This is a genomic window from Plantactinospora sp. ZYX-F-223, assembly GCF_039649625.1.
In the GTDB taxonomy this organism is placed as follows: domain Bacteria; phylum Actinomycetota; class Actinomycetes; order Mycobacteriales; family Micromonosporaceae; genus Plantactinospora.
The window spans coordinates 1-114463 of record NZ_JBDJAV010000023.1; the positions used below are offsets into that span (position 1 = coordinate 1).

Annotated in this window: 94 protein-coding genes and 3 pseudogenes (1 of these 97 cut by a window edge); 42 read left to right on the forward strand and 55 right to left on the reverse strand. The window is 70.9% G+C overall.

Translation table 11 applies throughout. The features are described from left to right. Positions 1–561 (forward strand): annotated as a pseudogene (locus tag AAH979_RS22960) (hypothetical protein); the annotation flags it as partial. Positions 562–675: 114 nt separating this feature from the next. Here AAH979_RS22960 and AAH979_RS22965 read toward each other — a convergent pair. The 4 genes from AAH979_RS22965 to AAH979_RS22980 all read right to left on the reverse strand — a co-directional run bounded on the left by AAH979_RS22965 (position 676) and on the right by AAH979_RS22980 (position 8044). Continuing rightward, a complete protein-coding gene (locus tag AAH979_RS22965) occupies positions 676–2049 on the reverse strand; it encodes a TrpB-like pyridoxal phosphate-dependent enzyme (RefSeq protein WP_346260178.1) in 1374 nt (457 codons plus the stop codon). A gap of 151 nt (positions 2050–2200) precedes the next feature. Next, entirely contained in the window at positions 2201–5074 is a 2874-nt protein-coding gene (locus AAH979_RS22970; RefSeq protein ID WP_346260179.1) for a BTAD domain-containing putative transcriptional regulator, read from the reverse strand. Positions 5075–5694: 620 nt separating this feature from the next. Beyond that, the gene (locus AAH979_RS22975) at positions 5695–6570 is read right to left on the reverse strand and encodes an AfsR/SARP family transcriptional regulator (RefSeq protein WP_346260180.1); all 876 of its coding nucleotides are present in this window, start codon (positions 6568–6570) and stop codon (positions 5695–5697) included. Between the two features lie 136 nt (positions 6571–6706). Further along, positions 6707–8044: an asparaginase gene (locus AAH979_RS22980; protein WP_346260181.1), complete on the reverse strand. Its 1338-nt coding sequence runs from the start codon at positions 8042–8044 to the stop codon at positions 6707–6709. 217 nt (positions 8045–8261) lie between these two features. Between AAH979_RS22980 and AAH979_RS22985 the strand changes: the two genes are divergently transcribed. The 5 genes from AAH979_RS22985 (at position 8262) to AAH979_RS23005 (ending at position 12248) form a co-directional block, all read left to right on the forward strand. After that, on the forward strand, positions 8262–8834 hold the full coding sequence (locus AAH979_RS22985; RefSeq protein WP_346260182.1) for a sigma-70 family RNA polymerase sigma factor: 573 nt from the start codon (positions 8262–8264) through the stop codon (positions 8832–8834). Beyond that, positions 8831–9736, forward strand: coding sequence for a zf-HC2 domain-containing protein (locus AAH979_RS22990; RefSeq protein ID WP_346260183.1), 906 nt, complete (start codon positions 8831–8833; stop codon positions 9734–9736). The genes AAH979_RS22985 and AAH979_RS22990 overlap by 4 nt, the downstream gene beginning before the upstream one ends. 75 nt (positions 9737–9811) lie before the next feature. Beyond that, the gene (locus tag AAH979_RS22995) at positions 9812–10537 is read left to right on the forward strand and encodes a hypothetical protein (RefSeq protein WP_346260184.1); all 726 of its coding nucleotides are present in this window, start codon (positions 9812–9814) and stop codon (positions 10535–10537) included. Then, complete coding sequence (locus AAH979_RS23000; protein ID WP_346260185.1) at positions 10534–11337, forward strand: hypothetical protein; 804 nt, start codon at positions 10534–10536, stop codon at positions 11335–11337. Before AAH979_RS22995 ends, AAH979_RS23000 begins: the two co-directional genes overlap by 4 nt. Before the next feature lie 26 nt (positions 11338–11363). After that, positions 11364–12248: an ABC transporter ATP-binding protein gene (locus AAH979_RS23005; protein ID WP_346260186.1), complete on the forward strand. Its 885-nt coding sequence runs from the start codon at positions 11364–11366 to the stop codon at positions 12246–12248. 27 nt (positions 12249–12275) lie between these two features. On the opposite strand, the gene AAH979_RS23010 is transcribed toward AAH979_RS23005, so the two are convergent. Both AAH979_RS23010 and AAH979_RS23015 read right to left on the reverse strand, forming a co-directional pair. After that, positions 12276–12809, reverse strand: coding sequence for an NUDIX hydrolase (locus AAH979_RS23010; RefSeq protein ID WP_346260187.1), 534 nt, complete (start codon positions 12807–12809; stop codon positions 12276–12278). Beyond that, positions 12806–14125 (reverse strand): DNA-binding protein, encoded by a 1320-nt coding sequence (locus tag AAH979_RS23015; protein WP_346260188.1) that lies wholly within the window; start codon positions 14123–14125, stop codon positions 12806–12808. Before AAH979_RS23015 ends, AAH979_RS23010 begins: the two co-directional genes overlap by 4 nt. A 399-nt stretch (positions 14126–14524) precedes the next feature. Between AAH979_RS23015 and AAH979_RS23020 the strand changes: the two genes are divergently transcribed. From AAH979_RS23020 to AAH979_RS23030, 3 genes are read left to right on the forward strand one after another with little or no spacing between them, the layout of a single operon-like run. Then, on the forward strand, positions 14525–14779 hold the full coding sequence (locus AAH979_RS23020) for a DivIVA domain-containing protein (protein WP_346260189.1): 255 nt from the start codon (positions 14525–14527) through the stop codon (positions 14777–14779). Next, on the forward strand, positions 14776–15069 hold the full coding sequence (locus AAH979_RS23025; protein ID WP_346260190.1) for a hypothetical protein: 294 nt from the start codon (positions 14776–14778) through the stop codon (positions 15067–15069). The genes AAH979_RS23020 and AAH979_RS23025 overlap by 4 nt, the downstream gene beginning before the upstream one ends. Continuing rightward, positions 15069–15497: an Imm1 family immunity protein gene (locus tag AAH979_RS23030; RefSeq protein WP_346260300.1), complete on the forward strand. Its 429-nt coding sequence runs from the start codon at positions 15069–15071 to the stop codon at positions 15495–15497. The genes AAH979_RS23025 and AAH979_RS23030 overlap by 1 nt, the downstream gene beginning before the upstream one ends. A gap of 180 nt (positions 15498–15677) precedes the next feature. Here AAH979_RS23030 and AAH979_RS23035 read toward each other — a convergent pair whose 3' ends face one another. The 3 genes from AAH979_RS23035 to AAH979_RS23045 all read right to left on the reverse strand — a co-directional run bounded on the left by AAH979_RS23035 (position 15678) and on the right by AAH979_RS23045 (position 17445). Then, positions 15678–16124 (reverse strand): hypothetical protein, encoded by a 447-nt coding sequence (locus AAH979_RS23035; RefSeq protein WP_346260191.1) that lies wholly within the window; start codon positions 16122–16124, stop codon positions 15678–15680. Between the two features lie 107 nt (positions 16125–16231). Beyond that, the gene (locus AAH979_RS23040) at positions 16232–16678 is read right to left on the reverse strand and encodes an Imm1 family immunity protein (protein ID WP_346260192.1); all 447 of its coding nucleotides are present in this window, start codon (positions 16676–16678) and stop codon (positions 16232–16234) included. After that, on the reverse strand, positions 16675–17445 hold the full coding sequence (locus AAH979_RS23045; RefSeq protein ID WP_346260193.1) for a DddA-like double-stranded DNA deaminase toxin: 771 nt from the start codon (positions 17443–17445) through the stop codon (positions 16675–16677). Before AAH979_RS23045 ends, AAH979_RS23040 begins: the two co-directional genes overlap by 4 nt. Before the next feature lie 317 nt (positions 17446–17762). Between AAH979_RS23045 and AAH979_RS23050 the strand changes: the two genes are divergently transcribed. Continuing rightward, positions 17763–18290 carry an adenylyl-sulfate kinase gene (locus AAH979_RS23050; protein WP_346260194.1) on the forward strand — a complete coding sequence of 176 codons (528 nt, stop codon included), beginning with the start codon at positions 17763–17765 and terminating at the stop codon, positions 18288–18290. A gap of 245 nt (positions 18291–18535) precedes the next feature. Further along, positions 18536–20869 carry a serine/threonine-protein kinase gene (locus AAH979_RS23055; RefSeq protein ID WP_346260195.1) on the forward strand — a complete coding sequence of 778 codons (2334 nt, stop codon included), beginning with the start codon at positions 18536–18538 and terminating at the stop codon, positions 20867–20869. A gap of 84 nt (positions 20870–20953) precedes the next feature. Here AAH979_RS23055 and AAH979_RS23060 read toward each other — a convergent pair whose 3' ends face one another. Both AAH979_RS23060 and AAH979_RS23065 read right to left on the reverse strand, forming a co-directional pair. After that, on the reverse strand, positions 20954–21463 hold the full coding sequence (locus AAH979_RS23060; RefSeq protein WP_346260196.1) for a DinB family protein: 510 nt from the start codon (positions 21461–21463) through the stop codon (positions 20954–20956). A 33-nt stretch (positions 21464–21496) separates the two neighbouring features. Then, entirely contained in the window at positions 21497–22147 is a 651-nt protein-coding gene (locus tag AAH979_RS23065; protein ID WP_346260197.1) for a class I SAM-dependent methyltransferase, read from the reverse strand. A 226-nt stretch (positions 22148–22373) separates the two neighbouring features. Between AAH979_RS23065 and AAH979_RS23070 the strand changes: the two genes are divergently transcribed. After that, the gene (locus tag AAH979_RS23070) at positions 22374–22952 is read left to right on the forward strand and encodes an XRE family transcriptional regulator (protein ID WP_346260198.1); all 579 of its coding nucleotides are present in this window, start codon (positions 22374–22376) and stop codon (positions 22950–22952) included. 519 nt (positions 22953–23471) lie between these two features. Here the strand turns inward: AAH979_RS23070 and AAH979_RS23075 are convergent. After that, a complete protein-coding gene (locus tag AAH979_RS23075; RefSeq protein WP_346260200.1) occupies positions 23472–24191 on the reverse strand; it encodes a hypothetical protein in 720 nt (239 codons plus the stop codon). A 570-nt stretch (positions 24192–24761) separates the two neighbouring features. Between AAH979_RS23075 and AAH979_RS23080 the strand changes: the two genes are divergently transcribed. Next, positions 24762–26375 carry an FAD-binding protein gene (locus AAH979_RS23080; protein WP_346260201.1) on the forward strand — a complete coding sequence of 538 codons (1614 nt, stop codon included), beginning with the start codon at positions 24762–24764 and terminating at the stop codon, positions 26373–26375. A 66-nt stretch (positions 26376–26441) separates the two neighbouring features. On the opposite strand, the gene AAH979_RS23085 is transcribed toward AAH979_RS23080, so the two are convergent. Beyond that, positions 26442–29540, reverse strand: a complete 3099-nt coding sequence (locus tag AAH979_RS23085) for a tetratricopeptide repeat protein (protein WP_346260202.1) — start codon at positions 29538–29540, stop codon at positions 26442–26444. A 157-nt stretch (positions 29541–29697) separates the two neighbouring features. Between AAH979_RS23085 and AAH979_RS23090 the strand changes: the two genes are divergently transcribed. Next, a complete protein-coding gene (locus AAH979_RS23090) occupies positions 29698–30369 on the forward strand; it encodes a BTAD domain-containing putative transcriptional regulator (RefSeq protein ID WP_346260203.1) in 672 nt (223 codons plus the stop codon). Between the two features lie 101 nt (positions 30370–30470). Here AAH979_RS23090 and AAH979_RS23095 read toward each other — a convergent pair whose 3' ends face one another. Together AAH979_RS23095 and AAH979_RS23100 are read right to left on the reverse strand one after the other, a co-directional pair. Continuing rightward, the gene (locus tag AAH979_RS23095; protein ID WP_346260204.1) at positions 30471–30989 is read right to left on the reverse strand and encodes a hypothetical protein; all 519 of its coding nucleotides are present in this window, start codon (positions 30987–30989) and stop codon (positions 30471–30473) included. 70 nt (positions 30990–31059) lie between these two features. Continuing rightward, on the reverse strand, positions 31060–31953 hold the full coding sequence (locus AAH979_RS23100) for a sulfotransferase domain-containing protein (protein ID WP_346260205.1): 894 nt from the start codon (positions 31951–31953) through the stop codon (positions 31060–31062). A 579-nt stretch (positions 31954–32532) separates the two neighbouring features. Between AAH979_RS23100 and AAH979_RS23105 the strand changes: the two genes are divergently transcribed. Further along, a complete protein-coding gene (locus AAH979_RS23105) occupies positions 32533–32931 on the forward strand; it encodes a nuclear transport factor 2 family protein (protein ID WP_346260206.1) in 399 nt (132 codons plus the stop codon). 73 nt (positions 32932–33004) lie between these two features. Here AAH979_RS23105 and AAH979_RS23110 read toward each other — a convergent pair whose 3' ends face one another. Together AAH979_RS23110 and AAH979_RS23115 are read right to left on the reverse strand one after the other, a co-directional pair. Further along, entirely contained in the window at positions 33005–34045 is a 1041-nt protein-coding gene (locus AAH979_RS23110; RefSeq protein ID WP_346260207.1) for a 1-aminocyclopropane-1-carboxylate deaminase, read from the reverse strand. Between the two features lie 2 nt (positions 34046–34047). Next, positions 34048–34698, reverse strand: coding sequence for a GntR family transcriptional regulator (locus tag AAH979_RS23115; protein ID WP_346260208.1), 651 nt, complete (start codon positions 34696–34698; stop codon positions 34048–34050). Positions 34699–34965: 267 nt separating this feature from the next. Between AAH979_RS23115 and AAH979_RS23120 the strand changes: the two genes are divergently transcribed. Beyond that, on the forward strand, positions 34966–35997 hold the full coding sequence (locus tag AAH979_RS23120) for a lytic polysaccharide monooxygenase (protein WP_346260209.1): 1032 nt from the start codon (positions 34966–34968) through the stop codon (positions 35995–35997). Between the two features lie 137 nt (positions 35998–36134). Here AAH979_RS23120 and rpsD read toward each other — a convergent pair whose 3' ends face one another. Then, entirely contained in the window at positions 36135–36743 is a 609-nt protein-coding gene (rpsD, locus tag AAH979_RS23125) for a 30S ribosomal protein S4 (RefSeq protein ID WP_346260210.1), read from the reverse strand. 49 nt (positions 36744–36792) lie between these two features. Between rpsD and AAH979_RS23130 the strand changes: the two genes are divergently transcribed. Further along, on the forward strand, positions 36793–37536 hold the full coding sequence (locus tag AAH979_RS23130) for a DUF2470 domain-containing protein (RefSeq protein WP_346260211.1): 744 nt from the start codon (positions 36793–36795) through the stop codon (positions 37534–37536). On the opposite strand, the gene AAH979_RS23135 is transcribed toward AAH979_RS23130, so the two are convergent. Then, on the reverse strand, positions 37529–38455 hold the full coding sequence (locus AAH979_RS23135; protein ID WP_346260212.1) for an SDR family NAD(P)-dependent oxidoreductase: 927 nt from the start codon (positions 38453–38455) through the stop codon (positions 37529–37531). The two genes, AAH979_RS23130 and AAH979_RS23135, sit on opposite strands and share 8 nt — an antisense overlap. Before the next feature lie 507 nt (positions 38456–38962). Here AAH979_RS23135 and AAH979_RS23140 point away from each other — a divergent pair. Further along, on the forward strand, positions 38963–40153 hold the full coding sequence (locus AAH979_RS23140; RefSeq protein ID WP_346260213.1) for an FUSC family protein: 1191 nt from the start codon (positions 38963–38965) through the stop codon (positions 40151–40153). 86 nt (positions 40154–40239) lie between these two features. Here AAH979_RS23140 and AAH979_RS23145 read toward each other — a convergent pair whose 3' ends face one another. Both AAH979_RS23145 and AAH979_RS23150 read right to left on the reverse strand, forming a co-directional pair. After that, positions 40240–40971: a cation transporter gene (locus AAH979_RS23145; RefSeq protein WP_346260214.1), complete on the reverse strand. Its 732-nt coding sequence runs from the start codon at positions 40969–40971 to the stop codon at positions 40240–40242. After that, a complete protein-coding gene (locus AAH979_RS23150) occupies positions 40971–41315 on the reverse strand; it encodes a metalloregulator ArsR/SmtB family transcription factor (protein ID WP_318396313.1) in 345 nt (114 codons plus the stop codon). Before AAH979_RS23150 ends, AAH979_RS23145 begins: the two co-directional genes overlap by 1 nt. Positions 41316–41512: 197 nt before the next feature. Here AAH979_RS23150 and AAH979_RS23155 point away from each other — a divergent pair, with 197 nt between their 5' ends. Then, entirely contained in the window at positions 41513–45295 is a 3783-nt protein-coding gene (locus tag AAH979_RS23155) for a S8 family serine peptidase (protein ID WP_346260215.1), read from the forward strand. A 144-nt stretch (positions 45296–45439) separates the two neighbouring features. Here AAH979_RS23155 and AAH979_RS23160 read toward each other — a convergent pair whose 3' ends face one another. Next, a complete protein-coding gene (locus AAH979_RS23160) occupies positions 45440–46435 on the reverse strand; it encodes a helix-turn-helix domain-containing protein (RefSeq protein ID WP_346260216.1) in 996 nt (331 codons plus the stop codon). 361 nt (positions 46436–46796) lie between these two features. Between AAH979_RS23160 and AAH979_RS23165 the strand changes: the two genes are divergently transcribed. After that, a complete protein-coding gene (locus AAH979_RS23165) occupies positions 46797–46928 on the forward strand; it encodes a M55 family metallopeptidase (protein WP_346260217.1) in 132 nt (43 codons plus the stop codon). Positions 46929–47605: 677 nt separating this feature from the next. On the opposite strand, the gene AAH979_RS23170 is transcribed toward AAH979_RS23165, so the two are convergent. From AAH979_RS23170 to AAH979_RS23185, 4 genes are all read right to left on the reverse strand, one after another. Further along, positions 47606–48022: an arsenate reductase ArsC gene (locus AAH979_RS23170; protein WP_346260301.1), complete on the reverse strand. Its 417-nt coding sequence runs from the start codon at positions 48020–48022 to the stop codon at positions 47606–47608. A gap of 260 nt (positions 48023–48282) precedes the next feature. After that, a complete protein-coding gene (gene arsB / locus AAH979_RS23175; RefSeq protein ID WP_346260218.1) occupies positions 48283–49374 on the reverse strand; it encodes an ACR3 family arsenite efflux transporter in 1092 nt (363 codons plus the stop codon). Beyond that, positions 49374–49679: a metalloregulator ArsR/SmtB family transcription factor gene (locus tag AAH979_RS23180; RefSeq protein ID WP_346260219.1), complete on the reverse strand. Its 306-nt coding sequence runs from the start codon at positions 49677–49679 to the stop codon at positions 49374–49376. The genes arsB and AAH979_RS23180 overlap by 1 nt, the downstream gene beginning before the upstream one ends. Before the next feature lie 104 nt (positions 49680–49783). Beyond that, a complete protein-coding gene (locus AAH979_RS23185; protein ID WP_346260220.1) occupies positions 49784–50161 on the reverse strand; it encodes a metalloregulator ArsR/SmtB family transcription factor in 378 nt (125 codons plus the stop codon). A gap of 85 nt (positions 50162–50246) precedes the next feature. Between AAH979_RS23185 and AAH979_RS23190 the strand changes: the two genes are divergently transcribed. Together AAH979_RS23190 and AAH979_RS23195 are read left to right on the forward strand one after the other, a co-directional pair. After that, positions 50247–50459, forward strand: a complete 213-nt coding sequence (locus tag AAH979_RS23190) for a hypothetical protein (RefSeq protein ID WP_346260221.1) — start codon at positions 50247–50249, stop codon at positions 50457–50459. Next, entirely contained in the window at positions 50459–51886 is a 1428-nt protein-coding gene (locus tag AAH979_RS23195) for an FAD-dependent oxidoreductase (RefSeq protein WP_346260222.1), read from the forward strand. Before AAH979_RS23190 ends, AAH979_RS23195 begins: the two co-directional genes overlap by 1 nt. 155 nt (positions 51887–52041) lie before the next feature. Here the strand turns inward: AAH979_RS23195 and AAH979_RS23200 are convergent, their stop codons facing one another. The 6 genes from AAH979_RS23200 to AAH979_RS23225 form a co-directional block, all read right to left on the reverse strand. After that, complete coding sequence (locus AAH979_RS23200) at positions 52042–52386, reverse strand: hypothetical protein (protein ID WP_346260223.1); 345 nt, start codon at positions 52384–52386, stop codon at positions 52042–52044. Positions 52387–52800: 414 nt separating this feature from the next. Then, positions 52801–55296 carry a DUF4132 domain-containing protein gene (locus tag AAH979_RS23205; protein WP_346260224.1) on the reverse strand — a complete coding sequence of 832 codons (2496 nt, stop codon included), beginning with the start codon at positions 55294–55296 and terminating at the stop codon, positions 52801–52803. Beyond that, complete coding sequence (locus AAH979_RS23210) at positions 55296–55688, reverse strand: hypothetical protein (protein ID WP_346260225.1); 393 nt, start codon at positions 55686–55688, stop codon at positions 55296–55298. The genes AAH979_RS23205 and AAH979_RS23210 overlap by 1 nt, the downstream gene beginning before the upstream one ends. A 148-nt stretch (positions 55689–55836) precedes the next feature. After that, positions 55837–56583 carry an MBL fold metallo-hydrolase gene (locus AAH979_RS23215; protein WP_346260226.1) on the reverse strand — a complete coding sequence of 249 codons (747 nt, stop codon included), beginning with the start codon at positions 56581–56583 and terminating at the stop codon, positions 55837–55839. Between the two features lie 5 nt (positions 56584–56588). Further along, positions 56589–56984, reverse strand: a complete 396-nt coding sequence (locus AAH979_RS23220; protein WP_346260227.1) for a RidA family protein — start codon at positions 56982–56984, stop codon at positions 56589–56591. Next, positions 56981–57706: a GntR family transcriptional regulator gene (locus AAH979_RS23225; protein ID WP_346260228.1), complete on the reverse strand. Its 726-nt coding sequence runs from the start codon at positions 57704–57706 to the stop codon at positions 56981–56983. Before AAH979_RS23225 ends, AAH979_RS23220 begins: the two co-directional genes overlap by 4 nt. A 229-nt stretch (positions 57707–57935) precedes the next feature. Between AAH979_RS23225 and AAH979_RS23230 the strand changes: the two genes are divergently transcribed. The 10 genes from AAH979_RS23230 (at position 57936) to AAH979_RS23275 (ending at position 69064) form a co-directional block, all read left to right on the forward strand. After that, entirely contained in the window at positions 57936–59258 is a 1323-nt protein-coding gene (locus AAH979_RS23230; protein ID WP_346260229.1) for a sugar ABC transporter substrate-binding protein, read from the forward strand. Between the two features lie 89 nt (positions 59259–59347). Then, positions 59348–60310: a sugar ABC transporter permease gene (locus AAH979_RS23235; RefSeq protein ID WP_346260230.1), complete on the forward strand. Its 963-nt coding sequence runs from the start codon at positions 59348–59350 to the stop codon at positions 60308–60310. Further along, a complete protein-coding gene (locus AAH979_RS23240) occupies positions 60307–61155 on the forward strand; it encodes a carbohydrate ABC transporter permease (RefSeq protein WP_346260231.1) in 849 nt (282 codons plus the stop codon). Before AAH979_RS23235 ends, AAH979_RS23240 begins: the two co-directional genes overlap by 4 nt. Before the next feature lie 89 nt (positions 61156–61244). Beyond that, positions 61245–62021 (forward strand): SIS domain-containing protein, encoded by a 777-nt coding sequence (locus tag AAH979_RS23245; protein WP_346260232.1) that lies wholly within the window; start codon positions 61245–61247, stop codon positions 62019–62021. A gap of 70 nt (positions 62022–62091) precedes the next feature. Further along, positions 62092–63033 (forward strand): sugar phosphate isomerase/epimerase family protein, encoded by a 942-nt coding sequence (locus AAH979_RS23250; protein WP_346260233.1) that lies wholly within the window; start codon positions 62092–62094, stop codon positions 63031–63033. An 8-nt stretch (positions 63034–63041) separates the two neighbouring features. Then, complete coding sequence (locus AAH979_RS23255; protein WP_346260234.1) at positions 63042–64550, forward strand: FGGY family carbohydrate kinase; 1509 nt, start codon at positions 63042–63044, stop codon at positions 64548–64550. Positions 64551–64639: 89 nt separating this feature from the next. Further along, on the forward strand, positions 64640–65827 hold the full coding sequence (locus AAH979_RS23260; protein WP_346260235.1) for a M20/M25/M40 family metallo-hydrolase: 1188 nt from the start codon (positions 64640–64642) through the stop codon (positions 65825–65827). Then, complete coding sequence (locus tag AAH979_RS23265) at positions 65824–66774, forward strand: IclR family transcriptional regulator (protein ID WP_346260236.1); 951 nt, start codon at positions 65824–65826, stop codon at positions 66772–66774. Before AAH979_RS23260 ends, AAH979_RS23265 begins: the two co-directional genes overlap by 4 nt. An 83-nt stretch (positions 66775–66857) precedes the next feature. After that, positions 66858–68030, forward strand: coding sequence for a pyridoxal-phosphate dependent enzyme (locus AAH979_RS23270; RefSeq protein ID WP_346260237.1), 1173 nt, complete (start codon positions 66858–66860; stop codon positions 68028–68030). Next, positions 68027–69064 carry a Gfo/Idh/MocA family oxidoreductase gene (locus AAH979_RS23275; RefSeq protein ID WP_346260238.1) on the forward strand — a complete coding sequence of 346 codons (1038 nt, stop codon included), beginning with the start codon at positions 68027–68029 and terminating at the stop codon, positions 69062–69064. The genes AAH979_RS23270 and AAH979_RS23275 overlap by 4 nt, the downstream gene beginning before the upstream one ends. Here AAH979_RS23275 and AAH979_RS23280 read toward each other — a convergent pair. From AAH979_RS23280 to AAH979_RS23300, 5 genes are all read right to left on the reverse strand, one after another. Next, entirely contained in the window at positions 69051–69896 is an 846-nt protein-coding gene (locus tag AAH979_RS23280; RefSeq protein ID WP_346260239.1) for a siderophore-interacting protein, read from the reverse strand. The genes AAH979_RS23275 and AAH979_RS23280 overlap by 14 nt on opposite strands. Positions 69897–70015: 119 nt before the next feature. Beyond that, positions 70016–70789 carry an ABC transporter ATP-binding protein gene (locus AAH979_RS23285; protein ID WP_346260240.1) on the reverse strand — a complete coding sequence of 258 codons (774 nt, stop codon included), beginning with the start codon at positions 70787–70789 and terminating at the stop codon, positions 70016–70018. Then, entirely contained in the window at positions 70786–71859 is a 1074-nt protein-coding gene (locus AAH979_RS23290; protein ID WP_346260241.1) for an iron chelate uptake ABC transporter family permease subunit, read from the reverse strand. The genes AAH979_RS23285 and AAH979_RS23290 overlap by 4 nt, the downstream gene beginning before the upstream one ends. Before the next feature lie 4 nt (positions 71860–71863). Continuing rightward, a complete protein-coding gene (locus tag AAH979_RS23295) occupies positions 71864–72916 on the reverse strand; it encodes an iron ABC transporter permease (protein ID WP_346260242.1) in 1053 nt (350 codons plus the stop codon). Then, complete coding sequence (locus AAH979_RS23300) at positions 72903–73907, reverse strand: ABC transporter substrate-binding protein (protein WP_346260243.1); 1005 nt, start codon at positions 73905–73907, stop codon at positions 72903–72905. The genes AAH979_RS23295 and AAH979_RS23300 overlap by 14 nt, the downstream gene beginning before the upstream one ends. Positions 73908–74172: 265 nt before the next feature. Here AAH979_RS23300 and AAH979_RS23305 point away from each other — a divergent pair, with 265 nt between their 5' ends. After that, the gene (locus tag AAH979_RS23305; protein ID WP_346260244.1) at positions 74173–74406 is read left to right on the forward strand and encodes an iron chelate uptake ABC transporter family permease subunit; all 234 of its coding nucleotides are present in this window, start codon (positions 74173–74175) and stop codon (positions 74404–74406) included. A 141-nt stretch (positions 74407–74547) separates the two neighbouring features. Here the strand turns inward: AAH979_RS23305 and AAH979_RS23310 are convergent, their stop codons facing one another. The 3 genes from AAH979_RS23310 to AAH979_RS23320 form a co-directional block, all read right to left on the reverse strand. Beyond that, complete coding sequence (locus tag AAH979_RS23310; protein ID WP_346260245.1) at positions 74548–75345, reverse strand: hypothetical protein; 798 nt, start codon at positions 75343–75345, stop codon at positions 74548–74550. Between the two features lie 584 nt (positions 75346–75929). Continuing rightward, on the reverse strand, positions 75930–77969 hold the full coding sequence (locus tag AAH979_RS23315) for a DUF2264 domain-containing protein (RefSeq protein WP_346260246.1): 2040 nt from the start codon (positions 77967–77969) through the stop codon (positions 75930–75932). Positions 77970–78367: 398 nt separating this feature from the next. Beyond that, entirely contained in the window at positions 78368–81112 is a 2745-nt protein-coding gene (locus AAH979_RS23320; protein ID WP_346260247.1) for a BTAD domain-containing putative transcriptional regulator, read from the reverse strand. A 389-nt stretch (positions 81113–81501) separates the two neighbouring features. Between AAH979_RS23320 and AAH979_RS23325 the strand changes: the two genes are divergently transcribed. Both AAH979_RS23325 and AAH979_RS23330 read left to right on the forward strand, forming a co-directional pair. After that, complete coding sequence (locus tag AAH979_RS23325; RefSeq protein ID WP_346260305.1) at positions 81502–81660, forward strand: hypothetical protein; 159 nt, start codon at positions 81502–81504, stop codon at positions 81658–81660. 1412 nt (positions 81661–83072) lie between these two features. Then, positions 83073–85499: a low temperature requirement protein A gene (locus AAH979_RS23330; protein WP_346260248.1), complete on the forward strand. Its 2427-nt coding sequence runs from the start codon at positions 83073–83075 to the stop codon at positions 85497–85499. Between the two features lie 269 nt (positions 85500–85768). On the opposite strand, the gene AAH979_RS23335 is transcribed toward AAH979_RS23330, so the two are convergent. Then, the gene (locus tag AAH979_RS23335) at positions 85769–86485 is read right to left on the reverse strand and encodes a MerR family transcriptional regulator (protein WP_346260302.1); all 717 of its coding nucleotides are present in this window, start codon (positions 86483–86485) and stop codon (positions 85769–85771) included. A 43-nt stretch (positions 86486–86528) separates the two neighbouring features. Further along, a complete protein-coding gene (locus AAH979_RS23340) occupies positions 86529–87911 on the reverse strand; it encodes a serine hydrolase domain-containing protein (RefSeq protein WP_346260249.1) in 1383 nt (460 codons plus the stop codon). Between the two features lie 421 nt (positions 87912–88332). Here AAH979_RS23340 and AAH979_RS23345 point away from each other — a divergent pair, with 421 nt between their 5' ends. Next, positions 88333–88656, forward strand: a complete 324-nt coding sequence (locus AAH979_RS23345) for an MFS transporter (RefSeq protein ID WP_346260303.1) — start codon at positions 88333–88335, stop codon at positions 88654–88656. A gap of 92 nt (positions 88657–88748) precedes the next feature. On the opposite strand, the pseudogene AAH979_RS23350 reads toward AAH979_RS23345, so the two are convergent. The 3 genes and pseudogenes from AAH979_RS23350 to AAH979_RS23360 all read right to left on the reverse strand — a co-directional run. Continuing rightward, a pseudogene (locus AAH979_RS23350) lies at positions 88749–89144 on the reverse strand (AMP-binding protein); the annotation flags it as partial. A gap of 153 nt (positions 89145–89297) precedes the next feature. Further along, a pseudogene (locus tag AAH979_RS23355) lies at positions 89298–90290 on the reverse strand (family 43 glycosylhydrolase); the annotation flags it as partial. Between the two features lie 58 nt (positions 90291–90348). Next, positions 90349–91374: a LacI family DNA-binding transcriptional regulator gene (locus AAH979_RS23360; RefSeq protein WP_346260250.1), complete on the reverse strand. Its 1026-nt coding sequence runs from the start codon at positions 91372–91374 to the stop codon at positions 90349–90351. Positions 91375–91927: 553 nt separating this feature from the next. On the opposite strand from AAH979_RS23360, the gene AAH979_RS23365 reads away from it, so the two are divergent. The 3 genes from AAH979_RS23365 to AAH979_RS23375 all read left to right on the forward strand — a co-directional run bounded on the left by AAH979_RS23365 (position 91928) and on the right by AAH979_RS23375 (position 94889). Next, positions 91928–93115 carry an extracellular solute-binding protein gene (locus AAH979_RS23365; RefSeq protein ID WP_346260251.1) on the forward strand — a complete coding sequence of 396 codons (1188 nt, stop codon included), beginning with the start codon at positions 91928–91930 and terminating at the stop codon, positions 93113–93115. 128 nt (positions 93116–93243) lie between these two features. After that, entirely contained in the window at positions 93244–94068 is an 825-nt protein-coding gene (locus AAH979_RS23370; protein WP_346260252.1) for a sugar ABC transporter permease, read from the forward strand. Continuing rightward, a complete protein-coding gene (locus AAH979_RS23375) occupies positions 94065–94889 on the forward strand; it encodes a carbohydrate ABC transporter permease (RefSeq protein ID WP_346260253.1) in 825 nt (274 codons plus the stop codon). Before AAH979_RS23370 ends, AAH979_RS23375 begins: the two co-directional genes overlap by 4 nt. A 160-nt stretch (positions 94890–95049) precedes the next feature. On the opposite strand, the gene AAH979_RS23380 is transcribed toward AAH979_RS23375, so the two are convergent. From AAH979_RS23380 to AAH979_RS23390, 3 genes are all read right to left on the reverse strand, one after another. Continuing rightward, positions 95050–96369, reverse strand: a complete 1320-nt coding sequence (locus AAH979_RS23380; RefSeq protein WP_346260254.1) for a hypothetical protein — start codon at positions 96367–96369, stop codon at positions 95050–95052. A gap of 539 nt (positions 96370–96908) precedes the next feature. After that, positions 96909–99266, reverse strand: coding sequence for a beta-L-arabinofuranosidase domain-containing protein (locus AAH979_RS23385; protein ID WP_346260255.1), 2358 nt, complete (start codon positions 99264–99266; stop codon positions 96909–96911). Positions 99267–99379: 113 nt separating this feature from the next. Continuing rightward, positions 99380–100771: a glycoside hydrolase family 43 protein gene (locus AAH979_RS23390; protein ID WP_346260256.1), complete on the reverse strand. Its 1392-nt coding sequence runs from the start codon at positions 100769–100771 to the stop codon at positions 99380–99382. Positions 100772–101496: 725 nt separating this feature from the next. Here AAH979_RS23390 and AAH979_RS23395 point away from each other — a divergent pair. Further along, entirely contained in the window at positions 101497–103596 is a 2100-nt protein-coding gene (locus AAH979_RS23395) for a family 43 glycosylhydrolase (protein ID WP_346260257.1), read from the forward strand. Between the two features lie 354 nt (positions 103597–103950). Here AAH979_RS23395 and AAH979_RS23400 read toward each other — a convergent pair whose 3' ends face one another. Beyond that, positions 103951–105243, reverse strand: a complete 1293-nt coding sequence (locus AAH979_RS23400) for a cellulose binding domain-containing protein (protein ID WP_346260258.1) — start codon at positions 105241–105243, stop codon at positions 103951–103953. A 756-nt stretch (positions 105244–105999) separates the two neighbouring features. On the opposite strand from AAH979_RS23400, the gene AAH979_RS23405 reads away from it, so the two are divergent. Then, a complete protein-coding gene (locus AAH979_RS23405; RefSeq protein WP_346260259.1) occupies positions 106000–107352 on the forward strand; it encodes a PHB depolymerase family esterase in 1353 nt (450 codons plus the stop codon). 33 nt (positions 107353–107385) lie between these two features. Here the strand turns inward: AAH979_RS23405 and AAH979_RS23410 are convergent, their stop codons facing one another. From AAH979_RS23410 to AAH979_RS23435, 6 genes are all read right to left on the reverse strand, one after another. Then, positions 107386–108186 (reverse strand): MaoC/PaaZ C-terminal domain-containing protein, encoded by an 801-nt coding sequence (locus AAH979_RS23410; protein ID WP_346260260.1) that lies wholly within the window; start codon positions 108184–108186, stop codon positions 107386–107388. Next, a complete protein-coding gene (locus AAH979_RS23415; protein WP_346260261.1) occupies positions 108186–109364 on the reverse strand; it encodes a thiolase family protein in 1179 nt (392 codons plus the stop codon). Before AAH979_RS23415 ends, AAH979_RS23410 begins: the two co-directional genes overlap by 1 nt. 45 nt (positions 109365–109409) lie before the next feature. Next, on the reverse strand, positions 109410–110237 hold the full coding sequence (locus AAH979_RS23420) for an SDR family oxidoreductase (protein ID WP_346260262.1): 828 nt from the start codon (positions 110235–110237) through the stop codon (positions 109410–109412). Between the two features lie 76 nt (positions 110238–110313). Continuing rightward, positions 110314–111954: a long-chain-fatty-acid--CoA ligase gene (locus AAH979_RS23425; RefSeq protein WP_346260263.1), complete on the reverse strand. Its 1641-nt coding sequence runs from the start codon at positions 111952–111954 to the stop codon at positions 110314–110316. 3 nt (positions 111955–111957) lie between these two features. Next, on the reverse strand, positions 111958–112368 hold the full coding sequence (locus AAH979_RS23430; protein ID WP_346260264.1) for a thioesterase family protein: 411 nt from the start codon (positions 112366–112368) through the stop codon (positions 111958–111960). A 113-nt stretch (positions 112369–112481) separates the two neighbouring features. Continuing rightward, positions 112482–113396, reverse strand: coding sequence for a PaaX family transcriptional regulator C-terminal domain-containing protein (locus tag AAH979_RS23435; protein ID WP_346260265.1), 915 nt, complete (start codon positions 113394–113396; stop codon positions 112482–112484). A gap of 257 nt (positions 113397–113653) precedes the next feature. Here AAH979_RS23435 and AAH979_RS23440 point away from each other — a divergent pair, with 257 nt between their 5' ends. After that, positions 113654–114463, forward strand: the 5' portion of a protein-coding gene (locus AAH979_RS23440; protein ID WP_346260266.1) for an ABC transporter substrate-binding protein. Its footprint extends 381 nt past the window's final position; 810 of the gene's 1191 nt are visible here — the first part of the coding sequence; it begins with the start codon at positions 113654–113656; its stop codon lies beyond the right edge, outside the window.

Genomic DNA, 114463 nt, shown 5'->3' on the forward strand with positions numbered 1-114463 from the left:
CTGGTCGCCGCGTACGCGCCGAACGACATCGCCGGCACCGCCGACCAGGACCTCCGGGGCGGTGCCGAGATACTGCCGCTGCTCGCCGAGAGCACCGGGGACGGCGGGATGGCGCTCGACCTGGCCCTGGCGTACGGGCTCGGCGCCCGGCACCGGGCCGACCGGGTCGCCGCGGTCGACGCCCTGCTGGCGCTCGCCGCCGCAGGTGAGTTGGATGCCGCCTCCGTGGGTCGGCAACTCGGGGAGCTGGCGTCGGGCGGGATGGTGACCCTGACCCGGACGGTCGAGCCGCTCCGGGATCTGGCCCTGGCCGGTGCCCGACTCAGCACCTGGCGGCTGCTCGCCGCCGCCCTGCCGGCCCTGCTGACCGCGCCGAAGCCGCGCTCCGGCGTATCCGACCTGCTGACCCTGGCGGCGGAGACGGCGACCGCCACCGGCGTCCCGATCGCCGTCCCCGGGCTGTCCGAGGTGGCCGCCCGCCGGGGGTCGAGCCGGCTGTCAACCGAGGCCCGCCGCCTCGTCGCCGCGCTCGACCACCCGGCCGCCGCGGTGACCGGATAGCGCCCGCCGCCGCTGAACCTCTGCCACCCCCCCATGCGGTCCGTCGTGCCGCAGGTGGAGGTCCCGGCGCACGCGCCGCGCGGTTCAGGGTGAAATAGGTTCAGCGGGTGCCGACTACGCCGGGCCGGCGGGTACCGGCGGCAGCCCGGCGGTCGCGGCCCGTAGCTGCGACTCGGAGAGTTCGTGGTCGGCGAGGTCGCCGGCGAGGTAGGCGCCGTAGGCGGCGAGGTCCAGGTGCCCGTGCCCGCACAACGCGGTCAGGATCACCTTCTCCTCGCCGGTCTCCTTGCACCGCAACGCCTCCTCGATGCAGGCGGCCAGCGCGTGGGTGGGTTCGGGGGCCGGCACGATCCCTTCGGTACGCGCGAACCGCACGCCCGCCTCGAAGCACTCCCGTTGGCCCTTTGCCACCGCCTCGATCAACCCCAGCTCGTAGACGTGCGAGATCAGCGGTGACATCCCGTGGTAGCGCAGCCCGCCGGCGTGGATCGGGTCGGGGATGAACTCGTGTCCGAGAGTGTGCATCTTCATCAGCGGGGTCATCCCGGCGGTGTCGCCGAAGTCGTACGCGTAGACGCCCCGGGTCAACGACGGACAGCTCGCCGGCTCGACGGCCCGGATGGTCACCTCCAGCCGGCCGGTCAGCTTCTCCCGGAGGAACGGGAACGCGAGCCCGCCGAAGTTGGAGCCGCCGCCGGTGCAGCCGACGATCAGGTCCGGCGTCAACCCGACCTTGCCGAACTGGGCGAGCGCCTCCTCGCCGATTACCGTCTGGTGCAGCAGTACGTGGTTGAGCACGCTGCCCAACGCGTAGTTGGTGTCCGGGCTGCCGGCGGCCACCTCGACCGCCTCGGAGATCGCGATACCCAGCGAGCCGGGTGAGTCGGGCTGCTTGGCCAGCACGGCCCGGCCGGCCGCGGTGAGCTCGGACGGCGACGGGTGGATGACTCCGCCGAACGTCTCGATCATGATCTTCCGGTACGGCTTCTGGTCGTACGAGGCGCGCACCTGCCACACCTCGCAGTCCAGGCCGTACTGGGAGCAGGCGAAGGCGAGCGCGGTTCCCCACTGGCCGGCACCGGTCTCGGTGGTCAGCCGGCGGACTCCCGCCACCGCGTTGTAGTACGCCTGCGGCACCGCCGTGTTCGGCTTGTGCGACCCGGCCGGCGACACGCCCTCGTACTTGTAGAAGATCTTGGCTGGGGTGCCGAGCGCCCGCTCCAGCCGGTGCGCCCGGTACAACGGGGACGGCCGCCAGAGCCGGTAGACGTCCAGTACGTCTTCGGGAATGTCCACGTAGCGCTCGGCGGTGACCTCCTGCTCGATCAGCGCCGTCGGGAACAGCGGCGCCAGGTCGTCCGGGCCGACCGGCGCCAGCGTGCCCGGATGCAGCACCGGCGGCGGCGCGGCGGGCAGGTCGGCCACGACGTTGTACCAGCGACGTGGCATCTCCGACTCGTCCAGCAGAATCTTGCTCGGCTCACCCATGGGCACGAATTGAACCGGCCCGAGGCGGTGATGTCCACGATTGTCGTGCCGTCCCGGCAGGGTCGGGCGGGTCGCCGGCGCCCGCCGGGATCCGGCCGACGAGGCCTCGCCGGACCTGCGGCCGATCCCGCCGGCCCACCGTGCCCGGGTGTCAGAGCCGGGCCGGGCCGTACGGGACCTGGCCGGTGCCGAGCCGTCGCAGCCGGGTGCGCACCCGGTCGGCGTCCGGGTGGTGGAGGTCGTCGAAGATCTCCACGGCCTCCCGCCAGGTGTGGCGGGCGGTCTCCACTCCACCGTCGGAATACCGCGCGTCGCCGAGCCGGACGAGCGTGTCGGCGGTGGCGGGACGGTTGCCGAGGCTGCGGAACAGCTCCAGGGCCCGGCGGTAGCAGGCGATCGCCTCGGTGAGCTGGCCGAGGTGCCGGTGGGCGTACCCGAGGCTGTTCCAGGTGTGCGCCTCGGCGGGCCGGTCGCCCTGCTCCTGCTGCTCCGCCAGGGCCAGATAGCAGGAGGTGAGGGCGGACTCGTACTCGCCGAGCTGGGCCCGGCACCACCCCACCGAGCTGAGCGCCCGGGCCTGCCCGATCCGGTGTCCCGCCGTCCGGAACAGCTCCAGCGCCTGCTCGGCGTGCCGCAGCGAGTCGCGGTACCGGGACTGCTGCTCGGCGACCAGGGCCAGGTTGTGCTGCACCTGTGCCTGGCCGACGGGGTCGTCCAACTCCGCGAAGAGCGCGAGGGCCTGCCGCAGGTGCGAGTGACTGTCGTCGTGCCGGCCGAGCCGCAGGTAGGCGATCCCGAGGTAGCGCAGCGCGTACGCCTGGTCGGGCCGGTCGCCGAGCCGGCGCACCGCGGCCAGCGCGCCCTCCAGTACGGCCACCAGGTCGGGCCAGTGGCCGTGCTCGTCGAGGAAGGGTGCGAACGTCCAGGCGAGGGTCCAGGCGTGCGGGAAGTCCACCGGGGAGTTCTCGCCGAGCAGGGCGAGCAGTACCGGTTGCTCGGTGCCGAACCAGGCTCGCGCCTGTTCGGGGCTCTGGAACGTCTCGACGGTCACCCCCGGCTCGGCCGGGGCGGCGCCGATCTCGTCCCGGTGCGGGTGGGTCAGTCGGGCGGCGGCGTACGCGGTGTGCAGGTAGTGGTCGAGCAGCCGGCGTACGGCCTGCTGCCGCCCCGGCTGGGTCTCCCGGTCGCGCGCCAGCTCGCCGGCGTAGGCACGGAGCAGGTCGTGGCAGCCGTACCGGCCGGGGGAGCGTTCGACCAGCAGACTCGCCCGGGCCAGCTCGGCCAGGGCCGGGCGCGCCTGCCCGAGCGGCACCCCGAGCAGGCTGGCCGCGGCGGCGACACCGATCTCCGGCCCCGGGTGCAGCCCGAAGAGCTGGAACAGGCGCGCCGCTCCCGCCGAGAGGGTGTGGTAGGAGCCGGCGAAGACGGCCCGCACGTCCGTACCCGGATCACCGTCGCCGAACCCGTCGAGCCGGCCGTCGGGCCGGCGCAGTTCCTCGGCCAGGGCCCGAAGTGGAAACCCGGGACGGGTGGCGCTCCGGGCGGCCACCAGGGCAAGCGCCAGCGGCAGCCGGGAGCAGCGGGAAATGATCTCGTCGACCGAGTCCGGCTCGGCGGCTACCCGGTCCGCTCCGATCCGCCGGGCCAGCAGGTGCCGGGCCTCGGCGACCGGCGGCAGGTCGAGGGCGAGCGGCTCGGCGCCCACCGCGGCCACCAGACCGGACAACCAGTTGCGGCTGGTCACGATGACGCCGCAGCCGGGGGAGCCGGGCAGCAGCGGCTGGACCTGTGCGGTGTCGCCGGCGTTGTCCAGCAGTACCAGCATCCGCCGGCCGGCGACCAGGCTGCGGTACAGCGCCGCCTGCTCGGCCAGGTCCGCCGGTACGTGCTGCGGTGGAACCCCGAGCGCGCCCAGGAAGCTGCGGATCGCCTGGTCCGGCCGTGGTGGGGCCGATCCGGCCGGATCGAAGCCGCGCAGGTTGACGTACAACTGGCCGTCGGGGAAGCGTGCGGCCCGGAGGTGCGCCCACCGCACCGCCAGGGCGGTCTTGCCGACCCCTGCGGTTCCGGAGATCACCGCGACCGGAGGCCCCGGCGGCGAGTCGCCGGTCGGCAACAGGATGGCGTCGAGCCGGTCGAGTTCGGCGGTCCGGCCGACGAAGACCGGCAGGTTGAGCGGCAGTTGCGCTGGCACCACCGGCTGGGCCGCCGGGACGTCGGGATGCGTCCCGGACTGGTCGTCGGCCGGCGGCTCCGCCTGGTCGTCGTCGCCGTGCTCACGGTCCAGCACCGGATCGCCCCGCAGGATGGCCCGGGCCAGTTCGCTGAGCTGGGCCCCCGGGTCCAGGCCCAGCTCGTCCGCGAGCCGCCGCCGGGTCCGGTGGTACGTCTGGAGCGCGTCCTGGCGCCGCCCGGTGCGGTACAGCGCGACCATCAGGTGACCGGCGAGGGTCTCGTCCGACGGGTCGCGTTCGACCAGCTCGGTCAGCTCGCTGAGCAACTCCTCGTGAGCGCCGAGCGCCAGGTCCGTCTCGATCCGCAGCAGCATCGCCGAGCCGCGCAGCCGCTCCAGTCCGGCGCAGACCCGCTCCCGCAGCGGTTCCGGGGCGTCGGCCAGCGGTGTACCGCGCCAGAGGCCGAGCGCCTCGCGGAGCAGGTCGGCCCGGCCGACCCCGGTCAACGAACGCGCCCGCTCGACCAGCCGGGTGAACCGGTGCGCGTCCACCGCCTCGGCGTCAATCTCGATCGCGTACCCGTCGCCGCGCCGGACCAGTGCCTCACCGCTGCCGTCTCCGGGGGCGTTGAGCGCGGTGCGCAGCCGGGAGACGTACGTGCTCAGCACGGCCGGAGCGGTGTCGGGCGGGTCACCGTCCCAGAGCAGGTCGACCAGGCGGTGGATCGGCACCGGGCGGCCCGCCTCCAGGAGCAGCAGCCCGAGCAGGCAGCGTTCCCGGCGCCGACCCACGGCCACCGGCGCCCCGCGGTGTTCGGCCCGCACCGGACCGAGGATCCGAAAATTCATCATTGTGCTCAACAATCCCTGTGTATCAGACAGAAGCGTCTGGTGTATGTCGGCCATCTAGGGCCCACAGGGTCGACAACTGGTGGGGTCCGTTGGTTGCGGTCACGCCCGAACTACTTCCCGGACGGACGGCGTCGCTGGCCGCACCGCATGCGTGGGGCGGCCGGCGGGCTTCCGCACCCGACCGGGGCTGATTCCTGGTCCTCGCCGTATCCTTCGGTCCGGCGCGGTGCCGGTGGCAGCGGGACCGGGCCGACGGGTTGACGCGCACCCTCGGGAGGCGAGCTGGCGGCCACCGGGCGGCGTGTGGCGCCTCCGGCAGAGTTGCGCCAGGCCGGTCGGATGTCGGGCCACGCCGCGGGAGTCGGCCCGGGTCGGGCCGATCAGCCGCCGACCGTTGAACCTTTTCAGCCTGAACCGCGTGCTCACGCACCGCGTCCGACCGTGCGGTCCGCCGGGCCGCGAGGGGAGGTGGGGGGACTACACCCGCACCGGCGGCAGGTACCCGCGCTGCGACGGCCGGGCAGGGCGGCCAACCTGATCGCTGTCGGCGTGGTGGCCGCGCACGTGCTCCGGTTCGGCGTTCGGCCTTCGGGCCGGCGTCCGTGCTGCGGTCCCGGCGGTCAGCCGGGCCGGACGGGCTGTTCGGGCCGGTGGCAGTGTGCGCAGTGCCGGTCGTCCGCCAGCACCGACGGCAGCCACTGCGGTGCCGAGCCGAGCCGCGGATCACGGTTGAGGATGGCCCGGTGCAGGGCGGTCAGCTCCGGTCCGGGCTCCACGCCCAGCTGCTCGCGCAGGGCCTCGCGAGCGCGTCCGTACGCGGCCAGCGCCGGTGCCACGTCACCGCGCCGGTACAGCGCCACCATGAGCTGCGCCCACAGCGTCTCCCGGGTGGGATAGGCCAGGGTCAGCCGGCGCAGGTCGCTGACGAGTTCCTCGCTGCCGCCGAGGCCGAGACGTGCCCGCAGATGGCATTCGATCGCGAGCTGCCGCGACTCGTCGAGAGCGCTGAGCCGGGCGGCCAGGGCCGGGCTGCGGGGTACGTCGCTGGCGGCGTCACCGCGCCACAGCGCCAGCGCCGCCGCCAACTGCGTCGCGGCCCGGGCCGGGTCACCAGCGGTGAGCGCGGTACGCCCCAGCCGTAGCCGTTCGGCGAACACCTGTAGATCCAGCTCCTCCGGGCCGACCCGGAGCAGGTAACCGCCGCTGGTGGTGGCCAGCCGGCTCCGGCCGGCCTCCGGCGAGCCGCCCAGCGAGGTACGGAGTCGGGTCGCGTAGGTGCGCAGGTTGGCGATGGCCGACACCGGCGGCGGACCCTCCCAGAGCAGTTCGATGAGGTGGTCGAGGGAGACCGGTCGGTTCGGCTCCAGCAGCAGGGCGGTGAGCAATGTTCGTGGCCGGACGCCGTTCACCCGTACCGGCCGGCCGTCCCGCCACACGCGGACGGGACCGAGTAGGGCGAAGCGCAGCCGAAGGCCGCCTGTGGGTGGCGGTGACATGCGGACCAGCCTGAGCCACTGGACTTTCCACCCACCTTCCGCCGGCCTTCCGGCCGTACCGCCGAGCCCCGGGATGGCGGCGGGCCGGGCGGACTCCGGGCAACCGGTCGTCCGCCCGGCACCGCCGGTACCCCGGTCAGTCCTTCGGGCTGCCCTTGGGGGCGGTGTTCCACTCCGGGTTGCCCAGGGTGGTGACCCAGGTCCGTACCTTGGCCACGTCGGCCGGCGCGAAGGCGAGGCTCAGCATCAGCAGCAGTCGCGCCTTCTGCGGCAGCAGGTCGTCCCCGGCGATGATCGGCGAGGTGGTGCTGCCGCCGTAGACGGAGCCGGAGCCGGTCCGGGTGGTGCTGACGAAGACGACCCCCTTTGCCGCAGCGGCGGTCCGGGCGCTGCTCTGCGCCGAGGAGATGCCGCCGGCGCCGGTGCCGGCGGTGACGATGCCCTTCACCCCGGCGTCCGCGAAGGCGGTGATCGCCTCCCCACCGGCCTGCTGGTAGCCGTAGACCACCTCGACCCGGGGCACCGCGGTGGGGGCGACCTTGGACAGGTCGAACGGGGTCAACCAGCGCTGCTTCGCGTCGCAGTCCTCGACCCGGGCCGGTGCCCGGCCGACCTTGATGTTCGGCCCGTCGACCCAGCCCAGTACGCCGAGTTCCCGGGACTGGAAGGTGTCCATCCGGTAGGAACTGGTCTTGGTGACGTCCCGGGCGGCGTGGAACTCGTCGCCGAGCAGCAGCACCGTGCCGTAGCAGTAGGTGGACTGGCTGGCCGCCAGCACGATCGAGTTGTACAGGTTGGCGGGACCGTCGGCGCCGATCACCTGCGGCCCGTCCGGGGTGACCGCCGCCCACGGTCGCATGGCGCCGGTGAGCACCACCGGCTTGCGGCTCTGCACGGTCAGGTCCAGCCAGTACGCGAACTCCTCCATGGTGTCGGTGCCGCTGGTCACCACCACCGCGTCGGACTTCCGCAGTGCCGCCTCGACGGCCAGGGTGAGGGCGTGGAACTCGGCGATGGTGTAGCCGCCGGAGCCCTTGTTGCCGAACTGCACCGTCGAGACGTCGGCGATCTGGCCGATCTCCGGCTGGAGCCGGGCCACCAGGTCGCCGATGGCGATCCGGCCGGACTGGTAGTCGGTGAAGCTGCTCCGGGAGGTGGCGACGCCGGAGATGGTGCCGCCGGTGCCGATCACGGTGACCCGGGGCTTCTTCGCCTTGGCCCCGGCCACCGCCTGGGCGTACGCGACGCTGCGGATCTCGGTCGGTCTGGTGACCCCGGAGACGGCACCACTGATCGGGGGCAGCGCCACCGCCGCCGGTGCGGGCGAGCGGTTGACGACGGAGACGACCGTGGCGGTGAGTGCCGCGGTGAGGACCGGAACCAGTACGGCGGCCAGGCGCCGAGGTGTCGGCCGGAACCGACCCGGAAGGCTGGACAATGCGACCTCCAGTTGGGGGATGGCGGTAACCGGCATCGTGCGAGCTCCGGTTTTCCTCGGCGTTACAAGATCATTTCCCGTCGCCGCCGTTCGGAACGTGCCCGATCAATCGCCGCTACTCGATCTATTTTCGGAGTGGAAGCTGCCGGTTTGGCCGCCTTCGGTCCGAGGCTCGACCAGTCTGGCTGTGACGAGCGGCACAATCGCCTCCGGACAGTGAACCCGGGCGGTCCGGTGGGCTACCCAGGACGGGATGGATGACGTCGACCACGGGCTGCTGCACCGGGTGGCCGCCGGGGATCAGCGGGCTTTCGAGGAGCTGTACGCCCGGCACGGCCAGCCGCTGCTGGCGTACGCCGAGGGCCTGCTCGGCGACCGTGGCCGGGCCGAGGAGGCGCTCCAGGACACCTTCCTGGCCACCTGGCGGGGCGCCGGCTCGTTCGAGGGGCGGTCCACGGTGCGTACCTGGCTGTTCGGCATCTGCCGGCGGCAGGCACTGAGCCGGATGGCCGGACGCCGGCCGGCGCCGCTGCCGATGGAGGCCGCTGCCGAGGTGCCGGCCGGCGAGCCCGGTCCGGAGGCGGTGGCCCTGGCCCGGGCCGATGCCCGGGCGGTGGCCGCCGCCCTGGCCGAGCTGGCCCCGGCGCACCGGGAGGTGCTGGACCTGGCGTTCGGCGCCGGCCTCGCGCACGCCGAGATCGCCGAGGTGCTCGGCATTCCGGTCGGCACCGTGAAAAGCCGGCTGTTCCACGCCCGGGCCGGGCTGGCCCGGGCACTGCCCGACGCGGCGGCGGTCGGGGTTTCCGGACGGGAGGCGGGACGATGACCCACCCGAGTGAGCTGCTGGCAGGGTTCGCCGCCGGCACCCTGTCGGCCGACCGGGCCGACCGGGTGGCTCGGCACATCGCCGACTGCCCCGGCTGCGCCGCCGAACTGACCGCCTGGCGGCGGGTGGCCGGCGCCGTCGGTGACCGGGTCGCGGCGGTCGCCCCGCCGCCGCCCGGACTGCTCGACGCCGTGCTGTCCCGGCTGGCGCCGTCCCGGGCCGCCGCACCGGTCGTACCCCGGTATGCGGCTCCGCTCGGCGGCGCCGCCGCGCGCCGGGCGGTGCGGATCCTGGCCGCCCAGCGACGCCTGGTCGACCGGCGGGTCTGGCCGGTCGCCGCCGTGGTGCTGGCGGCCGGCACCGCTCTCGCCGGCTGGGCGCCACCGGGACTGTCCGAGCAGGTCCTGGCCATCGTGGTACCCCTGGTCGCGGCGCTGGGCGTGGCCGGTGCCTGCGGCAGCGGCACGGACGAGGCCGGCGAGCTGGTCGCGGCGAGCCTGACCGGGGTACGCGCGGTGCTGCTGGCCCGGCTCACCCTGGTGCTCGGCGCGATCTTCGGTGCCGCCTCGGTCGCCTCCCTCGGGCTGGTCTGGTTCGACGCCGGTGCACCGGTGGGGCTCTTCGCCGCCTGGCTCGGGCCGATGGCGCTGCTCTCGGCGGTCAGCTTCACGCTGTCGGTGCTGTGGCGGCCGGCGGTCGGGATCGGGGTCGCGATGGGCCTCTGGGTGCTCCGGCTGCTCGCCGGCTCCAATGCCCTGGACGGGACGGTGGACCGGCTGGTCGAGGCGCTGTGGCGGACCAGCGGACCGCTGCTGTTGCTGGCGGCGCTGCTGATGGCCGGCACGGTCGTACTCTTGCCGCGCTTGCCGGCCGGAGTCGGACGCCGCGCCTACGGCCGGTGACCGGCGCCGGATGTGGCCCGGGTCACCGGCCGTACCGGTGAACCCCAGCGGCTCGCCGGCCCACCCAGTTGTGTGATGGCCCAATATTCCTGGCATATTCCACTGCGGCGGGCCGGGTCCCGCCACCTGTGGCGGTACGAGGCGCGGCGCGCCGGCTGGGCGGCCGGCGTCGCGCCACCGGCGACGCTGCTGGTCGCGGTGGCGATGGCCCTGCTCGCCGGCAACGGCGGCGCCGGGCGGCGGCAGGTCGGCGACCTGCTGCTCACCGGAGTGGAAGCCCTGCTGCCGCTGGCGGTGGCGATGACCGCGGTGACCCTGGTGGCCCGGGACGGCTGCCGGGAGCTGCAACTCGCCCTCCCCACCCGGTACGCCCGGACCCTCGGCCGCCGGCTCGGGGTGCTGGCGCTGGCCGCCGCGCTCTCCGCGCTGGTCTACTCGGCCGGGCTCGGTCTTTCCGGCTGGTGGATCGGGCCGGACCCGCTCGCCTCGCCGCTGGTCTGGGCCCCACCGACGATCTGGCTCACCGCCCTGGCGGTGCTGCTGGCGGTACTCGCCCGCAGCGTCGTGATGGCCACCAGTGCGGTCGCCGGGCTGTGGCTGTGCGAGCAGGTCTTCGCGTCCCTGCTGGTCGGCCACGACTGGACCCGCCCGCTCTTCCTGTTCACCACCAGCCGGCTCGGGACCGGGGAGGGCTGGCTGACGAACCGGCTGGTGCTGACCCTCACCGGGTTGCTGCTCGCCGCCGCGGTCGCGCTGCTGCTGCGCCGGCCCCATCTGCTGTTGTCCGAGGAGGAGGAGTGAGCGGCATGTCGGAACTGCTCGCGGTCGGCCGGTACGAGTTCCGGATGCAGGCCCGCAAGCGGTCGCTGTGGCTGACGACGCTGGTCCTGGCGACGGTGATGGCGCTGTTCCAGGGTCCGCGCGGGCCCCGCTACCTGCCGGCGGACGCGACGGCACCGGAGGTGATGGCCGGCTGGGCGTTGATCTTCGGCATCGTGGTGCCGCTCGGCTTCGGCATGGTGCTGGCGGACCGGCTGGTCCGGGACCGCCGGCTCGGCACCGCCGCCCTGCTGGAGAGCCTGCCGGTCCGGCCGGGTCTGCTGCTGGCCGGGAAGTACCTCGGCGGGCTCGCCGCGACCGGGCTGCCGGCGCTGCTGGCGATGCTGGTCGCCGGTGGCTACGAGACCGTGCACCGGGGCGAGCCGCTGATGCTCGGCTGGGCGGTACTGGCCTTCGCCGTGGTCATGCTGCCCGGGTTCGCCTTCGTCGCCGGGTTCGCCCTGACCTGCCCGCTGGCCATCTCCGCGCCGCTGTTCCGGGTGCTCTTCGTCGGGTACTGGTTCTGGGGCAACATGCTCGCCCCCGACTTCCTGCCGTCGCTGACCGGCACGCTGGTCACGCCGATCGGTGACTATCCGGCGAGTTGGCTCTCGGGCGAGCTGGCGTTCTTCGCCGGCGCACCCGGCTGGCTCTCCTTCCTGCGCCCCGAACCCGGCGCCGGCAGCGCGCTGCTCAGCGTCGCCCTACTCGTCCTGCTCGGCCTGCTGCCCCTGCTGGTCGCGCACACCGTCCTGTCCCGCCGCCGCCGGCACGCCGCCTGACGCGTCTTGAGAAAGGCTCACTTCGTATGGACATCCAGACCACCGGTCTGACCCGCCGGTTCGGCAGGGTCACCGCGCTGCACTCGGTCGACCTGGCCATCCCCGGCGGCATGTACGGGCTGCTCGGCGCGAACGGTGCCGGTAAGACCACGCTGATGCGGATTCTGGCCGGGGTGCTGCCGCCCAGCGGCGGGCAGGTGCGGGTCGGCGGTCACGACCTGTCCACCGGGGCCGGCCGGCTGGCGGTGCAGCGTCGGCTCGGCTACCTGCCGCAGGACCTCGGTCTCTATCCCGACCTGTCGCCACGGGAGTTCCTGGACTACGTCGGCCTGCTCAAGGGGCTCGACGACACGAGGGCCCGGCGGCGGCAGGTCGACGAGCTGCTGGAACTGGTGGCGTTGACCGAGGTGGCCGGGCGGCGGATGAAGGGCTTCTCCGGTGGGATGCGGCGGCGGGTCGGTATCGCGCAGGCGTTGCTCGGTGATCCTGCGTTGATCGTGGTGGACGAGCCGACCGCCGGGCTGGACCCGGAGGAGCGGGTGCGGTTCCGGACCCTGCTGGCCGGGCTGGCCGGGAACCGTACGGTGCTGCTGAGTACGCACATCGTGGAGGACGTGGCGCAGACCTGCCAGCACGCCGCGGTGATGGCGGGCGGCCGGGTGGTGTACACCGGGATGGTCACCGATCTGGTCCGGATCGGCGAGGGCGCCACCTGGGAGGTGACCAGCTCCGGCCCGGCGCCGACGACCGGGGTGGTGGTCTCGGCGATCAGCCGGACCGACGGTACCCACTACCGGGTGGTCAGCCCGACCCGGCCGAGCCCGGACGCGGTGCCGGTGGCACCGTCACTGGAGGACGGTTATGTTGCGCTGATGCAGCGTTCTGCCAGGCTGCCACAGACAAGCAGGTAAGCACGGACCAGAACAGCGCCTCGATCATCAGATTGGCTGGTCGATCACTGGTGTATGTAGGTAGCGCGCTGTTCCGTCAACGGTGGCAGCCAGTGCCTGCTCAAGGCGTTTCCAAATGTATGGTCTGAGCATCGTTGCCGCTTGTGTCAACGAGTAGAAGCGGAACGCTCTGATCTCCGGATTTGCTGCACGGAGCGGATCGATCTGTCGGCTATCGAGGATGCCACCGTCGAAGACGAACATGAGGCTGTCGTCCCAGGGGCCGTGCGGTGCAACCCAGTCGACCACCAGCATCGGCCCGAGCGAGAGTTCGAGACCCAACTCCTCACGTAGTTCGCGCTCAGCGGCCTGGCGCGGCGGTTCGTTGTGTTCGGCCATGCCCCCGGGAAGGTCCCAGTCTGGCTTGTAGCTTGGGTCCACCAGTAGGATCTCGCCCCGGTCGTTCCGAATGAGAGCATCCGCGCCGACGCGCTTGCGAGCCTGCTTGGCGTTGCCTTCGGCGAGATACTCATGCCAAGCCGCGCGGTCGCGCTCGTAGAGCGGTCGTTCGTTGCTGGTCATAGTGGTCGATGGGCTGCTGGTGGCTCGTGCAAGGCACCGGTAGCCCCGATCCAGTCCCGGTCGACCACCGCCTGGTCAAGCCGCTCGATCACTTCGGGAATCTCGCCGCATCGCTCGGAGTAGGACCGGAGCAGCAACGCGACATGCCTGAGTTGGTCAACGAGTACGGCTGAGCCGAGGCTTGTGGTGTACGCGAGTACCTCGCGGATCAGGGCACACGCCTCCTCCGGCCGTCGCTGACCGAGTAGCGCGGTAGCAAGCGTGAGTTCGGCGAAGGCACGGCTACGCACCCGACCAGGCTCACGGCCCGCGAGGGCCCGGTCCACCTGCCTGCCTACCTCAGCGAGGTCGCCTACTCGGAGAAAGCACCACGCTGTCTCGGAGGCGAGTGATGCCTCGTCGAATGGGCTGAGCCACTGCGAGTCGGAGACACACTTGCGCTGGAATGCGATCTCGGCAGCCGTGATTGCCGCAACCGCCTCGACCGGGCGTCCGCTTGCGGCCAACCCGCATGCGCGTACCGCATGCAGTCGAGCCTCAAGCGGGCCATGTGGAGGACCGCTCCAGAGATGTGCTAACCCTGCCTTGGCATGCGTCACCGCATCGCGCGCATCGCCGTGCTGGCGGGCGAAATGGCTGAGGCTCGCGCAGACCTGTGCGGCTAGCTGGGTATCGCCGCTGGCAGCAGCGATGGCGCTGGCCTGGGACAGATGTCGATAGGCCGTCATCTTGGCGCCGCTCTCCAGCGCCATCCATCCAGCCATCTCAGCGAGGCAGGCTATCGGTGCTGATGCCGAGGACGTCTGCGGGCTGGCATCACTCAACGACGGCGCGTATGGGTACTGGGCGAGATGAGACGCGACGGTTGCGTACAGATGGGCGCCGCCGAGCTGTCGATCAGCATGACGGAGCGCGTGCATGAAGGGGAGCGCGATGTCGTCAGCTCGGGGCCGCGCCTGTGGCTGTCCGGTGCTGGGCAGCGCGAACCACAGCATCTCGGCAGGCATGCCGAGGAGGAGCGCCCAGTCGACCAGCCGATCGAGGTCGCGTAACCCTGGCCCGTTCTCCAAGCGGCTGAGCTGAGCCTGCGTCTGGCTCATCCATCCGGCCACGAGATCCTGGGACAGCGGCCGTGGACCGTGGTGAGGATGGTGTCGGTATGCCCTGATCACATGGCCGATATGGCGCTCGGCAAAGGCGTCCCGTAGCTCTCTGGCCTGCCAGAACTCGGGCGGCAACGACGGCGGCGCGAAGAGGGAGCTGCTGGTCTGGCTGCTGCACCGCCTACATGATCCGGTGCGGTTGTCTTTCGCCAATCGGGCACCACACCTGCCGCAGGCTGGCGGGGATGTGCGGGACATGTCAGGACTCCCACGTGGGTTGCCAGTTGAGCGTCGGGCAGATGCTGACGAGGTTATCGAACCAATGCGCTTTGCGTATATATCCCACCAACGTTGCGTCATTCTGGCCAGGCCTAATCCCGTACACGATCCACCCACGGCCCGGGGCGGGTGCTGTGGCCAACGGTTTCCGCCATGCCGGCGTGGCGGGATGCCGACCCCGCCCGCCTCGGTGCCGATCCAGTCGACAGGCGCGGACGACGTCGGGAGGGCACAGGTGTCTTGGTCTGCGGGAACCGCCCGGAGGGCGGGGTGGGGTGGTGTTGCGGTTGGGGCGCTGGTGGGCGTACCCGATCAGGCTGGTGGTGGTCGGCGGTGAGCGCGGTGTATCCGAGGCTGACCTCGACGGAGATCCGGTCGGTCCGGTTCGGGCGGGGGCCGTGGCGGCGCGGGTTGGACCCGGACGAGGTGTACGGGTTCCTGGCCCGGTTGGCCGACGAGGTGGACCTGCTGCGGCGCGACGTCCGGGTGGCTCGCGCTGACGCGGACCGGGTCAAGGCGGCGTTGCGGAGTTGGCAGACCCGTAACGCCCGGCTGGCCGACGGCCGGTGGCGGGGTGATCGGCGGTGACGGATCGACCCCCGGTGCGATCAGCGGGTGACCCGGATCGGCAGCTCGGGCGGCCGTCAGCGGCGGTCGAGGTCTCCGAGGAGATGGCGGCACACTTCCGGGACACGACGCGGACGCACGCCAACGATCCCGATCTCGGGGTGTGCGTGCGGTGTGGCCGGAGCCGGTGCGACGAGTGGCGGTGGGCATACGAGCGGCTGGTCCTGGCCGGCCGGCTCGCCGACCTGCCGAGATCCGCCAGGCCGGGCGATGGTGGCGCGTCCTCGGGCGATGCGGGAGCCGCCGGGTGATGGTGGCGGTGGTCTGGGGGCAGGGCAGGTGGCGGGCGGTGAGCGATATTGCCGAGTTGGATGCTCTGCTGGCCGGCCTGGCGGTGACCTCGCTCGGGCCGCACGTGGTCGGGCTGTATCCGCCGAGGTTTCTGGAGCCGGTGTTTCGGCCGGGCACGCCGCCGGCCCTGCCGTCGTTGCAACTCGGGCTCGGGCATCCGGTGCGGGGATTCCTCTACTGGGCCGGGCCAGCCGGCAGTCTGGGCTACGAGCCGGAGTTGCCGCCGTGGCCGGTCGAGGTTGAACAGATCGAGTTCGATTACGGCGGCGAACCGATCGCCTGCGGCCCGACGCTGGCCAGCGTGACCCCGGGCGCGGTCCGTGACGCCGCCCTGGAGTACGCGACCACCGGCGCCCGCCCGACCCGGGTTCGCTGGCGTGACAGTTAGCCGGGCAGCGTCACCCCGGGCACCTCTGCCCGCTCAGAACACAGCGGCGAGGCCGCAGCAGAGCGCGAGTCCGCCGGCGACGACGCCGATGCGCACCCAACGGTGCGCATTGCACCGATGGAGATGCTGGCGGCGAGGCTTACCGCGCTCAGCACGGAAGTCACGATCCGGACGGCCCGATCACCCGGGGAGCTGAGTGACCACCAGACGACCGTCCCGGTCAGCGAGGCAGCAGAGAAGAGCGCGGAGAAACCGATCAGGGGGATGGCGAGCCGCCACCGGTTCCAAGTGCTCACTGATCCTCTTCGGTGCCGTTGCCTGGGATCGCCTCGTCGACGATATCCGCGTCTCCGAGGTCGCGTATCCGTTGGGGGCCTGGCGCTCGATGGCGTCCCGCTCGTCGGCGGGCAGCTCGCGAAGCGTCTTGAGTGCTTGATCGAATGCCGGGCCGAGCGTCTGGCCGTGCCAGGAGTGGGCGGCTGCGGCACGCATGCCCGCGTCGCCGTTGAGCACGGCACGGGCGAAGGAGCCGACGGGGTCCTCAGCATTCCTTGTCGCGGCGAGCTTCGCGAGGACGGCGCGCGCCAGCGGCTGCTGGGCGAGCTCGTCACGGTACGGCTCGGTCATCTTGCTCCCTCATTAGCGGCAAATACACCTAGGTCACTGCCCGGTCGCGGCATGTGGTCGAGGTGCGGCCGGCCACGTCTGATTCCACTGCGCGGCTGCGCCGCTGGTCAGGTCCAGGGATCGTCGGCCGTAACCGACTCGGCATCCGGCTCCGTGGCCTGCTCGTCCCAGTTCACGCTCGTCGGTCGCTCGTCCGTGCCGACGAGTTCGCACACCACCTTGAATGCCCGTGCTGGGGTGATCTTTGTTTCGGCCGGGTGGTAGTCGGTGGCCTGACCGCCGTAGCTGAACTCGATATCGCCGTCCCAGGCGGGAATTCCGGGCTCGACGGCGTACCCGCCTTCGGGCTGGCCGAAGTACAGCACGAACGATCGCTCGGGATGCCCGACGCCGACCTGAGCGCCGCCGGCCGGGCTCTCGTCCCGATACCGGAACACGTCGACCACCACCGGCTGCCCGGCTTCGTGCAGTGAGATCAACAGCGCCTCGACCTCGTCCGGGGTCTCCACCAGGGCGTGGCCGGTGCCGAGCCAGGTCACCTCATAGGTGGTCATCTGATCGTCGCCTCCCCGGTACCGGTGTAGGTCTTCCAGTACCTCGTCCTGCCGTCCGTACCGACAACGTAGACCGCGAGACGCGAGCCGGCCGGCAACAAGGCCGGCAGGATCGTGGCGCAGCCGTACGGGCCTGGGCAGGGCGGCTGCGAGACAACCAGGACAGCGTCCTTGGGGCCGGTACCGCGCCGCATGATCGCGGCGACGTGCCCCTCGACGTGCTCGACCGCCGACTTGAGCCGGTGCCATTGATTGGTCTTGTCGTCCCGCCGTAGGCCAGGAGCATTGGCGCCAGGACCCTGGACTCCACTCCAGATGGGCTTGCTTCGGGTCTTGCCATCGGCCGTCGCGAGAATGCCAGCGGTCTTGCTGCCGCTGGGCAGCAGCGGGAGCAGAGCCTCGGCCATGCTCGCCACCCAGCGGGGAGCCGCCGCCCCGGCCGGTGGGGCCGGGTTGTCAAAGGCCCCCGCCCCGGATGCCGAGCCGTCGGAGGCCAGTGGAAAGCCCATGGCGTCGGTGGAGTAGCGAGCCAGCGCCTCGGCGCCGCGCAAAATCAACGTCGCGCTCTCATCGGCCCGTCCCGCCGCCTGGGCCAACTTCGCCCCCGCGTACGGAAGCTGGCTATCGGTGGCACCCTCCGAGGCGGTTACCAGGCGTCGACGGGCTTGGTCCAGCTTTGTCCGGGCGACGTACAGCGTGGCGACGACCGCGTTCAGGTCGGCCACGCCAGCGCGTATGACCGCAGCGACCTCGGCGAGAAGGCTCATGTGCCTCCAAATTCCTGCTCGGCGCCGCGTAAATCCGGGCGGAGAGTCTGCGGGGCAGCCTTGCCGGTCCCGGTGACAGCATCCTGCCGGCTATCGAGCGTTGGCGATGTCGCACATCGGACGACGAAAGACCTCAACCAATGTGGTGGTCTTTTCGGCCTGTCGAGCCAGTGCCAATGAGAGGCGATGATGACTCGTACGCCGGCACCGTCACTTGAGGACGGGGTTACGTCGCCCTGATGCAGCGCTGACCCAGGTCACGCCGTCCGGGCCGATAGCCGAGGCGGCGACAGGGTCGCCGCCATAGGATCGGGGCCGTGCCCCAACTCGTGATCCTCACCGGCCCGATCGCGGCGGGCAAGAACACCGTCGCGGACAGGCTCACCGAACACCTGACCGGGCGTGGCCGCACCGTCGTGGTCGCCGACGTCGATGACGTCGCGGCGATGGTCGGCCCGCCCGGGGCGGGCCGGGCCGACCTGTGGTTCGCGGCCCACGAGGCACACGGTGCGCTCGTCGGCCAGTGGATGCGCTCGAACGTCGAGTACGTCGTCGCGGTCGGACCATTCCACACCGACCAGGAAAAGGCGGCGCTCACCCGCACACTCCCGGACGGTGCGGCCGTGCTCTGGGTCGTCATCGACGCTGCGGTATCCGTGACCTTCGCGCGCGCACAGGCCGATCCAGCACGGGGGCTGTCGCGCGAGCCGGGGTTCCACCACCGCGCACACCGCCGCTTCCGAGAGTGGCTGCCGACGATTCCCGCCGGCCAGACCTTCGACTCGGAGAAGCTGGACGCAGAGCAGATCGCGTCCGCGATCGCGGAGACCCTGGGCGTTCGATAGCCGTACCCATTCCGAACCGCTCGCAGCCTGCTCCGAAGCCGCCCTACCGGCAGAAGGCCATCGACAAGGCCCATGCCCGGATCCGGTACGGTCAGGGTGGGTGAGGGTGATCTTGCGGTGGCGCGTGTCGGCCGTCGGGTTGGCACACCCGGCAGCCAGCAGAGTACGGAGGCTCACTCTGCCGGGCGAGGTCGTGGGTTACCGTCGGGACGCTCGGGCGAGCGGTTCCCCCGGAGGGAGGGTCTGTGACGCTGGAACAGGGGTCGGTCTTCGCCGGGTACTCCGTCGAGCGGCTCATCGGGTCAGGTGGCACGGGCGAGGTGTACGCGGCGCGGCACCCACGGCTGTCGCGCAGCGATGCGCTCAAGGTTCTGGCTGCGGACCGCGATGGTGGGTCCGGTTACCGGCAGCGGTTCGAGCAGACGGTGGACGCGGTCGCCCGACTGCGGCATCCGAACATCGTGGCAGTCCACGACCGTGGTGAGTTCGACGGGCGACTGTGGCTCGCGATGGATCTCGTCGACGGCCCGTCGCTGGCGGAGACACTCCGCAGTTCACCTGCGGGACTTCCCGCCGCGCAGGTCAGCCACGCCGCCGTGGCGGTGGCCGGCGCGCTGGACTACGCCCACGGTTGCGGTGTGCTCCATCGGGACGTCAAACCCGCCAATATGCTGACCAGCTCCCAGGGGCAGGTCGCGCTGACCGATTTCGGTATCTCGCGGTTGGCGCATGACGAGGCGAGCCCGGCGGGCGCCGGGGTGACGCTGGATACGGTGCGCTACTCCTCTCCCGAGCAGCTTCAGGGCGGCCACCTCGACGGGCGCTCTGACCAGTACTCCCTGGCGTGTACGGTGTTCCGCCTGCTCACCGGTCACGATCCGTACGAGAACGCCAATCCGGTGGCCGTCATCGCCGCACATCTGGGACAGCCGGTGCCGTCCGTTCGACAGTTTCATCCGCACCTGGCTCCCGGGGTCGACGCGGTCATCGGGCGGGCCATGGCGAAAGACCCGCAATATCGCTACTCGTCCTGCGGCGAGTTCGCCAACGCACTCTCGGCGAGCCTCGCCACCAGCATTCCCGCCCCCGCGGTGACCACGCGACAACGACCGGCCGAACCGGTGCCGGCCGCGCCCCCACCCGTGCCCGCCTACCAACCGGGTCAGCCGGTCCCGCCGAGTTCTCCGGGACGTACCCGGTGGGCAATCATCGCCGCGGCGCTGGTGGCTTGCGTTGTCCTGGTGGTGGCGGGGGTGTTTGTCGTCACCAGGCTGACCGGCCCGAAGGACCTGGTGGCATGGGACGACACCCTGTATCCACAGGAGATCCCGTCGATCTTCCGCGTGTCGTTGCGCGACGAACTCCTTGATCTGGGGTTCCGCCCGCCGAAGCCGGTGTGGACGACCCCGATCAGGGGTGGCAACACCAACGTCGTCGGCGGCGACTCCGCCATCGTCATGCTCCAGTTCGGCACGTACCTGCTCGGCCTCGACATGCGTACGGGTGCGCAACGCTGGCCCTACATCGATCTGCATGACGCCGCCGCGTCGTGTGCTGTCCGGGAGAACCGGATCGGGTGTGTGGCGCCCGCCGGCAGCGGGTCGGACTCCACGGTCTTCATCCTCGACACCGGTAGCGGCAAGATCCTGAAAACCGTGAAGGTGCCCAACAAGGAGCTGCATTCGATAGAGGTAGCCGGCGATCGCTTCGTCGCCACGACGGGAGGGCTCGACCAGAAGGGCGGGTTTGCCGTCGGATACACCACCGAAGGCGACCAGGTCTGGACACGCGAGGGGCACGACGACATGTACGTGGCGGCCAGTCAGAGAATACTGGTCGACACCGCCTACGACGCCGACGAGGTCGTGTTCGTCAGCACGACGGATGGCCGTGAGGTGCTTCGGTCCACTCGGGTCAGCGAGAGACGCGATCTGAGCTGGAACGTCTTTCGGGGTGGCATCGCGATCCAGAATCAGGACTGGACCGGTACGGACATCTACGATCTGGACGGGGAGAAGCAGTCGTCCGTGGCGGGCTGGGAGCCGGCGCGTTACCAGAACCGCTATGCGCCGATCTCGCCGCTGCCACTGCTCGCCCGGCTCGGCGAGAGGGCTCCGCACTACCCGGACGAGCATACGCTCGCCGGAGCAAATCCAAAGACCGGACACCTGCTGTGGCGGATATCCGGGCCGGAGTTGTCGACGCAGATCGCGACGGTGGGCGAACACCTCATCGTGGAGATCGCCGACCCGGACACGCCTCGTGACTCCACGGGCCTTCCGGAGCCGACCGGCGCGCAATTCGTCCGCGTGTACAACTGCATTACCGGCGGACCCATGTCGTCGCCGATCGACATGACGAGGAACACCGCGGTGGAGCCGTATTGGATCGAGTCGGACGGCTTACGGCTCGTCTACACCTATATCGAAGACAAACCGCAATCACCGTATCTCACGGTCGGATACGACATAGCGTCCGGGAAGAAGGCCTGGGAGTTGCCGCTGAAGGAACGTCCCGAATACATCGGTGGCGGTATCGTCGCCGCCAGCGGCGCCGAGGCCGTCAGTCTCTTCAGGTGACGTCCAGGGCCCTGGCCGAGCCGGTACCGAGGTCAGCGGCAACGGTCGTGCGATAGCCGGGTGTGGTCGGGATCGCGTATGCGGTCAGCGGCCGGTGGAGCCGTCGAGCTGTTCGCGGAGGATGTCGGCGTGGCCGGCGTGCCGCCCGGTTTCTTCGATCATGTGTGTCAGGACCCACCGCATCGACGGCGCGAGTCCGCGACCGGGAGGCCGGGGCGCAGGGAGCGTCAGGTCCGCGCAGGTTTCGATGGTCTTGTTCGCGCGGCCGATGGTTCTCCGGTATTCGGCGACCAGGCCGTCGACCGTCTCGTCGCGGGTGGGTTGCATGGTGCGGGGCAGGTTGCCGATCGGTTCGGCGAGGAAATAGAACCGCTCGACGCAGGTCAGATGCTTGATCAGCCCGAGGAGGTTGGTGCCGGAGGGTACGCCGCTGGTGCGGACCTGTGGTTCGGGTACGTCGGCGACCTTGTCCACGATCGCGTTTCGCAGATAGTTGAGGAATCCCAGCAGGGTGGCCTTCTCGTCGGCGCCGGTCGATGGCGGGCCGGTGTCCTTCGCCCGTGGCCTGCGTCTGTGCGGTCGGTCGGTCGGCATCGAGTTTCTCCGGTGTGTGCTTCGGTGGGTGTTTCATTCGCCGGTGCGTTGGATGAGCAGGACGTTGTCGGTGACTGTGGCGGTCTGGCCGCCGGGGCCGGTGGCCCGGCGTCGTGGCATGTCGGCGCGCAGGACGGGCCACTGCTCGGGGTCGAGATCGAGATCGGCGGCGACCTCACCGGGGGTGGGGTAGTGAGCGTGGGGGTCTTGGTTCCACGACCAGGGCGCGGTGGAGCCGTGGTCGACGATCAGGAACAGACCGCCGGGGCGCAGGGCACGTGTGGCGGTGCGCAGTATCCGGCTGCGGTCCAGCGGGAAGGGGGTGTGGAAGTACTGCGCGGAGATGAGGTCGAACGTTCCGGTCGGGAAGCTTCGGGTCAGCTCGTGCTGTTCGGCGGTGACGTACCTGCCGATGCCGAGCTGGTCGGCGCGGGCACGTACCTGTTCGACGGCGGTGTGGGAGATGTCCACGGCGGTGACCTGCCAGCCCTGCTGGGCGAGCCATATGGTGTCGCCGCCGGCGCCGCAGCCCAGATCCAGGGCTGCGCCGGGGCGTAGTGGTGCGGCGGTCTCGACGAGCAGGGGGTTGGCGCGTCCGCCCCAGGTCCGCCGGCTGCGGTAGTGCTTCTCCCAGAACGACTCGGCTTCGGTCTGCGGCTGCCGGTCGGGTTCGCGCGCGGTCACCAGGTTCCTCCGTCAGGGAGGAAGCCCAGCAGTCGAGCGGTGCCGAACGCCGGGGGCAGCCAGTGGCCGGACGCGGATACTTCGACGGCTCGCACGATGCGCAACCACTGTGATCCGGTCATCGACATTCCGGTTGTTGTGACCATCGGCTTGTCACCTCCGCGACCAGCGTTGCCGCAGCCTTCCGGAGTTGCAAGAAAAGTTGCGGATCCGCATCATGGGTTCCGTGGGGAGAGCGGAAGAAGACGTGCTTGCCGGAGTCGGGCCGCGGCTGCATGCGCTGCGCCGGGCGCGGGGCGCCACGTTGGCGGACCTGGCCATCGAGACCGGTCTGACGGCCAGCACCCTGTCGCGGCTCGAGAACGGCAAACTCCGCCCCACCCTGGAGCAGCTACTCCCGCTGGCCCGGGCGCACGGCGTCCCGCTCGACGATCTGGTCGCGGCACCGCCCACCGGCGACCCCCGCATCCACCTGCGGCCCGTGCGCCGGTCCGGGTTGACCGTGGTACCCCTGACCAGGCGGGCCGGGGGCATCCAGGCGTACAAGGTGATCTATCCGCCCGCCGGTCGAGCCCCCACGATGAACCTACAGACCCACGACGGGTACGAATGGTTCTACGTCCTCAACGGGCATGTCCGGTTCGTGCTCGACGAACAGGAATTCCACCTCGGCCCCGGCGAAGCCGCCGAATTCGACACCCGAACACCCCACTGGATCGGCAGCGCCGACACCCAACCCGCAGAACTGCTCACCCTCTTCGGCCCACAAGGCGAACGCGCCCACCTGTCACCACACAAGCAATAACCCGCTGGGACGCGACGCGGATCCACCTGTGGCCACGACAGACCGCGAGGGGAGGTCGAGAAAGGTTCCGTCGACAGGGCTCGGAACGTCGGGAGCGCACAGATGTCGTCGGTTGCGGGAGCCGCCCGGAGGGCGGGGCGGGGCGGTGGTGCGCCTGGGGAGCTGGTGGGCGTACCCGGATCGGATGGTGGTCCGGCGGCGGGTGCGGTCTATCCGAGGTTGACCTCGGCGGAGATCCGGTCCGTACGACCCGGGCGGGGTCCGTGGCGGCGCGGGCTGACCCGGACGAGGTGTACGGGTTGCTGGCCCGGCCGGCCGACGAGGTCGACCTGACCGGCCACCGGATCGGCCACCACCAGCCGTTCGCGTTCGGCGAGTGGTGCTGTTCGTGCTGCACCACCGCGTCAAGCGGGACGCCGGCAACGACGAGCCCGCCGCCGGCACCTGGCCGGGGCGGGCTCGCGGCGTGTGTCGGCTCCGGGTCAGCCGTGGGTACGGCACTGTTCGGGAGAGGAAGCCTCAGGAGAGGAAGGAACCGTACCGGCCGTTGAGGATCCTGTCCTTCTGCGCCTGGCTGAAGTGGGTGTTCGGGTAGTTGTAGAAGGACGCCGACATCGGTGTGCCGTCGGTGTAGGTGGAGTCCGGCAGGCCCAGGGCGTGGCCGAGTTCGTGCACCATGCCGCCGTACCAGCGATTCATGTTTCCGTTGATGCCCGCCGCGCCGTCCGCGTCGTGGCCGCTGAGGATGACCCAGCCGTTGCCGCCGCCGCCTCCGGCGCCCTCGCCCTCCGCGCTGATCTCGCCGACGTTGATCCAGCGGCTGTCCGGTGCGCCCAGGCCGAACTTGCGCCTGAGTTCGGCCTGCATGTTGCACACGGTCCACCAGTACTTGTCCCCGCACGCCGGAGTGTTCTCGTACCACGTGCGTAGCTGGTCTCCGTCGACGACCTCCACGACCGGGTCGTTCAGCCGGAACGTCCGGCCCAGCTCCTGCCGGTAGTACCGTTGCGCCTCGCGCATCACGTGCGCGATGCCGTCCGGGTAGCGCTGGTCGTACGCCACGTCGGCGGGCTTGAGCCAGAAGACCCGTACGGTCCCGTTCGGCGGGGCGGCGGAGGCGGCCGGCGGGGCGACGGTGGCCCCGGTGAGGACCGTCGCGACCAGCACGCCCATCGCCATGCCGGCGCGCCAGCCACGCCATCTCGACCGTGTCGGTGGCCGCTTCAGTTCGGTTTTCATTCCTCGTCCTTCCGTTGGCCAGGGCCGGAGCCGGTGGAGGCGGGCGGTGGAACGTGCGCGCCGCACAGCGCAGCCGACCCTCCGGCATCGCGGGGACCCCGTCGACCGGCGCCGGTAGCGAAACGGTCCAAGCAGGACGGTCACCGATCGCGTCGTCCGGGCGGCGAGAGCGGCGTCGGCATTCCGGCCGCAGGGTCACTTGGTCTCACCGCCCACCCTGCCGGACGAAAACCTTTTCGGCAACACTTCGACAAAGATCTATGTGAGGAAATCCTCTGGAACATGCGATCTCTCCATGGCGGGGCCTACGGGGCCACCGAAGGGATCGTTCCGGGCGGCCTCGCCGAAAATGTTTCGGCAACGGATGCCGGGCGGCCGGCGAAGCCGCGGACGGGCACCGGTAGCGGTGGCCGACCGCCGGCCGGGTAGGGCCTGCCCCCTCACGGACGCGGTGGTCAGCAAGATTTCCCGGCCCCGCCAACGCTCCTAGCGTTGTTGGCGACCTCGAACACCGGGGCGTCGACCGCAGTGGAGCGGCGTCGCCAACACCAGAACGGGAGCACCCGCCAGATGGCCGAACACCGCCGTAGAGATCTGCTCCGCGCCACCGCGATCGCCGCGGTCGCCATCGGAGTGGTCGCCCAGCAGGTTCACCGGCCGGCACCCGCCGTCGCCGCTCCGGCCGACGGCTGCCCGCCACCGCTGGGGCCGGTCGCGGTGGGCCCGGACGATCCGCGTTACGCGGATCTGGTCCGCCGGGGCAACCGGCGCTTCGTCGGCGCCCCCGACCAGGTCCGGGTGGTCGGCTCGACCGAACAGGTCCGGGCCGCGGTGCAGGCCGGAGTGCGGGCCGGCCAGCGGATCGCGGTACGCAGCGGCGGGCACTGCTTCGAGGACTTCGTCGACAATCCACAGGTCCGGATGGTCATTGACCTGTCCGGGATGACCGGCGTCTACTACGACCCGCTGCGGTCCGCGTTCGCGGTCGAGGCGGGCGCCACCCTGGGCGAGGTGTATCGCCGCCTCTATCTCGGCTGGGGCGTGACCCTACCCGGCGGTTCGTGCCCCGGAGTAGGCGCCGGTGGGCATGTCGCCGGAGGCGGGTACGGGCCGCTGTCCCGGCTGCACGGCCTGGTCGTCGACCACCTCTACGCCGTCGAGGTCGTCACGGTGGACCAGTCGGGTACGGCCCGTACCGTGGTCGCCACCCGTGACCGGGACGACCCCAACCGGGAACTGTGGTGGGCGCACACCGGTGGCGGGGGCGGCAACTTCGGAGTCGTCACCCGGTACTGGTTCCGCTCGCCCGGGGCGACCGGCGACGACCCGAGCCGGCTGCTGCCCCGGCCGCCCGCATCCGTGCTGACCTTCACGGTCCAGTGGCCGTGGCAGGGCATGGACGAGCGGGGATTCGCCAGACTGGTGCGCAACTTCGGCGACTGGTGCACGCGGCACCGCACTCCCGGCACCCCGCAGGCCCGGCTGTACGGCGAACTGTTGCTGTCCCGCCGGCCGGCCGGCAACCACACGCTGATCGGCCAGGTCGCCGGCGGCGCCGACGGCGCCCGGTTGCTGGACGAGCACGTCGCCGTGCTGGGCGCGGGGGTCGGCGTCGCGCCGGTCCGTAGCCAGGAGGTCCTGCCGTGGCTGGCCACGGCGCTGAGGGGCAACGGCGACGACGGCAAGCAGTGGCGGCTCAAGACCAAGGCGGGCTACCTCCGCCGGGGGCTCACCGACCGGCAGATCGCCGCCGCATACCATCACCTGACCCGGGCCGACTACGACAACCCGGTCGGGTCGCTGAGTCTCAACACCTACGGCGGGCAGATCAACACCGTACCGCCGGCGGCGACCGCCACCGCGCAGCGCGACTCGGTGATCAAGCTGTTCTACCTCGCGGGCTGGGCCGATCCGGCCGAGGATGCCCGGCACCTCGCGTGGATCCGCGAGTTCTACCGCGACGTGTACGCGGACACCGGCGGAGTGCCGGTGCCGGGTGACGTCAACGACGGCTCCTACATCAACTATCCGGACGTCGACCTCGCCGACCCGGCCTGGAACACCTCCGGCGTGCCGTGGCACTCGCTGTACTACGGGGCCAACTATCCCCGGCTGCAACGGGCGAAGGCGCGCTGGGATCCCCAGGACGTGTTCCGGCACGGCCTCTCCGTCCAACCAGGCTGACCAACCCCCCGCCGCCCCTGCTCGACGCCGGGACCGGAAGCCACGGGTACGTCAGGACGGCGGGGACTACGGGTGGCCCGTCGGCAGACCGGCCCCGCGGCTGCCACGGTCGAGCTTGCCGCGGACCGTCTCGGCCTCGGGGCGGCCCAGCCGGTCGAGGATGGCCAGCGCCGCCCGCCAGGCCAGGCGGGCATCGGGTACGGCCGCGGCGGCGTACTGCGCGTCGCCGAGGCGATGCAGGGATTCCGCCTCCTGGGTCCACTGTCCGAGTTCCCGGCACAGCTCGACCGCCTGCCGCAGGTAGCCGATCGCCGAAACGTGGTCGCCGAGCAGGTGGTGGGCGTAGCCGAGGCTGTCCAGGGCGCTGGCCTCGCCGCCCCGGTTGCCGTTCTTCCGGTGCAGCAGGAGGGCCTGTTCGCAGTGCTCGATCGCCTCCTCGTACCGGCCGAGCAACGCCTGGCACCAGCCGACCGAGTTGAGCGCGCTGGCCTGGCCATCCAGGTGCCCCACCTGCTGGAAGAGCTGCAACGCCCGCAGATCGCTGCGAAGCGCGCCGGCCGGGTCGCCCTGCCGTTCGGCCAGCCAGCCCAGGCTGCGGTGGGTGAACGCCTCGCCGACCGTGTCACCGAGTTCGCCGAAGAGATCCAGCGCGCGCCGGTACGCCACCCGCGCGTCGTCGTGGCGCTGCAACCGCACGTACGCGGCACCGAGGAGGCGGTGGGCGTGCGCCTGGGCGGACCGGTCACCGAGGCGGTCGAGCGCCGGCAGCACCCGCCCGACGCTGGCCAACCAGTCGTCCCAGTGCCCCCGGTGGTCGAAGAAGTTCACCAGGGTCCAGGCGAGTTGCCAGGCGGGCGCGTCGAATCCGGTGTCGACCGCCCGCGCGACCACGTCCAGCAGTACGGCGTGCTCGGCGGCGAACCAGGCCAGCGCCGAGTGCTGGTCGGTGAGCTGCTCGGGGACCACCCCGGCGCGGGGCGGCGCGACGGCGATCGGGTCCCGCTGCGGCCAGATCAGCCGGTCGGCGGCGCGGGCCGTGTGCAGGTAGTGGTCGAGCAGTCGGCGTTCGGCGGCCTGTCGTTCGTGCTCCGGGTCCTCGCTGGCCAGCTCGATGGCGTACGCCCGCAACAGATCGTGCCAGGCGTACCGGCCGGGTGACACCTCGGCGACCAGGTGCGCGGCGGCCAGCTCGGTGAGGACCGGGCGGAGCCGGTCGGCCGGCTCGGCGGCGAGGCTGGCCGCCGCTGGCACGGTGATGCTGGGGCCGGGCGGCAGGGCGAGCAGCCGGAACAGTCGAGCCGCCGCCGGGCTGAGGGTGTGGTAGGACCAGGAGAAGACGGTACGGATGTTGGTGGCCGGGGTGGCAGCGCGGAACCCGTCCAGGCCATGGTCGGCCTGGCGTAGCTCGTCGGCGAACGATTCGAGCGGGAAGCGCGGGTTGCCGGCCGCCCGGGCGGCGACGATCGCCAGTGCCAGCGGGAGCCGGCTGCACCGGCTGACGATTTCCGCCACCGCCTCCGGTTCGTCGGCCACCCTCTCGTCGCCGAGGCGGCGGGCCAGCAACTGCCGGGCCTCCGTCTCGGAGAGCAGATCCAGGCCGAGCGGATGCGCTCCCTCGGTGGTGACCAGGTCGGCGAGCTGGTTGCGGCTGGTGACGAGTACGGCGCAGCCCGGCGATCCGACCAGTAGCGGGCGTACCTGGTCGGCGTCGCGGGCGTTGTCCAGCACCACCAGCACCCGCCGGCCGGCCAGCCTCGCCCGGTACAGGCCGGCCTGGGCCGCCTCGGTGACGGGGTACTGCTGCTGGGGTATCCCGAGCGCGTCGAGGAAACCCCGGATCGCCTCACCGGGGCCGAGCGCCGGGCCGGTCTGGTCGAAACCGCGCAGGTTGACGTACAGCTGGCCGTCGGGAAACCGGTCCGCCACCGCGTGCCCGGCCCGGATCGCCAGGCTGGACTTGCCCACCCCCGGCGGCCCGGTGATCACCATCGTCTCGGCCCGGTCGGCCAGGTCGTCGAGCCGCCGCCGGATGTCGGCCAACTCCGCCGCGCGGCCGACAAAGCGTGCCGGATCCGGCGGCAGCAGGTGCGGCGCGACCGGCCCGGCGGGGATCGGCTCGCCGGTGCCGGTGCCGGTGCCGGTGCCGGTGCCGGTGCCGTTGGCGGTGGCGGTGCCGTTGGCGGTGGCGGTGGGGGTGCCGTTGGCGGTGGGGGTGGCGGTGCCGTTGGCGGTGGCGGTGGGGGTGGCGGTGGCGCTTGTGGCGGTGGAGCTGGCGGTGCTGGTCGCGGGTTGGGTTGGGTCGGTCGGAGGGCGGGTGGTGGCGGCGGGCATGGGTCCGGCGACGGCTTCGCCCGGCCCGGCCGTGACGGCGCCGGTCGCTCGGGGCGGCGGGCCGTGCAGCGGGACGTCGCGACGCAGGATCCGGCGCTGCAACTCCTGGAGGTCGGGGGCGTCGATGCCGCGCTGGCGCAGCAGGACCTGGCCGGCCCGGCAGAGCTGGGCGGCCTCGTCCACCCGTTGCTCGGCATAGAGGGCGACGGCGAGGAGCCGGCGCAGCCCCTCGTCGTACGGCTCCTCGGCCACCACACCGGCGAGCGCGATGATCACCTCGCTGTACCGGCCGAGCGAGGCGAGCGCCTCGGCATGGGCGAGCCGGGCCGAGCGGTGCAGCGCGGTGAGCCGGGCCGTCTCGTTCAGTGCGAACGGGCGGTCGGCCACGTCGGCGAAGGCCGGTCCACGCCAGAGTCCCAGGGCGTCGTGCAATACGGCGACGGCCTGGCCCGTCTCCTCGGCGTCGAGCGTCTGCAGCAGGCGGCGGGCCCGCGCGTACTCCTGCTCGAACCGGTGTGCGTCGATCTGTTCCGGAGCCAGCTCCAGCCGGTATCCCCGGCCGGAGGGGTTACCGGCGCCACTGATGAGGTCGGCGGCGCCGGGGGAGTCCGGTTGCAGCGCCCGGCGCAGGTGCGACACGTGACTGCGCAGCGTGGCGGGGCCGCCGGGCGGGACCGCATCGCCCCAGAGCAGTTCCACCATCCGGCTGGCCGGCACGCACGTACCCCGGTTGACCAGCAGGATCGACAGCACCTCGACCTGTCGCGGGCCCAATCGGACCGGGACGCCGGCGCGGAGCACCTGCACCGGCCCCAGCACCGAAACCATCAGCATTCCGACCTCGCACTTCGACGGTTTCGCAGCACGGCAGTGGAAGATGTTGATGTTACCCGGGGGGGGCTCTCCACGTTCCTTCCACGCTTCCTCCACCGCGGCCATGTGATCCTGAGTAGACGGTGCTCCGCGGCAAGCGGGGGAGGGAGCGGTCGCGATGGAACTCGCGGTCGGACCGTTGGGGCCGTTGGACATCCGTCAGGACGGGGAGCCGGTCGCGGCGCCGGTCGGCAACCGGTGCCGGATCCTCGTCCTGATGCTGCTCGACGGCGGCGCCGTGTCGCGCAGCAGTATGGCGGCCGAACTGTGGGGACCGGAGGCGCCCCGGTCGGCCCCGGCCAACCTGCGCAGCTACCTGTCCGGGTTGCGGGCATGGCTGGCCGACCGCGCCGACCTGATACGTGACGGCTCCGGATGGCAGCTCGTCCCGCCGTCCCGGGTGCGGCTCACCGTCGATGTGGAGGAGTACGCGGACGTGCTGGTCAAGCGCGGGGAGTACGAAGCGGCCCAGGCGATGCTGCACGAGTTTCTCGGCGACCATCCGCATCGGGAGCGGGCCTGGGGACAGCTCATGGTGGCCTGCTACCGCAGCGGAGACCTGGCGGGGGCGCTCGACGCGTACCGGAGGGCCCGGGTCGCGCTGATCACCGGGTACGGGATCGAGCCGGGCGCCGAACTGGCCGCCCTGCACCGCGCGATCCTGCAACGGAAGCTACCCGTCGAGGTGACCGGGTATCCGCCGGAGGCGCTGCCGCACCGGCACCTGCTGCGCCCGCCGGCCCGGATCGTACGCCGGCCGGAGGCCGCCGGGTTCGCCGAGCGGGGGTGACCCAGCCGGGCCCGGTACGCCGGACCGAGCCGACCGAGCGGGTGCCGCGCGCCCGGCCGCCCCGCCGCTTCCTGAGCGGCAGCGGGCACGACAGCCGCCGGTCAGGTCCCGCCACCCGGGTGCGGTGTGCTCGGACGACCGCCGCGGCCCCGGGGCGTCTCGGGTACCCAGGGCGGCTCGTCGGGCAGGGTCACGGTGAAGCTGATCCATCCGTGCTCCCACTGACGGGCACCCGCACCGCCCAAGCGCCCGATCAGGGCCCTGGCCCAACCACCGGCCGGAGTGGCGGGCAGCTCCTCCACGGGGACACCATCGACGTCCGCCGGCCGGTCCTCGAAGCGGGGAACCGTCGGGCGTCTGCCATGCGGCGGGTGCGGTTGTGCGTCACTGCCAACCGCGACGAAGACCACCGGGCGCACTTTGGCCCCGAAGCTGTCGGACCAGACCGACTGGGACGCCGTCACGACGAGGCGGGTCAGTTGCTCGCCGTCGTCCCAGCCGATCATGAATTGCCACTCGAAGACGCCGTCGAACGCCCGAGGGCCCGTGCGATCGGACTGAGCCTCGAACATCTCGCGGATCACGTTCCGCAGGAATGACGCCGCCCTCTCCGGGAGCACGGGCTACCCCTCTCCGTGTCGAACTCAGCCGGTAGCGAACCCACCCGTCGACATCGCCTGAGCCGAACAGTCAGGAGTCCTGGCCGAGCCGCGCGCCTGGAGACGGATCGTACGGGGGGTACCCGAGAACTTCGACGAGGTCACCCACCTCCGCGGCGAAGGCCTCGTAGACGTCGTCGTCGAAGTGATTACGCCAATCGCCGGACTTTCCCTTGCGATAGTGGGAAACCGACCCGGGTGCCTCGACGCGACGCCGCATGGTCGAGAAGCTGTATCGGGACACCAGGGCGGCGAGCTCGGACGGCGGGATGGGAATCCCGCAGTGGCGCATCAGCCGACCCACTTCCTCCAGCTGCTGTTCCCCGGTCAAGTCCTCGTACCGGAACAGGCCGATGGCTTCCGTCTTCGGAGCGGTCGCCCACGACCGAAGCGACCGGAAGGTGCCCTTCGCGGCGAGATGATCGATCACATGAAGCAGGCCCTCCTTGAACGGCTTCTCCTGCAACACTTTCCGCACCTGCAAAACGTCGCCCATGGCGGTGTGCGAACTCCGATAGGAGAAGTAACCCGAAACGACGATGTCGCGCGGGTCGCGGAGGACGAAGAACGCCCGATAGGGGTCGGGCTTGGGAAGGTTCATGAAGCCTTTGTAGGAGATGAAGAGGGACGAGACCACGCGGTTGGGCGGCAGGGCCTCCGGGTAACGCCACTTGTAGGGGCGCGGATCGTAGGGGAGTAGTCCGGAATAGCGGTAGACGACGGGATCGCTGAACAAAGCTTTGACCCACTGGCTCGCCGTCTTGCGGATCGTGCAGTGGTAGATGTTTCCAAATTCGCTTCGCGACTCTACCGGAACCGAGATTCGCAGTCTGGTGTTGTGGGTCTCAGACATCACTCGTCGCGCCACTACACGCAGTGAGTTGGGCGTGTGGTGCTTGGTGAACGTAACGGCGCGTTTCATCATCGGCAAATCCTCTCCGTACCTGGGCGATGGGGGAACGCGGCAGGACAGTCGGGGACACCTATTGGGGTGGTCCGGGGTCGGGGCACGATCCAGGCTACGAGGCTACATCGAATGACGTTCGGTCCGCGTACCGGCCGGATGTCGATCGGCTCCGCGCGCTCGGCAGGCGCCCTCATCGGGCAACAGCGGCAGTGCGATCCTGGTTGGACGGTCGCCTGGCTGCCCGTACCGCTCGACGCCGGTCGGGTGGTTCTCCGCCGGCCCGCTCCGGAAGATCTGGCCGGGCTGGTCGGGCTCTTCTCGGACGGCGAGGTTCGCCGTTTCCTCGGCGGGGCGCTCGCCGAGCCTGCTGGAGCGTCACGGTGCGACGTCGCGGTACCGGTCCGAGGAGTACGGAGCACTCCAGCGGCAGTACGAGTTCCGGCGGGACGGGCGGCGTGACGAGGCGGCTGACCCTCGCGCGGTGCGCCGGCGCGGCCTGGCTCGGCCGGGAGCAGTGGGGACGGTGGATCCAGCTCGGAATGGTCGTACGCGCGTGCTACAAACCGGCGCAGCAGTTCTCACGGGAGGGGACCGACCATGAACGTGCGCGACGCCGCCAAACGGTGGGCGACCGTCTGGGCCCAGGGCTGGCCGGCGAAGGATGTCGACGGGATCGTCGGTCTACAGGCCGAGGACGGCGAACACTGGGCGTCGATGTTCCGTCCCTACCGTGGCCGTGCCGGACTACGCAGCTACGTCCAGGAGTGCTTCGACGAGGAGACCCGGCCGGCCGAGGTCTGGTTCGGTGAACCGCGGGTCGACGGCGATCTGGCGTCCGTGGAGTACTGGGCGGTGACCTATCCGGACGGCGAGCCACTCACCATTTCCGGCTGCACCCTGCTGCGCTTCGACGAAACGGGCCTGGTCGCCGAAGCCCGCGACTACTCGCACGTCAAACAGGGACGCCTACTCCCGCCCGAGGGCCTGTTCGGGTAGGTCCCACCGGGCGCCAGCCGCCGGAGACCTGCCCGATCGACGTCCGCCCTTCGGCTGGGGTGCTGTGGCGACGTCAGGCGGTCGGCGGGCGGGTGTGGGTGAACAGGCCGCTGTAGGCGTTCAGCGCAGGCTGGCCGCCCAGGTGGGCATAGAGGACGGTGGCCTGCTCCGGGATTTCGCCGCTGGTGACGAGGTCGATCAAACCGGCCATCGACTTGCCCTCGTAGACGGGGTCGATGATCATGCCCTCGAGGCGGCCGGTCAGCAGGATCGCCTCCAGGGTCGACTCCACCGGGATCCCGTACCGGTCGCCGGCCCATCCGGCCAGGACTGTGATCTCGTCGTCGCGTAGCGGCCGGGCGACGCCGATCAGTTCGGCCGTGGCTGTGGCGATCCGGGTGACCTGGGCGCGGGTCTCCTCGATCTTCGCGCTGGCGTCGATCCCGATAACCCGGCGTTGCCGGCCACCGGCCTCCTCCAGGGCGGCGAACCCGGCGATCATGCCAGCCTGGGTCGAGCCCGTGACCGAGCAGACCACGACGGTGTCGAAGAAGACGCCCAGTTCGCGTTCCTGCTGCTCGACCTCGTACGCCCAGTTCGCGAATCCGAGCCCGCCCAGCCGGTGGTCGGAGGCGCCCGCCGGAATCGGGTACGGCGTACCGGCACGTTTCCGCACGTCCTCGATGGCGCGGATCCACGAGTCCTTGAACCCGATGCCGAATCCGGCCGGGTCGAGCCGGACCTCGGCGCCCATGATCCGGCTCAGCAGGATGTTGCCGACCCGGTCGCTGACGCTGTCGGGCCAGTCGACCCAGTTCTCCTGCACCAGCACCGCCTTCAGGCCCAGCGAGGCGGCGACGGCGGCGACCTGGCGCGTGTGGTTGGACTGGTATCCGCCGATCGACACCAGCGTGTCGGCGCCCTGCGCCAGTATGTCCGGGACGAGGTACTCCAGCTTGCGGGTCTTGTTGCCGCCGTAGGCGAGTCCCGCGTTGCAATCCTCCCGCTTGGCCCAGATCGAGGCGCCGCCGAGGTGGGCGGTCAGTCGCGGCAGCGGGTGGACCGGGCTCGGCCCGAAGGTCAGCCGGTGGCGTGGGAAGTCGGAGAGGGCCACGATCACTCCTCGGCGGTCGGTAGGGTGCGCCAGGTGTCGAAGGCGACCGCTGCCGCCCGGTCCGCGTCCCCGGCGGCGCAGAGCCGGATCAGCTCGTCGTGCCGGGCCAGCGAGGCGCGTCCGGCCAGCGAGGAGAAGCGCAGCCGTTCGGCTCGCCGCAGCACCGGGGTGAACTGTTCGAGGACTGCGGCCAGCGCCCGGTTCGCGGCCACGGTCACCGGGATGGCGTGCAGCTCGTCGTCGGCGCGCAACGCGGCCTCGACGTCGCCCTGCCCTATCGCGGCACCGAACCGGCGGTTCGCCTCCTGCATCGCCTCAAGGTCGGCGTGACTGAGGCTTCCCACCGCCTCCCGTACGGCCAGCTCGTGCATTGCCGCGACCACGTCGCGGGCGTCGCGCACGTCACGCAGGTTCAGCGAGCTCACCGTCGTGGAGCGCCCCGGCCGGGCCACCACCAGACCGGCCTCGGCCAGCCGCAACAACGCCTCTCGGACGGGGGTGCGGCTGACGCCGAGCCAGGCCGCCAGCTCCACGTCGCGCAGCTGCTCGCCGGGCGCGAGGCTGCCGTCGACGATGACGTCCCGGAGGCGGTGATAGACGTCGTCGCGTAGCAGGCGTCGGTCGATCGCCGGCGCGTTCTCGGGGACGGGCATGCAATATATTGCACACACACCCCAGTTGATCGGGCAAGCCCGCGCGTTCAGTGCACCCACGCCTTGGTGAACTCCAAGAAGAGATTCACATCCCTGGATGTACCTTGTAGGATCATCGCGCGAGCCACCGAGCCACCGAGCCAGCGCAGACAGCACCTCCGTCTTGTCTGCGCTTCCGAGATTCTTCATGTTGGTCGGCGCGTGTTTCCTCGTGGGCCAGGGCATCCCGTCGAGCGACACAGGCGTCGGCGGAATGCTGGAGCACTGATGAAAGCCTCACGAACAGCCCGCCATCTGATATTCGCCGCGGTCGCCGTCCTCGTCACCGGGCTCACGATGGTCGTCGTCAACCAGGCCAGCCCGGCCTCGGCGCACGGGTCGGTCACCAACCCGCCGTCGCGGAACTACGGATGCTGGGAGCGCTGGGGTGACGACCACCTCAACCCCAACATGGCACAGACCGACCCGATGTGTGCCCAGGCCTGGCAGGCGAACCCCAACACGATGTGGAACTGGAACGGCCTGTTCCGGGAGAACGTCGGCGGCAACCACCAGGCCGCCGTCCCGGACGGGCAGCTCTGCAGCGGCGGCCGCACCCAGGGCGGGCTGTACGCCTCGCTGGACGCGGTCGGCGCATGGGTCGCCAAGCCGATGCCGAACAACTTCACGCTGACGCTGACCGACGGGGCCCGGCACGGTGCCGACTACCTGCTGATCTACATCACCAAGCAGGGCTTCGACCCGACCACCCAGCCGCTCACCTGGGGCAGCCTGGACCTGGTGCTGCGCACCGGCAGCTACCCGACCACCGGGCTGTACGAGGCCCAGGTGAACGCGGGCAACCGCACCGGGCGGCACGTCGTCTACACGATCTGGCAGGCGAGCCACCTCGACCAGCCGTACTACCTGTGCAGTGACGTGATCTTCGGCGGTGGCGGCAACCCGACCACCCCGCCGCCGACCACCCCGCCCCCGACCACCCCGCCGCCGGCCGGCAACGGTGCCTGCACCGCGACGTACGCGAAGACGAACGAGTGGGCCGGTGGCTTCGGCGCCCAGGTCACGGTGCGGGCCGGCAACGCCGCGATCTCCGGCTGGACGGTGAGCTGGACCTGGCCCAACAGCCAGAGCATCACCAGTTCGTGGAACGCGTCGATAACCTCGAACGGGTCGTCGGTCACCGCCGCGAACGCCAGTCACAACGGCGCGTTGAGCGCCAACGGCAGCACCAGCTTCGGGTTCAACGGTTCCTGGAGCGGCACGAACACCGCGCCGACCCTGACCTGCACGGCCAGGTAGCAGCAGTCGCGACGGGGATGGCGCCGGTCGGTGCCATCCCCGTCGGGCGTCTTCGCCGCCGGCGGCGGTCCGGCGGGCAGCCGCAGGTCGGGGCGGACCGGTCGACGGGGTCGTGCCGGTCCGGTGGCTCCGGCCGGTCAGCGCGAGTAGTACTCGACGATCAGTTGCTCGTCGCAGATGACAGGTATCTCGGCGCGGGCGGGCAGCCGGTTGAGGTGGGCGGTCAGGCCCGACAGGTTGACGTCGAGGTACGGCGCGGGGCGTGCCGGGGCGTGTGCGCCGGCGGCGGCGGCGAGGAACGGCGCCTTGTGGCGGCTGCGTTCGGCGATCACGATGGTGTCGCCGGGCCGCAGCCGGGCCGATGGTCGGTCGACGCGCCGGCCGTTGACCGTGACGTGCTGGTGGGTGACCGTCTGGCGGGCCTGGTAGATGGTGCGGGCGAAGCCGGCCCGCAGGACCAGTGCGTCGAGCCGGGTCTCCAGGTCGATCAGGAGTTCTTCACCGGTCTTGCCGGGTCGGTGCACCGCGCGGTCGAACGCGCGTCGCAACTGCCCCTCGCGCAGGTCGTACTGCGCTTTGAGTCGCTGCTTCTCCAGCAGCCGGACCTTGTAGTCGCTCTCCTTGCGCCGAGCCCGGCCGTGTTGCCCCGGCGGGAAGGGGCGGTTTTCGAAGTAGCGCACGCACTTGGGCGTGAGGGGGATGCCGAGGGCGCGGGAGCGCCTGACCTTCGGGCGTGCCTGGTTCATCCATCACCTCTTGATGTGTAAGGTGAGGCTAACCTAACTGGAGGCGTTCATGTCTGGCAACCAGCTCGCTCCCGTACTGGCCGGCTCCCCGGCCGAACGCCTGCGCTCGCTGCTCGTCGCGGCGAAGTCGCTGAGCCTGCACACGCCCGGACACCGGGCGGACCTGGTCGGCCGGCACCGCCTGCCGTCCGGGCGGTTGATCGTCGAGTTGCCCGCGGTGAGCTGCCTCGCCCGGCACCTGCGGCAGTCGGGCGAGCTGGTGGCACTGGTCGAGGTGACCGATCTGGCGCCCGTCCGGGTGCGTGACCGGGTCCGGGCCCGGGCGACTCTCACCGGCTGGTTGACCGTCGCCGACGGCGTCGCCGACGCCGATGCGGAGCTGCCGGCCGTACTGGAGCTGGCAACGGCCGAACTGGTCACCGCCGGTACCACCGCGTCGATCGATCCGGCGGCGTTCGCCGTCGCCCGCCCGGATCCGCTGGCCGACAGTGAAGCCGAGCTGCTCTGCCACCTCAACGACCACCATCCCGAGACGGTCGCGCGGCTGTCCAGGCTGGTACCGCCGGGCCGGCTCCACGGGGTACGCCAGATCCGTCCGCTGGCGCTGGACCGGTTCGGCATCGTGCTCCGGCTGGAACATCCCGACCATGACTCCGACATCCGGCTGTGCTTTCCGGTGCCGCTGCGCGACGGTGATCAACTGGCGGACGCGGTCCAGGCGATGCTGGACGGCGGCCGCCTCCGGCGGCTCGCCCACCGGGGCGACCGCGATGCCGGCCCGTGGGTCAGCTGACCATCCGGTCGCACAACCGCCACAGTCGATCTGCCTGCTCCGGGTCGATCGCGTAGTGGGCGACGGACGAGGCGAGCTCCGCTTCGTCCGTGGGCTGGACGGTGACCGGCGTGGCCTCCGCACAGTCGTTGAAGTAGCGGCCGGTCACCTGGGACAGCAGCGGTGAGGTGGCGAGCATGACGGAGGTGGCCGCTCCCTGCTGGGGGCTCTTCTGTAGATCGGCGGGAACTCCGAGGTCACCGCCGATGTACTGCTGCAGGCCGGTGGCGATCGCCCCCGGGTTGAGGGCGTTGGCCGTTATCCCCAGCCCGGCCCAGCGACTGGCCGCACCCACGGCGAAGAGCGCCACGGCGGTCTTCGCCTGCCCGTACGCCAGTTGGGGGTGATACGGGCGGGAGAGGTAGTGGATGTCGGTGAAAACGACGGGGGAGAGGTGGTGGGCACTCGAACTGACCGACACGATCCGGGCGCCTTCGGCCCGGGCCAGAGCGTCACGCAGCCCGACGGCGAGCAGATGGTGGCCCAGGTGGTTGACGGCGAACTGCTCCTCCCAGCCCTGCGCGGTCCGGCGCAGCTCGGGCAGTGCCATCACACCGGCGTTGTTGACCAGGATGTGCAGCGGTCCCTCCCACTCGTCGACGAAGGTCCGGATGGACGAGACATCGGTCAGTTCGAGGCGGGCGACCCGTACCTCGGGGTTTCCGGTCGACCCGACGATGTCGGCCACTGCCTGGCGGGCGTTGTCGTCCCGGGCGGTCACCGTCACCTGCGCGCCCGCGCTGGCCAGTGCCCGCGCCGTCTCCAGACCGATGCCCGAGACGCCTCCGGTGACGATGGCTCGGCGTCCGGACAGGTCGATCCCGTCGATGACCTCCGCGGCGGTGGAGTGCCGCCCGTACGGTGTGACGATCCGTTCCATGATCCGTCTCTCGGTTGGTTCGGTACTGGGAGGGTCCGCCCGGAAACCGCCCGTACCTGCCGCAGCGCGCCCGCAGTGCGGTGCGCGGCAGGCGACCACCGTCGCGACCTGCGATGAAGGGCCGATTCCGATCGCCGCCACTCTTCGCTCCCCATGATCGTCTGCCCTACCGGCCCGGCATTCCCGCCAGAGGGCACTTCAAGCGCTCGCCGACAGGCCATGGTGGGAAACACCGCAGCTCCGGCGGCGGGTCGGTGGCAGGGTGCCGGTTCAGGCACAGGCACCGGAGAGCATGATTCAGTCGGAATCAGGACGTCGTAGTGGTACGCCGTATATGCCGGATCCAGCCGCTGTATCCGGAGTTCCTCCCTATCGTGGCACTGTGGTGGCCGGCAGACTGAACCGTCTTCAACCTCCCCTTGTGGCGCGGTGGACCGCAGGGTCGGACGCGGTACGTCAGCGTCGCGCGGTGCAGGCTGACAAGGGTTCACTGCCCGGGCGGCGGTGGTGATCACCCGGCGTGTCGGCAGAGTTCGCGGCGCCCTTGTCGAACGGTGGCGCCAACTGCGGGCGGTCGAGGTGGTGGTGGCGCAGAGCGCCGTGTCGGCGGCGCTGGCCTGGTTCCTGGCCGCCGAGCTGATCGGCAACCCGCAGCCGGTGTTCGCCCCGATCGCGGCCATGGTCACCCTCGGGATATCGGCCGGTCAGCGCCTGCGCCGGGCGGTGGAGCTGGTGTTGGGCGTGACGGCCGGTATCGCGGTCGGCGACGGGCTCATCTATGTGATCGGGACGGGATCGTGGCAGATCGGCGTGGGGGCCGCCCTGGCCATGACGGTAACGATTCTGGCCGGTGGATCGGCGGGGATAGTGTCCCAGGCCGCCACCTCGTCGGTACTGGTGGCCACGTTGCGACCGCCGACGGAGGGCATCTACTTCACCCGTCTGGTCGACGCGTTGATCGGCGGCGCCGTGGCGCTGGCGGTGATGGCCCTGCTGCTGCCGGTGAACCCGGTGACCGTGGTGTCGCGGGTCGCTCGACCGGCTCTCAACGTACTCGTCGAGGGACTCACGGTGACCGCCCGGGGCCTTGCGGAGCGCGATCAGGATCCCGTGCAGGAGGCGCTGGCGGCGCTGACGCGTGGTGAGGAGAAGCTCGACGAGTTCTACGAGGTGCTGCCCCAGGGGCGGGAGGCCGCCACCATCGCGCCGCTGCGCTGGCGGTCCCGTGCCGCGTTGCAGCAGTACGTGAAGGCTGCGGAGTACATCGAGCGCGCCGTCCGTAACGCCCGGGTGCTGACCCGGCGGGCGGTGACCCTGCTGCGCGACGACGAACCGGCGCCGAAGGAACTCGTGGCCTCGCTCTGCGGTTTGGCGGAGGCGGCGAAGGTGGTGCAGCGCGATCTTCGCCGCGGTTCGATGCCGAAGGGGGCCGTGGAACTGGTGTGCCGCGCCGTGGAGCAGGCGAGCGCCGCCTACCGGCAGGGTCTGGGCTTCTCCGGCAGTGTGGTGGTCGCGCAGGTCCGCGCTATCGCCACCGACCTGCTCGGAACGACCGGGCTACCGCATGACGAGGCGGAGCAGGAGGTGCGCCGGGCCGGAGGTACGCCGGGGGACAGCTTCGAGGCCGTGGACGAGCCCCGGGGTGGAGTGGATCGTCGGGGCCGTCCGAGGCGTCCGGGCGGCGACGGGACCTCCTGACAGTGCCGGTCCGGGTGGACGGGCCACGGCGACCGAGCCCCGGCCGGCACCTTGTCGGCCGGCGAAAGCCTGTGCGCCGCAGGCTGTCAGTCCCGACAGCAGGAGCAGTCCGGTGGGCAACCGCACGCGTCGTCGGCGGTCGTGGCGGCGGACCGCTCGGTGGCCGGGGACGCGGTCAGCGGGACGGCGCAGCAGGTGTCGCCGCGCCATGCCTCGCGCCCCTCCCGGACCGCGACGGCCGCGATGACCAGCGCGGCGAGCGGGTCGGCCCAGGACCAGCCGAACAGGCTGTTGAGGCCGAGCCCGACCAGTAGTACCGCCGACAGGTAGGTGCAGAGCAGGGTCTGCTTGGAGTCGGCGACCGCCGAGCGGGAGCCGAGTTCGCGGCCGGCGCGACGCTGCGCGTACGACAGCAGCGGCATGACCGCCAGTGACAGCGCGGCCAGCCCGAGACCGACGGTGGAGTGTGCGGCCTCGGCGCCGCCGACGAGGGCGCGTACCGACTCGACCGTCACGTAGCCGGCGAGGGCGAAGAACGAGACCGCGATGATCCGCAACGCGATCCTCTCCCGGGACTGCGGGTCGCGGCCGGCGAACTGCCAGGCCACGGCCGCCGCCGAGGAAACCTCGATCACCGAGTCCAGACCGAATCCGATCAGGGCGGTCGACGAGGCGAGGGTGCCGGCGGTGATCGCCACCGCCGCCTCGACGGCGTTGTAGGTGATCGTCGCCGCGACCAGCAGCCGGATCCGTCGAGCGAGCAGGGCGCGGCGGGCCGGCGCCGGACCGGGCGGTTCGAGTCGCAGCGGCGCGGCCATCAGCAGCAACCCTTCGCCGTGGCGTCGGGGCAGGCGGCCGGATCCACCGCCAGCACCAGGCCGAGCAGATCGCCCAGCGCGTGCGCCATCCGGGCATCGACCAGCTCGTAGCGGGTCCGGCGACCCTCCGGTACGGCCACCACCAGGCCGCAGCCGCGCAGGCAGCCGAGATGGTTCGACAGGTTCTGCCGGGTGGTGCCCAGCAACTCGGCCAGCTCGGCCGGGTAGCCGGGCCCGTCCCGCAGGGCCAACAACAGTCGCGCCCGCGTCGGGTCCGACAGCGCGTGACCGAACCGGGCCAGCACCTCGCCGTGCGTCAGCGTCTCCACTCCGCGATAGTACATCCAACGCTGTACTGTCTGGTCCGGGGAGGCTATCCGCTGGGTGAATGCCGGAGGTACCCGCCGTGGCGGTCGGGTGTCCACTTGGCGCCATGTCGCCTCTGCGGCACCGCAGGTTGCTGACCAAGGAAATGCTCCGGCCACAGACTCCGACTGTCGCCGTTGACGGCGTCTTCGCGAGAGTCGAAGGAGACCCCGCCATGTCATCTCCGCTGCGTCGTACCGCTGCCGTTCTGGCCGCCGTACTCGCACTCACCGCCGCCGGGCCACCACCGGCGACCGCCGCGCCTCCGTCGACCGTACCCCCGGGCACCGGGTCGCTGGCCGCGCTCGGTGCGGCCGCCGCCGGGTCGCGGGTCACCCTGATCACCGGCGACGTCGTCGAGGTCTCGCCGGCCGGCGCCGGCCGGTACGCGGCCTCGGTCCGCCCGGCGGCCGGCCGGGAACGGATCACCTTCCACACCATCGAGGTGGACGGCGGGCTGCGGGTACTGCCCAGCGACGTCGTGCCGTACGTCTCGGCGGGCACTCTGGACGCGGACCTGTTCGACGTCGAGGAGCTGATCGCCGACGGGTACGCGGACGGCGCCGCGGCCAGCCTGCCGCTGATCGTCCGCTACCAGAACCCCGCCGCCGGCGCCCGCACCCTGGCCGGTACGACGAACACCCGGCCGCTGAGCAGCATCGGCGGCGCCGCGCTGGCGGCCGGGAAGGACTCGCTGGCCGGCTTCTGGCAGGCGGTCAGCCCGGCCGCCCCGGCCGGCTCGGCCCGCTCCGCCGCCACCCCCGCGCTCGGTGCCGGGATCAGCCAGATCTGGCTGGACGGCCGGGTCCGGCCGGTGCTGGACCGCAGCGTCGCCCAGATCGGCGCCCCGGCCGCCTGGCAGGCGGGGCTGGACGGTACCGGGGTGAAGGTGGCGGTGCTGGACACCGGGGTCGACCAGACCCACCCGGACCTGGCCGGCAAGGTGACGGCCCGGAACTTCAGCGGCAGCCCGGACACCACCGACCAGCACGGACACGGTACGCACGTCGCGGCGACCGTGGCCGGCACCGGCGCCGGATCCGGCGGTACCCGCAAGGGGGTGGCCCCCGGCGCGACCCTGCTGGCCGGCAAGGTGCTCGGTGACGACGGCGTCGGCTACGACTCCTGGATCATCGCCGGGATGGAGTGGGCCGCCGAGCAGGGCGCGGCGGTGGTCAACATGAGCCTCGGCGGCGGGCCGACCGACGGCACCGACCCGCTCAGCCAGGCGCTGGACCGGATCACCGCCGACACCGGCACCCTCTTCGTGGTCGCCGCGGGCAACGAGGGCGCGAACTACACCGTCGGTACGCCCGGCGCGGCCCAGTCCGCGCTGACCGTCGGCGCGGTGGACCGGGACGAGTCGCTGGCCGACTTCTCCAGCCGGGGCCCCCGGCTCGGCGACGAGGGACTGAAGCCGGAGATCACCGCCCCGGGGGTGGGCATCGTGGCCGCCCGCGCCGCTGGCACCGGCATGGGCACCCCGGTCGACGACCGGTACACCGCCGCCTCCGGCACCTCGATGGCGACGCCGCACGTGGCGGGTGCGGCCGCGCTGCTGGCCCAGGCCCATCCGGACTGGTCGCCGGCGCGGCTGAAGGACGCGCTGGTCAGCACCGCCCGGACGAACCCGGAGCTGTCGGTGTTCGACCAGGGCACCGGCCGGGTGGACGTCGCCCGCGCGGCCAGCCAGCGGGTGTACGCCAGCAGCCAGGTCGACTTCGGCCTGCACACCGACCCGGACACCGCCGCCACCGCCCGGGCGGGTGCGGCCGCGGTGCCGGTCGGCAAGGTCGTCACGTACACCAACGACGGGCCGGCGCCGGTCACCCTCAGCCTCGCCGTCGAGGTGGCGAACGTCGCCACCGACGTGCCCGAGACCGATGCCGTGACGACCGGTTCCGGTACGGTCACCGTGCCGGCCGGAGGGTCGGTCGAGGTACCCGTCACCGTCGACCTGGCGAAGCTGGACCGGGGACTCTTCGGCGGCTGGATCACCGCGACCGGGCCGGGCGGCGTGCTCGTCAGCACGGCGGTGGGGGTGAGCCTGGACGGCCCCCGGCACAAGGTCACCCTCCGCGCGGTCGGCCGGGCCGGCCAGCCGGTGGCGGTGCCGGTCATCGCCCTGACGGGCGACAACTACCGCTGGGACAACCTGAACTTCCTGTGGGAGGGTGAGAGCAGGACCATCGAGGTCGGCGAGGGTAGCTACCTGCTGCACGCGCTGATCGAGGACGGCGGCGTACTCGACGAGCAGGCCACCCTGATCACTGATCCGGAGCTGCGCGTCGACCGGGACATCGAGGTGCTGCTCGACGCCCGCAAGGGCACCCCGATCCGGATCGAGACGCCCCGGCCGGCCGAGCAGCAGGCCGTGCTGAGCTACTACTCGCACCGGGTCACCGGCACCGGTCGGCAGATCAGCCACGGCACCATGCACTTCAGCACGATCCAGCAGGTAAACGTCACCCCGACCGGCAAGCTGACCAGTGGGCAGTACGAGTTCTCCTCCCGGTGGCAGCTCGTCGCACCGATGGTGCGCGCGGAGGTCGCCGGGGTCTCCGGTCCGTTCGACATCAACCTGACCGGGCAGTCCCCGGCGTACGACGGCACCCGTCGGTTCCCCCTCGTCCACGCCGGCCGGGGCACCCCGGAGGAACTGGCCGAGGCGAACGTGCGCGGCGCGGCGGTACTCATCGAGTCCAGCAACGAACCGGGCGGGGAGGACGCGCCGAGCGAGAGCGAGGTGACCGCGGCGGCGGCCCGGGCCGGCGCGGCGGTGACCCTGATGGTGCGCCCGGCGGACTGGTCGGCGTGGACGGTGTGGCGGCCCCTCGGCGACCGGGAGCCGATCCCGATGCTGGCGGTGGCGCACGACGACGGCCAGCGGCTGATCGCCCGGGCTCAGCAGGGACGGGCGACGCTGGACCTCACCCTGACCACCTCCAGCCCCTATCTCTACGACGTGCAGCACGTGGAGCGGAACCGGATCCCGGATCGGATCGTCTACCGGGTGACCCCGACCAACTCGACACGGATCACCACCCGGTACGCCGACAACGGCGGATTCCCCTGGGCGAAGGAGCAGCGGTTCGGATGGCGCCCCTGGCAGACCTATGCATGGAACGACACGTCCCGGTTCGTGGCCACCCCGAAGGAGCGCGAGGAGTGGGTGACCACCGGCGACTCGGTCTGGCAGCACCGGGTGAGCCACGAGTGGCCGTGGAACGAGATGGGCCCGCTCGCCAGCGGGATGGCCGAGCGGCCGACCAGCTACCGTGCCCGTAGGGCCGAGGAGACCTGGCTCGCCCCGGTGGTCCGCCCGGCCTCGCCGCGTGGGATACCGGAGCTGGTCTCCACCCGCACCGGGAACACTCTCGCGCTGCGGGTGCCGGAGTTCGTCGACGCCGAAGGCCACTACACGATCGGCGAGACGTCCCGGGTGGGTGCCACGCTGTGGCGCGACGGGAAGCTGCTGGCCGAGCTGCCCGACGCCCGGCAGGACGTGCCCACCACCGGGCCCGAGGCCGGCTACCGGCTGGCCCTGACCACCGAGCGCGGTGGCGAGGAGTGGGTCTGGGGCACCCGTACCGAGACGGTGTGGGAGTTCCGTTCCGGGCAGCGGTCCGGCGACGAGGCCCGGCCCCTGCCGCTGTTGCAGGTCGACTACGCCGCGCCGGTGGACCTGACCGGGCGGGCCAGCGGCCGACCGCACACCGTCGGGCTGCACGTCCGGCACCAGGACGGTCACGTCACCGCGAGCGGGACCAGGCTGACCGCCGAGGTCTCCTTCGACGAGGGCGCCACCTGGCGGTCGGTCCGGGTGACCGGGTACGGCAACGCCTACCAGGCGAGCGTTCCGGCCGGAAAGGGCACGGTGTCGCTGCGGGTCCGGGCCACCGACGGGTCCGGCAACGCGGTCACCCAGACCGTGATCCGGGCGTACGGGCTGCGCTGAGCGGCCTCCGGGCGGGACGGCGCACCGCTGCCGTCCCGCCCGGACCGGCGCACCGCTGCCGTCCCGCCTGGGTTGGTGTCGGTCCGTTGCCGTCCCGCCCGGACCGGCGTGGCTGTCACCGCACCAAGGGTGCCGTCCGCTCCGTCAGAGCCAGCCCCGGCGGGCGGCCTGGAAGGCCAGCCCGGTGCGGGTGTCCACCCCGGCCAGCGCCATCAACCGCTCCAGCCGACGCTGCACGGTCCGCCGGCTGACGCCGAGCTGCGACGCGATCGACTTGTCGGGAAAGCCGGCCACGAACAGCGACAGCAGGAACCGCTCGCCGTCGTCCAGCGCATCGTCGGGGGCCGCGTCGGCCAGTCCGCCGCGATCGGCGTCCCAGCGGATCGGGGTCGCCCGGTCCCAGTGGCTCTCGAAGAGCGCCAGCAGCGCGTCCAGCAGCTCACTGCGCCGGATAAGTGCGGCGGTCGGCTCCCCGACGTCGCGCTCGTCGTCCGGTACCAGCGGGCAGATCGCGGTCGACCGGTCGGCGATGGCGATCCGGACCGGCAACGTCGGCAGGGTACGCGCCTCCTCCCCGGCGCGGACACTCTCCGCGATGCTCTCCAGTTCGCCGGGTGATTCCAGTAGCGCCCGTTCGTAGATCGCCCGGTAGCGGACCCCACGGGCCAGCGCCCCGGACTCCTCGGCGTTCTCCGATCCGGACATGGCCAGCGGGTTGGCCCGGCAGAACCAGAGGATCTCCTCACGGGCCGAGTCCTGCAGGTCGCGCAGCCGGTCACGCAACGCACCCGCGCCGACCACCACCTCCACCAGATGGTCGGCGTTGCGGCGCCGGGCGCTGGTCCGGTACTCCTCGGTCAGCGCGGCCACCGCCTGCCGGGCGTTCTCCAGCGACTCCTGCCGGCGCAGCAGGGTGTTGCCCAGCGCGACGTCCGGCGGCAGCGGCTCGAAGACCGGGTCCGGCCCGGGGCGTGCCATGGCCAGCCCCTTGCTCCGCAGGCCCTCCAACACCGCGCCGGCCTCGTCGAGTGGTACGTCGACCAGCCTGGCGAGGTCGGCGGGTCGGGCCGCGGAGAGGCGCAGCAGCAGCCGGTACGCCTGCTCCTCCTGCGGTCGCAGCAGCCCGGTGTCGTCGAACATGCCCGCCTCCCCGTACTCCCCGCCGACTGCGAAGACTCTACGAAGCGGACGGCATCGCCCGCGCGCGGCCAGGGCTGCTGCCGTGGCGGTGCCGGCCGGGGCCGGCAGGGGAGCGCCTCGGGCGGACGATCGACGGAACGGCAGGGGCATCCACCGGGCCGCCGCCCTCGCCCCGCAGCACAGTCTCGTACCGAGCCGCCTACCGCACATCCCCGGCCTGGAGATGGCCGCCCGGTACGTACCCGGACACGACGAATCGGCCCAAGGTGTTGATCTCCGCCGATCTGGAGGGCGTCTCCGGGATCGTGCACCCACCGAGACGAATCCGGGCGGCTACGACTACGAACGCGGACGGGCGCTGATGACGGCCGAGGTGAACGCGGCGATTGCCGGGGTGCTGGACGCCGAGCCCGACGCCGAGGTCTCCGTCGCGGACTCGCACGGCCCGTTCCGCAACCTGCTGCCCGAGACATCGACCGGCGCGCCCGGCTGATCCGGGGCAGGGCCCGCCCGCTGGGCATGGTGGCCGGGCTCGAAGCCGGGGCGGAGGCGCTGCTCTTCGTCGGGTACCACGCCCGCGCCGGTGCCGGGCCGGCCGTGCTGGCGCACACGATCAGCGACGCCGTACTCGACCTGCGGCTCGACGGGAGGTCGGTGGGGGAGATCGGGCTCAACGCTGCCGTGGCCGGTCACTACGGAGTACCGGTGGTGCTGCTCAGCGGGGACGACGCGGCCTGCGCCGAGCTTCGGGACCTGGTGCCGGAGGCGGTGACCGTCGAGGTCAAGCAGGCGCTCGGCCAGGCGGCGGCGGAGACACTGCACCCCCGGGAGGCCCGGGACCGGATTCGCCTGGGCGCCGCCGAGGCGGTCCGGGGACGCCGGCAGGTCCGCCCGTCGCGACCCCCACTCCGGTACGGACCGAGCTCGACCTGTACGGTCCGTACACCGTCGACCTCGCCACCCTGGTGCCCGGCGTCACCCGGGCGGCCGGCGCCCGCACGCTCGCCTTCACCGGTCGTGACATGGCCGAGGCGTACCGGCTCGTCCAGCTCCTGGTGCAGCTCGCCCAGATCAAGCCCGGCTGATCCGTTCCCGTTCCGAGCAGCGGTGACCGGTCGGACTCCGGTACCTGTTGCCGAACACGCCCGGCTTGCTTGGACCAGCGGTGCCTCACCCCGCGGACCGGCCCGCCGCCAGCTCCGCCAGCAGCTTCTCCACCCGGGTGCGGATCTCGTCGCGGATCGGCCGGACCGCATCGACGCCCTGGCCGGCAGGGTCGTCGAGCTGCCAGTCCTCGTAACGCTTGCCGGGGAAGACGGGGCAGGCGTCGCCGCAGCCCATGGTGACGATCACGTCGGAGGTCTCGGCCGTCTCCCAGTCCAGCAGCTTCGGGACCTGGGTGGTGATGTCGATGCCGACCTCGCGCATCACCTCGGCGGCGGCGGGGTTGACCCGGTCGGCGGGTGCCGAGCCGGCGGACCGTACCTCGACGGTGTCGCCGGCGAGGTGGCGTAGCCAGCCGGCGGCCATCTGGGAACGGCCGGCGTTGTGCACGCAGACGAACAGGATACTGGGTTTGTCGGACATGATCGCTTCCTTCGAGATCGGGCGGGGCGGGCGCGCCGGAGGCATTCCGGTGCCGGCTGGGCCGGTGTCCCGGGCGGCGGTGACGCGTTCAGGCAGCCCGGGCAGCCGCCGGTCGAGCAGTGAGCTGCGGAACCGGGGCCGGTAGGGCTGGTTGACGTGCCGGCCGAACGGCCCGGGCCAGGGCTGGTTGTCGGCCCTCGTCAGCCGGACGCCGTGCGCCTGATCCGGCACGGCGTCGTCGGCGGCTCGGGGTGAGCAGCTCACGACGGGCTTCCCGGGGCGGTGCGGAACAGCCGCCGTCGCAGGGCGAGACTGACGTAGACCAGCGCGACGAGGACGGGTACCTCGATCAGCGGTCCGACCACGCCGGCGAGGGCCTGGCCGCTGGTGACGCCGAAGGTGCCGATCGCCACGGCGATGGCCAGTTCGAAGTTGTTCCCGGCGGCGGTGAAGGCGAGGGTGGTCGTCCGTTCGTAGCCGAGCCCGATCGCCCGGCCGAGGGCGTAGGAGCCGGCCCACATGACCGCGAAGTAGGCCAGCAACGGCACCGCGATCAGCGCGACGTCCCACGGCTGGCTGGTGATCGCTGCACCTTGCAGCGCGAACAGGATGACGATGGTGAACAGCAGTCCGTACAGGGCGATCGGACCGATCCTCGGCAGGAACGTGTCCTCGTACCAGACGCGGCCCCTGCGGCGCTCACCGACGCGGCGGGTGAGGTATCCGGCGAGCAGCGGGATGCCGAGGAAGATCAGTACATTGCCGGCGATGTCCCAGCCGGAGACCTGCAACGCCGCTCCGGACAGGCCGAGCCCGTCCGGCAGCACCGACAGGTAGAACCAGCCGAGGATGCCGAAGGCGAGGACCTGGAAGACGGAGTTGAGGGCGACGAGGACGGCGGCGGCCTCCCGGTCGCCACAGGCGAGGTCGTTCCAGATGATCACCATGGCGATGCACCGGGCCAGGCCGACGATGATCAGGCCGGTGCGGTACTCGGCGTGGTCGGCCAGGAAGATCCAGGCCAGGGCGAACATGACCGCCGGGCCGACCAGCCAGTTCAGCACGAGGGAGGAGATCAGCAGGCGGCGGTCGCCGGTGACGGTGTCGAGCCGGTCGTAGCGGACCTTCGCCAGCACCGGGTACATCATGACCAGCAGCCCGACGGCGATCGGTAGGGAGATGCCGCCGATCTCGACCGCTTCCAGCGTGGTGTCGAATCCGGGGATCGCCCGACCGAGCAGCAGCCCGGCGACCATCGCCAGGCCGATCCACAGTGGCAGGAAGCGGTCGAGACGGGACAGCCGGGCGACAACCGTGGGTGCCGGTTCGGTGGTGCCGGTGATGGTGGCCATCAGCACTCCCGGCGCGATCCGGCGTTGGCCCGGGCTCGGGCGGCGAGGTCGGTGAGCTGGACGGCGGCGGCTTCCAGGGCGTCGGGCAGCAACCGGTAGTAGGTGAATCGGCCGTGCGGTTCGGCGACGACGAGGCCGGCGTCGCGCAGTTGCCGAAGGTGCCCGGAGACGTTGGGCTGCTTCGCGCCGGTGTCGGCGACCAGGTGGCAGGTGCACGCCGGCCCCTGGGCGAGGAGGTCGACGATCTGCGCCCGGAGTGGGTCGGCCAGAAGTTTGATCACATCAGGCGCGTCTGATATCAGCACGCCCTGATGTAACCATCCGAGGCCATCCCTCGTCCAGCAAGCTCAGGTGAACATCGGATGTACCAGGCGGCACTGGCCAACTCCAGCGACGGCCGGGTGCCCGTTCAGGCGTTCGCCGGGCTCTCGACTCCGAGGAGGCTGGCGAGCTGGCGCATGATGCCCGGCCGGGCGCGGTAGTAGACCCAGGTGCCCCGACGCTCGGCGTCGACGAGGCCGGCCTCCCGCAGCGTCTTGAGGTGGTGGGAGATCGTCGGCCCGGACAGGTCGAACGCCGGGGTGAGATCGCAGACGCAGGTCTCCCCGGCCGGTGCCGAGGCGATCATCGACATCAGTTGGAGGCGCACCGGATCGCCGAGCGCCTTGAAGGCCGGGGCGAGTGCGCTGGCGGTCTCCGCCGGAATCCGCTGTTCGGTTATCGGCGGGCAGCACGGCACCCCGGCGTTGAGGTCGGTCAGGCTGAGTGCCAGCGACTGCTTCGACATACGTCTAGGTTGACAGGTATCGAATCAGCGTGCAACTCTTCTGATTCGAAGAACGTCAAGACAGCTCCGTCGCGGGGAGACGCCGATGCTCCACCTGTTCCGCCGCCGCTCCCCGGAGACGGAAGTCCGGTTCTGTGACGGCTGCGCCGAGGTCACCACCGCCGACCAGCGCGCCCGCCGCCGCTACGAGGAGTGCGGGTGGCGAAGGTGGGTGGCGGAGTCGCGTCAACCAACCCAGATCGGGCGAAGGCAGGCCCCGACCTGCTATTTCGAGCATTCTCAAGATAGGGAGTTGTGATGGGTGACCGACTGGAACATCTGCCGGTAGCGGTGCTCGGCGCCGGGCCCGTCGGCCTGGCCGCCGCCGCCCACCTGCACGAGCGCGGACTGCCGTTCACCGTTCTCGAGGCCGGTGACGGCCCTGCCGCGGCCGTCACCCAGTGGGGGCACGTACGGCTCTTCTCGCCCTGGCGGTACGACATCGACCAGGCTGCCGCCCGGATGCTGCGCGACGCCGGCTGGGTCGAACCCGATCCCGAGATCCTGCCGACCGGCGCACAGCTCGTCACCGAATACCTCCAGCCGCTGGCGGACCTTCCCGGGCTCAAGCCGAACATCCGGTACCGGTCCCGGGTCACCGCGGTGACCCGGCTCGGCGTGGACCGGCTCCGCTCCGCCGGCCGGGAGGGTGCGCCGATCCTGATCCGGCTCGGCTCCGGCGAGGACCTGCTCGCCCGGGCGGTCGTCGACGCCACCGGCACCTGGGCGACGCCGAACGTCCTCGGCGCCTCCGGCATCCCCGCGCACGGCGAGACCGATGCCGCCGCGTTCATCGAACACGCCCTACCCGACGTCCTGGGTGTCGACCGGGACCGGTTCGCCGGCCGGCACACCCTCGTCGTCGGCGCCGGCCACTCCGCCGCGAACACCCTGCTCGCCCTCGCCGACCTCGCCACACGGGCCGCCGGGACGAGGGTCGGCTGGGCGATCCGGGCCGGTAGCCCGGCCCGCAGCTACGGCGGGGAGAGCGCCGACGCCCTGCCGGCGCGCGGCGCCCTCGGCACCCGGCTGCGTGAGCATGTCGAAGCGGGCCGGATCGAACTGGTCACCGGATTCTCCGTGCACCGGCTCGTCCCGATGCCCGACGGGCGGGTCGAGGTCTCCGACGGAACCCGTACGCTCGCCGTGCACCGGATCGTCTCGGCGACCGGGTTCCGGCCCGACCACTCGATCAGCACCGAGCTACGTCTCGACCTGGACCCGATCCTGGGCTCCACCCGGGCCCTCGCCCCGCTGATCGATCCCAACCAGCACTCCTGCGGGACGGTGCCGCCACACGGCGTCGACGAACTCGCCCACCCGGAACCGGGCTACTACGCGATCGGGGTCAAGAGCTACGGCCGCGCCCCGACGTTCCTGATGGCCACCGGCTACGAGCAGGCCCGCTCCGTCGTCGCCGCCCTCGCCGGGGACTGGACGGCGGCCCGGGACGTCCAACTCGACCTACCGGAAACCGGGGTCTGCAACAGCAACCCGATCGTCGACGACGACACCGTCGGCGCGGGCGGCTGCTGCGGCACCCCGACCGCCGACGCCGCCCCGGTCAGCAGCCCACGCGGACTCGCCACCGGCATCTCGGGCGGCCTGATCGCCGCGCCCCTGCCCCTGGTCGAGGTCTCCGCCGCACCCGGCACGGAGCCCGCCGGCGGCTGCTGCGCCGGCTGAAAGCCGTGGTCCTCGGCGCCGCCGCAGCTCCTTGGCTGAGCGCCGGCTGGCGCAGCTCTGCCGTCGGCTGAGCGCCTGCTGGCGCGGCTCCGCACGCCCGAACCGGTACGCGGACCGTGCCAGCAGATCATCCAGCTCACCCGCCACCTCCGATATCACCAGGCCCAGGTGTCGGGGCTGGTGTTGGTCACCAGAACGCCGATGCCGTAGTCGCTGATAACCACGGCGGTGTAGCGGTCTTTGTCGTACACGTTGAGTTTGTATTTGTCGCCCTTCTCCGACCACTGCCAGTAGTCGTTCACGCCGGACTGCGGCGAGATGGACTGTTGCCGGGACATGGCGGCGGGTGCCAGGCCGTCCACGTCCAGGCTCTCGGACCTGCTGCCGCCGGTCCAGGTGACATTGCCGGTCAGCGTCTCGCTGGAGACGTTGACCACGAAGAAGTCAAACGACCCGCTGCCTGCCATAGGGCCCTTGTCCGCACCCTCGGATTCCTTCAATCTCTTGATCCCCCGTCTCGGACCCGGCGCCCACCGACCGGGCACCAGATCAGAATAGGGTGATAAAAGCGCGTTTTAGGGTGAAAGTAGACGCCTGGCAGGCGGCCAGGTCGTCGCTTGCGCGTCACGGCTCGGAATCAAGGCCCTGCCTGGTCGATGTCGATCAGGCCGGGCACGGCCCGGCGTGGTCGGCCCAACTCCCTGCCCTGAAGGTCGAGGGGCGCCAGCGCGTCACCGTCCAGCGCGACCGGGTCCACCCCGATGCGGTCGGGCCGCCGCGGGACGCCGGCCTGGGATCGGTCCGAGGCCGGTGGCGGTGACCCGACCTGCGTACCGCGGCCTGCCAGCGGCGTCCCGACACCAGCTCGGCCAGCAAGGGGAGCGGTTCCGCCGTGCGGACCGCTGCTGGCCGGGTCAGCCCCGCAGTTGCTGGGTGATCGTGCGGTCGGTGATCTGGGTGTCCTTCGCCAGCATGAGCGCCTTGCTGAGGATGACGGCGAGCACCCGGTCGCCCTCGAACGGGAGGAAGACGTCGCCGGTCGAGGAGCTGGCCGTCTGCTTCGGCACGATGCAGAGGTATTGGTCGTTCGGGCTCATCAGGATATTGCCCGAACCCAGGTGGATCTTGTAGGTGCGCAGGTCGCCCCGGACCACGAGGAAACGGCCCTCGACCTTCGCCCGGTCGGCGATGGCCAGCCGGGGGACGAGGCGTTCGAGCATCTCCCGGCGGGTCTGCGCGGTGCCGCTGAGCTCGCCGAAGCTGTAGGACGCCCAGTACTCGCGGAATCGCCCTCCGGGACCACCGTCCTGCCAGGTGGGGTCGTTGCCGACGCTGGCGACGCCGACGAAGAGGTCGACGTCGCGCAGCACCTCGCTGAGCACCAGCGGCGGGATCTCGGCCAGCGGCACCGGGTCGGTCGGCTGCGCGTCCTGGGACACCCACTGCTCGTAGCCGCCGCCACCGGCGTGCGCGTAGTGCTCGGGCGCGCCGATCGGATAGAACCGGACCTGGTCGGTGGCGATCCGCAGGTATGCCCCCGACTCGGTGGTGTCGACCTCCCAGTCGTCGCCGATGCCCTCGATCCAGAACTCCGCGCGCAGTCCCCACTGCGGCAGCTCGCGGGTGGCCGGCTCGTAGGCGTCGTCGACCATCATCCGCAGCTTGTTGCGCCATCCCCGAGCCGCGGTCAGGGCGTGGAACTGGTGCTGGCGCAGGACGTGCGCCGCGTACCGGTTGGAATAGACCCGGGTGTTCTCCTCGGCCGCGGTCAGCAGGTAGACCTCGCGGTGTGCCTGCTTGAACGGCTGGGTCACCTGCTTGGCCTCCAGCCATGCGCGCCAGGCGAGCACCTCGGCCACCTCGCGGCCGATCGGGTGCCACAGCCGGACCGTCTCGCCGGCCGCGATCTCCTTCTCCTCGTGGGTACGCAGAGCACCGTCAGCGAAGGCGCAGGGCACGTCGTCGACGAGCCAGATCAGCCGGCGGGCCAGCGTACCGAGCAGGGGGTGGTCGAGGTAGCGGGCGCGCCAGGCGTCGAACGGCCAGACCCGCTGGGCGAGGAACTGGCGGTCGAGGCGTTCCGTCTGGGCCGAGAGCATCTTCTCGACGTCCTTCACGGCAGCCTTGAAGTCGGCGAGTTGCTCGGGGTGGGCGGACCGCACCGAGGCGGGGACCGACTTGACGATCTTCCCGGTGCTGTTGCGCCAGGTGACAGTGACCGTTCCGGAGGTGGCGTCCAGCGTCGCCGACGCGTCGCCGAAGTGTTCGACCCGCCGGCCCACCTCGGTCAGCCCGTACGCCGGTACGGCGAGTTCCTCGACCTCGTCCCGGGTCAGGCCCAGCGCCGCCGCTCGGGCGTCGAGGGCCGCGTTCAGCTCCTTGAGCGTGCCCTTGAACGTGACCCGGGCGGCGAGCCGGGCGATCTGGGCGAGCGCCTCCTCGGTCGGCACCCGCGACAACGCGTACACGGCGGCGTTGGCGATCTTGGGGCTGCGCGGGCCGATCCCGGCGACCTTGCGCAGTGCCGTCTCGACGAGCGCGCCGAGCGTCCGTGGGGTCTCGGGGTGGCCGGGCAGGAAGGAGGTCATCCAGACCAGTCCGCGCAGCGGTGTGGTGTTGAACTGGTCGAAGGCCTCGTTGACGTCGTGCTCCCAGCGTGTGCGGTTGAGCCGGATGGTGCGCGGCTGCCCGACCAGGGCGAGCCAGCTCCGCAGCCGGTCACCCGGCTCGGGCAGCTCGTCGAGCAGCCTGCGGGCGGCCGTCTCCCACTTCTGCGACGGTTTGGCGCTCGTCGCGGTGGCCGCGTGCCGGAACAGCTCGTGCCAGCGACGGGCCTCGTCCGGGTCGAGCGACGCGACATCGGCCAGGGCGCGGTCGGCCCACGTCTCGCCCGGGCTCAATGCCGGTGTGTCGAGCCTGTCCAGCAACGGCTTGAGTGCGCCGGCCGAGCCCCAGTAGCCGTGCGCGACGGTGCGGCGCATCGTGGCGACGACCTCCGGTGGCAGCGGCCGCCCGGCGTCGAGCAGGAGTTCGGCCATCTGCCGCAGCTCCTCGCCGTCGAAGTAGGCGGTGTGCCGGGCGGCGAAGCCGAGCGCGACGGCGGCCGAATCCGGTGTCGAGGTCTTGCTGTAGGGCCTGACCAGGATCTCCAACAGTTCGTTGGTGACCCGGCGATGGTCGGTCTCGGTGACCCGGCAACACCGGTCGAGGATCGCCATCAGCAGCTCGGGTTTGCGCTCGGGTGCGACGAGCCCGAGCACGTCGGTCACGTGCCGGCTCTCGTGACCCCAATGACCGGTGTAGACGGCGGCGTAGGCCAGGGCCTCGTCGGCGAGGCCCTGGACGTCGCCGCGCCGGGCGAGCTCCGCCATCCGATCGCCGTATTCGGGAAAGAGCACCGGGGTCGGCATCAGCCACCCACCAGCGGTACCAGCTTGAGGAAGGTGATCCGGGTGCCTCGGGTCAACTCCACGACCGCGTCCAGCTCGTCGACCTGCCGGTCGTCGACGAGGACGATGAAACCGTTGCGGGAGAACGCCTCCAGCGCGCGGTCGGCCTGTTCCTGCGGGTCGATCCGGCGCGGCTGCCTGAGCTTGAATCCGTTGAGTGTCCGCTCGGTGCCGGTCGGCTGCACCAGCCCGCGGAAGACGTCGCCACCCTGCGCGTTGTGCTCGGCGACCTCCTGGAAGACGCGGCGGCGGATCACCTCCCGCACCGGCAGGCGTTCCTCGAAGATCTCCAGATGCCATGCGGTGCTGCGCTCGCCCGCGGTCGTCTCGTCGACGAAACTCACCATCGCCATGGCGTCGCAGTCTAGGGTCGCCCCCCGACACGGAGTCGGCCGTGGCGCCGCAGGATCGGATCCGGTGGCCGTTCCGGCACCCCGGCACGGTCTCGCGTCGGCCCCGAAGCCCTGGCCGTGCGGGCCGCCCCACCTGCCGATCGGGCGGTCAGGTGAGGACGTTCGGCGGGGGGACGAGCCGGCGGAAGGACTCGGCCGCCCGTCCGATGTCCACCCAGGCGTCGCGCAGCACCGGCTCGCCGTGGCCGGGAAGCAGTACGTCGACCTCGCGCCCGGCCAGTGCGCTGACCGTCTCGGCGTACCGGTCGAGCCGGCAGTCGGGGAGCGCCTGGAGGCTCACCCGCCCGCCGGCGAAGAGGCAGTCACCGCTGAACAGGATGCTCCGGCCGGCGCGGCGGACCAGTACGACGAGGTGGCCGTCGCAGTGGCCGGGCGCGTCGAGGATCTCGACGTCCAGGCCGCCGGCCCGGACGACGTCGCCACCGGCCAGTACCCGATCCACTGTGGCCGGTGAGAGCCGGTAGTCGGGCGGGTAGATCCCGACGGCGCGGGCCGCCGCCAGCGAGGTGCGCGACTCGTCGGCGGTGGCCAGCGCCGCCGCCGTCTCGGCGCTGGCCAGCACGGGCAGCCCGGCGGCCCGGATCGCGGCGGCGCCACCGGCGTGGTCGGCGTGGTAGTGCGTGACGATGGCGCCGCTCAGGGCGGCCGGGTCGCAGACCTCGGCGACGGCGGCCAGCCACGCCCGGGCGCCCAGTCCGGTGCCGGTGTCGACCAGGACGCCGCCGCTGCCGTCCCAGATCAGGTAGCAGTGGCAGTCGTGCGGGTCGGTGAGCGCCTCGGGGTGGCTCCCGCTGCCGACCAGCCAGACGGAATCGAACAGGTGCACGGCGCCCATCGCGGTCAACCCGCCGGCGTCGGTTCGCGCCGTACGGCCACGACGTCGACTTCGATCAGGATCCCGGCGAGCGTGCTGCCGACGGTGGTGCGTACCGGATAGGGCGGCCGGAAGCGGTTGGCGTACACCTCGTTGTAAGCGGCGAAGTCGCGGTCGAGGTGTTGCAGGTGCACGGTGGCCTTCACGACGTCGCGCAGGCCCAGCCCGACGGTGCGCAGCGCGCCCTCGACGTTGTCGAGCACCTGCGCGGTCTGCGCGGTGATGCCCTCCGGGACGGTGCCGGTGGCCGGGTCCTGCGGTCCGAAGCCGGCCGTCCAGACCAGGGTGCCGGTGTCGACGACGTGACTGTACGGCCCGGCCGGTTCGGGCAGGTCGGGGCTGGTGTGGGCGGTCCATGTCATGTCTCGGTCTCCCTCGGTTCGGTGCTGGGGCGGTGCAGGACGGACTTGACCTCGTAGCGGTCGTGGCGGTAGCGGGACCGGGAACGCTGGGCCGGGCGGCGGTTGGTGTCGTAGAAGACGTCCACGATCTCCAGCGCCGGGGCGTGTTCCGGCAGGCCGAGCAGTTGGGCGTCGCGGGACGGCGCGGGCACCGCGCGCACCCGGCGGCGGGCCGCCGCCATCACGACGCCCGCCTTCGCCAGCACCTCGTGCAGCGACCCCTCCAGCTCGGCGGCCTCAAGGACGCGCTGGAACCGGGCGGAGAGGTGGGCGTCCTCCAGGCACATCGGCTCGTCGTCGGCGAACCGCAGCCGCTCCAGCCGGATGACCGGACTGTCGACCTCGACCCCGAGGTCGAGGGCGACCTCGGGGGAGGCGGGGACCTCCTCGATCGCCACGAGACGGCTGCTCGGCCGCAGTCCCCGGGAGCGCATGTCCTCGGTGAAGGAGGTCAGGTGGGGTCCCATGGCCACGGTGGGTCGGCGGACGAACGTGCCGAGGCCGGGGACGCGTTCCACCCGCCCGTCGGTGGCCAGTGCGTCGAGTGCCTGCCGGACCGTCATCCGGCTGACCTCGAAGCGCACGGCGAGATCCTTCTCCGAGGGCAGCCGGGACCCCACCGGCAGGTTCCGGCACTGCTCGCGGAGAGCGTTCGTGATCGCGACGTGTTTCGGCGTTGACATGAAGTGAGCATCCCGTATCTCCGGCTGGCGGCCGTACCCGGCCAGGTCCGGTCCAGACCCGGGGGCTCCCTTGCTCTTGACTGGTCTAGACCGCCTCGGTATGGTCCGGAACATTATTCCAACACCGCTCGGTCCGTCTAGTCCGCAGCGTCGCCGTCAGCCGCACGAAGAGTCGTGACGATCCGGAAGCTCGCGGAACACCTGAAGGCCGTGAGAGGAGTACCACCTCATGAGGTACGGGAAGTTCAAGCGGCTGACCGCCGTGGCCGTGGTTGCGGTGGCCGGCCTGTCGGTCGCCGCCTGCGGCGGCTCGAGTGGGCCAGCCGGCGACGACAAGACCCTGACCCTGTGGCACATGGAGCAGCCGCCGAACCGGGTCGCGGAGTTCCAGAAGTTGATCGACGGCTACAACGCCACCAACCCGGAATACAAAGTCCAGGCGCAGGTCCAGGACTGGAACCAGATCTACACGAAGATTTCGGGCGCGGTGCAGTCGAAGACGCAGCCCGACATCCTTTTCACCATCCCGGACTTCACCACCTACGTACGCCCGCTCGGCGCGGTCCGGCCGGTCACCGGGCTGGTGGAGGAGCTCGACAAGGCGCACACCTTCCAGGAGGCGGCCAAGGCCCCCTACCGCGACGACGACCAGTACTGGGCCGTTCCGCTCTACGGCATGGTGCAGATGCTCTGGTACCGCAAGGACCTGTTGGCCAAGGCGGGCATCGCCGAACCGCCGAAGACCACCAGCGAGTTGCTGGCGGACGCCCAGAAGCTCACCACCGGCAACCAGAAGGGCATCGCGTTGCCGGCCGGCAAGAACCTCGCCACCGACCAGGTGCTCTACAGCCTGATGCTGACCGGCGGGGCGGGCAACTTCTTCACCCCCTCCGGTGAGGTCAACTTCAACACCCCGGAGACCGTCCGGGCAATCACCCTCTACCGGGACCTGCTCAAGCAGTCGCCGTCGGACAGCGGCAACTACTCCTGGGGTGAGCCGCAGGCGGCGTTCAACAGCGGCGCGGCGGCGATGGCGATCGAGAAGGGGCAGTACCTGGCCCCGTTCGAGCAGGAGTCCGGGCGCCCCGCGAGCGACCTGGGCTGCGCCCCGATCCCGGTGGCCGACTCCGGCGGCAAGCCGGGCAGCATCTACTACTCCAACGCCGCGATGGTGATGTCCAGCGACGACGCCAAGGCCGCCGGTGCCGAGGCTTTCCTGAAGTACGTCCTCCAGCCGGAGAACTACGGCACGCTGCTCAACGCCGAGCCGGGCCTGTTCCTGCCGTTGACCGCCGACGGTGCCATGGCCGAGTCCTGGACCAGCAACGAGGTCGTGCAGAAGTACCGGGGCTGCGTCGACGCCATGCTCGAACAGTCGAAGACGGGCGCCCTGTTCGGCTTCGTCGACGGCCAGTACGTCGACTCCGTCGGCAAGATCTCCGGGCAGAACGTGCTGGCCCAGGTCGTGCAGCGGGTCTACAGCGGCGGCGAGTCGCCGGAGGCGGCGGTCAAGTGGGGTGACGAGCAGATGCGTGCGGCGGTCGCCAAGTGAACCATTCTCAACCTGAACCGCGCGGCGCTCACGCACCGCGTCCGACCCTGCGGTCCGTCGAACCGCGAGGAGAGGTTGAAGAAGGTTCGGTGAGCAGCCGCAACGCGGTACCGGGTACCGGGGAGGCCATCCCCGGTACCCGGGCCGCCGGGCAGCCGGCGACGGCCCGCCGCCGTCGCCGGCCCTGGCACACCCACCTGCTCGGGTACGGCCTCGTCGCGCCGCTGGTGCTGGTGATGCTCGGCGTGATCGGCTACCCGCTGCTGAACACCGTGCTGCTCAGCCTCCAGGACCAGGGGGTGGTCGGCAGCAGCTCGACCTTCGTCGGCCTCGACAACTACACCGAGGCGTTCGCCGACGGCGCGTTCTGGGCCTCGGTCGGGCGGTCCGGGATCTGGCTGGCCGGCAACCTCCTGGTGCAGACGATCATCGCCTTCGGCACCGCGCTGCTGATCGGCCGCTCCGGGCGCTGGGCCCGGGCCTCCCGGACCTGGGTGCTCATCCCCTGGGTGATCCCCACCGTCGCGGTCGCGGTGATCTGGCAGTGGCTCAGCAACAGCAACTACGGCATCGTGCCGAAGCTCGGTGCCGCGGTCGGCATCGACGGGCTGGGCAGCCCGTTCGGCGACAGTGCCCTGGCGATGCCGGCGCTGATCCTGATGAACAGCTGGCACTGGTTCCCGCTCGGCGCGGTCGTCATCTTCGGCGCGCTGCGGACGATCCCCGGCGAGATCTACGAGGCCGCCCGGGTGGACGGCGCCGACGCCTGGCGGATCTTCTGGCGGATCACGTTCCCCCTGCTCCAGCCGGTGCTCTTCGCGCTCGGGCTGGTCGGTTCGCTCTGGTCGTTCAACATCGTCGACTCGATCTACCTGGTCACCAAGGGCGGGCCCGCCGACGCGACCACGACTGCCCCGATCTTCATCTACAACAAGGCGTTCAACCAGTTCCAGGCGAGCGATGCCGCCGCCGTCAGCGTCATCACGATCATCCTGCTGGCCGCCGTCGCCTTCTTCTACATCCGCGTCGCGAAGCCGAAGGAGGACCTGTGACATCCCCGCTGTCCGTGACGTCCCGGCTGCCGTGGGCGCGGCTGCCGCGCCTCGTCACCTGGGTCGTGCTCACCGCCATCGTGCTCGGGCCGCTCTACTGGATCACGATCTCGGCGTTCAAGGACCGCGAGGAGATCCTGCGTACGACGCCGACGCTGTTCCCGACGGATCCGACGCTGGAGAACTTCCGGCAGCTCTTCACCGCGACGGACTATCCCAGCTACCTCACCAACAGCTTCGTGATCGCGCTCTCCACCGCGTTGTTCACCGTGCTGGTGTCGTTCGCGGCGGCGTACGGGCTCTACCGGCTGCGCATTCCGGGCGGCAACAAGCTGGCCGGGGCGATCCTGGTGGCGTACATGATTCCCGGGACCCTGCTGCTGGTGCCGCTCTACCAGGCGTTCGCCGCGGTGGAGCTGATCGACACCAGGAACGCGCTGGTGATCGTGAACGTCGCGTTCACCGCGCCGTTCTGCACCTGGCTGCTGCGCGGCTTCTTCTTCGCGATTCCCCGGGACATCGACGAGGCCGCCGCCGTCGACGGAGCCGGTCCGGTCCGGATGATGCTGCGGATCGTCCTTCCGCTGCTCGCACCGGGCATCTCCACGGTCGCCGTCTACGCCTTCGTCTTCTCCTGGACCGAGTTCGTGTTCGCCTCGCAGCTCATCGTCAGCGACCAGCTCAAGACCCTGCCCATCGGGCTGAGCGCGATCATGGGCCAGTACACCGTGAACTGGGGGCTGTTGATGGCCGGTACGGTCTGCACGGTCATTCCGGCCATCGTCCCGTTCCTCTTCGCCGGCCGCTACTTCGTCGGCGGGCTGACGGCGGGAGCGGTCAAGTGAACCTTTTTCGACCTGAACCGCGCGGCGCTCACGCACCACATCCGGCCGTAAGGTCCGGCGGACCGCAAGGGGAGGTTGAAAAAGGTTCAGTGAGCGGATCGGCGCCCGCCGGGCGCGCGACCTGGTCGCCGTCGGACGTGACCGCCACCGGGTACGCGGCACGCATCCAGCAGGTCCTCGGCCGCGCCCTGGCCGAGGAACTGCCGGCGATGCGCCGGGCCGCGGAGCTGGTCGCCCGGTCGTGGACCGCCAAGGGCCTCTGCTACGTCTTCGGCAGCGGCCATTCGCACATCTTCGGGGAGGAGGCGTTCTACCGGGCCGGCGGCGCGGTGCGGGTCTGCCCGATCCTCAAGCCGGCGCACATGCTGCACGAGGGCGCGGTCCGCAGCACCGTGCTGGAACGGGAGCACGGCCACGCCGAGTCGGTGCTGTCGGGTTACCGGCTCGACGGCGACCGTGACGTCCTGCTGATCGCGTCCAACTCGGGCGCGAACCCGCTGCCCGTCGAGGTCGGGCAGGCGGCGAAGGCGCGCGGCCTGCCGCTGATCGCGATCACCTCCCGGCGGTACGCCGCGTCGATCGACCGGCCCGGCCCACGGCTGCACGACATCGCCGACGTGGTCGTCGACAACCACTGCCCGCCCGGTGACGCGCTCGTCGAGCTGGGCCCCGGGCTGCCGTCCGCCGGACCGTCGTCCAGTGTGGTCGGTCTCGCCCTGCTCGACGCGATCATCGTCGAGGCGCTCGGCATCCAGATCCGCCGTGGCGAGACGCCGGAGGTGTTCATGAGCGCGAACATGCCCGGCGCCGCCGAGCACAACACCGAGGCGGCCCGCCGGATGTCCGACCTCGTCCCGCACCTGTAGCTAGTCGGCGCACCTGTAGCCCTGTCCCGCATCTGTAGCTCGTCGCACACCTGTCGAAGGGAGACCAACGGTGAAGATCAGTTTTGAGGTCTGGCCGAACATGCCCTGGGGCCGGCTGGAGGCGGCCGGTCCGGCCTGGAACTCCTGGGGGGACAAGCCGGCGACCTGGTGCGTGGAGCAGACCGCCAAGTACGGCTACGACGGCGTCGATTTCATCTTCGCGAAGCTGCTGGAGGTGCCGAAGGCCGAGTACGACCAGCAACTCCTGGACGTGCGCGCCACGGCGGAGCGGGTCGGCATCGACATCGGCTACCTCGGCCACCACACCACCTTCGTCAGCCCTCGGGAGTTCGACCGGGAGCGCGGCATCGAGTCGTTCAAGAAGGCCCTGGACGCGGCGGCCGTACTCGGCGCGAAGTCGGTCTGCACGCTGATCGGCGACGGCTACTACGACCCGCCGCTGAACGTGCTGCTCAGCCGCAAGGACGCCTGGCGGCAGTGCCGGGAGGCGATCACCGAGGTGGCCGCACACGCCTCCGGGCTCGGGCTCAACGTCAGCATCGAACTGTTGCAGGGCACCATCCTCAACCGGGTGGAGCTGATCGAGCGGATGTTCGACGAGGTCGGCGCGAGCAACCTGCGGATGACGATGGACACCGGCGCGTTCTACGTCGCGGTGAAGCCGTTCATGAACGTCAAGCAGGCGATCAAGCGACTCGGCCCGTACATCGACATCGTGCAGATCAAGGACGAGGTGGGGCTGCCGACGATCGTGCACTGCAACCACATCTGGTTCGGCGGCGGGCTGGTCGACTTCCGGGAGACGTACGAGGCGCTCGCGGAGATCAACTTCGACGGGTACGTCAGCGTCGAGTGGGAGGGTTGGCAGGTCGGCGGCACCATCGGGGTCGGCGAGCCGGCCGGAGTGGGCCTCGCCGACTTCGACCGGGTCGCCGAGGAGTCCCTGGAGTATCTGATGGAGTTCGGTTTCGTCCCCCGGCGCAGCCGTTGACCGCCGCCGTGTCCGGCGGTCCCCTGCTGGTCGGAGTCGACCTCGGTACCACCGGAGTGAAGGTGCTGGTGGTCGACTCCGGGACCGGCGCCACGGCGGCCCGGACCTACCGCGACTACCCGTCCGACACCAGCCGGCCGGGGCGGCACGAGCAGGACCCGGCCGACTGGTGGCGCGCGGCGGCCGGCGCGGTGCGGGAGGCGCTGGCCGGGCTCGACCCCGGGGCGGTGGCCGGGGTCGGGCTGAGCGGCCACATGCACGCGGTGGCGCTCTTCGACGACCGGGACCGGCCGGTACGCCCGGCGATGACCTGGGCGGACCGGCGGGCCGTCGCCGAGGTGCGGGAACTGCGCGAGCACGGCGACCTCTTCGGCGAACTGACCGGCAACCCGGTGGTGGAGGCGTTCAGCGCCGCCAAGCTCGCCTGGCTGGTCCGGCACGAACCCGAGGCGGTACGCCGGGCCGTCCGGATGGTCCAGCCCAAGGACGTGCTGCGGCACCACCTCACCGGCGACTGGGGCAGCGACCCCACCGACGCCGCCGGCACCCTGCTCTACGACGTCATCCGGCGGCGGTGGGAGCCGCGGCTGTGGGCCCGCTGCGGAGCCGACGAGCGGCTGGCGCCCCGGGTGCAGGGCTCGGCGGAGATCGTCGGGGCGGTCCGACCCGAGGCGGCCGAGGCGACCGGGCTGCGCGCCGGTACCCCGGTGGTGGCCGGCGGCGGCGACGTCTCCTGCGCTGCACTCGGGGCCGGGGCGGTCGCCGACGGTCGGGTCTACGTCAACGTCGGCACCGCCGCCCAGATCGTCACCCCGGTGCCGGAGCCGCGGGCCGGCGTCGACCGGTTCGTCTTCGCCCGGGCCGGCGAGGACGGCTTCCTCGGCATGGTCTCCTCGTACGCGGCCGGGCTGGCGATCCGCTGGGCCGAGCGGAACCTGCTCGCCAGCGGCACCCCGCAGGTGCCGGACGGCACGGCGGACCGGCTGGCCCGGGGGAGTGGCCCCGGCGCCGGCGGACTGACCTTCCTGCCGTACCTGCTCGGCGCCAGCGCCCCGATCCACGATCCGGCGGTCCGGGCCGCGCTGCTCGGCGCCGCGCCGGAACACGGACCCGCCGACGTCGCCCGCGCCGTACTCGAAGGCGTCGCCTACGCCTGCGCGGCGGCGGTGGAGCAACTCCTCGACGGCGCGGGCGCCGCGACCGAGATCCGGGTCGGTGGCGGGGTGACCCGATCGGCGGTGTGGTGCGAGGCGTTCGCCGCCGTGTGCGACGCACCCGTGCGACGGCTGCGCCAGGACGCCTCGCCGCGCGGCGCCGTCGCGCTGGCCGGGATCGGGGCCGGAGTCTGGCCGGACGTCGCCGCCGCCTGCGCGGCGCTGGACGACAGCGAGCCGCTGACCGCCCCGGCCGAGCACCGGCCCGGCTACCGGCGGGCCCGCCGACGCTACACCGCCGTCGCGGCGGCCGTCGCCGAACTGCACCGCGATCCGGCCCTCTCCGGCGGGGGTGCGGGATGAACCTCTCGCCACCTGAACCGCGCGGCGCTCACGCACCGCGTCCGACCCTGCGGTCCGGCGGACCGCGGGGGGAGGCGGAAAAGGGTTCGATGATCGGGCGGATCGACCCGGACGCGGTGCTGGCGGAGGCCGCCCGGCTGATCGCGATCGAGGGCCACCAGGACCATCCCGGGCAGGAGCGCGCGGTCGCCGACTACCTCGCCGACCGGCTGCGCGGCTGTGCGGCCGAGGTCGAGACCCAGCCGGTGGAGCGCGACCGGGCCAACGTGATCGCCCGGGTGCGCGGCAGCCGTCCGGGCCCGACGCTGATGCTCAACGCGCACCTGGACACCGTGCCGCCCTACGGCATGCCGGACGCGCTGCTGCCCAGGGTCTCCGACGGCCGGCTGTGGGGCCGGGGCGCCGTCGACATGAAGGGTGCCCTGGCGGCGATGATCGCCGTTGTCGAACTGCTCGCCGCGCCGGACGTCACGTTCGACGGCGAACTGCTGCTGACCGCCGTCGCCGGGGAGGAGAACGGCAGCCCCGGGATGCGGGCGCTGGTCGGGGCCGGCGTCCGCGCCGACTTCGCGATCGTGGGCGAGCCGACGATGCTGCGGGTCGGGCGGGCGCACAAGGGCGCGATGTGGGCCCAGGCGACGTTTCGGGGTGTCGCCACGCACGGCAGCGTGCCGCAGGACGGGGTCAACGCCGTCTACCACGCGGCCCGGTTCATCGCCGCGGTCGAGCGGGACCTGGTACCCGCACTCGACCGGCGCCGCCATCCACTGCTCGGCCCGGCGACCGTCAACGTCGGGGTGGTAGCCGGCGGGGACCGCCCGCCGATGGTCCCGGCGTCCTGCGTCGTCCAGCTCGACCGGCGGTGGCTGCCGTCGGAACGGCACGACGAGGTACTGGCCGAGCTGCGCGCGGTCGTGGCGGAGTTGAGTCAGGCGGACCCCCGGGTGGATGCCACGGTCGAGGAGATGGCCGGTACGGCGACCTTCGTGCACGCCCCGCTCGACTGCCCGGCCGACGACCCGTACCTGCGGATGCTCTGCGCTGTCGCCGCGGACCCGGAGCCGGTCGGGTTGCAGTTCTGGACGGACGCCGCCCTGCTCGCCGCCACCGGCACCCCGGCGGCGGTCTGCGGGCCGGGCGACATCGCCCAGGCACACTCCCTGGCCGAGTGGGTGCTCGTCGACCAGTTGCGCGGTGCGGCCGAGGTCTATCGTGCTATGGCGCAGCGGATGCTGTCGGTGCGCCGGCTGGACGCCGAGGCCGAGATGAGGGCATGAAGATGGCCAACAACGAACGGAAACCCGACGGCCTGCGGGCGGTCGAGCGGACCGTCGCGGTGCTCCGGGCGCTCGCGGAGAGCCCGCCGGGTGCCTCGCTGACCGAACTCGTCAAGGCGACGGAGATTCCGGCGACCACCCTGCACCGGATGCTCGGTGTGCTGCGCGGCACCGCGCTGGTCCGCGAGACGGTCGACGGCCGGTACGCGCTGGCCGCCGGCACGATGGCGCTGGCCCGCTCCTATCTCGACGGACTCGACCTGCGCCAGGAGGCGCTGGGGGTGATGCGACCGCTCTCCGCCCAGACCGGCGAGACCTGCCACCTCGGCGTGCTCGCCCTGGTACACGTCGTCTACATCGAAAAGATCGACAGCCCGTCCCCGGTGCGGATGTACAGCCGGGTCGGCCAGACCAACCCGGCGCTGACCACCGCGATCGGTCGGGCCATCCTCGCCCACTCACCGGCGCACGTCCTCGACGAGGTGATCGAGGCGCACGGGCGGCTCTCCGGCGAACCCGTGGTCCGCGCCGACATCGACGCGCTGCTGGCCGGCGTACGGGCCGACGGCTACGCCCGCGACCTGCAGGAGAGTGAACTCGGCATCTGCTGCGTCGCGGCCCCGGTCTTCGACCACACCGGGCACGTCGTCGCCGGGCTGGGCATCTCGGCCCCGGCCACCCGGTTCGACGCCGAGGCCGCCGGCCGGCTCGGCCCGCAGGTCCGGGCCGCCGCCGCGGACCTCTCCGGCCAGCTCGGCTGGAGCGGTGCGCCCACCCGCGCCATCACCGAGCCGCAGACCGGTGCGCCGGCTCGCGGCGTTGCCGACCCCGAGAGCGGTTCGTCCACTCGCGACGTCGCCGGCCCGCAGGCCGGTTCGGGCGGCCGGACGCCGGAGCCGCGTTCCCTGCCGGCTGCGGCGCGCTCGCTACCGACGGCGGCGCGATGAGGGACTTCACCGTCGCGTGTGTCCGGTGCCGGCAGAGCACGGAATTCCCCGCCTACCGCTGCCGGAGCTGCGGGTCACCCGTCGTGCTCGACCTGAACCCGGTCTCCGCCGAGGAGTGCCGGCGCACCGCCGGAAGCGGACTGTGGCGGTACGCCGGCATGCTGCCCCGGACGACGCACGCCGTCACCCTCGGCGAGGGCGCGACACCACTGCTGCCGCTGCGGTACGGCGGTGTCGACGCCCACGTCAAGCTGGAGTCGCTGAACCCGTCCCTCTCCTTCAAGGACCGGGCGATGGCGCTCGCCGCGTCCGCCGCCCTCGACCGGGGACTGGACGGTCTCGTCCTGGCCTCGACCGGCAACGCCGCCGTATCGGCCGCCACCTATGCCGCAGCGGCGGGGCTACGCTGCCGGATCTTCTGCGCCACAGGCTCGAACGCGGGGGCGAAGCTGGCGACCGCCCGGGCGCACGGTGCCGAGGTGGAACTGGTCGACGGCCACTACAGCGACGCGTACGCCGCCGCGACCCGCGCCGAGGGGGAGGGCTGGCTCAACGTCACCACCACGTACCGGAACCCGCTGCTGACCGAGGCGTACCGGCCGATCGCGGCCGAACTCGTCGAGGACCTCGGCGCCGTACCGGACGTGCTGGTCGTACCGGTCGGTGCGGGCCCGCTGCTGCGCGGCATCTGGCTCGGCTTCACGGATCTGCGGGACGCGGGCCTGACCAGTACCCTGCCCCGGATGGTCGGGGTGCAGGCCAAGGCATGCGCTCCGCTGGCCCGTGCCTGGGACGCGGCGGACTGGGAGTCGTCGCTGCGCGAGCCCGTCGTGGTCGCCCCGACCGCCGCGACCGCCATCGCCGACGCGCTGCGCGGCTACGAGGACGAGGGTCTGCTGACCCTGGCCGCCGCTCGGGACAGTGGCGGCGCGATCGTCGGCGTCGACGAGCCGGCCATCGCCTCGGCAGCCCGTGATCTGGCCCGGCACGGGCTGTTCGTGGAGCCGGCGGCGGCCGCCGCGGTGGCGGCCCTGCACACCTCCGCCGTCCCCGCGCCGTCGTGCGCCGTCGCCGTGCTCACCGGCCACGGCGCCAAAGAGCCCTCCACCTTCACCGTCCCCGGCGGGCACGGCGCCAGGGAAACCTGCGCTGTCGCCGTGCATGCCGGCCGGGGTGCGCAGGCACCCCCGGCTCCTGCGGTGCCCACCGGCCGGAGTGCGAACACACCGTCCATCCCCGGGAGGGAATCGTCATGACCGGACCGACCGTGGTGATCGCCGGAGTGGGGCGGTTCGGGGCCCTGCACGCCCGGGTCTGGGCCGAGGCCGGCGCCCGGATCGTCGGTCTGGTGGACCCGGACACCGCCCGGCTCGCCGAGGTGGCCCGGGCGCACGGCGTCGAGGCGACCGACACCGACCTCGCCCCGCTGCTCGACCGGGTCCGCCCGGAGGTCGTGGTGATCGCCTCCGACGAGGCCTCACACGTCGGGCTGGCCGTGACCGCCCTGGCGGCGGGCAGCCACGTCTTCGTCGAGAAGCCGCTGGCCCTGTCGGCCGCCGACGCGTGGCGGATCGCCGACACCGCCGAGGCCCACCAGCGGCAGGTCGTGGCGGGGCACATCTCCCGGTTCACCGCACCGATGGCCCGGATGCGGGCCGGCATCGAACGGGGCGCCGTCGGCACACCGTGCGCGCTGCGGCTGCGCCGGGACTTCAGCCGCGCCTGGTTCCTCAGTTTCGGTGACCGGGTGCATCCGGTCTGGGAGTCCTGCATCCACGACATCGACCTGGCGATCTCGTTCGCCCGCACCCCGGTACGCCGGGTCGTGGCGATGCGCAGCGGCGCGGCCGGTGACGCGGCGCCCAGTGTGGTCAGCGCCCTCCTCGAATTCGACAACGGGGTGATCGCGACGGTCGAGTCCGCCTGGCTGGTGCCGGCGACCGCGCCCGGCACCCTGGACGACGGTCCGTTGGCCCTGGACGGGGCCATCGTGGGCGAGGTCGAGGTGTTGGGCCTGGACGGGATCCTCAAGCAGCGGCTGGTCAGCGACGCGCTGGTGGAGTGGACCCGGGCCGGGGTCCAGGTTCCGGACCTGTCGCTGTGGCCGGAGGAGGACGGTGTGGTCGGCGGGGCGTTGCGCCGCGAGGTGGGGTACGCCCTCGCGGTGTTCACCGGCCGGCGCGAGCCGGACGTCATGCCGGTCGAGGAGGCGTGCTGGGGCGTCGCGGCGGCCGAAGCCGTCGTCGAGTCGCTGCGTACCGGCGCGCCGGTGGAGCCTAGGCGGCGCTGACCCGGGTGCGAGTGGCCCGCCAGTAGCCGCAGAACATGATGTTCTCCTTCGGCACGCCGGTGCTGACCCAGTGCCGGCGCAGCCCGGTGGCGAGCCCCTGTTCGCCGGCCACCCAGCCGTAGTGCGGCGAGTCGGCCGCCGGCAGGTCCCGGGCCGCGGCGAGCGCGAGCGTCCCGGGTACGCCGGGCCGGTCGCCGCGGACCAGCCAGCTCAGCTCGACGCCGGGCGGCGCGGAGAGGGGCTGCCGGTCCGCATCGGCGGGGACCTCGATGACGGCGTGTCCCCGGGTGTGCGGCGGGAGCGAGGCGAGCACGCCGGCGACCGCCGGTAGGGCGCTCTCGTCGGCGACCAGGCGCACCTGGTCGACCGGCGCGGGCGGATTGAACCCGATGCCCTCGTCCAGGATGGCCACCGGGTCACCGGGGCGGCAGGTCTGCGCCCAGGTGGCGGCCGGACCCGCGCCCGGGTCGCCGGCCGTACCGTGGATGACGAAGTCGACGTCGAGTTCCGGTCCGTTGCCCGGTTCGTTGCGGTAGCCGCGCACCGTGTAGTTGCGCAGCACCGGCCGGGACGACTTGGCGATGGTGAGGAAGCGCAGGTACGCGAGGGTGTTCAGCCGGTCCGGCAGTTTGCCGAGCGAGTCGTCGGTGACCGGGATGAACAGCCGGAACCACTGGTCGAATCCCATCGGACGGAACCGTCCGGCGTCCTGCTCGCCGAGGGTCACCCGCTGGAAGTGCGGCGAGATCCGCTCACTGCGCAACACCCGCAGGTGGAGCAGCTCGGACACCTCCGGCTTGACCCTGGTCGCGTTCAGGTTCGTCCTGGCCATCTTCCCCTCGCCTCCGGTCTCCGGTTCGTAGTCGGGTACTTCCAGTGGTCGTCACGGCACGCTCGGGCGCCGGGATCCGGGCGAGCTGGAGCGGTCGGCGCGGCGCAACGGGCCCGCCCTCAGACGGGTACCACCATCGGGGTGCCGGCGATCGGGTCGGGCACGATCATGCAGTCGAGCCCGAAGACCTTCTCGACCAGTTCGGCGCTGACCACGTCGGTCGGGGCGCCTTCGGCGACGATCGCGCCGTCCGACATCGCGATGACGTGGTCGCAGAACCGACAGGCGAGGTTGAGGTCGTGCAGGACGACGACGATGGTCTTGCCGGACTCGGCGTTCAGCTTGCGGAGCAGCCGCAGCAGTTCGACCTGGTGGTTGATGTCCAGAAAGGTGGTGGGCTCGTCGAGCAGCAGCAGGTCGGTCTCCTGGGCCAGGGCCATGGCGACCCAGACACGCTGGCGCTGACCGCCGGAGAGGTCCCGGATCGGACGGTCGATCAGGTCCGCGGTGCCGGTGGCGTCGAGCGCCCGGGTGACCGCCTCGTGGTCGCGGTCGGTCCAGCGCCGGAACCAGCCCTGGTGCGGGTAGCGGCCCCGGGAGACGAGGTCGGCGACGGTGATGCCGTCGGGCGCGACCGGGGTCTGCGGGAGCAGCCCCAGCACCTTCGCCACGTCGAGGGTGCGCAGGTCGGCGACGGCCCGGCCGTCGAGGTAGACGGCGCCGCCGCGGGCCGGTAGCAGCCGGGCCAGACCCCGTAGCAGGGTGGACTTGCCGCAGGCGTTGGCGCCGACGATCGCGGTGATCCGGCCGTCCAGCACCGTGACGTCGAGGTTGGCGACGACGGTCCGGTTGTCGTATCCGAGGGTCAGGTCCTCGGCGCGCAGTCGGGTCATCCACCCACTCCTTGCCGGTTCGTGGTGGCCAGCAGCCACAGCAGATAGGGAGCACCGACCGCGCCGGTCACCACGCCGGTGGGCAGCGGTGTCGGCAGCAGGTGCACGGCGACGAGATCGGCGGTGAGCAGTAGCGCGGCGCCGACCAGCGCGGCAGGCAGGATCCCGCCGGTGGCCGGGCCGAGCAGGCGGTTGGCGATCGGGCCGGCGACGAGGGCCACGAAGGCGATGGGACCGGCCACCGAGACTGCCAGGGCGACCAGCACGATGGCGGTGGCGAGCAGGCCGGCCCGGCTCAGGTCGGGCCGGGTGCCCAGGGTACGGGCGGCGTCGTCGCCGAGTTCGAGGGCCCGCAACGGTCGCTGGAGCAGTACCGCGACGGGGAGCAGGACGAGCAGGGCACCGGCGAGCAGGCGCAGTTCGTCGGTGCTGGCCTGCCCGACGGAGCCGGTCAGCCAGTGCATCGCCTGGCGGGCCTCGAAGAGCCGGGCCCGGCTGAGCACGTAGCCGATGAGACCGTCGAAGAAGACCGACGTGCCGATGCCGATCAGGATGAAGCGGTAGCCGGTGACCCCGTCGCGCCAGGCCAGCAGATACATGAGCAGGCCGGCGAGGATCGCGCCGCCGAGGGCGAGCCCGCTGACGGCGAGCCCGCCGGCCTGGAGCAGCACGATCCCGGTGACGGCGGCGAGCCCGGCCCCGGAGGTGATGCCGACGAAGTCCGGCGAGGCGAGCGGGTTGCGCAGTAGTTGCTGGAAGATCGTCCCGGAGGCGCCGAGTGCGAGCCCGACCGTCAGGGCGGAGGCGGCGGTCGGCAGCCGCAGGCCGCGCACGACGAAGTCGACGCTGGGGTTGTCGCGCAGGTGCAGTACCGAGGCGACGACCTCACCGGCGCCGAGCCGGAAGCTGCCCACCATCATGGTCAGGACGAAGAGCGCGGCCACGGCCACGGCCAGGGCGCAGGTCACGGCGGTGGAGCGGGCCCGGCGCCGCCGCCGGTTGCCGCGCAGCGCCGAGCCTGCCCCGGTACCGTTCGGTGCGGTGGTCGGGTGGGTCGTCGTCGCGGTCATCCGCTCACACCTCCGAGAGCCGGCCGTAGCGGACGATGGTCACGAACGCGGGCGCGCCCAGCACGCCGAGCACCACCCCGACCTGGAGCTCGTCGGGGGCGGCCACGACCCGGCCGAGCACGTCGGCGAGGAGCAGCGCGATCGGCGCCAGCACCATCGAGTACGGCAGGATCCACCGGTAGTCGGGACCGCAGATGAGCCGGGCCACGTGCGGTACGACCAGTCCGACGAAGACGATCGGCCCGCAGGCGGCGGTGGCGGCGCCGGCGAGTACCGCGACCACGGCGAAGGCGGCCGTGCGGGTCCGGGTGACGTGCTGGCCGAGGCCGCGTGCGGTGTCCTCGCCGAGCGCGAGGCCGTTGAGGGCACGCCCGAAGCCGAGTGACGCGGCCAGGCCGAGCAGCAGGAACGGCGCGACCCCGGTCAGGATCGGGGTGTACCGGCCGGCGAGCGAGCCGACCTGCCAGAACCGCAGTTCGTTGAGCGCGTCCACGTTCGTCATCACCATCCCGGTGGTGACCGAGACGAGGCCGGCGGTGACCGCCGCTCCGGCCAGGGCCAGCTTGACCGGCGTGGCGCCCTCCCGGCCCAGTGACGCGATCGCGTACACCAGCACGAGCGCGGCGATCGCTCCGGCGAAGGCGAACCAGATGTAGACACCGACGCCGCGTACCCCGAGCACCGTGATGGCGAAGACGACCAGGACGGCGGCACCGGAGTTGATGCCCATGATCCCCGCGTCGGCGAGCGGGTTGCGGGTGACGCCCTGCAGGATCGCCCCGGCGACGCCGAGCGCGGCGCCGACCAGGATGCCGAGCAGGGTACGGGGGACCCGCAGCTCCAGCGTGACCGTGCTGGCGATCGACCCGTCGTCGCCCAGGTTGCCGAGGGCGCGCAGCACCTCGGAGAGCCCGATGGAGCGCGAGCCCATCGTCACGCTCAGGAACGCGACGGCGACGAGGAGCAGGCAGAGCGCGGCGAGCCCGGGCCAGAGAGCCGAGGCCCGCCGCCCGCCGCGTCCCGGGGCGCGCGTCGGGACGCGGCTAGCTGCCGACATTCGGATCCGCGGCCTTGACCGCCTCGGTCAGCGTGGTCAGTTCGGTGGCGAAGTCGCCGTAGGTGTGCAGCCAGAACGCCGGCCAGGAGACGGTCGCGCCGGCCTTGGCCGCCTTGATCTTGAACCAGGTCGGCTGCTTCTTGCCCCACTCCGCGTTGGCGGTGGGGGTGAAGGAGCGGCCGTCCCACAGGATCAGGTCCGGCTGGTACTTGTCCGCGTTCTCCCAGCTCAGGTTCTCCCAGTACGGGAAGCCGGGGTCCGGGCTACCCGGGTTGATCACTTTCAGTCCCCAGCCCTGCAGGTCCAGCAGCTCGGGCGCGTACTCGGGGTTGGCCACGTACACCTTGTCGTCGGCGGGCGACATCGCCGCGACGGTCAGCCCGGGCTTGCCGGCGGTCGCGGCCTTGAAGGCGGTGACCGCCTCCTCGAAGCGCTTCTTGTGCGCCGCGATCTCCGGCTTGTCCACGTCGGCCCCGAGGCTCTCGGCGAGATCCTCGTACCCCTCGGCCAGCGCGACGATCGACTTGCCCTGGCTGACACCGACGACGGGGGCCAGTTCGGCGAGCTTCTTGCTCTTCTCGTCGACGCCTTCCTCCAGGCCGCTGTGCGCCTTCTCCGCCGGCCACCAGTCGCCGACGATGAGGTCCGGGCGCAGCGCGGCGGCCTTCTCGACGTCGATCTTCCCCCACTCCTCGCCGAGGATCTCGATCCCGGCCAGGTCGAGGTTGCGCAGGTTGGGGTCGGTCTTGACCGACTCGTCGGCGAAGATGCCGACCGGCTTGATGCCGAAGGACATCAGCGCGGCCGCCTCACCCGCGTGCGCGATGATCCGGGTGGGGGTCTTGTCCGCCTTCACGACCTGGCCGGAGCCGTCGGTGAAGGACCAGGGACCGCCGGCGGCGGGGGTGTCGGCGGTGTCGGAGTCGCTGCCGCAGCCGGCGAGCACGACGCTCAACGCGGTCACGGCCAGGACCGGACGCCATGCGCGCATGGTGGTGGTTTCCGTTCTCTCGGGTTCGACCGAGCCTCGGCGGCTCGGTGGTTAGGTTAGGCTAAGCACAGCAGTACCTCTTGGCTAGCCGACATGATCCGACTCACCCGAAGATCCAGGTCCCGGCAGGCTGCTCGGACGAGGTGCCGGACGCCCTAAGGCCGTCCGGGCCGGTCGCCGACTCCGCTGGCTACGGCCATCCCCCGGGGCGTCGGCAGGTGAGCTACGCCGGCTTGACTTGATCAAAGGTTGGCTAACCGCCCGGATGCTGCCGGTCGTCGCGCTGGTCAGGGCGATCCTGGTCAGCCTGGCCGGCACGCTCGGTCGGACGCCCATCGCACCCGCGCAGATCCCGGCCGGCCTGGTCACGGCCATGGTCGGTGCGCCGTACTTCGCCTGGCTGCTCTGGCGTTTCCCGCGCCGTGACGCCGGCCGCACGATGACGCACCCGGTACGGGCGGCCCGGGGGAGAGAGGCCGGTTGCCGCCGGTACCCCTGACCGGAAACCGGCACGGCAGATAACCCGATCCCGCGGACCGGGACGCCGCCTCGACACGTCCCGGCCCGCAGGGCCTCGACGACCGCCCCGGCTGGTGGGCGCCGGCACCGGACCTGCGCCCACGTCCGCTGGTCAGGGTCGTCAGTTGCGGGTGCGGCCGAGGTAGATGTTGCGGGCGCGGTAGAGGGTTTCGGCGGTCGGCCCGGGTGAGCCGGAGGAGCCTTCCATCTGGAGGTTGATGATCAGCCACATCGGTTTGCCGACGAAGTGGGATCCGCGGTGCTGGCCTTTCCACTGGCCGTCAAGGTAGTAGTGGATGTCGACGTCGGTCGTGTTGACCTTGGTGATCCAGACCCGGTATTCGTGCCACGCGGCTGGGTTCGACACCGCGACGATGGTGTTGTCCCATGCCCCGTCGTAGGTGTTGAACCAGTTGCGGGCGTCGCCCTTGTACTCCAGGATGTCGCTTTCCGGTGGCCAGCTGTTGGCTCCGGTGAGCCAGAACGCCGGCCAGGTGCCGCGGGTCGACGGTGCCTGGAATTCGCCTCTGACCTCGTAGTTGGGAAACTGGTCGTTGACGAGTACCTGGTCTTTGGCGTGGATGGCGCCGGAGTGGTAGCGGATCGGCAGGTGTGGGTCGGCTGAGCTGGTTCCTTCGTCCCAGGTGATGCGGGTGGCTTTGATGTTGAGCTGTCCGCTGGGGGAGAGGTAGACGTGGTTGTTGTCGGTGGCGCTGGCGTACATGCGGGCGCTGCCGTTGTGGTCGGAGCCCCAGGGGTAGCGGAAGTTCCATTCGGCGATGAGCGCGTCGCGGTTGGCGAACGAGGACCCGTTGATGAGTGTCTCCCAGGTGGCCGCCCGGGCAGGCGGTTGGGCGAGCACCATGGTGCCGGCGAGCAGGATGGTGAGGGCGAGGCCGCCGCGGACGGTCCGGATCATTGCCACCACCTCGGTGATTCTGGTCCGGTACGCCACAGTGGCCGGCCCGGTTCGGTGGTCGCCGGTGCCGGGGCGGTGACGGCGAGTGACATTCCGAGCGATAGGAAACACCTGCTCCGTTTCACTTTGTGTCCCTTCTGTTCGGTTTCTGTGGTCGGGTGGCCGAGGGCCTTCTGGTGCCGTCCTGGCGCATCCCCGGCCCAGCCCTCCCGCGGTGGCACCGGCCTCCGGCCGGCTGCCCCTCCGGACCGCGGGTGTTGGCGGTCCGGCAACACCTTGGTACCGGCAACACCTTGGTAATCGAGCGTGCACCGGCACACCAGATCCTGAACCGATTCAACCATGGAGATACATAAATGGATATCACTGGCTGTGTCGACATGTGTGATCGGCGCTGGAATCATTTGCCCGGCTCGGGATCGATGTGACGGAGTCGATCTATAGCTGACCGCCGAAGCCCATGCTTGACGGTCGGCGTCGCCGGCCCTGAGTATGGCCAGGATCGGCAGCAACCGGCGAGGCCGAGTGTCAGCGCCGTCGCGGCGCCGATGACAGCCGGTACTGCGGCCTTCATCCCTTCCTCCTTATGTGAGGGGCCTGGGCGGGCCCGTACTGCTAGCAGGTCGCCTGACGGCGGGCCTGGCCCGTCCCGTGTCCAGGCGGGTCGCCGTGCTGGCCCCGTCCGGCCAGTCCACCCCCACGTGGAGGCCGTCGGCGTCTTCGTCCAGCACGACCTGACACGGCTGCCTGGGAGCCGAGGCCGCGAACTCCTCGGACAGTTCGACGAGGGTGGCGATCCACTCCCCTGGCTGGACGGGGTGGTCCAGCCAGGGCACGACCAGCCCGCCGGCCAGGGGCCCGCCGTGCGGAACGGTGGTGGCGCCGGCCGTTCCGCCGCCATGGACTGTCTCGAGCCAGCTGATCAGGCCGGCCCCGGTCACGGTCGCGACATTGCCGCCGAAGGCGGCCGTCGCATCACCGGCAAGGGCCCAGCCGCCGATCCGCAGCCGCAGCGCAGCCGCCTCGACGCCGTCGGTGAGGCCGTCGACGCGGGTCAGGCGTAGCTCCCAGGGGCCGCGAACCAGCGAGTACACGGTGAGGTGCCCGGCCGGTCGGGACTGGCCCGTGCGGCCGCCGCCGTGGTCACGTTGGCCCGGAGCCGGGTCGACCCAGTGGGCGAGCGCGCGCGACCCGGCCACGCCGACGCCGTTGCCGTCGACCTGCTGGGTCAGTAGGCGCATGCCGGCGCGGTGGGTGGCCCGGCCCGCGCCGTCGACGAGGGTGACGGACTGGTCGAGCGGATTGACCCAGCCGCTCTCGTCAAGGACCGGGCTGGTGGCGGTGGAGTAACCGAGTCGGGCGTAGAGCGGGGAGTCGCAGACCGTCGCGCCGTCCAGCGCGTGGTCGGTGCCGTGGTTGACGACGCGGACGATTCCGTCGGCGCGGGTGGCCGAGACCAGCCAGCCCGGCGCGCGTATGGCCCGTACCGCGTCGTGCTCCTCGACCGGAAGCGGCCGCTCGGGCTCCGTCCACACCGGATGGTCGGCGGGCAGTGCGATGCCGAGCAGGCCCTTGCTGGCCCAGTACGGCGAGCCGGGGCCGGAGTAGGCCTGGGCCAGCCGCGGCCACGGCCCGTGCCAGCCGAGAGTGAGCAGGCCACGCTCGTCCGGGGCGCCGCGGTCGACGAAGTGGCGCACGATGCCGGTGGCGGCGCGGCGCAACTGGCCGAGGCTGACCGAGGGCACGCGGGCGATCGTGCCGACCCAGAACGGCGCTGCGGCGGCGAACCGGTAGATCAGGCTCCGCCCCTGGATCAGCGGCGACCCGTCGGCGCCCACGAGGGCGACCGCGTCCCGCAGGAACCGGTCGAGGCCGGCCACATCCCGCTCGCGGCGCTCCGCGGCCAGGTCCGCCGCGCCGGCCATCCGGGCCCACAACGTCGGATACAGGTGCAGGGCCCACCCCACGTAGTGGTCGTAGGCGCGCTCCGGCCCGTCGGACATCCAGCCGTCGGCGCGGGCGAATCCGTCGTGGGTGGCCAGATCCTCGGCCATCTCGTCGAGCGCGTGTGGCCCGCCCACCGAGCGCAGGAACGTCTGCACAACCAGCCGGAACCAGACCCAGTTGATCCGCGGGTAGGTGTGGTCGCCGACCGCCGGAGCGAGGTAGTCCACCACCCGCTCCCGCACCGCGGACGGCAGCCGGTCCCAGATCCACGGGCGGGTCATGTCCAGGATCAGGGCGATCGAGGCGGCCTCCACCTTCGCCTGGGGGTGCTCGTCCAGCCGCACCCAGCGCTCCGGTGAGGCCGGATCGGTGCCGGCGGCGATGCCGGTCGCGTACCGGTCGACGAGGTCGTCCACGCCAACCCCGCGAGCACCGGCGATGCGGAAACCAGCCAGCAGAAATGTACGGGCGAATCCCTCCAGACCGTCGACGGCCCGGCCGTAACCGCCCTCCGGGCCGGGAAAGGTGACGAGAGCTTGTCCGGGCGACGTGAACGGCTGGGCGGCGGCGAGAATCCGGTCGGCGAGGGCCAACCAGTCATCGCGGCGCCAGCTTGCGGCCATCTCGGCGCCCGAGCGTCTCCGTGGTGCCGTCTGGCCGGTGGTGTCGGAGATCATCCGCGGTCCTGTCGCATCGATCCACCCCCATGGCACGTGGCGACTGGATGTCGCCCGCACATGTGACGTACCGGCAACGGCCGGGTTTCCGAAGTACAGGGCTCAGCACAGAGTGAGTCGATGACGCTATCAAACCGGAATGACCATCTTCGATCAAAAGAGCGCATGCGTCGCGTGCTCTCGTGCCGGCTCGGACTGCCTCGCCCTCATGTGCGGGCCCGCTCCGCTGTGCGGCGGCGCCTGCCCGACGCCCAATGAGGAAACCGGTCTCCGGGCTCGACGGCACCGGCAGCGATGTTCCGATCGACCTCGAAACGTCGAAGACCATCGATGCCGCCGCGGGTAGGGCACGCAAAGCCCAACCTGGCTGCCCCGCACGTCGACGGCTGACCGGCGCATCAGCCCAGGCGTTGAAGACGGCGGCGGGCGTCCTCGGCCGCCTGGTCACCCAGATCGTCGTAGATCTGCGCCGCCCGCCGCCACGCGGCCGCCGCCCCGGGCAGGTCGGCAATCGCTTCCCGCGTGTCGCCGAGCCGGATGAGCGTTTCGGCCTCGTGGTACCGGTCTGCGGAGTCGCGGAATAGCTGGATCGCCTGTTCGTAGCAGCTCAGGGCCCGGCCGTGTTCGCCGAGGCGGTCGTACGCGAAGCCGAGGCTGTCCAGTGTCGCCGCCTGGCCGTTGCGGTCGCCGCTGCGTTCCTGCTGGGCGAGGGCCTCCATGCAGCTCGCGATGGCCCCGGCGTAGTCGCCCCTGCTGGCGTACAACCAGCCGATCGCGTTCAGCGTCCGGGCTTCCCCGGAGCGGTTGCCGGCTAGCCGGTAGAGCCGGAGCGCTTCGCGGGCATGCGCGAGCGCCTCGTCCAGCCGGCCGAGCAGGTAGCAGAGTTCGCAATAGTTGTGCAGGGTCTGGGCCTGGCCGGTCGGATCGCCGAGGCGTTCGTGCAGATCGAGGGCGCGCCTCAGCCGGTACTCGGCGGTGTCGTGCTGGCCGAGTCGAGTGAATGCGCGGGCCAGCAGCCGGTTGGCTGCGGCCTGCCCGGCGACGTCGTCGATCTTTTCCGCGGCTGTGAGTGCGACCTGCTGGACAGCGAGTTGGTCCTGCCAGAGGCCGCGCGGTGCAAGGAACGCGTTCAGCGTCCAGGCGATCTGCCAGGCGTACGCGTCGAATCCGGTCTCGGCGGCCTGGGAGACCAGGCGTAGCAGTACGCGGTGCTCGGCGGTGAACCAGGCGAGCGCGGTGTCGTGATCCGTCGCCGGGCTGCTCAGGTGGGTCGGCAGCGCTGGCAACGGATCGATGGGCGCCCATTGCGGCTGGAGCAGCAAGGCGGCTGGATAGGCGTTGTGTAGATAGTGGTCGTACAACCGGTGCCGGGCGGCCAGCCGTTCGTCGGCGTGTTCCGACGACTGTGCAAGCTCGGCCGCGTAGCTTCGAAGGAGGTCGTGGAAGGCATACCGGCCTGGCACGTGTTCTGTCAACAGGTGGAGCCGGGTCAGCTCGCGCAGCGGCGGTACGACGGCCGGCACGGTCGCCCCGGCGAGTGCGGCGGCGGTATCGGGGGTCAGGTCGGGGCCGGGATGCAGCCCCAGCAACCTGAACAGTCGTGCCGCGTCCCGGCTCAGAGCCAGGTATGACCAGGAGAAAACACGCCGAGCATCCCCGTCGGCCAGGGCGTCCAGTCTCGCTTCGGCCGAACGCAGCTCGGCGGCGAAGGCGTCGAGTGGGAACGAGGGGTGCGTGGCGACGCGGGCCGCCACCATCGACAGGGCGAGTGGAAGTCGACCGGTGGCGGCGATGATGCCGGCGACCGCGGCCGGTTCGGCGGCGAGTCGGTTGGAGCCGAGCCGGCCGGCCAGCAGGCTCATCGACTCCTCGGTGGTGAGCACGTCCAGCGTCAGGGGTACGGCGCCCTCCGCGGCGACCAGGCCGCTGAGCCGATCGCGGCTGGTGACCACGACCGCGCAACCGCCGGCACCGGGCAGCAGGGGGCGTACCTGGGCGGAGTCGCGTGCGTTGTCGAGCACCACGAGCATCCGGCGAGAGGACAGCAGGCCACGGTAGAGCCCGGTACGGGTCTCTACACTCGACGGAATCTTGGCCTGGGGCACGCCGAGGGCCTCGAGGAGGCCGAGCAGGGCATCGGCCGGGGACACCACGTCGGCTTCGTCGTACCCGCGAAGGTTCACGTAGAGCTGGCCGTCGGGGAAGTGCCCGACCACCCGGTGTGCCCAGTGCAGCGCCAGGGCGGTCTTACCGACCCCGGCCATGCCGGACACCGCGGAGATGACCACCGTCGGCTGCTCTTGTGCCCCCTCGTCGAGGAGCGCGTCGAGGCTGGCGAGCTCGACGCTGCGGCCGACGAATCCCGGCACCGCGAGAGGCAGTTGCTCGGGACGTCCGCTGAGCGGGTCCGACAGTGCGACGTCGCGTACCGGCTTGTCCGGACCGGTCGCCGGTGCCGCAGCCAGGCTCGGGCGGTGGTGCAGGATGTCGTTGTGCAACTGGGTTAGCTGCGGCGCCGGGTCCAGACCGGTCTGCTCGGCCAGCACATGCCGGGCCTGCCGGAAGGCGTCCAGCGCGCCGGCCACATCGCCGATGCGGTACAGGCCGAGCATCAGCTGACCCCACGCCCGTTGCCGCAGCGGTTGCCGGTCGAGAAGGGCACGTAGCCGGTGGACCACCTCGGCCGCCGAGCCGAGCGCCAACATCGCCTCGGCGTAGTCCTCCTCGGCGACCATTCGCCGCTCCTCCAACTGTTCGACCCGCCGGGCCAGCAGTGGATGCAGCGGCAGATCGGACAGCGCCGCCCCACGCCACATGCCGACGGCGGCGGCGAGCTCGGCCTCGGCCCGGGCCGGGTCTCCGGCGGCGAGAGCGTCCCGGCCACGGGACGCGGCCGCGTCGAACCGGTCCAGATCCCGCTCCTCGGACCCCACCCGGACCCGATAGCCACCAGCCGCGGCGGAAATCCCCTCCCAGGACTCGCCGCCACCCAGCGAACGCCGTAACCCCCGCACGTAGGTACGCAGGTTTGCCGCCGCTGACGGGGGTGGCTGGTCGGCCCACAACACCGCGGCCAGCTCATCGGTGCCGACAACTTCATTGGGCCGCAACAGCAGGGCCGCCAGCAGCAGACGTTGCTTCACCGAGCCCAGCGGAACCGGCCGACCCTCGCGGGAGACCGTCAGCGGGCCAAGAAGGTCAAAACGCAAGGAGCACCGTCCCGTTAGAGTTTCTGGCAAGATGATCTGTGGGATTCCGTCTCTAGCGGACGATGGTCTGCGATCTTCCGTCGTGAGGCGGGGTAAGCAGCCGCCGTGGATCGTGCCGGACGGGCTGCGGCAGCGCATCGAGCGGTTGCTGCCGAAGCCCGAACGCAACCCACGGTATCCAGGCCGTAAGCCGATTCCGACCGGCAGGTGCCGGGCGGGATCCTGTTCGTGTCGCACGCCGGAATCCAGTGGGAGTTCCTGCCTCAGCGGTTGGGGTTCGGGTCCGGGCGGCCAGCCCCGGCCCAAGAGCGGACCGAGCCCGGTTGACCGTGCCCGGCCGGGTTCGAAGCACCACGTCCGGACCGAGGGCGCCGCTGTCCCGCTGGTGGATCGCCCGTCGCGGCCAACCCCACCGCTCCGGGCTGGCCGGGTACATCCACGAAGTCTTCCTCGCCCTCGCCACCTGCATCATCACCTACTGACACGTCACGCGACTGTGTTAGGACCTCTTGTAGCCGCCGAGGACCGGGATTGGGCACGAGCCGAAGCGCAGATTCCGGACCGGTTGAGTGCCTGGACATGACGCCCGCTGTCCGTTTCGAGCCTTGGGCCGGCGTCATCGCGTGCGCAGCGCTGCCGCCCGCATGATGACCGCTATCCGTGGCCGATGTACGCCGCCCGGAGGAATCCACCTGTCCTGCCGGCAGAGCACGTCGTGGCGGAAAAGGTCGTGGTGGACGGGGACCTCCAGGGGCCGTACATGTCGTAGTTCGGCAGGTTATAGACCCGGCCCGGGTTGCACCTCAGAACAAGACGGTACGCACCCCGCCCCGCGGTGCAACGGGCCATCCGGCTGTCGACCGTGCCAGTCGGGTGCGGCAGAATGGAGCAGTTCGAGGCATAGGCACTGGCCGGCGAAGGCGCAGCCAGGATCAGCACGGCCGCTGATGCCACCGATACCAGGCCTGCGGCTACCCTGCGTCCAATGGACGTCGACCGTGTCTCCACACGGGCTTCCTTCCGCTCTGGATGATCGCCGCGACGCTCGCTGACGAACCGTCGACCCAGCCATCCCATTGCATCCCCGATAGGCCGACAACCCAACGAATCCGCAGAAATCTGAGGATGCCCGGCCCGTCACCGGGGTGGCCAGCCAGGGCAGGCAGGCACCGGCCAGGTGGCAGGCGACGAAGACCCGGGGGAGGCTGGTGTCTCGGCCGTAGGCCGCTGATGATCGGATGCGGTGTCCTGTGCCGTCCCCCTCGCCAAGATCGATGCGCTGGGCTGGAAGGCGATCGCCGGCTCGCGCTACTGCCCCGGTGCCTGGCCGACTCCGGCGGGTGGTGGCCGATTCGCTGGCAGCTCCCCTACACCTTCGCCCGCCGAGCAGGCCGGACTCTTCCACGGCGGGCCGCAGCCACCGATGCCTGCTGGCCGAGCTCTGCCCGGCCTGCCAGCGCACCCCCGGTAGCCGGATCTCCGAACGATCCGGTGGCCCGGCTGGGTCATCCGGTTCCTGCCGCTGCGCGGCGCGCACACCGATGATCTGGCCGTCGACATCCCCAGCGCGCTGCTGATCCCCGGCAACCCGGCCAGCAACCGGCACGTCGCCGGCGAACTCGACCCTAGGCGGAACCACCTCAGCAGGCCCGGCATCGACGAGCCACTGATCTGGAACCCGCTGCATCGAATGCGTTGCCGGGCTTCACCCGCCCGGCCGAGAAGCGAGCCACATCGACATGTACGCGTTGCAGCAGTTGGTCATCGTCGGCGGGCGGGGTGTGTGTGCCGGTGATCTTGTCACCGGCATGAATGCCTGGTGTGGCTCGTCGAATCGCCTGCCGCTGATGCCGCTGGTTGGGACAGTAGGTGGGTGAGGGGTGGCAGTGGGGAGATGGCCTCGGATGGCGCGTTCGGGTCCGGTGGACGGGTCGAGGCCGCGAAGCATGGCGGGGTGACGCGCTCGGAGTTCTTCCTCGATCTGGTCTTCGTGTTCGCCTTCTTCAACATCACCCATCTGATGTCGCAACGATCAGCCACGGAGGCGTTGCTTCACGGAGGGTTGGTGGTGCTGCTCCTGTGGCGCAGTTGGGTCGGGTACGCCTGGGTCGGGAACCTGGTCCGGCTCGACCGCAACGGGCTGCCGATCGCCGTGTTCGCGACGGCTACCACGATTCTGCTCGTGGCGGTCGCGATTCCGGAGGTGTTCATCGGTCATTCTTCTGGCTTGACCGGCCCCCTCGTGTTCGTCGTCGGCTTCCTGGCGGCCCGCGTCGTATCCATATTGATCATCTCTGCTGCGCGACGAGGCGCGCAGAGATCGTCCGCTGCGGCCCGACGCGCATGGCTGCCGCTGGCCGGTAGCCTGCCGCTACTGCTGTCTGCCGTCCTGCTGCCCGCTCACCTGCCGCCCGGACGGGGCGCGGAGATTCTTCAGCTTCTGCTCTTCGCGGTCGCGATCGTCATCGACTATCTGGGGCTGCGGGCGCCGGGAGTCGGGACGTGGCAGGTGACGTCGGCTCGGCACTGGGCCGAGCGGCACAACCTGATAATGCTGATCGCGCTCGGCGAGACGATCATCTCGATCGGAACGAGTCGAGGACTCGTCGGCGACGATCCCATTACCGGGTCGGTGCTCGCCGGGTCGGTGCTCGCTCTTGTCGTGGTGGTGTTCCTGTGGTGGGCGTACTTCGACATCGCGGCGCCCGCCGGGGAGGTCGCGTTGAAGTCCACCCCACGGCGCGAACGGTCACGTCGCGCCCGAGATGCCTACACGCTGTTGCATCTGCCGATGGTCGCCGGACTCATCCTGGTGGCGTTCGGGTTCAAGAAGGCGCTGGGCGGAACGCCGGCCGGTCACACCGAGCGGTGGGGCGTGACGGACCTGATGGCCCTCTACGGCGGCGTGGTCCTGTACCTGATCGGGTTGGTGGCGTTCGAGTGGCGCACCGTCCGCCGGATCGGTCGCGGACCCGTGTTCGGCCTTGTCCTCGTGGCGGTGCTGGCGGCACCGGCTCGCTACCTGACAGCGCTGGAGTCGCTCACACTCCTGGCCGTCGCTCTGTTCTGTGTGGTGGTCGCCCATCTGACAGTGCTACGACACCGGCACCGCGAGCTACATCGCGCCGTCGCGCCGACAGTCGGTCGGGAGGTCGACGCCACCCCAGAGGAACTCTTCCTGGATCTGGTCTTCGTGTACGCATTCCTCCAGGTCACTGTGCTAATGACCCGACATCCGTCGGTGCCCGGAGTGATCCTGGGACTGGCCGTCCTGGCGCTGCTGTGGTGGTCGTGGGTCAACTACACCTGGCTCACCACGACGATCCGCGGTCCGGAGAACAACCTGCGACTGCGTCTGGTCGTACTGGCCGCGGTGGCGCTGATCCTCACGCTCGGCGTCGCCGCACCCCAGACGTTCAGCCACGTGTCCGGAGGATTGCCCGCGCCGCTGATCGTCGTCACCTCGTACGGGGCGGTGCGCCTGCTCCACCTGGCGTCGTTTTGGTGGGTGCTCCGCCATGACGTCGCCCTCCGTGCGATCGTCGTTCGCGCGGCCGTACCGACCGGAGTAGGGATCGCCCTGCTGCTGTCGGCAGTGTCGATCGCCCTGGCCACCGGCGACCCGCTCACACCTTTCACCGCAGTGTGCTGGGCCGCCGCCATCGCCATCGACGTGGGCGGCGGATACCTCATCGGATCCCGCAGCTGGCGACTGCGCTCCGTCAGCCGATGGATGGGCCGCTACAACCTGATAATTCTCATCGCGCTCGGCCAGGCCGTCATCTCTACCGGTATCGCCGCCAGCGGCCCGCACATCTCGATACCCACATTCGTCGCGGTCGCGCTCAGCGCCACCCTGTTGTCCGCGATGTGGTGGACCTACGTCGGCACCGACATCGTCATCGGCCAGCGGTTCACCGAACTCGCCCAAAGTCACCAAAGAGGTGCATTAGCCCGAGACGCCTACGCATACCTCCATCTGTTCCTTGTCATCGGCCTCGTCCTGGTCGCCTTCGGGTTGCGCACGACCTTGCCGCAGCAGGGACGGAACTCCGCCTCGCTCGCCATGTTCGGACAGGCCACCCTCACCTGCGGAATCATCGTCTACCTCTTGGCCGACCATTTCGTCTGGCAGCGCGCCCGCCGCCGGATCGCTCGCCGACGTGCGGCGAACCTGGTCGTCGCCGCGCTCGCCCCGGCAACCGTACTTCTGCCGATTCAGTGGGCGTTGGCCGCGCTCGCGTCGGCGCTGTTCGCCGCGCACCTGCTCGGACGCACGGCAACCCTACCGCTGGACACGGTACTCGACCATCGGACATGAAGAAGGGGCCCTAACGACTTCTGGGAGTGAGCCGGAGTAATGGTCGAGACCTGCGGATCGGCGTGACTCAAGCCGGTCGAGCAGCTTCAACGGCATTCCGATACTGCTCCTCGGATCCGGTCACCAGCCCTCGGGCGTACGCCGCGACGCCCAGGCCCGTGGCGGTGCCGCTCGTTTCTGCCGTGAGTCGTGGACGGTGGGCCTCGGCAGCATTGCCTCCTGAGGGGCATTCCAGGGGGCTATCGTGACCCCATACCCTGGTGCCGGATTCAAGGAGCTTCCTTCGCCAGTTCGGCGATCCGGGCCCAGGCCGGTGAGGCAGCGCCGGCCGCCGCGCCGGCCAGCCGGGTGATTGTCGGGTTGGGCGGCGGTCCGGCTTCGGCTTCTTCTCCGGCGTACCAGCGCCGGGTGCGTTCGGCCAGCGCGGGGAGGCGCGGATCGTCCGGTGACCAGTCGAAGGCGGCGTCGTAGTCGAGATACAGCGCGGCGAACTCGGGATCGGTGATCGCCGCCACTTTGTCGGCGATCCAGGCCGCCGCCTGCTGCGGCGCCACCGACTGGAGCAGGATCCACAGGTCGCGCTCGAGTAGTACGCTGCGCTCGCTGACCCCTATCTGGCGTAGCCGCTCCAGATAGCCGGCGACCTCTGCCGAGACGAACAAGCGGTCCCCGCTGTGGAGTTGAGCGATTCGCTGCCGGGTCCGGCGGATCTCCTCGGCTCGCTTCCGCAGATTCCGGTCGATCTCGTCGAGGGCCGCGGCGAACCGCTCCGGGCCGGCCCCGAGTAGTTCCTTGATCCGGGCCAGCGGCACCCCGGCCTCAACCAGTGTCCTGATCTTGACGAGCTGGATCGCGTGCTCGGCGTCGTACCTCCGGTAACCAGATGAGTCGCGTGGCGGCTCGGGCAGCAGGCCCCGGTCGTGGTAGACCCGTACCGCCTTGATCGTCACGCCGGCGTAGTCGGCGAGCTGGCCGATGGTGAGCAGGTGCCGCTCGCCGGCCAGCTCATCGCTCATGCACCGCATCGTGTCAGACGGACGAACGCCGGGACATCCGACCGCCGGCGCACCGGTACGCCGCCCCACCGTGGTAGGACACCAGATAGTGCGACGGCAGCCCCTCCAGGGGGAGCCCAGCCGGGGCGAAGAGATCCTTCCCGACCGGCACGTAACGCAGCGGCGGCGCCGTGAACGAGCCACCAACAAAGCCGGTGAAGATCCGCTCCTGCACCTCGTCTGCCGGCTCGTAGGTCACCTGCTCCTCCAGTCCGCCGTCCACAACGCGTACGTCGACCCGGAGCTGGTTCGAGCGGTACGTCCCCGCGTACGGCTGAAGATCGATCGCCTCGGGCGCGTAGGCCGGCGTCGGCACCGTGCCGAACAGCCCGGCGAGCCAGCGCAGCAACTCGTCGTGCAGCGCGAGCGCCCGCGGATCGTTGCCGTACGCGGCGAACACCAGGTCGTGCTCCGGCATGACGACCAACACCGCCACCCCGCCGGGCGAGGCCCCGGACATGCTCAGCACTGTCGTGCCGCCGAGTGAGTGCACCAGCCAGCCGAGGCCAACGGGCGAGGTGTTCGGCGTACCCGGATCGTGCGTGACCGACTGCATGCGTGCGACCGACCTCGCCGAGAGCACCCGCGTGCCCGACGGCGCCAAGCCGTCGCCGAGATGGACCCGCCCGAAGGCGAGCAGGTCGTCGATGGTGCCGATCGGCGTACCGCCCGCCGGTCCCCACGTCTGCGGCAGCATGAACATGCTGGTCGGCCGGATGCCACCGCTGGCCGGATCGGGGAAGTGCCCGATCGCGGTGGAGCGCAGGATGGCCCGCTCGGCGGAGGTGCAGGCACCGGCCATCCCCGCGGCCGCGAAGACGTCACGCTCGAGCAGTTCGGGGTACGGCCGGCCGGTCACCACTTCTAGCAGCCGGCCGGCGACGATCATGCCGCCGTTGGAGTAGCTGATGTATTCGCCCGGCCCGAAGAGAACGCCACACTCGCGGCCGAGCCGCTCAAGGTAGATCTTGAGGGCGTCGCGGCCGACCGCGTCCGGAAAGAACAGGTCGGCGTCGATGCCGCTGGTGTGGGTGACGAGGTGGCGGACGCGGATCTTCTCGGCCGCGTCGGGTGTAGCGAGCCGGAACTCCGGCAGGTAGTCAACGACCGGCGCGTCGAGGCTGAGAGCGCCCCGCTCGACCTGCTGAAGCACCAGCGTCGTTGTCATGATTTTGGTGATGGACCCGAACAGGAAATTGGTGTCCTCGCTCATCGGCACTCCGGTGGCGGCGTTCGCCACACCGTGAGCGACCACGGCCTGCTCTCCGGCGTGATAGATGCCGGCGAGGAATCCGGGAACCTGGGTCGCCTCGCAAAAATCGGCGGCCCGCTTGCTGATGTGTGCGATCTCGTTCATGTCATCGATCCTCGAACCCTGCCCCTGGGGCAAGGTCAAGCCCCATCTACCGGGCGATGCTCGCCGCCTCCCGCAAGCACAACCGCCGGCTGGCCTCCGAGTTGATCGGCGAACTCGTCGTCACTTCCCGGACCCGCCACACCCCGGCCTCGACACCCCCCCGCCGCGACCACTTGGCACAGCGGGGTGCCAGAGGTGCGCACCCGATCAGGCCAGGGCGACGGGGCGCTACCCGCCGGCCGCCAACGCGAGGAGCCGTACCCGTGCGACCGCCACGACAGCGTCTTGGGCGCTACCGCGATTCCCACCGGCAAGGGCTGGCCTCTCCCACCGGTAAGGCTGTCTTGCCGCCGTGTCGACGCCTTGATCCCGCGCCTTAGCGTGGAAGGTGGCAGCACCCCGAGTGACACCGCCGTCCGAGATGAGCCGCCGGCTCACGTTCCTGTTCGCGGTGGCGGCGGGAGCGGCCATCGGGAACCTGTACTGGGCGCAGCCGCTGCTCGGCTTTATCGCAGGCGATCTACGCGCCACGACCGCGACGGCCGGTTGGCTCGTCACCGCGACGCAGGTCGGGTACGTCGTCGGTGTGCTACTGCTCGTGCCGCTCGGCGACGTCGTCGACCGCCGCCGGTTCGTCCCGGTGATGCTGCTGACGTCGGCCGCCGCGCTGCTGCTGTGCGCGCTGGCGCCGTCGAGGCCAAGGTCGTCTGGGGCGTCCCCGACGGGGATCCCGGTTTCGTCGTGACCGGCGGCGAGGTCGCTCAGCCGCCGCGCGCCGGCCGGCAGCGGACCCGTTCCGGCCACCACCAGCCGTGGCGGACGGCGTCCCGCGGTCACTCGGGCGACCTGTCCGAGGCGTCGTTCGTCGATCACCAGGACCGCCGGTTCGCAGTCGGCGAGCAGGGCCGCCAGCTCGCCCTCGGTGCAGTGTGGATTGAGTGGGACGCCGACAGCCGTGGCCCGGACCGCCGCGAAGAGCACCTCCACCAGGTCGACACCGCTGTCGAGGCAGAACGCCACCCGGGCGCCACGTTCGATGCCGAGACCGGCGCCGAGACGCGCCGTACGCCGCTCCAACTCGCCCCACGTCACGGCGCGGCGGTCGTCTGCGTACGCCGTCCGGTCTCCGTACCGCCGGGCGTTGTCCCGCAACAACAGCGGGATCGGCTTGATCACGTCCCGCTCGCCGGTCGGCGTGTCCCTTTGCCCTTCGACGTCCCAGACACCCCGCATAGTCCTGATCCTCGCATTCGGACGCCAGGGCCGACAGCACAGTGCCGCCGAGGTCGGTGACGGGCCTCCCCGATGATGGTGATCGCTGCCGCGCTCGCGGCGCGCCTCTCGGTGCGGACGGCTACGGCCTCGTGCGCCGGGCGGTACGGAAGGTCACCCGCCCCCGCCGGACCGGCTCATCCGATCGGGCATACGCCTCTCGTCCGGTCTGTCTTCGACCAGCTCGCCGGTGGCGTGATGGCGGACGGGTATCGGATCGATGAGTTCGCCGACGAACTCCCCGTTGACGTGGTCGACGAAGCCGATGAGAGCCCATCCTCCGTCGAGGTCGGGGACCAGCCGGGGGGCGTACAGGTGTGGGTGCGGAAACGGTTGTGCTGACGCGATGTCCCAGGGGCCGTTGATGGTGGGGCCGGTGGCGGTCCAGATTCGGTGCTCGCCGCGCTGCGCGGTTGCCACCGCGTTGGTGCAGAACAGCAGGAGGGGCTGGCCGTCGACGACCGCGACCTGGGGAACCTCGAGGTGCCCGAATCCGGCCGGGGCGGACAGCGGCGGCTGGACGGTCCAGTTGACCAGGTCATCGGAGGTCGCGTGGCCGATGACGCCGCGCTCGGCCGCCGTCCCGTGGTTGGCCCGGGCGGTGATGAGCATGTGCCAGCCGGTGCCGGTGGGGTCGGGGAAGACCCAGGGATCGCGCCAGGCCTGTTCGTACCACTGGCTCGGGTCGAGGAGTTCGTACCAGGTCGGGTCGGCCTCGACGAGGGGAGCCGTGCCGTGCCGGTGCCAGGTGGTCAGGTCGTCGGAGACGGCCAGGCCGATGCGTTGGACCAGCCCGTCCTCGGCGCGGCTGACCCCGGTGTAGAACAGGTACCACCGGCCGTCCGGTCCCCGTACGGTGCTTCCGGTCCAGGTGGCCAGGTCGTCCCAAGCAGGTGCGTCGGCGGGGACGAGCGCGTCGGCGACCAGGCGCCATGATCGCAGGTCGGTGGAGATGGCGTGGCCGATGGCGGCGCGCAGGTGGCGGCGGTGTGGGTCGAGCAGGGCACGGGAGGCGCGCAGGAAGAACGCGTGCCGCAGCCCAGCGTCGTCCTGCACGTACCAGCTGTCCCACACCCAGTGGTCTGGCAGACGTAGCATGGCGGGAAAGTTAGCAGATAAATCGGTTTAGCTAGAGAACGCCGTGGCTCGGCCCGGTGCGTACGGCTTACGACGCGGGCGCGGCGATGGACCCGCGTCGGCGCAGCGGCATGGGGACGAGGATCGGTTCCGTGGTACGGCCGTCGAGGAGGATTTCCACCGCGCGGCGCCCCATCTGTTCGTGTGGCAGGGCGGCGGTGGACAGGCCGGGGCGCAGCCAGGTGGCGATAGGGTCGTCGTCGAAGGAGACGACGGAGATGTCGGTGGGAACGGCCAGCCCGGCCTCGCCGAGTGCCTGGTAGGCGCCGAAGGCCAGCCGGTCGTTCATGCAGATCACCGCGCTCGGGCGTGTCGGCTTGCTCAGGAGACCGCGCATGGCGGCATAGCCGTGTTCGGGTAGCCAGTCGGTGCAGAATGCCTCGGCGAGCAGGGTGGCGCCGGCGGCCGACAGGGTCTCCCGGATTCCGCGCAGGCGCGCCCGCGCGGCGAGGGAGACCTCGGGGTCACGCTCCTTGAGCCGGGCACGGCCGATGAGCGCGATCCGGTCACGGTGGCCCTGTTCGAGAAGTGCGGTGGTGACGGTTCGACCGGCTCGCTCGTCGTCGGGTAGCACGCAGGGCAGGGTCTCCGGGCTGGTGGCGTTGAGCAGCACCACGGGACCGCTCCCGATGGCCGGCGGCACTGCCAGCCGTCGGGTCGCCATCGCCGCGTAGATGACCCCGTCGACCTGGCGGTCGAGCATCGCCTCGATGGCGTACTGCTCGAACGCCGCATCGCCTTGCGTCTCGGCGATGAGCAGCACGTGGTCGCGTTCGCGGGCTGCGTCCAGCGCGCCGCGGATGAGGCCGCCGGCGAACCGGGTGGTGGCGACGATGTCGGAGACGAACGCGATGGTGGCCGTCTTGCGGGTACGCAGGCTGCGCGCGGCGACGTTGGGCCGGTAGCCGAGCTCCTCCGCGGCGGCGAAGACGCGCTGGTGCGCTTCGGCGGAGAGTCGGGTGCCCTCCCGCCCGTTGAGCACCATCGACGCGGCGGTCTTGGACAGCCCGGCGCGCCGCGCGACATCGGCCAGGGTTGCTCGGTTGCGGCCCATCGGTCCTCCGATCGAGGCGGTTGATCCGACACCGCCCCCGCCCATCATGCTGCGTCGGCGGACGGTGTCCAGTGTCGGCCGTCGGCCCGGTTGTCTGAACCAGCGGCTCCGAGCCGTTGCGGCTTGTCCTTGACAGCTCCGCGCCCCGCGTCCATGCTCTGCTAAATCAGTTTAGCTCACGTTGTGCTCCAGGGGAGGCACCCCACGCTCCCTCACCTGGAGAGAGGACATGGTTGGTACTGCGCGCCTGGGTCACGGTCTCGCTCGCGACGTGAACCAGATGGCGGCCCCTCAAGCTGTCGTCGCGGGGTCCGATGGAACTTGCCACGACAACCGCTGGCCGGCGAGGCGCGCGCGGAGGAGTCAAGGAGCCGTAGGAATGTACGGATTTTCGACGAAGTACTCGCGGCGCAGGCTGGTGTTGCTTGCTTCGCTACTGACTGCCGCTGTGACGGCTACTGCTTGTGGTGCTCCTGGATCAGATCAGGAATCCCCGGGTGATTCCGCCGCACCGGTCCGCACCGAGCTGGGAACCGAGCCGATCACTCTGGAGATGTACGCGGAGACCGGCTTCCCACTGGCGAAGGCGCTGGCCGACGAGTTCACCAAGCAGCACCCGAACGTGACGTTCAACGTCCGGGAGGACCAGTTCACGGTGATCGTGGAGAACGCCCCCCGGGTGCTGGCCTCGGACAAGGCGCCGGACATCATCCGGCTGCCCACCATGGTCGACCTGGTCAAGGACGGGCTGCTGAAGAATCTGGACCCCTACTTCACCGCGTACGGCTGGGATGCGTTCCCTGCCTCGCAGCTTGTGCAGTTGCGTGTCGCCGAGGGAGGTCGTCCGCGCGGCACCGGTTCGCTGTACGGGATGGGACTCGGCTACAGCGTGACCGGAGTGTTCTACAACAAGACCCTGGCCGAGCGGGTCGGCATGACCCAGCCACCGGCCACCATCGCCGAGTTCGAGGAGCTGCTGGCCAAGGCCAAGACCGCCGGTGTGCAACCGATCATGCAGTTCAACAAGAACACCGCCGGAATCAACTTTCCCCACCAGGCGCTGCAGAACCAGTTCGGGGACCCCGCCCAGATCGCCGACTGGATCTTCCAGAAGCCGGGCGCGACGTTTGACACGCCGGCCGCGCTGAAAGCCACCCAGGGCATCCAACGGTGGGCGCGGGCCGGGTACTTCCCGAAGGACGCGAACGCCCTGGACTACACCGCGATGATGGGTGAGTTCCAGAAGGGCAACGGCCTGTTCATGTTCAACGGTGACTGGGAGTCGGGCAACCTCGACAAGTCGATGAGCGGGAACGTGGGCTTCTTCCTGTTCCCCACCGAGTCCGGCGGTGGCAAGCACGTGGCGATGTCCGCGCCCAACACCTTCGGCGTCGGCGCGAAGGCCAAGAACCCGGACGCCGCCGCCTTCTTCCTCAACTGGGTCCACACCAACGCCAAGGCCCGGGAGATCTCGGTGACCGTCGGCGGCTCCCACCCTGGCGGCCCGTCCGGCCTGACTGTCCCGGCCGTTGCCGAGGGAAGCGTGTTGGCCCAGACGCTCAAGGCGTCGCAGCAACTCGGGGCGGAGAACGGGGCGGTGGATTTCACCGCGAACGCCACCGGTGGCATCTTCGCGGCGGCGATCACCCCCGAGATGCAGAAGCTGGTGGCCGGCCAGCAGACCCCGGAGGGGTACGTGAAGGCGGTCCAGGCCGAGTACGAGAAGGAACTGTCCCGATGACGTCTGCCGCTGGCAGCGCCCGGACCAGTCGGGCGGGGTTGTCGGACCGCCCGTCGCCCGTGCGGCCCCACCGACGTCGGTGGGGCCGCACGGCCCGGTGGAGCGGCTGGCTGTACGTGCTGCCCGCCATGATCATGTACGCCGTCTTCGTCCTGCGCCCCCTCGCGTTGACATTCCAGTACTCGCTCTACCACTGGAACGGTATCGGCGTGGCCCGGTGGGCGGGCCTGGACAACTACCTCACGGTGTTCACTGACAGTGATCTGTTGAAGATCATCTCGAACGCATTCGTTCTGATCATCTTCTTCAGCCTCGTCCCGGTCACGCTCGGCCTGCTGGTCGCCAGCCTCGTCCGACGGATCAGTGCGGGCCCGTTCGGCACCGCCGTGCGTACCATCCTGTTCCTGCCGCAGGTGATCCCCCTGGTAGCGGCCGGCATCGCGTGGAGCTGGCTGCTGTCGTCGAATGGCCTGGTCAACCAGGCGCTCCGCGCGGTCGGCCTGGGCGGGCTCGCCCGCGCCTGGCTCGGCGACTTCGACACGGCGTTGCCCGCTGTCGGGGTCATCGGCGCATGGGTCCTGCTCGGCCTCTGCACGATCCTGATGGTTACCGGCATGAGCAAGATCGACCCAGCGCTGTACGAAGCGGCCCGCATCGACGGCGCCGGACCGGTACGCGAGTTCTTCGCCGTCACGCTGCCCGGCCTGCGACACGAGATCGGGGTGTGTCTCACCGTGACCGTGATCGCGGCCCTGGCCAGCTTCGACATCGTCTACATCTCCACCAGTGGCGGCCCGGGCCTGCAAACCACCGTGCCGGGTCTGGAGATCTACCGGCTCGCGTTCTCCCAGCGCCAGGTCGGGCTCGCCTCGGCGCTGGCCGTCGTGCTCATGATGCTGGTGCTGGCGTGTGTACTGCCGATCCAGCGGTTGACTCGGGAGGACAAGGGATGAACCTGAGTCGACGCGAGTGGCTGACCGGTCGCGTCTTCCTGATCGCGCTGGTCCTCGTCACACTCCTGCCGTTCGTGAGCATGCTGTCGGCGGCGTTGCAGCCCCGCGGCACGGTACCCAACGGGCTGGCGTGGCCGTCGGATCCGCAGTGGGGGAACTTCGTCGACGCGTTCACCGTCGCGAACATGGCCGCGCTGCTGCGCTCCAGCCTGCTGATCGTGGTCGGGGTAGTACCGATCTCCGTGGTGATCGCCACCATGGCCGGGTTCGGGCTCGGTCAGCTCCGGGTCCCCGGCGGCAGGTTCGCCTTCGGTCTCCTCCTGCTCGGCCTGACCCTTCCCTTCGAAGCGGTGATCACCCCGATCTACTACCAGATGCGAGACCTCGGCCTGCTCAACACGCGTTGGGCGATCGTTCTGCCGCTCATCGCGCTCTACATGCCGTTCGCGGTGTTCTGGATGCGGGCGCACTTCAGCAACGTGCCGACCGAACTCTCCGAGGCGGCACGGATGGACGGCAGCAGCACCTGGCAACTGTTCTGGCGGATCCAGGTGCCGCTCGCGCGGCCGGCGATCGCGTCCCTGACGATCCTGTTGTTCCTCTGGACCTGGAACCAGTTCCTGCTCGCCATCGTGCTCGTCGACGACGCCACCAAACGCACCATGGCCGGTGCCCTCGGTGCGTTCCAGGGCCAGTGGGGCACCGACCTGGTGCTGCTGTGCGCCGGATCGCTGCTCATCCTCACCCCGACCCTCATCGTGTTCCTGATCTTCCAGCGCCAGTTCATCAAGGCGCTGCTCCAGGGATCCGTGAAGGGATAGCCGTTGACGACACGTCCGCGGCTCTGCGGCGACGTCAGGACGGCTTCGGTCGGGTGGCGGACGTGCTCGTCGACAACTTCACGGATCGGCTTTGGGCGCCCGTCGTGTTTGCACCGGCGAGTGGCCCGTCCTCGGCAGAGCAGGACGGGCCGACCGGGTACTACGCCGACGGTTTCGTCTGGCCCAGCAGCCAGCGTAGGATCCCGCGATCCTCGTACGTCGGTCCGAACGCCGCGTGGTAGTCCGGCAGCGAGAAGGCCTCGTCCTCGTACTCGGTGTAGCGCACGAGAGCGGCCGCCTGCTCCGGGGTCTTCCCCCGCCCCGTGTACGCCTCGCGCAACGCCGCGGCAGAGTTGCGCGCTCCCGAGACGTTGAGCAGGTGGTCGTGGACGCCGTGCGTGATCCAGAGCGGAATCTCGGCGTTCGCGATCGCGGCCGCCTGCTCCGCGCTGACCTGAAAACCACCGGTGAGCAAGCCGGCGGCGAACAGCTCCGGACGTTTCGCGAATGCCTCCCACAGCAGCCTGGAGCCGTAGGAGACGGTCGTCGCGTACACCCGTCGGGTGTCCACGCCGAAGTCGCGGACGAACTGGTCGAGCAGCTTGACCAGCAGGTCGGCCTCGGTAGCGGCACCGACCCGCTGGTTCTGCGGAGCCAGGACGATCACGTCCTCACTGCTGCCGGTCCAGCTCGGCTGCAGCCACGCGGTCGCGGGGATGTCGGCGGCGATCTGGACGCCCAGGTTGTCTCCGTCCCAGCCCATGCCGTGACCGGGCAGGACAACGACGAGTGGATATCTTCTGCCGGCCTGGTAGTCCTTCGGCAGGTGGTAGTGGTAGGGCAGCACCATCCCGCCGCTCAGGAACGAGCCGTACGTGAACTCGTCGACGAGTAGGTTGACCGGCTTCCCGGTGACGCCGAGAGAGCGGTGCGGAGCGGCTTTGGCGAGCACCGGACCCTTACCCGACCCGTGCCCCGGTTGGCCGTGGACGTCCTTCCGCTGCACCACCCGGGTCGGGAGTTCAGGATTCACCTTCACGGTACAGAGGAAGGTCGGGCACTTGGAGACGATGACCGTCCAGCCGCCGGGGTCGGCGGGATTCAGCTCGACGATGACGTACCTGCCCGGCACCGATCGGCGGTCCGGGCGGGTCGTCGGTGCGCTGTTGGTGTAGGTGTGGGTGACGGTCCGGTCGGCCAGCTTCGGGAGGTCCTCGATGGGGTTGAACCGGAAGTTGTAGATCGTGTCCGACACTCCGAACGTCGTCTTGTCCACCGTGCGTGGGTTGACCGTCGCGCCGTACTCGACCGCCACCGCGGACACCTTCTGCCCGTATGTGTAGACCGTGGTGATCGGCGTGACGCTCCGGACACCCTTCTCCGAGGTGCTCGGGTCACCCAGGCTTCCGTACGCCGTACCCGTAGCGGCGAGCGTCAGCACGGAGACGAGCGTGCCGACCACCCCTTTTCGTAGCTTCATCCAGATCCCTTCCTCCCGGACGCGGCCGCCCGGCCAGCGCAGCCGGCCCGAACACACCGCCCGCGCCCGGCGGCTGTCCGGAAAGCGTTCGGCTAAATTGATTTAGCAGGAGAATGCGCGCCGCCCAATGCCATGTCAAGACGTAGGGACGGCATGGTCCTGAAACCTGGGATTCATTCCGGCCGTCGGCCTGTTCTCCGGTCGGGGGAGCGATGGCTGGTCGCGTTCGGCCGGCGAGACCGCGGCGCCCGCGTGACGCGTACGTCGCCGCCGGAGTCGATCCCGCTGGAGCGGCGGACCTGATCCGCTACCCGGAGTTCCTGAAGCGTACGCCCAGCCGGACTACCACGCGGCCGTCGGCCCGGCGTACGAGGACTCGTCGATCCTCCGGTGGCTCCTCGCGCGATAGCAGACTGGTCCGGTGTGGAGGAGCGGAGCGCGCTCCTCCACACCGGACTCGTCTAGCTACCGACCCTGTCGCCGATGGCGCGGGCTGCCTCCGATCTCACCGGCCCGGGTGCCCGGCCGTCGCGGATGGTTCAGGTGTTGCGGACGAGCCGCCAGCGGTTGTCGGCGCTGCCGTTGTCGGGGTCCTGCACGGCTTGCGCTCCCCAGGCGGTGGAGCCGTTGAGGATGCCGAGCAGCTTGCCGCTGTGCACGTTGCGGATCTTGTAGGTCCCGTCGCCCTGGTCCAGGAGCGTCCACAGGTGGTCGGCGGTACCGTTGTCGGACCATTGCAGGACGCGGGCGTTGTCGGCGGTGGACATGTCCTGCACACCGAGCACCTTGCCGCTGTTGGCGTTGCGTAGCTTGATGGCGCTGCCCTCGGTGACGACCACCCAGTTGTGGTCGGCGGTGCCGGTGTCGCCCCACTGGACGGCGAGTCCGCCGTCGGCGGTGGACATGTCCTGGATGCCGAGGACCAGGCCCGTGCCGACGTTGACCAGCCGATGGCTGGCAGCAGCGGGGTCGCCGCCGTTGGTGCTCCAGTAAACCGTGTAGTTGTGCCCGTGCGCGTCGTAGAAGGGACCCAGGTTGACCGTGCCGCCGTTCGCGGCGGCGGTGAAGGCCAGCGACGTGCCGCTGGTCCGGGTGACCGACGAGACGGTGAGTGCCGGCAGGGCGTTCAGGGCGGTGTTGCCGTAGTTCCCGGAGAGCACGACCGGGCCGTAGGTGACCGCGGCGACATTCGGGTTGTCGTTGGCGGCCTGCATGATGACCCGCATGGGCAGGCGGACGGTGATGGTGTCACCCGCGGACCAGGTGCGGGTGATGGTGGCGTAGCTTCCCGGGGTGGTGGCGATGCTCTGCACCGTGCCGTTGACACTGATCGTCGCACCGGTGGTCCAGGCCGGGATCCGTACCCGGATGCTCCACGAACCGCTCATCGTGCCGGACAGGGTGAGGGTGCTGGTGTCGCTGACCGGGTAGCTGGTGGTCTGGGTCACGGTGATACCGCGCTGGGCCCAGTTGAGTACCGATGGCATGAACAGGTTCACGGACAGCGTGGTGCCGTTGTGGAAGTAGATGGAGTCCATCAGCGCCGTGTTGACCTCGATACCGGTGCCCTGGCAGCACCAGAAGGAGTTGTAGTCGGTGCTCCAGGTGCCGCCGCCCCACGCCGGACCCACGCCACGTCGGCCGCCCGGGTTGAGCGGGGTGAAGTAGGTGATGTGCCCGTGGCTGTCGGCCGGATTCTGCGCCCCGATGATGTGGTTGAGCAGGGCCCGCTCGTAGAAGTCGAAGTACGCCGCCCGGTTGGGGTCCAGCAGCCACAGCTCCCGGGTCAGCTTGAGCATGTTGTAGGTGTTGCAGTGCTCGCAGGTGTCCTGGCGGAGGTACCCGGCGATGGCGTTCGGTGGGCGGAAGTGCTCGGCCTGGCTGTTGCCGCCGATCGCGTACGTGTGCGCGCCGACGCAGATGTTCCAGGCGTTGCCGGCGATGTCCCGGTAGCGGGTGGTGCCGGTGGCCTTGTACTCCCGGGCGGCGCCCACCCACTTCGGGACCTGCGTGTTGGCGTGCAGCCCGTTGAGCTGGTCGGAGTTGGCCGCCAACGGGTTGAACACGGCGGCGTGGTCGAACCGTTGCGCCGTGGTCAGCCAACGGCCGTCGCCGGTCTGTTGGTAGATGTCGGTGAGTACGGCGTTCATCCCGCCGAACTCGGTGCCGAGCATGTTCTGCATCTGGCTGGAGGTCAGCCGGCCGGTGCGCCAGTCGACCCAGCCGGCGAGCGCCAGCAGCACGTCGCGGGCCTGGTTGTTGCCGAGGTGGCGCCACACGTCGAGCAGGCCGGCCAGGGTCTTGTGGATGACGTAGTACGGCACGTTGCCGTTGCTCAACGTGCGCGCCTCGAGGGCGGTGAAGTCCGCTTCGGGGAAACCGGAGAGGTAACCGGTGTTGAAGCCGGCGGCGCCGTTGTTGGCCTGACACTTGGCGAGTTCGGCCACCATGTAGTTGGCCTTGTCCCGGCAGGTGGTGTCGCCGAGCACGGCGTACGCCTGCGCCCAGGCGGTCAGGAAGTGCCCCTGCATGTGCGTGCGGAAGGGAAACGACGGTGCGTCCCAGCCGCCGTTCGAGGCGGCGCCGTTGGTGGACAACCGGTGGTTGGCCCGGAAGTTGTAGAGCAGCCGGTCGACGTTGACGAAACGCAGGTAGCTCATCGTCCTGTTCTGGTTGTCCAGCCATCGGCTGTCGGTCAGCCGTACCTGGCCCAGCTCGAACGGGTACGCGGAGACCCCGATGTCCGGCCGGACCGGGGGGAGCGCGGCGGCTGCCCGGGCACCAGCGATCGCCGGCCCGGCGGCTGTGGCGACAGTGGCGGTACCGGCGGCTGTCGCGACGGTGGCGGCGCCGGCGGCCTGCAACAGCCGGCGCCGGCTCATGGGGGGTAACGGCATGGTGGTTCTCCTGTAGCGCGGAGTGGCCGGCCGGGCGGGACGGCGGCCACTGGTCGGTCAGGGCGGGCGGGGAGCCGGGCCGGCTGGCAGATGCCCCGGCCCGGCGGTGGTGACTACGAGGTGACGCGGAAGGTGGCGTCCTGCCGATCCGCCGCGCTGGAACTCGCGCTGAGCGGGTCGATGCGCAGCAGGTAGCCGGCGTGCCGAAGGTAACGGTCGGGCACGTTGTACGAGCGGAACGACGACCACGAGTTGTCGGCCAGCCCCGCGGTGCGGTAGAAGGTGGCGTCGGCGCGGAAGGTCGAGCTGTTGTCGTTAGGGTCGAGCCGTGCAACGTAGCCGCTGTGCCGGATGTAGTGGCCGGGGCGGTTCACCGACTCGAAGGAGACGCCGGCCGAGTCGGCGAGGCCGGGGACCGTCCGCCACATCTGGTCCTGGTACGACTCGAACGGGTACGGGTCGATCCGGACCGCGTTGTTGGCGTGCCGTACGAAGTAGTCGGGGAAGTTGGAGGACTTCAGCCGGACCCAGTTCGGGGTACCCCAGCGGCTGACCGCAGCGTTGTATTCGGCGTCGGTGATCCCGGTGATCGAGCCGTGCTTGGAGTTCAGCGGCGGAGTGTAGTCGCGCTGGTTCAGCACCGACCAGGAGTTGCCGCCGACGTTGTCGGTGGACCATAGGTACATGTCGTTGTTGACCGGGGAGAACGAGTCACCCCACAGCCACCAGGCGCCGCCGTCGTTGCGCGGGACCAGGTGCGCTCCCTCGATGGCGTTGCCCTGCCGCAGGCCGCTGGTATAGGTGGTGAAGCTGTTCGGCGCGCCGGTGCTGGACCGCGCCCCGTACAGGTTCCCGTTCGAGAGGTTCTTGTAGAACAGGTACGTGACGCCGCCGCTGACCCGGATGTCCGCGTCGAGAATGGGGAATCCCGGGCTGAAGTAGGTCTGCGGCCCGCTGACGGTGCGGAAGTCGGAGGTGTAGTTCACCAGGAACAGGTCCGTGGTGGTGTTGGCCGAGTAGACGATGGCGTACTGGCCGCGCCCCGCGTCCCAGAAGACCGTGGGCGCCCAGGTGTGGACGTTGGTGTAGGTGTGCATGCGGAGCCGCCGGTACCCGGTGAAGCTCGTCAGGTCCGTCGAGTCGTACACGTGTAGGTACTGGCTGTTGCGGTCGAAGTTGGTGCCGTACAGGTCGGTCGCGACCACCACGAAGGTGCCGTCCTGCTTGCGGAAGATGTAGGGGTCGCGCAGACCCAGGTCGCCGGCGGTCGGCGTGACGACCGGATTGTTCTGGTTAAGCGGGGTCCAGGTGAGCCCGTCCCGGCTCACCGCGACGTGCAGGCCGTAGTTGGCGCCGCTCTGGTTCGGCGACTCGGTGAAGTAGGTCATGGCGTAGGCGGTGTATGTCGCGGCCAGCGCGGCTCTGGGGCTGACGGCCAGACCGGTCGCGGTGAGTGCCGTGGAGGCGAGGGCCCCCAGGGTGAACTCTCGTCGGGTTATCGCCACGATGTTGACCTTTCTGACCACCTGGCGTGCGGTCGAACGTGGGGCGGCAGTGGTGGAGACCCTTCCTCGTTGCCCGAACCTGTCGTCGCGGGCAGGCGTCGGACCGAGCGGGTCTCAAGGCGCTTCCGGAGCCCACGGAAGCGCTAGGCGTTGTCCGGGCGGCCGGCGAACCGGCGGTGCCGTCAGGGACCGCTCAGACCGACGTCGTTACCTGACCGGTAGCGGACGGGCAAACGTCGGTGATGTCATGCGCAGGCGTCGATGTGAGCGGTAACATACCTCCTCCGGTAGCGCGCCCGCAAGCCTGCCGTTGCCGGTACGACACACGACCGAAGTCCGGGCGAAAAGGTAGAAGTATGATCACGTTCCCGTCTGGTGGCCGTATCCCGCCCCCGTATGGGCCGGCGGGAGCGCTCGCCCCCCAGGAGGCGGTAGTGGGCGATGGCAACGGCGGCAGAAAGCGATTGCCTGGCTGTATCGATCGTGCAGCGCCGTCACAACTTGACGGCGAGCATGTTATCGCTCACAGTCGATGGGCGAGGGCGACGTGAAAGGCGGCTCACCGGGCGGGCCACCTCGTCGTACCTCCGCTCGGGGCGTGCGTCAGGGCATCCGCACACCCTGTGAGCGTTCTACATCAGCCGGTGGGGCGGGCCGCTCCCGTGCGCCGCGGTGTACCCGCCGGTCGGGCGGTCAGCCCGAGTATCGCCAATTGGAGGGGGATAATGGGTATTTTAGGCGGGTTTTCGCGGCCTGCGCCGCCGCGGTCGAGGTGGTTGCCGCGGGTTGTCGCGGCGGTGGCGGTGGCGGTGCTGGTGGGCAGTGGTGCCGCGGCGGTGGGTTCGGTGCCGGCCGCTGCGGCGACGGTGGACACCAGTGCCTGGTACGTGTTGGTCAACCGGAACAGTGGCAAGGCGTTGGACGTTTACAACCTGGCCACCAGCGATGGTGCGCGGATCACGCAGTGGACGCGGAATGACGGTAACCAGCAGCAGTGGCAGTTCGTGGACTCCGGTGGTGGTTACTACCGGTTGAAGTCGCGGCACTCGGGCAAGGTCCTGGATGTGTCCAACTTCTCCACCGCGAACGGTGCCAGCATTGTGCAGTGGGCTGATCACAACGGGACCAACCAGCAGTTCCGGTTGGCTGACTCGGATGGCGGTTACGTGCGGTTGGTCAACCGGAACAGTAACCGGGTGGTGGAGGTGCAGAACGCCTCGACAGCCGACGGCGGAAACGTGGTGCAGTACGACGACTGGAACGGTGCCAACCAGCAGTGGCAGCTCGTCCGCGTCAACGGCGGCGGCGACCCCACCACACCGCCGCCCAGCGGCTCGTACACGAACCCGGTGGTGTGGCAGGACTTCGCCGATGTCGAGGTCATCCGGGTGAACGATGCCTACTACATGACGGCCTCGACCATGCACTACTCCCCGGGCGCGCCGATCCTGCGTTCGTACGACCTGGTGAACTGGGAGTTCGCCGGCCACTCGGTGCCGAGCCTGGCCGAGTTCGAGAACAACGCCTACAGCCTGACCGGCGGGCGGGCGTACGTGCGGGGTATCTGGGCCTCCACCCTCGGCCACCGGCGCAGCAACAACACCTTCTACTGGATCGGCTGTACCGAGTTCAACCGTACCTACGTCTACACCGCCAGCACGGCGGAGGGTCCCTGGACGAAGCGTTCCCGGATCAACAACTGCTACTACGACGCCGGCCTGCTCGTCGACGACAACGACACCATGTACGTCGCGTACGGCAACGGTACGATCAGCGTCGCGCAGCTCTCCGCCGACGGCCTGTCCCAGGTCCGCGCGCAGCAGGTGTTCCAGACCCCGTCGAGCGTCGGCACCCTGGAGGGCGCCCGATTCTACAAGCGCAACGGCAGCTACTACATCTGGCTCACCCGCCCCGCCAACGGCCAGTACGTCCTCAAGGCCGACAACCCGTGGGGCCCGTACGAGATGCGCCAGGTGCTGCTCAACATGCCAGGTCCGATCTCCGGTGGCGGCGTGCCCCACCAGGGCGGCCTCGTCCAGACCCAGACCGGCGCCTGGTACTACATGAGCTTCGTCGACGCCTACCCCGGCGGCCGGGTCCCCGCTCTCGCCCCGATCACCTGGAGCGGTGACGGCTGGCCCAGCATCCAGACCGTCAACGGCGGCTGGGGCGTCAGCTACCCCAACCCGCTGCCCACCCGGCAGGTCAAACCTCTCACCGGTTCCGACACCTTCACCGGTACGACCCTCGGTCCGCAGTACGAGTGGAACCACGTCCCCGACAACACCCGCTGGTCGCTCAACAACGGCCTGCGCCTACAGACCGCCACCGTCACCAACGACCTCTACAGCGCCCGTAACACCCTGACCCACCGCATCCAGGGACCATCCTCGACCGCCACCATCGAGCTGGACTACTCCACGATGCGCGACGGCGACCGGACCGGCCTGGCCATGCTCCGGGACCAGTCAGCCTGGATCGGCGTCAAACGCGACAACGGCACCACCCGGGTGGTGATGACCGACGGCCTCACCATGGACAGCAGTTGGAACACCACTGGCACCGGCACCGAACGCGCGTCCGCCGCCGTCTCCGGCGGCCGGATCTGGCTACGCGTCAACGCCGACATCCGACCCGGCAGCGGTCGGCAGGCCCGCTTCTCCTACAGCACCAACGGCACCAACTTCACCAGCCTCGGGTCGGCCTTCACCCTCAACAACGCCTGGCAGTTCTTCATGGGCTACCGCTTCGGCATCTTCAACCACGCCACCCAGTCACTCGGCGGCTCGGTCACCGTAAGCCGATTCGACCTCACCACCCCATGATGGTTACCGCGCGAGTCCGGTCCGGCATCACCCCGACCCGTACCCCCGGCTGACCCGTACGGGTCCGTCGACCGGCGGGTCGTCCGACGCGGGACCCCGGTCACCTCGACCGGGGTACCCGGCGGCGACACTCACCTGAGACAGCCGGTCGCGGACGGCCGGTACGACCCTGTGCGGCAGGAGGGGCACCACGAGCGGCGCGGCGAGCGACGCCCGGCCCACGGCTTATCACCTGTCGGCCGCCGGAGGGCAGGCCGGGTAGCTTCCGGAGACATGCCCTCGGATCCACAGAGCTTCAGCGGAAGGGTCTGGGGTGGGGCCCGGTCGGGCTCCACCCCAGGTCTCCGCTGACGGTCAGGCGAGGGTGCAGGCCGCGCCGTTGAGAGTGAATGAGGTTGGCCTGGAGGTGTTGCCGGTGTGGGTGGCCTGGAAGCCGATGCTGACCGATGCGTTGGGTGCGATGGAGGCGTTGTAGGAAACGTTCCTGGCCGTCACCTGTCCGGAGGCCGGTGAGTAGCTGGCGTTCCAGCTTGAGGTGATGACCTGCCCGCTCGGCAGGGCGAAGACGAGCGACCAGCCGTTGACCGCCGTGGTGCTGGTGTTGGTGATGGTGATGCTCTCGGTCAGGCCGGTGTTCCAGGCATTTATGGTGCTGGTGACTCGACACTGGCCGGTGGAAGGCGTCGGTGTTGTCGGGCCCGGCGTCGGGGTGCTTGGGCCCGGTGTCGGGGTGCTCGGGCCCGGCGTCGGCGTGCTTGGGAACTGTGTGAAGAACGTCCACGTCTCCTGGGGAAGCCAGGCCGCGTTGGAGCCGGCGTCCTGCGGAGTGGGGGTGTGGCCTCCATCGAACGCGTACCAGGCAACCGGGTGCCCGGCCGAGCATCCCGAGTAGTGGAACTCCGTGTGCGTGCCGCTGCCCTGCGCCGGCTCGGGCGGGCTTGCCGCAGTGCAGCCGTTGTTCCTGACGAACCTGTCGCGCATCGATCGTCCGCCGGAGATGCTGAGCACGTTGTCACTGAGACCGTGCGCCTGAAGGTAAGCGATGGGCTGGGTGCCGCCATTGCACCCGCTGATCACGCCACCGGCGTAGATCGCGACGGCGCGGAAGACGTTTGCCCGGGCACACGCCAGCGCATAGCTCATACCGCCGCCGTAGCTGAAACCCAGGGAGTACAACTGCGTCGTGTCGACGCAGAGGGCATTCTCGATGGTTCTGATCATGTCGTCGGTGAAGGTCACATCCTCACCGCCGGAGTTGGCCCAGCCATTGTTGAGGCCCTCGGGTGCGACGAAGATCGTGCTGTTGTTCGCCAGTGGCAGGAGCCCGTAGTAGCTCTGGCTCACCACCGAGTTGGCGTTGCCGCCCAGCCAGTGGAATCCGAAGACCAGCCGGTAGAGGCGGTTGTTGTCGTAGTTGTCGGGAACCCTCAGCACGAAGCTCCGGGTTTTTCCGCCGCTCTGTATCGAATGCGTGCCGCTCGTCAGCGTTGGTGCCCTACCGCATCCGGCGGTGGCCGCGAGGATGCCTGCTCCGGTGCCCGACCCGACTGCGCGCGCGTCGTGCGGCGTGGCGGCACCGGACGGCATCGCGGTCGCTACCAACATCGCGGCGCCCGCAGCGGCTGCGGCGGCCGACAGCGCCAGCATCGTCGGGCGATGTCTGCGCCCTGCTCTCCCAATCAACGTTCCTCCTTCAGGTTGCGCCATCAGCACCCAGGCCTATCGACCGGCCGGGGTCCGCGTGGCCGGTGTCGGCCGCGCACCGATGGTGGTGTCCGCTGGCGTGGCACCGGCACGGTTGCGTCCGACGGCTCGGGTGGGTGTGAGCCACAGTGCGGGATGCCCTTTACGGTCCCCCGTTCGTGAGACAAGGCAGCGCACCCACCGAGCCCAAGGCCAACCACTCCGATGCCATCGATGATGGTCAGTAAATATAGGAGACGATATGACGACCGTCAATGGAAATGCCAAGCATTCGATAGTGGGGCAGTCAGGGCCTGCCCGTCGGTCCTGCCGTGCGGGGGCGGCGGTGCTGTCCGGCCGTTCTCGATCTACATACTGTTCCCCTGTCGGTGTGGATCCGTCCGGCCGCGCCGGTCACCGGGACCGGTGTGGCCGCGGCTCGGCGGGCTCGGTGGGCAGGGCGACGGGCGGACCCGGCACCCTGCCCTGAGGTTTGCGCTGTGCGGCGCCTGGTGGGACAACGCACCCTCGCCCGCACTCGCACCCATGCTTCGCAAGCACTTCGACCCCGTCGGGTGGCGGCGAACTCGGGTTCGCCAACCGCCTCCACGATGCGGGCGGGCCGATGGGTTCCGAGGGCGGTCACCCGGAAGGGCGATCCCGCTGCGAACTCAAAGACACTTTATTGACGACCGTCAGCCAAGTTGCTAGCTTGATTCAATGATGACTATCAATGAAAGGAGCGGGCGCCGACTCCGGGTGGCACTCGTCGCGTTGGCTTCCACCGCGCTCGCGGCGACCGCCGGGATCGTGCTCGCTTCGCCGGCCACGGCGGCGTCCCTGGTCGAGGTGACCAGCTTCGGTGACAACCCGGGCGGCATGCGGATGCACGTGTACGTGCCTGACTCCCGTCCCGCCAACCCGCCGATCGTGGTGGCGATGCACGGCTGCGGCGGCTCGGGTCCAGGCTTCTACTCGGGCAGCGAGTTCGCCTCGCAGGCTGACCGGTACGGGTTTATCGTGATCTACCCGACCGCGACCCAGCAGGCGGGCTTCGGCAACTGCTTCGACGTCTGGTCGGCGGCGTCCAAGCGCCGGGGCGGCGGGAGCGACCCGGTGTCGATCGTGTCGATGGTGACGTACGTCCAGCGGCAGTACGGCGGTGACCCGAACCGGGTCTACGCGACCGGTAGTTCGTCCGGCGGCATGATGACCAACGCCATGCTCGCGCTCTACCCGGACGTCTTCAAGGCGGGTGCGGCGTTCATGGGGGTGCCGTTCAACTGCTTCGCCAACGCGGCCGACTTCCCGCCGCAGAACAGCCAGTGTGTCAACGGGCGGATGGACCGGACGCCGCAGCAGTGGGGCGACGCCGTGCGCCAGGCGTATCCCGGCTACACCGGTGCCCGCCCGCCTATCCAGTTGTGGCACGGCACCAACGACACGCTCGTGCCGTTCCAACTGCTTCAGGAGGCGGTCGACCAGTGGACCAACGTACACGGCCTGAGTCTCACGCCGACCTCCACGGACACACCCCAGGCGAACTGGAACCGGCGGCGCTGGACCAGCGGCGGTGTCACGCTGCTTGAGGCGATCAGTGTCAACGGTGCCGGCCACAGCCTGCCGATGAGTGGCATGGCACAGGCGGCGGTGCAGTTCTTCGGCCTCGCCGGCGGAACGCCGACCCCGAACCCGACCACCGGCACGCCCACATCCTCGCCGAGCGTGCCGCCGACGACCACTCCACCGCCGTCCGCAGGTGCCTGCCGGGTCGGCTACACGGCCAATAGCTGGACCGGCGGCTTCACCGCCAGCGTGACGGTCGCCAACACTTCGACCACCGCCGTCAACGGCTGGACTGTGCAGTGGAACTGGCCGGGCAACCAGCAGGTGACGAACGCCTGGAACGCCACGGTCAGCCAGTCCGGCGCGCAGGTGACGGCTCGCAACGTCTCGTACAACGCCGCGATCGGGGTCGGGGTGAGCGTCACGTTCGGCGTCCAGGGCACCTACAGCGGAGCGAACCAGGCGCCGACCCAGTTCACGGTCAACGGCGCGGTGTGCAGCCAGTGACGGCGCAGACAGTGTCGGCGGCAACGCCCACTGTCACATGACGCAGGGCCGGGCGAGTTCGACCAGGCCGGCGCCGAGCACCACGGCGCCGGCCCGGTCCACGCTCTCGAACCGGTATCCGTGACCGTCTGCCCAGACCCGTGTGGTGAGGGCGTCACCGGGCGCGACCGGCCGGGTGAAGCGGCAGCTCAGCCGCGCCGGCTCGGCCCCGCCGGCGAGCACGGTGTGGCCGGCGACGGCGAGACTGGCCAAACCGTGCACGATGACGCCGGGCAGCCCGGCGCCGCGGGCGAACGTGTCGTCGAGGTGGATCGGGTTGCGGTCGCCGGAGGCGTCGGCGTAGCGACGCGGCAGGTCGAGCGGCAGAGGTGCGGTCGCGGTACGCAGCGGCGGGCCGCTGGGCGCGTCGGCCGGCAGGGCGGGGGAGGGCGCGCCCAGCCGCAGGTCGGTCGGTACGCCGCGGTAGAACTCGGTGACGTACTGCTCGTTCAGGAGCGCCCCGTGGGCGTCGTACGTCTGCACCCCGATGGTGGCGACCGTGCCGCTGCGCTTGCCGTGCAGCCCGAGCACGGCGGCGCGGACGGTGACCGTCTCGCCGACCGGCAGCCGGCGGTGGAAGAAGATGTCCTGCTGGCCGTGCACGACCCTGGCGCGCAGCTCGGTGGGGGCGGCGGTGTCGGCGACCATGAAGACCAGGTCCATGGCGGGGACGACGGCGTAGACCGGGGAAGGCCCGCCGACGGCGTCGGCGTAGGCAGCGACGCCGGCCGGGGTGACATCGAACGGGCGTGGCTCGCTCCAGCGGCCGACGACGGATTCGTCGAACGACGTCATCAGTCGGTCACCTCCAACACCACGGCGCCGGCGGTGTCACCGGCCGCGCATCCGGTGAACAGGCCGCGTCCGCCGCCCCGGGCGTGCAGCGCGGCGACGAGCTCGGCGATCGCACGCAGGCCGGTGGGCCCCTGCGGGTGCCCGTAGACCAGGCTGCAGCCGTACGGGTTCATCCGGTCCAGCGCGAAGCCGGTCTGCCGGGCGAAGTAGAGGTCGTTGACGGCGAACGGGTTGTGCGTGGTCACCACGTCGATGCCGGTGATGTCGAGGCCGGCGGCGGTGAGCGCGGTGCGGGCGGCCGGCAGTGGCGCCCGGGGCATCCGGGCTCGGTCGGTGCGGGCGAAGCCGGTCGCGAGCAGTCGTGCGATCCCGGTACCGCCGCTGAGTTCGCGGGCCCGGTCGACCGTGCTGAGCACCGCTCCGGCGGTGCCGTCGCCGGGATGGGTCTGCGACCCGTACGTCACGACGCCGTCCGGCCGGACGGGGGAGAGCGCGGCGAGCCCGTCGGCCGTAGTGTCGTGCACGCCGTGGTCGTCGTCGACCACCACGCCGCCGCGCCGGCCCGGCACGTGCACCTCCACCAGATAACCGGAGCGCCGGGCGGCGGATGACCGGTACTGCTCGTGGCGCAGCAGCGTGACAGCGTCGATCTCGGCGCGGGAGTAACCCTCCTCGGCGGCCACGTGCTCGGCGGTGTCGAGCATGGACTGGCCGGTGTTGGGGTCGTGCCGCATCGGGTCCAGCACCCAGTGCTCGGTCCGGGGCGCCGCGCCCGGGCTGCGCTGGGCCGACCAGACCAGCAGCGGGCCGTTGCTCGTGCGGTCGGCGGCCAGCGCGAGCACGGTACGGTGGGCGTCGAGTTCGACCTGGACGGCGGCGGACTGCACCACCGCCACCGAGGTGGCGCAGGCCTGAGCGATGGTCGGACCGGTGACGGTGCCGAGCCCGAGCCGCGGGGTGATGGTGGTGACGCCGTAGAAGGATGCCGGCTGCGGCACGGTGGTGCCGAAGGCGACCTGGCTGATCTCGGAGGTCGGCATCCCGCCCCTGGTCAGCGCCCGGCCGGTCACGTCGACCGCCAGGTCCACGCTGGACATCTCGGCGAGCGGACCCTGCCAGCGGCAGAACGGCGAGGACCAGACCAGGTTGACCGGCATCGCCACGTCGGAGAGCCGCATCACCGGTTCCTGGCGAGGTCGGCGGGTTGTCTGGCGGGTCGCATCTCAGCTCATCCCTTCGGCCTGCCCACCGGCGACGGTGAGTACCTGGCCGTGGACGAAGTTCGACCACGGCGAACAGAGCAGGAAGATCCCGCCGGCCGCCTCCGCCGGGGTGGCGGGCCGGCCCAGCGGGATGCGCGCCGCGGCCTGTTCCCGCACGGCGCCGGGGATGCCCAGCGGGATCCGGTGGTCACCGTGGTCGAAGGTGCCGGCCTCGGCGGCGTCGGCGGTCAGCCGGGTCTGCACGAAGCCGAACGCCACCGCGTTGACGTTGATCCTCAACGGGCCCCACTCCTTGGCGAGCGTCCTGGTGAGGCCGATCAGCGCCGCCTTGGCGGCGGCGTAGTTGGCCTGGCCGACGTTGCCCATCGTGCCGGCGATCGAGGTCACGTTGACCACCTTGCGGAAGACCTCGCCACCCTCTGCGGCGTCGCGCTTGGCGGCCTCGCGCAGCACCGGCGCGGCGGCGCGCAGCAGCCGGAACGGCGCCGTGAGGTGGATGTCGAGCATGGCGGTGAGCTGCTCTTCGGTCATCTTGTGGAAGATGCCGTCCCAGGTGTAGCCGGCATTGTTGACCACGATGTCGAGCCGCCCGTACTCGTCCACCGCGCGGGCGACGACCTTGGCCGGCGCCGTCGGCGCGGTCAGGTCGGCCGCGACCGCTACCCCGCGACCGCCGAGTGACTCGACGGTGCGGGCGAGGGCGTCGCCGTCCAGGTCGGCGCAGACCACCCGGGCACCGTGCTCGGCGAGCAGTTCCGCGGTCGCCCTGCCGATCCCGCGCGCCGCGCCGGTGACCACCGCGACCCGGTCCGCCAACAATCCGCTCATGCCGGCACTCCGCTTCGCTTCGTGCCGTCATGAGGCACCGTCGCACTGAGCTGGCCGATTCGCTCGCTCCGCTCGCTCATGGCTGTCCTTCCCGCGTCGCCGGGGTGAGCTCCGCCGCCAGCACGTCCTGCCAGGTCCGGCGGGCCGTCAACTTGTCGAACTTGCCGGTCGCCGTCGTCGGCAGCGTGTCGACGAACCGGACGATGTCGGGCAGCCACCAGCTCGCCACCCGGGGGCGCAGGTGCGCGACGAGCGCGTCGGCGGTGACCTCGGCGCACGCGACGACGAGCGCGGCGGGCCGTTCGCCCCAGGTCGGATGCGGTACGGCGATGACCATGGCCTGGGCCACCGCCGGGTGGTCCATGAGGTGGTTCTCCAGTTCGATCGAGCTGATCCATTCGCCGCCCGACTTGACCAGATCCTTGGCGCGGTCGAGCAGGCGGAGGTAGCCGTCGCCGTCGACGGTGCCGATGTCGCCGGTGCGCAGCCAGCCGTCCCGGAACCGGGCGGTGTTGGCGTCGTCCTCCGGCTGGTGGTACGACTCGGTGACCCACGGCCCGCGTACCTCGATCTCACCGGCGGACCGCCCGTCGTGCGGCAGCACCACGCCGTCCGGGTCGACCACCCGCAGCTCTACCCCGGCGGTTGGCACCCCCTGGGTGGCGTGCAGCGCCTGCCGGAATTGCTCCGGCCGATCCTCCAGGTGCCGGCGGACCATGGTCAGGTTGCCGGACGGCGACATCTCGGTCATGCCCCAGCCCTGCCGCATCGCGACGCCGCGCCGCTGGTAGCGCTGGATCAGCTCCAGCGGGATCGCCGAACCGCCGCAGAGGATCCGGTCCAGGCCGGCCAGGTCGTCCGGGCCCGGTGCGAGCTGGTCGACGGCGAGCCAGAAGGTCGGCACCCCGGCCGCGACGGTCACCCGCTCGTCCCGGACGAGGCGTACGACGGTGGCCGGGCTGGTGTCGGAACCGGCGAGGACCAGACCGGCTCCGGCCAGCGCCGCCGAGTACGGCATGCCCCAGGACAGGGCGTGGAAGAGCGGGGTCAGCGGGAGCACGATGTCGCGTTCCCGGATGGCGAACGAGTCGACGAACAGGCCGCTCATCGCGTGCAGGGCCAGTGACCGGTGCGAGTACACCACGCCCTTCGGACGGCCGGTGGTGCCACCGGTGTAGCAGAGGCACGCCGCGCTCCACTCGTCCACCTCCGCCGGCTCGTCCTCCGGCGCGCTCGCCAGGAGCTGCTCGTAGTCGGTCGCGTCGGCGAAGTCCGGATGCGGTGCGCTGCCGTCCGGCAGCACGACGTAGTGCCGGACGCCGGGGAGCCGGCTCCGGATCGGCGCGAACTGTCCCGTCAGGGACGCCGTCACGAAAATCATCCGGTCCTCGGCGTGCGCGGCGATCGCCGCCACCTGGTCCGGGTGCAGGCGGGTATTCAGTGGTTGCAGCACCGCTCCGGCCAGTGGCACGCCGTAACACAACTCCAGGTGGGGTAGTCCGTTGCAGGCGTACGTGCCGACCCGGTCGCCCGGGCGGACACCGAGCGCGGCCAGCGCGTTGGCCAGCCGGTGTGCCCGACTGGCCAGCTCGGGCCAGCCGCACTCCGCCCGGCCGGCCTCGGTGTATCCGACCAGCCGGGCGTGCGGGCCCATCGCGGCGGCCCGGCGCAGCATCATCCCGACGGACAGCGGCATCGAGCCCATGGTGCTCCGCATGCCTCAGCCCTCCGCCGCCCCGGTCCCGGTCAGCAGCGCGCGGAGCCGATCCGGCCACGGACTGCTCAGGCCCGTGTCGGCATCGATCCACACCACGGTCAGCGTCCCCCGGGCCAGCGTCGTGCCGTCCCGGGCCACCGTGAAGGCGTAACGCAGCGAGGCGCGCCCGACGTGTTCCACCGCCAGGGTGGTCTCGGCGATCTCGCCGAAGTGCAGGGCTGCCAGGTAGTCGACCGTGAGGTTCACCCGGGGCATCCAGCGGGCGTCCGCCGCCGTGACGCCGAGCTGGTCCTGCAGCTCCTTCTCGGCGCTCTCAACGAACCGCAGGACCACCCCGTAGTGCCACCGGTCCGCCGGGTCGGTGTCCGACCACTCGAGACGACGGCGCACGACGATCGACGCTGGCTCGGCCATCCGGTCTCCCCGCTGGTCCCTGTAGCTGCTGTCGCCCGGTGCAAACGCGTGGCCCGACGTCCTCGAGCCTGGACCGAGTCTGACTATCTACGTGCCTAGCGTCAAGACTAGTGTCACGTATCGCCCGTCCGGCTGGTGTGGGTGCGCACCAGCGCGGCGAGGTCGGGGTCGTGCCCGGCGACCACCTGGACCACGCGCTGTTCGGCCAGTCCGGTCAGGCCGTCGTACAGCTCGACGAAGAGCGCCCGGGCCGCCGCCCGGGGCCAGTGCGCCGGAAGCAGCTCGGTCGGCAGCTCCGGGTCGAGGCTCGGCATGGTGCGCCAGTCGTCCATCAGGGCGGTCCGCGCGACGAGGGCCTCGGCGGTACCGATCCGGCCGGTGCGCCACCGTCGCCGGACCGGCTCGTACGCGGCGAGGATCCGCTCGTACTCGGCCCGCAGGGCGGCCAGGTCCCAGGCGTTGATGGGATGGCCGCCGGTCGGCCCGCCGTCGGCCAGCTCGGCGGTGAAGACGGTGGCCCGGTCGATGTCGAGCTCGGAGAGGATCGCCGTCACCTCGGTCACCCGTTCGTGCGGCGAGACCCAGAGGCCGTCGTAGAGCGGCGCGAAGCCGTGCCAGCCGAGCCGGGTGCGCAGGGCGTGCCGCCGGGACCTGTCGTCCTCGGGCACCGAGAACGCGGCCACGGTCCACCGGCCGGTCCAGGGTGTCCGCTCGATACCGAATGACAGGATGTGGCCACGACCCTCGGTGAGCACCCCGGCGGCCCGCTCGCTGAGGGCGTACGAGGTGCGTCGGCCGGACTTCGACTGCTCCAGCAGCCCGCGCCGGGCCAGCCGGCTCAGCGCGGCGCGGGCGCTGACCTCGGTGATATCGAACTCGCCGAGCAGTGCGACCAGGGCCGCCGAGGGCAGCGGGGCGCGCTGGCCATACCAGTAGTCGCCGAGCAACGTCAACAGCAGGTGTTGCGGGCTGCCGCCGGCCTGCACGCGCGGCAGGTCGGCCGGGGGCGACGCGGACTGCATCGACATGCGGCAGACTCTACAGATTCCGCGTCATCCGACAGCCGGTCAGCCTGCTTCGACCGACGCCGGGCGCCCGGCGGGCCGGATCCCCGTGGTGCTCGCCGTCGCCTGCCCCGGCGACGCGGACCGCCGGGTGGAACCGGTCGGCGGAGGCGAGAGGCGCGCCGTCTCGGAACGAGAACGTTAGGCATGAATGTTGACCGGCGTGCGATAGATGTCTAGCGTCTCCGTGACAGGGCTTTCCCTCGCGGTGGGAGGCAATCGTGCGACGAACCGCCGTATCCGCCGTCGCGCTCGTCGTGGCGGTCGCCACGGCCGGCTGCGGCGGCGACTCATCCACCGGAGACGGTGCCGGCCCGATCAGGGTCGGCCAGATCGTCTCCCTGACCGGCAACTACGCACCGCTCGGCACGGAGAACGAGAAGTCCGTGGCGCTCGCGGTCGAGCAGATCAACGCGGCCGGCGGGGTGCTCGGCCGCACGGTGGAGCTGATCGTCCGCGACGACAAGAGCCAGCCCGACCAGTCGGTGCTGGCCTTCAACGACCTGCGCAGCCGCGAGGTCGCCGCCGTGATCGGCTCACCCTTCTCCAACTCCGCGCTGGCCACCATCCCGCTGGTCGACCGGGAGAAGATCCCGTACATCTCGCTCACCCCGGCCGACGAGCAGGTCGACCCGGTGCACCCGTACGTCTTCGTCGTGCCGGCCACCTCGGCGACCTATGCGGATCGGATCCTGCAGTACCTCAAGGCGCAGGACATCACCAGGATCGCCGTCGCGTACGACGGCCGCAGCTCGTACGCCAAGGCTGGCTTCGACGGCACGCGGGAGAAGGCGCCCGGTCACGGCGTCACCCTCACCGCCAGCCCGGAATTCCAGACCACCACCACCGAGTTCTCGGCTGTCTTCAACCAGGTCCGCTCCTCGGGGGCGCAGGCGCTCGTCGTCTGGGCCACCGGCGCTCCCGGCGTGGCGCTGGCCAAGCAGTACGCCACCGCCGGGCTCGACGTGCCGGTGGTCTTCACCGGAGCACAGGCCAGCAAGCTCTGGCTGGACCCGGTCGGCCCGGCCGCC

What these genes read in the sequence shown, in the direction of transcription:
- AAH979_RS22965 (WP_346260178.1), bottom strand. Translation starts at nt 2,049, where the DNA reads ATGGGTGAGCCGAGCAAGATTCTGCTGGACGAGTCGGAGATGCCACGT.
- AAH979_RS22970 (WP_346260179.1), bottom strand. Translation starts at nt 5,074, where the DNA reads ATGATGAATTTTCGGATCCTCGGTCCGGTGCGGGCCGAACACCGCGGG.
- AAH979_RS22975 (WP_346260180.1), bottom strand. Translation starts at nt 6,570, where the DNA reads ATGTCACCGCCACCCACAGGCGGCCTTCGGCTGCGCTTCGCCCTACTC.
- AAH979_RS22980 (WP_346260181.1), bottom strand. Translation starts at nt 8,044, where the DNA reads ATGCCGGTTACCGCCATCCCCCAACTGGAGGTCGCATTGTCCAGCCTT.
- AAH979_RS22985 (WP_346260182.1), top strand. Translation starts at nt 8,262, where the DNA reads ATGGATGACGTCGACCACGGGCTGCTGCACCGGGTGGCCGCCGGGGAT.
- AAH979_RS22990 (WP_346260183.1), top strand. Translation starts at nt 8,831, where the DNA reads ATGACCCACCCGAGTGAGCTGCTGGCAGGGTTCGCCGCCGGCACCCTG.
- AAH979_RS22995 (WP_346260184.1), top strand. Translation starts at nt 9,812, where the DNA reads ATGGCCCAATATTCCTGGCATATTCCACTGCGGCGGGCCGGGTCCCGC.
- AAH979_RS23005 (WP_346260186.1), top strand. Translation starts at nt 11,364, where the DNA reads ATGGACATCCAGACCACCGGTCTGACCCGCCGGTTCGGCAGGGTCACC.
- AAH979_RS23010 (WP_346260187.1), bottom strand. Translation starts at nt 12,809, where the DNA reads ATGACCAGCAACGAACGACCGCTCTACGAGCGCGACCGCGCGGCTTGG.
- AAH979_RS23030 (WP_346260300.1), top strand. Translation starts at nt 15,069, where the DNA reads ATGGTGGCGGTGGTCTGGGGGCAGGGCAGGTGGCGGGCGGTGAGCGAT.
- AAH979_RS23035 (WP_346260191.1), bottom strand. Translation starts at nt 16,124, where the DNA reads ATGACCGAGCCGTACCGTGACGAGCTCGCCCAGCAGCCGCTGGCGCGC.
- AAH979_RS23040 (WP_346260192.1), bottom strand. Translation starts at nt 16,678, where the DNA reads ATGACCACCTATGAGGTGACCTGGCTCGGCACCGGCCACGCCCTGGTG.
- AAH979_RS23045 (WP_346260193.1), bottom strand. Translation starts at nt 17,445, where the DNA reads ATGAGCCTTCTCGCCGAGGTCGCTGCGGTCATACGCGCTGGCGTGGCC.
- AAH979_RS23060 (WP_346260196.1), bottom strand. Translation starts at nt 21,463, where the DNA reads ATGCCGACCGACCGACCGCACAGACGCAGGCCACGGGCGAAGGACACC.
- AAH979_RS23075 (WP_346260200.1), bottom strand. Translation starts at nt 24,191, where the DNA reads ATGAAAACCGAACTGAAGCGGCCACCGACACGGTCGAGATGGCGTGGC.
- AAH979_RS23080 (WP_346260201.1), top strand. Translation starts at nt 24,762, where the DNA reads ATGGCCGAACACCGCCGTAGAGATCTGCTCCGCGCCACCGCGATCGCC.
- AAH979_RS23085 (WP_346260202.1), bottom strand. Translation starts at nt 29,540, where the DNA reads ATGCTGATGGTTTCGGTGCTGGGGCCGGTGCAGGTGCTCCGCGCCGGC.
- AAH979_RS23090 (WP_346260203.1), top strand. Translation starts at nt 29,698, where the DNA reads ATGGAACTCGCGGTCGGACCGTTGGGGCCGTTGGACATCCGTCAGGAC.
- AAH979_RS23100 (WP_346260205.1), bottom strand. Translation starts at nt 31,953, where the DNA reads ATGATGAAACGCGCCGTTACGTTCACCAAGCACCACACGCCCAACTCA.
- AAH979_RS23105 (WP_346260206.1), top strand. Translation starts at nt 32,533, where the DNA reads ATGAACGTGCGCGACGCCGCCAAACGGTGGGCGACCGTCTGGGCCCAG.
- AAH979_RS23115 (WP_346260208.1), bottom strand. Translation starts at nt 34,698, where the DNA reads ATGCCCGTCCCCGAGAACGCGCCGGCGATCGACCGACGCCTGCTACGC.
- AAH979_RS23120 (WP_346260209.1), top strand. Translation starts at nt 34,966, where the DNA reads ATGAAAGCCTCACGAACAGCCCGCCATCTGATATTCGCCGCGGTCGCC.
- rpsD (WP_346260210.1), bottom strand. Translation starts at nt 36,743, where the DNA reads ATGAACCAGGCACGCCCGAAGGTCAGGCGCTCCCGCGCCCTCGGCATC.
- AAH979_RS23130 (WP_346260211.1), top strand. Translation starts at nt 36,793, where the DNA reads ATGTCTGGCAACCAGCTCGCTCCCGTACTGGCCGGCTCCCCGGCCGAA.
- AAH979_RS23135 (WP_346260212.1), bottom strand. Translation starts at nt 38,455, where the DNA reads ATGGAACGGATCGTCACACCGTACGGGCGGCACTCCACCGCCGCGGAG.
- AAH979_RS23145 (WP_346260214.1), bottom strand. Translation starts at nt 40,971, where the DNA reads ATGGCCGCGCCGCTGCGACTCGAACCGCCCGGTCCGGCGCCGGCCCGC.
- AAH979_RS23150 (WP_318396313.1), bottom strand. Translation starts at nt 41,315, where the DNA reads ATGTACTATCGCGGAGTGGAGACGCTGACGCACGGCGAGGTGCTGGCC.
- AAH979_RS23155 (WP_346260215.1), top strand. Translation starts at nt 41,513, where the DNA reads ATGTCATCTCCGCTGCGTCGTACCGCTGCCGTTCTGGCCGCCGTACTC.
- AAH979_RS23160 (WP_346260216.1), bottom strand. Translation starts at nt 46,435, where the DNA reads ATGTTCGACGACACCGGGCTGCTGCGACCGCAGGAGGAGCAGGCGTAC.
- AAH979_RS23165 (WP_346260217.1), top strand. Translation starts at nt 46,797, where the DNA reads ATGACGGCCGAGGTGAACGCGGCGATTGCCGGGGTGCTGGACGCCGAG.
- AAH979_RS23170 (WP_346260301.1), bottom strand. Translation starts at nt 48,022, where the DNA reads ATGTCCGACAAACCCAGTATCCTGTTCGTCTGCGTGCACAACGCCGGC.
- arsB (WP_346260218.1), bottom strand. Translation starts at nt 49,374, where the DNA reads ATGGCCACCATCACCGGCACCACCGAACCGGCACCCACGGTTGTCGCC.
- AAH979_RS23185 (WP_346260220.1), bottom strand. Translation starts at nt 50,161, where the DNA reads ATGTCGAAGCAGTCGCTGGCACTCAGCCTGACCGACCTCAACGCCGGG.
- AAH979_RS23190 (WP_346260221.1), top strand. Translation starts at nt 50,247, where the DNA reads ATGCTCCACCTGTTCCGCCGCCGCTCCCCGGAGACGGAAGTCCGGTTC.
- AAH979_RS23195 (WP_346260222.1), top strand. Translation starts at nt 50,459, where the DNA reads ATGGGTGACCGACTGGAACATCTGCCGGTAGCGGTGCTCGGCGCCGGG.
- AAH979_RS23205 (WP_346260224.1), bottom strand. Translation starts at nt 55,296, where the DNA reads ATGCCGACCCCGGTGCTCTTTCCCGAATACGGCGATCGGATGGCGGAG.
- AAH979_RS23210 (WP_346260225.1), bottom strand. Translation starts at nt 55,688, where the DNA reads ATGGCGATGGTGAGTTTCGTCGACGAGACGACCGCGGGCGAGCGCAGC.
- AAH979_RS23215 (WP_346260226.1), bottom strand. Translation starts at nt 56,583, where the DNA reads ATGGGCGCCGTGCACCTGTTCGATTCCGTCTGGCTGGTCGGCAGCGGG.
- AAH979_RS23220 (WP_346260227.1), bottom strand. Translation starts at nt 56,984, where the DNA reads ATGACATGGACCGCCCACACCAGCCCCGACCTGCCCGAACCGGCCGGG.
- AAH979_RS23225 (WP_346260228.1), bottom strand. Translation starts at nt 57,706, where the DNA reads ATGTCAACGCCGAAACACGTCGCGATCACGAACGCTCTCCGCGAGCAG.
- AAH979_RS23230 (WP_346260229.1), top strand. Translation starts at nt 57,936, where the DNA reads ATGAGGTACGGGAAGTTCAAGCGGCTGACCGCCGTGGCCGTGGTTGCG.
- AAH979_RS23260 (WP_346260235.1), top strand. Translation starts at nt 64,640, where the DNA reads ATGATCGGGCGGATCGACCCGGACGCGGTGCTGGCGGAGGCCGCCCGG.
- AAH979_RS23265 (WP_346260236.1), top strand. Translation starts at nt 65,824, where the DNA reads ATGAAGATGGCCAACAACGAACGGAAACCCGACGGCCTGCGGGCGGTC.
- AAH979_RS23275 (WP_346260238.1), top strand. Translation starts at nt 68,027, where the DNA reads ATGACCGGACCGACCGTGGTGATCGCCGGAGTGGGGCGGTTCGGGGCC.
- AAH979_RS23280 (WP_346260239.1), bottom strand. Translation starts at nt 69,896, where the DNA reads ATGGCCAGGACGAACCTGAACGCGACCAGGGTCAAGCCGGAGGTGTCC.
- AAH979_RS23285 (WP_346260240.1), bottom strand. Translation starts at nt 70,789, where the DNA reads ATGACCCGACTGCGCGCCGAGGACCTGACCCTCGGATACGACAACCGG.
- AAH979_RS23290 (WP_346260241.1), bottom strand. Translation starts at nt 71,859, where the DNA reads ATGACCGCGACGACGACCCACCCGACCACCGCACCGAACGGTACCGGG.
- AAH979_RS23295 (WP_346260242.1), bottom strand. Translation starts at nt 72,916, where the DNA reads ATGTCGGCAGCTAGCCGCGTCCCGACGCGCGCCCCGGGACGCGGCGGG.
- AAH979_RS23300 (WP_346260243.1), bottom strand. Translation starts at nt 73,907, where the DNA reads ATGCGCGCATGGCGTCCGGTCCTGGCCGTGACCGCGTTGAGCGTCGTG.
- AAH979_RS23305 (WP_346260244.1), top strand. Translation starts at nt 74,173, where the DNA reads ATGCTGCCGGTCGTCGCGCTGGTCAGGGCGATCCTGGTCAGCCTGGCC.
- AAH979_RS23310 (WP_346260245.1), bottom strand. Translation starts at nt 75,345, where the DNA reads ATGATCCGGACCGTCCGCGGCGGCCTCGCCCTCACCATCCTGCTCGCC.
- AAH979_RS23315 (WP_346260246.1), bottom strand. Translation starts at nt 77,969, where the DNA reads ATGATCTCCGACACCACCGGCCAGACGGCACCACGGAGACGCTCGGGC.
- AAH979_RS23330 (WP_346260248.1), top strand. Translation starts at nt 83,073, where the DNA reads ATGGCCTCGGATGGCGCGTTCGGGTCCGGTGGACGGGTCGAGGCCGCG.
- AAH979_RS23340 (WP_346260249.1), bottom strand. Translation starts at nt 87,911, where the DNA reads ATGAACGAGATCGCACACATCAGCAAGCGGGCCGCCGATTTTTGCGAG.
- AAH979_RS23345 (WP_346260303.1), top strand. Translation starts at nt 88,333, where the DNA reads ATGAGCCGCCGGCTCACGTTCCTGTTCGCGGTGGCGGCGGGAGCGGCC.
- AAH979_RS23360 (WP_346260250.1), bottom strand. Translation starts at nt 91,374, where the DNA reads ATGGGCCGCAACCGAGCAACCCTGGCCGATGTCGCGCGGCGCGCCGGG.
- AAH979_RS23365 (WP_346260251.1), top strand. Translation starts at nt 91,928, where the DNA reads ATGTACGCGGAGACCGGCTTCCCACTGGCGAAGGCGCTGGCCGACGAG.
- AAH979_RS23370 (WP_346260252.1), top strand. Translation starts at nt 93,244, where the DNA reads ATGATCATGTACGCCGTCTTCGTCCTGCGCCCCCTCGCGTTGACATTC.
- AAH979_RS23375 (WP_346260253.1), top strand. Translation starts at nt 94,065, where the DNA reads ATGAACCTGAGTCGACGCGAGTGGCTGACCGGTCGCGTCTTCCTGATC.
- AAH979_RS23380 (WP_346260254.1), bottom strand. Translation starts at nt 96,369, where the DNA reads ATGAAGCTACGAAAAGGGGTGGTCGGCACGCTCGTCTCCGTGCTGACG.
- AAH979_RS23385 (WP_346260255.1), bottom strand. Translation starts at nt 99,266, where the DNA reads ATGCCGTTACCCCCCATGAGCCGGCGCCGGCTGTTGCAGGCCGCCGGC.
- AAH979_RS23395 (WP_346260257.1), top strand. Translation starts at nt 101,497, where the DNA reads ATGGGTATTTTAGGCGGGTTTTCGCGGCCTGCGCCGCCGCGGTCGAGG.
- AAH979_RS23400 (WP_346260258.1), bottom strand. Translation starts at nt 105,243, where the DNA reads ATGCTGGCGCTGTCGGCCGCCGCAGCCGCTGCGGGCGCCGCGATGTTG.
- AAH979_RS23405 (WP_346260259.1), top strand. Translation starts at nt 106,000, where the DNA reads ATGATGACTATCAATGAAAGGAGCGGGCGCCGACTCCGGGTGGCACTC.
- AAH979_RS23410 (WP_346260260.1), bottom strand. Translation starts at nt 108,186, where the DNA reads ATGACGTCGTTCGACGAATCCGTCGTCGGCCGCTGGAGCGAGCCACGC.
- AAH979_RS23415 (WP_346260261.1), bottom strand. Translation starts at nt 109,364, where the DNA reads ATGCGGCTCTCCGACGTGGCGATGCCGGTCAACCTGGTCTGGTCCTCG.
- AAH979_RS23420 (WP_346260262.1), bottom strand. Translation starts at nt 110,237, where the DNA reads ATGAGCGGATTGTTGGCGGACCGGGTCGCGGTGGTCACCGGCGCGGCG.
- AAH979_RS23425 (WP_346260263.1), bottom strand. Translation starts at nt 111,954, where the DNA reads ATGCGGAGCACCATGGGCTCGATGCCGCTGTCCGTCGGGATGATGCTG.
- AAH979_RS23430 (WP_346260264.1), bottom strand. Translation starts at nt 112,368, where the DNA reads ATGGCCGAGCCAGCGTCGATCGTCGTGCGCCGTCGTCTCGAGTGGTCG.
- AAH979_RS23435 (WP_346260265.1), bottom strand. Translation starts at nt 113,396, where the DNA reads ATGTCGATGCAGTCCGCGTCGCCCCCGGCCGACCTGCCGCGCGTGCAG.